Source organism: Sphingobacterium sp. UBA7625 (genome assembly GCF_002484085.1).
Taxonomy (GTDB): domain Bacteria; phylum Bacteroidota; class Bacteroidia; order Sphingobacteriales; family Sphingobacteriaceae; genus Sphingobacterium; species Sphingobacterium athyrii.
In genome coordinates this window covers 70,853-166,301 of record NZ_DLJD01000028.1, presented here as the reverse complement: position 1 = coordinate 166,301, position 95,449 = coordinate 70,853, and the positions used below count along the sequence as shown (strand labels likewise).

The window sequence follows — 95,449 nt, the reverse complement described above, 5'->3', positions numbered from 1 at the left end:
AATCATGCCGATGGAAAATTTCCACGACCTTGTCTATTTGATCGTTTGGCCAGCGTGCTTGATAAAATCAAGCCTGAGGTTGTTTTCGTCTGTTATGGCATGAATGACGGCATTTATCTTCCTTTTGATTCCGCCCGTTTTGAAGCTTATAAAGATGGAATTATCCGCCTACACAAACGCTTGGTTGATCAGGGCGTCAAACGCATAATATGGATGACTCCTCCTGTACATGATGATCCGCAGCTTCGACTCAATGGCTATAATAAAGTATTGGATCGCTACGCCGAATGGCTTATCGGCTATGCCAGAAAGCAGTCCTGGGAAATTATCGACCTCCATTTTCCCATGCGTCGTTATTTGGAAGCCAAGATCGAGAAAGATGCTCAATTTAAACTGGCAGCAGATGGGGTACACCCTGGAGAACTGGGCCATTGGCTGATGGCAAAGGAAATTGTGCAGCACCTGATACCTGACTTTCCGCTTGAAAGCACATGGGACGACAATTTGCACAATAAGCCAAAACTTTTGCAATTATATGCGCTCGTTTTAAAAAGGCAGACAATTATGAAAGACGCATGGTTGACTTTTGCAGGTCATAAACGACCTGGACTATCCAAGGGAATTCCAATGGAAGATGCAAGCAAAGCATATGCTGCTATCCAGACGGAAATTAAAACTTTGGGTTTCTAATCGGCGATGGTTTGTCATCCGAATGAATGAACTTTTATGTATAAATCTATATCATGATGAAAATCAATTTTTTTAAGTGGAAGTGTGCAGCAGCGGTGGGAATGTTGCTGTGCATGACTGAGGGCGCAATTTCACAGACCAAGTCGCCACCTTATGAAGGTGTGGCTGGTTGGCAAGAGACTCAAAATAAGCGCATGGAATGGTTTAAGGAAGCCCGTTTTGGACTATTCATCCATTGGGGCTTATACAGTGCCGCAGGAGGTTCTTTTGAAGGAAAGCAATACCCACAACATTATGCCGAATGGATTCAGACTTGGGGTAAAATTCCTAGCAAGCAGTATGCTGAAGTGCTGAAACCAAAATTCACATTACGTTCTTTTGATCCACACTCTTGGGCGCGTCTTGCAAAAAAAACGGGAATGAAGTATATGGTGCTGACCTCCCGACACCACGAAGGTTTTAGTCTATTCAATAGCCAACAGCCTTATGCCCTGAAAAATGATGTAACGGGTACGCCAAATTTATCGCCAAAGGGAAGAGATCTTTACCGCGAAATTATGGAAGCTTTCCGCCAGGAGGGAATGAAAGTGGGAGCCTATTATTCGCTGTTGGATTGGCAGCATCCCGATTCTTATGAGGCATTTCAGTTAAATCCGAATACGGATAACCATCAACCTGATCATGAACGGTATAAAGCCTATCTCTATGGTCAAATTAAAGAGCTTGCCCAACATTATGGGCGTTTGGATATGTTATGGCCCGATTTCAGTAGCAAACAGCATGAGGGCGAAGCCTGGGGCACAAAACATATTTTGACAGATCTGATCAAATGGCAGCCCAACATTATTATCAATAATCGATTTTGGAATGGACTTGAAAATAAGAACGGTGATATCGGAACTCCGGAGAAATATATTCCACCGACAGGTCTACCTGGTATGTATTGGGAGGTGAGCCATACCATGAATGAAAGTTATGGTTACAGTGCTCACGATCAAAACTGGAAAAGCTTTCCCAAGATCATGCAATTATTTGTAGAAACGGTGAGTAAAGGCGGCAATTTTCTGTTGAATGTCGGGCCGGATGGAGATGGAGCAATTCCCGAACCTGCGGTGCGGATTATGGAACAGATCGGTGATTGGATGAAGATCAATAGTGAAGCGATATACGGAACAACGGCCAGTCCTTTTCAGGCCCTGGATTGGGGCTATTGCACTCAAAAGAATGGTAAATTATACCTGCATATCTTTGACCGCCCTGCCAGTGGAAAAATAGATCTGCCTATCAAAAACCAGGTGACAGCTGTTTATACTTTGGCTTCGCCCAAAACGAAAGTAAAACCTGCTTCGGAGAATGGAAAACCTGTAATTCCTGTCGATACCTTTGATAAAGGTAAAGGCCCGAAAGTTATTGTTGTTGAAATACAGGGAAAACCAATTGTTGAGGAGAGTCTGACCCAGACACAGGCAGATGGGCGTATTGTAATGAACGCAAATAATGCAAAACTACAGGAAGGGAAGGGGTTGAAAATAATTGGCGCACATACCCATGATCCCAATCGTCCAAACGCTATCGGCCAATGGAAAGATCTTCAGGACAGGATATTTTGGGATATCAAAATTCAAAAACCCGGTAAGTATAAGGTGCTCATTAATTATCTGCCCAACAACAAGCATCGAGGAAAAATTATGCTCTCGATGCTCGGCCAGCAACTGCCATGGGAATTTATAGCTGAACAAGAAACTAAATTTAAGGAAGTGAGTATGGGGACCATAGAAGTGTCTCAGCAAGTGATTGGCGAGCCCAGTACAAAGGTAATTTTGCAAGCTACGACCATAGAAGGCGATATTCTACCGGAGATTGCGTCGATTACCTTGGTTCCGATTCAAGAATAAACTATCTTTAGGAAAACCTGAATAAATCATTTATAGCTAAACCATTTTGCCGTCAAAGGCCTAAAAAGTGCCGGTAAAGACGAACAGAAAATAAATTATAAACAAAGAATGAAAAGAAGAGAATTTATAGCCAAGGGGATTGTATCCTCTTTGGCTTTTACAATTGTCCCTCGTGTTGTGTTGGGGGGAAATGGATTCCTTGCACCAAGCGATCGGATCAATCTTGGCTTTATTGGTGTAGGAAAACAATCCTATACCTTAATGAATGGCCTCAATCGCTGTAAGGAAATCGCCAGTCTGGCTGCATGTGATGTAGATCGTAACAAATTGACTGCATTTATTGCTGCAACAACAAAAAAACAAACGGAACTATCAAAGGCACAGGTCGATATAAAAGCATATAACCATTATCGGGAACTGTTGGGTCGAAAAGATATTGATGCGGTTGTCATCGCGACGCCGGATCATTGGCATGCACAGATTGCGGTCGATGCTGCTAAAGCTGGAAAGGATATCTATTGTGAGAAACCTCTTGCGCTTACCATTGCCGAAGGTCGGGCAATGGTCGATGCAACCCGCAAATATAAACGTGTATTTCAAACAGGTAGCATGCAGCGCTCGTCGTACAATTTTAGACAGGCCGCAGAACTGGTTCTCAACGGTTATATCGGTAAAATAAAGGAAATCAACGTATCTGTTGGCGAGCCGGTCAAGCAATGTGATCTTCCATCCATGCCAGCACCCGACTATCTCGACTGGGATATGTGGGTAGGACCTTCACCCTATAGGGGATACAACCCAATCTTAAGTCCGCCATTGGAAGATGATAAATGGGCATGGTGGCGCGGCTATCGCGATTTTGGCGGTGGTTATATCACCGATTGGGGGGCGCATATGTTTGACATCGTCCAATGGGCATTGGGCATGGACGAATCTGGCCCAGTTCATTTTAATCCACCCAAAGAAGCCAATAGCAACACGGGGCTTTCCTTTAGCTACGCAAATGGTGTTAAGGTAAATCATGTGCAATGGGGAGTACATAATGCGATTCAGTTTATCGGTGAAAAAGGTAAGATTGAAGTAAGCAGAGAATTTATCCGCTCGAATCCGGAAAATTTGGCCAATCTTAAATTGACATCTGCAGATCGTCGTCTGTATTATAGCGATAATCACTATCAGGACTGGGTTGATGCGATTAAAAAAAGAAGCAAGCCTATCTGTGATGTGGAAATAGGCCACCGGACGAGCTCAGTGTGCAATGCCATTAATATTGCTTATGAACTTCAAAAGGATTTGAAATGGAATCCAAAAAAAGAACAGTTCGACAATGACTATGCTAATCTCATGCGCAGCCGACCCTATCGCGGTGAATGGGATTTTAGAAAATTCTAGTCTTTGCTGTAAATTTTCGACTCAGGCTTGACAAGATTGTTTTGTCAAGCCTGTTTTGTTTATTGATCAATATTTCTACCACAATACAGACCTGTATTACCCTATCTTAGACAGCAACATGTTATAGACATTGAATCGCATACTTGACAAGTTTGACCTTATATTTTCTAGCTATCAACTTCAACATTCTTTCGTATAATAGACGTTTTTTCTTCGGAACTTAGTCGTTGCTTATTCGGTTCCAACCGAAGTAGTACCGAACAAATACCGAATTAGTACCGAACAAACAGCGAGTAAAGTATGAAAATGGTATTAGGTAAAACTAGTTTTTGACTGGCCGAAATAGGCAAGTTGTCTGATGGCGGAAAGATGATGAAAGCTAGCATATTGGAATAATCATTTACAATGTTTGATCACTAGATTGCTTTTCTTATACGGTGATAAAAAAATACATGACTAGCTGATTTAAAACAGCGGGAACAAAAAAGAAAATTTGTTATTCTGGAGAGATAATTGCTTTATTTGTATTAAGCAATTATTAAATACGAACAGCAGAGGGAACCCCGATATGTCTCAATTAACAATAGTAGATTTGGCCAAAAGACTAGGCTTGTCAAAGTCCACCGTCTCCCGTGCATTTCGGGATAACGTCGATATTAATCCGGCTACGAAAGCTCGTATTTTGGCTATGGCCGAAGAAATAGGGTTTTCGCCAAATGTTTATGCAAGTAGCCTCAAAGCGAACAAAAGCCTGACTATTGCGATTATTATCCCCGAATTTGGCAATAAGTTTTTTTCACAGGCCATCAAGGGCATTGAAGCTGTGGCGCGGTCAAAGGGCTACCATACCTTGATTTACGTGACTGATCATCAGGTGCAGAATGAAGCCTCTATCATTCGTTCCTTAGCAAATGGGCGGGTGGATGGTGTTATCATCTCGGCTTCAGGTGAAGGAAAAGATCACTCCCATATCCAGTTGCTGGAAGAACGAGGTATTCCGGTGATGTTTTTTGACCGCGCATATGACGACTGGAAAGGGGGCTACATTACGGGAAATGACTTTGATTCGGCTTATCTCGCAACGAAGCATTTGATTACGAATGCCTGCAAACGGATTGCTTACCTCGCCATCAATCCCAATGTTTCTATTGGTAAGGTCCGTAAAAACGGGTACGAGAAAGCTTTGCTGGAAGCTGGAATGACGATCCATCCGGAACTGATCTTGGATACTGTTAACGATGCGGAACAAAATATGCGGGATATCGCCGCCTTGATCGAAAGGGAGAAACCAGATGCCATATTTGCTTCTGTTGAGCGCTTGGCGATTTCCAGTATCCGCGTTGCCAAGCAGCAGGGGATACGGATTCCGGAAGATCTCAAGATTATTTGTTTTTCCTGTCTGGATATCGCCGATCTCATTGATCCAGCACTCAGCGTGGTGAAACAACCGGCCTATGAAATGGGCGAATTAGTAACAAAATACCTCTTAGATAAGATGGATGATCCAACTAGTGATAAGTTTGCTAATTCGGTTTATCTTGATTCCCAGCTTATTTTTCAAAAATCCAGCCTGAAATAAGAAAAAAAATATTTGTTTTTTGTCATCCCATTATTTAGCTTTGATTACTTTCGGGAACATTCCCGAAAATGTTTAAATAATCAATTTGTATAAAATATTGGAAGGGGAAATCCAGAAAATCGCAATAGGCGATTTCTTTTTACCTTGATTTCGGGAACGTTCCCATTGTCAATTTCCAATGAAAACTAGTTATCGATGGGGAAGCATATCACGCGTTTAATAGGGTATCTTTGGATGGTCGTCCTATTAGCATCATGTGCAAATAAAAAAGATATTGTTGATATTGAACAGCCGCCTGTGACTGAACGGCAGGAGACCGGCCTCGTCAATCTTTCTTCTCCATTCCTCTTCTGGGATAGGGAAATTACACTGCAATTTGATTTTTCAAAAGGAAATGCGGCGTTAAAAGGCAGTACAGCAGATCTATACCTACACGCTGGATTGATCCCTATCAATGGTGGGAACTGGCAACACGTGGTGACAGACTGGTCAACGAACGACAATGCCTACAAATTGAAGTTTATCGCGGCTGGACTTTATTCATTCACATTTACTCCCGCCAAATTCTTTAACCTGAGCAACGCTGAGGCCTTTGGCCAGCTGGCATTTTTGGTACGCAATGGCGATGGATCGCTGATCCAACGAAACCAAAATAATTCAGATTTATTTCTGCCTCTTGTGGCGAGCAATGGGCAGGCGATTCGATTTGTGTCACCTACGCTGCAACCCACTGATCCGATTACAACCGAGCATATGTATGTCGTTGGCGAAGATTTGAAGCTTGAAGTTCAGGCAACGCGGTCCGGAAAAATCAGTATCTGGGACAATGGCCAGCAACTAGCAGAATCTACTGCTGCGCTGTCGTTGGAAAAATCCGTCAGCTTACAAAGCAATGGGCTGCATGAGCTTGAGGCACGTCTGGAAATCGGTGGCCAGGTCGCTACGACTAAAATCACATTACTTGTACAGGCAAAACCGGCCATTGCGGCGCTTCCAAGAGGCGTTAATCCCAACGGGACGACAATCAATAAGGAAAAAGGACAAGTCAGTTTCGCATTGACTGCCCCCTTGAAAAACAGTGTGTATCTATTGGGGGATTTTAACGGTTATAAAGCATTGCCAGCCTATGCGATGAGTCAGACACCGGATGGTAAAACCTGGTGGGTGACTTTATCTAATCTGGATTTCGCTCAAAAATATACTTATGAGTTTTTGGTCGATGGTCAACTTTATATTGCTGACCCCTATGCCGAACTGATTCTCGATCCACAAAATGATCCGGCCTTGGGTCTGACAAGCAATGTTCTGCCAGCTTATCCGGCAGCAGCGCACGGAATTGTGGGGGTATTGGATCTCGCAGAAAAGCCTTATTCTTGGAAAAACAGCTCATTTACTAAACCTGCGCAAGGTAATCTGGTGATTTATGAATTGTTAGTCCGTGATTTTGTCAAACAGCATCGGTACACCACACTAAAAGACTCCCTAGCTTATTTAAAACGCTTAGGGGTTAATGCGGTTGAATTGATGCCTGTCCAGGAATCGGAGGGAAATTCGACTTGGGGTTATAATCCTTCTTTCCATCGTGCTCTGGATAAATATTATGGATTGAAAAATGACTTGAAAGCCTATGTGGATGCTTGTCATGAAAACGGTATTGCCGTGATTTTGGACGTTGTATTTAATCATGCTTTTGGTCAGTCCCCACTCGTACAGCTCTATTTTGAACAGGGCAATGTCGCTGGGAATAGCCCTTGGTTCAATACCGTCGCTAGACATCCGTTCAATGTCGGTTTCGACTTCAACCATGAAAGTAGCTATACCCAAACCTTTGTCAAGGATGTGTTGACCTATTGGATGCAAGAGTATAAAATTGATGGTTTTCGATTTGACTTGTCCAAAGGATTCACGCAGAAAAATTCCGGGACTTCGGAAAATGACCTCAGCGCCTGGAATGCCTATGATGCATCCCGTGTGGCCATTTTGAAGCAATACCAGCAGCATGTTCATCGCATAGATCCTTCCTGTTATATTATTCTTGAACATCTTGGTGGAGATCAGGAAGAAATGGAGCTGGCACAATCGGGCATGCTGCTCTGGAATAATATGAACACTGTCTTCAATGAAGCAGCAATGGGATGGAATGCAAATAATGGATCAGATCTGGGCAGATTGTTTGCCACCAGCCACGGTATGGCGCAGCCTTCTTTTGTATCCTATATGGAAAGTCACGACGAACAACGGCTGTTGTTCAAATGCCTAAATTATGGGAATTCATCAGGCAGTTATAACATCAAAAACTTGAGTACAGCGCTCAAACGTATGGAATTGGCGGCCCTGTTTTTATTGGCTTCACCGGGGCCAAAGATGATCTGGCAGTTTGGTGAATATGGCTATGATGTGTCTATCGACGAAAATGGACGTACGGGTGAAAAACCGCTTTTATGGAATTATCTGCAACAAGAAGCGCGTAGGCAGCTCTTTGAGACCTATGCCAAACTCACACGTTTTAAAACGCAAAATAACATCTTTCAAAATGGAAATATCACTGCCGCAGGTGTAAAAGATGCGGTGAAATATTTTGTGCTGGAAAAAGATGGGCAACAAGTAGGGGTACTTGGCAATTTCGGAGTAGAAGATGCGGAGTTTGCATTGCCACAAACATTAAAGGGACAGTGGGTGGATAATTTTACGGGGAAAGAGCTCAACTGGTCCGGCCAGTCAAAACTGAGCCTTTTACCAGGGCAATACCAATTGATAAGCAAAACAAAACTAAATAAATAAACGGTTATTTTATGAACAAACAGCTATTACGTCCATTTTGGGCTCTGAACATGTTACTTGGGGTAAGTGCTTCGGCATTCGCCCAACAGGCGACGCTTCAAGGGCGAGTAATGGACCAGAAAGGAAATTCCTTGGTCGGTGCCACAGTGCGCTTCGAGGATATTCAAAAATCGCTGTCTACCAATGCGAATGGGGATTTTAGCTTGGATAGACTGCAAACGGGGAAATTACACCTGAAAGTGAGCATGGTCGGATATGCGAGCTTGGATACTCTAATCCAAGTGAACGATGGACGAAATCCGTTAAACCTCTACCTTAAATCCAATACGAGTGCCCTAGAGGAGGTCGTCGTTATTGGTTACGGTACACAAAAGAAAAGTGATCTTACGGGATCGATCAGTACGGTAACATCAAAAGACTTTCAAAAAGGACAGATTTCTTCTCCTGAGCAGCTCATAATGGGTAAAGTACCGGGCGTGCAGATCACAACCAGTGGCGGACAGCCAGGAGCAGGAAGCACAATTCGTATCCGGACGGGAGCTTCCTTAAACGCCAGCAATGATCCACTTATTGTTGTTGATGGAATCCCATTGGCTGGTGGTGGCATTTCAGGGGTTGCCAATCCCTTGAGTATGATTAATCCAAATGATATCGAGACGTTTACTATCCTGAAAGATGCCAATGCAACAGCAATCTATGGTTCGCGTGCATCCAATGGTGTCATTATGATTACCACCAAGAAAGGTAGCCGTGCCGGTACACAAGTCAATTTCAGTACACAGAATTCACTGGCGACAGTAGCTAAGAAAGTCGATTTATTGTCCGCAGATCAGATTCGTGATTATGTCAATGCAAATGGAACCGACGCGATGAAAAAGCTGTTGGGAACAGCGAATACCGATTGGCAGGATGTGATCTATGGTAATGCTTTTACAACGGATAATAATATCAATATCGCCTCAAAAGTTGCCAAGATGCCTTATCGTGTTTCGGTCGGATATATGAACCAGAATGGTGTGCTGAAAAATGACAACATGAAGAGGACAGCAACTTCACTGGCCTTGACACCCAATTTTTTCGATAATCATCTGAAACTGGAGGTAAACGCACGCGCAACTTGGTCGAAATCCAAATTCGCAACGCAGGACGCTATCGGTTCAGCCATACAGTTTGACCCGACCCAACCGGTCTATGTTGATGATAAAAATAGCTTTGGAGGATACTACGAATGGATACAGGGAGGGAAACCGAATCCAAATTCGCCCAGAAACCCTTTGGCATTACTGGAATTGCGAAAAGATATTGGAGATGTCTTTCGGAGCACGGGAAATGCCAAATTAGACTACAGCATGCATTTCTTGCCCGAGCTTCATGCTAACCTGAATGTGAGTTATGATTTGGCTCGTGCTAAAGGAAACACCCTGACACCTGCTATTGCGGCGCGTAATTTTAATGAAGGAGGGGAACGTACACAGTATAAGTCAGATATCAACAATAAAGTGTTGGAATTCTATCTGAAATATGATAAAGAATTGCCAGCTATAAAAAGTAATATTGACGCTACCTTGGGCTATGGCTATTATAAAAATAGCACGAAGTCCTATAATTTCGATCGCACCAGTGAGGCAGGGGACATTTTGACCTCGGTGAATCTTCCTTTTGATAAACCTGAAAATCTGCTGATCTCCTATTATGGACGGATGATCTATTCCTATGACAACCGTTATGTGCTGTCCGGAACGTTAAGGGCGGACGGATCTTCCCGATTCAGTCCCGATAATCGCTGGGGATATTTTCCATCGGTGGGCTTTACCTGGCGAGCAAAAAATGAAGGTTTCTTAAAAGATCACAACGCGATCTCGGATCTGAAACTACGGTTGAGTTATGGGAAAACCGGACAACAGGATGGTATAGCAAATTATTCCTATATGCCTAATTATACCATAGGTGGTGACCAGTCGATGTACCGTTTTGGCAATGAATATTATTATTTGTACTCGCCGGTAGTTTACGATGGTGATATCCGTTGGGAAAGTACCACAACCTATAATGCCGGAATCGATTTTGGTTTTAACGATAATCGCATTTATGGTAGCGTGGACTATTATTCGAAGAAAACCAAGGACCTATTGAGTACCATTCCGATTGCGGTGGGATCCAACTTTAGCAATTTTCTACTGACCAACGTCGGTAATATGGAAAACCAAGGTCTTGAATTTAATCTACATGTGTTACCGGTTAAAACGGAAAATTCAACCTTGGACCTTGGCATCAACCTGACCTATAACAGAAGTAAAGTCACCAATTTGACGCTATCGGACGATCCGAGTTTTATGATCGAAACAGGTGGTATCCGTGGTGGTACGGGCAACAATATTCAGGCCCACATGGTGGGGTATACACCTTATAGCTTTAGGGTCTATCAACAGGTATATGATGATGCTGGAAAACCAGTAGAGGGGTTGTATGTGGATCGCAACGGCGACGGCGTGATCAGTGATAGCGACCGTTACATGTATAAATCGCCTTTGCCTAAATATCTGATCGGTTTTTCGGCTGCTTACTCGTACAAAAAATGGTCTGCAAGCACAACTTTGAGAGCCAATTTGGACAACTATGTCTACGATAATGTTTCGTCCAATTTTGGAAGCAGTTACAATGTGATCGACCAGGCATCTTTGGTGATCAACAATGCACCTGTGGACTTTTTGAATACCAATTTCAAAGAAAAACAGTTACTCAGTGATTATTATGTCAAAAATGCTTCTTTTTTAAAGATGGATAACCTTAATGTCGCTTATCAGGTTGGTCATTTTATCCGCAACAGCAAAGCTACGCTTTCGATTTCGGCTACCGTGCAAAATGTATTTACGATTTCAAAATACAAAGGCGTGGATCCTGAAATTTCCAATGGTATAGATGATCGTTTTTATCCTAGACCACGTACCTATGTACTCGGAGTCAATGTCAATTTTTAAACTGAAAGAATTTGATTTAAAGCATAAACAACATGAAAAAACTAAATAAATATATAACGGTCTGTTTAATGGCACTATCGCTTTCGAGCTGCCATAAGGATTTGGATCTCAAACCGACCAATGATGTCACCGCGGATCTAGCCTATAAGGATTTCAAAGGGTATACAATGGCTTTCGCGCGATTATATGGTTCATTGACCATGACCAGTACCTCGGGGCCAAACAATACAGATCTAGGTGGTCTCGATGCGGGTACTTCGGATTTCTTGCGTCTTTTTTGGAATGCACAGGAACTGACAACAGACGAGGCCGCTTGTGCATGGCTTAATGATGGCGGAGTTAGCGGTTTGGATTACCTCAAGTTTGATGATAGTAACCCCATGCTCCGCGGTCTTTACACCCGTTGTATCTATAGTGCTACGCTCGTCAATGAATTTCTAAGAGAAAGTACAGATGCGAAATTGAGCGGCCGCGGCATCTCGGATGCAGATAAAACCGAAATCGCTTACTATCGTGCCGAAGCTCGCTTTTTGCGTGCATATAACTATTGGGTATTGCTTGATCTGTTTGGAAATCCTCCCTTTGTAACCGAAGAAACTCCCGTAGGGAAGGTGTCTCCACCGCAGATTAAGAGAGCTGAACTCTTTGCTTATGTGGAAAAAGAACTCCTGGAAGTCGCCAATCAACTGAAAGGAGCCAAACAGAACGTTTATGGACGTATTGACCAAGTAGCCGCATGGGGATTATTGGCCAGATTGTATCTCAATGCCGAGGTGTACCTGGGAACTGGCAATAAAAAATATGGCGAAGCCATTACCTATGCCGAAAAGGTGCTGAACTCAGGCTATAGCTTGGGCACGAATTATAGCCAATTATTTTATGCGGATAATGATGTCAACAATCCTGAATTTATTTTCTACTTGCCCTATGACGGTACCAAAACACAAAGTAAAGGTGGAACGACTTACCTCATCAATGCTGCTATCGATGCAACAATGAATCCGACTTCCTTTGGTGTTCCCGGAGGTGGTTGGGCCGGTAACCGCGTACGCGATAATATCGCAACGATTTTTGGTGATTATTCCGGCGCAACGGACAAGCGTGCGATGTTTCACTTAAATACAAGTGTTAAAATTGAAGATATCGCTGTCTATAAGCAGGGTTTGGCCGTGACCAAATTCCGTAATGTGAACAGAGATGGATCGGCACCTACCGCCGCAGAAGGTTTTGTGGCATCTGTAGACTTTCCATTAATCCGCCTCGCTGAGATGAATTTGATTTATGCTGAGGCGACATTGCGTGGTGGAACAGGTGGTACGATGGCCAAGGCACTCGATTATGTGAATAAGCTGCGTGTCCGTGCCTATGGTAACAACAGCGGAAACTTAACCAATCTTTCGTTGGACGATATTCTCAACGAACGCGTTAAGGAACTATACTGGGAAGGATTTAGAAGGTCTGATTTGATCCGCTATGGAAAATTTACGGGCGATAATTACCTATGGCCATTTAAAGGCGGTGTATTGGCAGGACAGGCAGTGGAAAGCTATCGGGTATTATTTCCCATTCCTGCGGCAGATTTGATTGCTAACTCAAATCTTGTTCAAAATCCGGGTTATAATTAATTGAGTATCATATTGGAGTGTCGGGCAGTATCGTATTCCATGACGTGCAATCGATAGGCCTGACGGACGCCAAAATAAAAAATAAAGGGATGAAAATTAGACACTATATCGGAATGATCCTGACTTTGTTTGTGGTCTTCCAGAGTTGTAAAAAAGATGAAACACAAGCAAGATTGGCTAGCGACGATGCCATAAAACCGGCGACATTGACCCTCGATAAAACCGCGGTGACCCTGTCAAAAGATAATGCCAGTGACACTGTGTTACACCTTACACTGGTACAGTCTGACTTTGGCTTTCAAGCTGCTGTGACCAATGTGCTGCAGATCGGTTTGAAAGGGGATAATTTTAAAACTGTAAAGGAAGTGGTGATCCCCAATGGCCGGACAAGCCTGGGATTTACGGGCAATGAACTGAATGGGTACCTACTTTCCCTTGGCGTGCCAACCGGAACAGTTTCTGATTTTGATGTTCGCCTCAAGTCGAGTATCAATACGAAAATTGCCGCTGTGTTTTCAGCTTTGGCAAGTCTTAAAGCAAGCCCGTATGCTTCGACGAGCTATTTGTATGCCATAGGCGCGTACGAAGATTGGGTAGAGGCCAATGCCGAATCGTTGATTTCGCCGACGAGCGATGGAATCTATACGGGAATAATCAATTTTCCAGAAGGAAAATTGACATTTAAACTGACACCTGAACGGAATTGGAGTAATTCGTATGGAGAGACAGAGCCGGGTAAATTAGTTTACAATGGCGGTCAGGACATCAAGGCTCCGCGCACAGGCAATCTCGAGCTTCAGGTCAATACCAACACAAATACCATTTCATACAAAGACCATAGCTGGGGCATTATCGGTAGTGCCACACCGAAAGGTTGGGATGCGGATACGGATATGAAATACGACAACGCCAATCAGGTATGGAAGCTGACCGTTAGTTTGACGGCGGGGGAAATCAAATTCCGTAAAAACCACGATTGGGGAACTAATTTTGGTGGAGCAAATGGAACCTTGGAAGCTGGTGGTGCCAATATCACTGTTGCAAGTGCAGGTACCTATGATATTGTCGTGGATTTCAATGCAAATACCTATACGCTGACAAAGAAATAGCACATTATGTTAAAGAGCAATAGAAAGATTACCACCGTATTGGTGGCACTAACAGTGCTTGGATGGAGCCCCTTAAAGGGGCAATCCATCCAACGCATAGAACCCCTAAACTGGTGGGTAGGAATGGAAAATCCGACACTACAACTGGTGATCTATGGACCTGAGATTGGAAAAACCGATGTGCAGATTGAGGATAAGGGGATAGAGCTTGTGAAAATCAACCGGGTAGAGAATCCGAACTATTTATTTTTGGATGTCAAGGTTACTGCTTCGGCTAAACCGGGCTGGTCAACTTTGACCTTTAGCCAGGGAAAGAAAAAGCTAACTTACCGCTATGAATTAAAACAAAGAGACCAAAAAGTAAAAGCGCAAGGGGTGAACAGTGCGGACTTGATCTACCTGATTATGCCGGATCGTTTTGCAAACGGCAATAAGGCAAACGACCAAGTAAAGGGGATGCTGGATATGAGCTTAAACCGGGATTCGATGTACCTGCGTCACGGTGGTGATCTGGAGGGGATCATCGGTAAGCTGGATTACTTACAAGATCTTGGCGTGACATCGTTGTGGTTAACACCCGTGTTGACCAACGATATGCCGCAAGCTTCCTACCATGGCTATGCCAATACCGAAACCTATCATATCGATCCGCGCTTTGGCAGCAACGATACCTATGTGCAATTGGGCGAACAACTGCATAAGCGTCAGATGAAATTGATTTTTGACGTAGTGCCCAACCATATTGGAAGCTATCATTGGACGGTGAAAGATAAGCCCATGTCCGATTGGCTCAATGAATGGCCAAGCTATATACAGACGTCTTACAAAGACCAAACTGTTTTCGATCCCTATGCCTCGGCAGATGACAAAAAGAAAATGGTCAAAGGCTGGTTTGTTCCGACCATGCCTGATATGAATGAGCAGAACCCGTATGTCCAAAACTATTTGACCCAAAGTCACATCTGGTGGATAGAGACTGCGGCAATTGATGGATTCCGTATCGATACCTATCCCTATAATGACCTTGATTTTATGGCCAAATGGACCGATCGGATCCAGCAGGAGTATCCCAATTTTACGTTTTTTGGCGAGACTTGGGTGCATGGCGTAGCTAACCAGGCTTATTTTCTGGGCGGAAAACACGTAGGTCAAGAGGTGGATTCCAAGCTGATGGGTGTCACGGATTTTCAGCTCAATTACGCGATAGGTGATGCGCTCAATCAAAAGACTGAATGGACCGCAGGCGCGAATAAATTATATTCTACCTTGGCCTCAGACTATCAATACCCCACGCCTGAGCGCAATGTGCTTTTTCTGGATAACCACGATAAGGATCGTTTTTTCTCCGTTGTGGGCGAAAATGTACAGAAATACAAATCAGCCATGGCTTGGCTGATGACCACGCGGGGGATCCCACAACTGTACTATGGCGCGGAGATTCTGATGAAGAACTTTTCCAATCCCGATGGCTTATTACGGGAAGATTTTCAGGGTGGTTTTGCAGGTGACAAAATGAATAAGTTTAACCCCGAAGGGAGAACCAAGCCCGAGCAAGATATGTGGAGCTATGTGCAGACCTTAGCCAATTACCGAAAACAGCATGCTGTTTTACAAACCGGTAAAACAATGCAATATGTACCGGAGGATGGAATTTATGTTTATTTCCGTTATAACGAGCAGCAGACCGTCATGGTTGTGATGAATTGCAATGATGTGGCCAAGGAGATCAAACTGGATCGCTTTAAGGAAAGAAATAGCAAAGTAAAATCCTATTTCGATATTATCCAAAAGCAGGAGACTAGTCCGGCTGACAATACCTTGAAATTGGAAGCTTATGAGACTAAGGTGCTTGAACTTAAGTTTTAACACAATTTAAAATTCTATATAGTTCATTTTTCAATGATTAATTATAATACTATAAAAGCCGTAATATTTGATTTGGACGGTGTGTTGGTGGATACGGCAATCTACCATTTTCAAGCTTGGCATAGATTGGCAGAAGGCTTGGGCTATTCGTTCAGCATTGTTGACAACGAGCAGCTGAAAGGGGTCAGTCGTATCGAATCCCTGGAGCTGATTTTGAAATGGGCAGGACTCGAAAAATCCGAATCGGAAAAGGAAGATTTGCTACGGCAGAAAAACCAGTGGTATCTGGAACTGATCGAGCAGCTTAGTCCAGCCCATTTGCTTTCCGGAAGCCTCGAATTGCTAAAAAAGCTGCGGGAAAAGGAAATTAATATTGCACTTGGCTCGGCCAGTAAGAATGCATTGGGAATTCTCCAGAAAACAGGAATCGTTGGTTATTTCGATGCGCTGATTGATGGAAATGCGGTTCAGTTGTCAAAACCCAACCCCGAAGTATTTCTCAAAGGTGCGGAAGCATTGGGGATAGCAACAGCGGATTGCCTGGTCTTGGAAGATGCGCAGGCTGGAATTGACGCGGCAAGGGCTGCAGGTATGCAAGTGATAGGGATAGGACAAGCCGAACATCTAAAAGGAGCAGATTTGGTCGTGGCTGATTTAGGGTTCTTAGTCGGTAAATTTTAACGTGTAGTAGCAATTTAGGTGATGATACGGCGCTATAAATGACATTGGTAAACAAAACAATAATTATTTATAGCGGCTGTCATCGGCCGTTGAAAAAATTAAATCAATGAAAACATATATCAAACATAACCCTTGGCAAATTATTGAGGATACATTTCGTCCGGAGCATAACGAATTTTCGGAAAGTATCTTTGCAATTGGTAATGGTCGGATGGGGCAAAGGGCTAATTTTGAAGAAGACTTTAGCGGTAAATCCTTGCAGGGATCATATTTGGCTGGTATCTATTATCCCGACAAAACACGCGTGGGCTGGTGGAAAAACGGGTATCCTGAATATTTTGCCAAGGTCATCAATTCCGTGGATTGGATTGGCCTGCATATCCTTGTCAATGGTCAGGTACTTGATCTGGCTAAAGCAAAGGTCACAGCTTTTGAACGCCGCTTAGATATGCAGCAGGGTATGCTATACCGCAGTTTCGTTGTTGAAATGCCAGATGGTGTGCAGATTAAGGTTGAGGCAAGTCGAATGTATCATCTGTTTGCTTCCGAAACGGCTTCCTTGCAATACAGGATAGCGGCACTTTCGGACGACATAACGCTAACGGTCACTTCGCGATTAAATGCCGAAGTAACCAACCGTGATAGCAACTACGACGAAAAATTCTGGGAAAGTGTAGGCCAAGGTAGGGACGGGGATGGTATTTTTGTGGCTGCGCGGACCAAGAAAACGGGTTTTGAGGTATATGCTATGCTCGAGACTAGCATAAAGACTGCGACAGTAACATACGGCGTACAGGATACGATCATAAGTTCAGGTTGTATGGCTGAGGTCTATAGCGTGAATCTGGCTAAATCACAGACTTGTAGTATTGAAAAACGTGTCGCCATTGTTACATCGCAGAATCATGCGGTAGCTCAGCTAAAAGAAGTTGCTCATGAGCATTTACGAGCGTTTAGAGGGCTTGACTTTGATCAGTTAAAGGAAAAGCAGGCAGCAGCATGGCAAACGGTCTGGGCAGAAAGTGATATTGAAATTAGTGGTGATGTCGCGGCACAGCAAGCGATACGGTACAATATTTTCCAACTCAATCAAACCTATACCGGAGAAGATGAGCGGCTCAATATCGGTCCGAAAGGGTTTACGGGTGAGAAATATGGCGGTGTCACCTATTGGGATACTGAAGCGTACTGTATCCCTTTTTACCTCGCTACACAATCACCAAAAATAGCACGCAATCTATTGATTTACCGCCATCAACAATTGGATAAGGCCATTGAAAATGCCGCCAAGCTGGGATTTGACAAAGGAGCAGCGCTCTATCCCATGGTTACGATCAACGGGGAGGAATGCCATAACGAATGGGAGATCACCTTTGAGGAAATCCATCGCAATGGGGCCATCGCATTTGCCATCTACAATTATGTCCGTTATACAGGCGATGAAGACTATATTTGGTCACATGGTTTGGAAGTGTTGGTGGCGATTAGCCGATTCTGGGCACAGCGTGTCAACTGGAGCGCCGAACGTGGGCAATATGTCATGTTGGGCGTAACGGGACCGAATGAATATGAAAACAATGTGAACAACAACTGGTATACCAACCGCATTGCCTCCTGGTGTCTGGAGTATACGCTCGAATGTTTGAAAAAGCTGGAGCAGCCGAAGTCTGACAACCTTAGTGCATTGAAAGCTAAGCTGGCAATTGGAGCTGAAGAACAACAAAAATGGCAGCATATCATTGATAATATGTATTATCCTTTTGATGCGCAACGCAATGTGTATTTACAGCAAGATGGTTTTCTGGACAAAGAGCTGATTCCTGTGGCGCAACTCGATTCATCACAACGGCCCATTAATCAGCATTGGAGCTGGGATAGGATTCTGCGTTCCTGTTATATCAAACAGGCTGACGTATTGCAGGGTTTTTATTTCCTCGAGGATCAATTCGACCGAGATACACTAAGCAGGCATTATGAATTCTATGAACCACTGACAGTACATGAAAGCTCACTTTCTCCTTGTGTACATGCGATATTGGCGGCTAAACTCAATAAAGCTGAAAAAGCGTACGAGTTTTATCTGCGGACTTCGCGTTTGGATCTGGACGATTATAACAACGACACCGAAGATGGCTTACATATTACGTCCATGGCCGGTACGTGGATGACGATCGTGGAAGGTTTTGCGGGAATGCGGATCAAGGCTGGAAAACTTTACCTCAATCCCATGTTGCCGAAAGAATGGGAAGGGTATAAATTCCGTGTATTATTTCGTGGATCTACCTTGTTGATCGCGGTACATGCCGATGGTTATACGATCGAAAATATCAGTGATACAGCGGCTCATATCCAAACAGCAACCGAAACTTTCATACTCAGTGGACTGAGCAAAAAACAGGTGCCGCAGGTTAGATAAACCCTTGTTTTCAGCAGCAGAAATGGATTCTTTTGCTGCTGAAAATCGGGATTAAATGATAATTAATTGTATTTTGTCTTAAATTTTGATAGCCTATTATGGGAAATAAACCTGAATTAAGCATTAGCCAGGTCGTCAATATGAGTTTTGGGTTTCTGGGGATACAAATGGGCTTTGCTTTGCAAAATGGCAATGCCTCCCGTATTCTACAGACTTTTGGTGCTGATGTGGAACACCTTTCGCTATTTTGGCTTGCGGCTCCGATTACGGGGATGATTGTACAGCCAATTATAGGGCATTATAGCGATCGAACCTGGAATAGATTGGGCCGTCGTCGACCCTATATTTTGGTGGGGGCGCTGTTGACCACTTTGACCTTATTTTTAATGCCCAATGCGGCATTGTTTACAACATTACTGGCGCCACTTTGGATAGGAGCAGGCTTACTGATGTTTATGGATGCGTCCATTAATGTAACGATGGAGCCCTTTAGGGCCTTGATCGGCGATAATCTCCCCAGCAGCCAGCGGAGTCTGGGTTTTTCGGTACAGACCTTTTTAATTGGTATTGGAGCTGTTTTGGGATCACTGCTTCCGTTTATACTGACGAAGTATTTTCATGTAGCGGGAACTTCCGAAGTTGGGCAGGTACCCAGCAATGTCATTTACTCCTTTTATTTGGGCGGTTTCGTACTACTGCTGACGGTGTTGTGGTCTGTGTTCAAAACGAAGGAGTATTCGCCGGGTGAACTCCAGAAATTTTCGGATACTATTGCAGCTGAACAGGAAGCAGCACCAAAATTTGGTTTGCGATCCATTGTTAGCGACATCGGTAAAATGCCAATGATTATGCGTAAGTTGGGTTGGGTGCAGTTTTTCTCCTGGTTTGCCCTCTTTATGATGTGGGTATACACAACTCCGGCGATTGCAGATTCGGTTTTTTACTTGCGCGAAGGCAATCGGCAGGATCTCTATATGGAGGCTGCCAACTGGGTAGGTGTGCTCTTCGGTATTTATAATGGGGTTTCGGCAATATATGCCTTGTTTATTCCGCGGATAGCCAAACGCTTCGGGCGTGGAAAAACGCATGCCCTCGGTCTTTCCATTGGCGGACTCTCTTTAATTTCATTGTTCCTGATCAAAGATGCTAATCTCCTGATCCTTCCCATGATCGGTATTGGTATCGCTTGGGGGAGTATTCTGGCGATGCCGTATGCAATTTTGAGCGATCATTTGCCGGCGGGTAAAATGGGGGTTTATATGGGACTTTTCAACTTCTTTATTACCCTGCCTCAGATCGTGTGTGGTTTTTTCGGAGGCATGATCATCAAATATTTTTTTCACAGCCAATCGATTTATGGATTATTGTTGGCCGGTGTATTTATGTTGCTGGCGGCATTTTTCGTTCCAAAAAGTAAACACTAAGGTCATTATCGTAGACGTATTGGATCTAGCCTACGTCTACGATTTTTTTCTTACTTCGCTCGAGGCCCTCAATTGGATTTTATTCGCTTCCTGAATCTATCCTGACCTTCTTTCGTTATCTTGGGCAGTTTTCTACGCCATCGGGATATTCATCTTAAAAACGAGTATCCATCACTTGCTGTTTTCAAGAATATAGCTGCTCGGTGACATGCCGTAATGTTTATGAAAGTCCCTTGAAAAATTGGATTGCACGGTATAGCCGACCATAGTGGACACCTGGGTAATGTTATATTCTTTTTTTGTGAGCAGTTCTGCCGCCTTTTTTAATCGTGAAATATTGATCAATTCATTGGGCGTTAAGTCAGAGAGCCCTTTGATTTTGCGGTAGAGGGTTGGACGGCTCATATGCATCAATTTGGCCAGTTCATCGACATTGAGGTCTATCGTTGAAATATTTTCGTAGATAACCGTATTGAGCTGGCTGATAAAGTCTTTGTCCGGTGCAGATACATTGATATCCATTAAATTGGAATTTGAAGAATTGGTGAAGTAATTCTTGATAATTTTGCGGTTCTTGAGGATATTGCGTATTTGTACCATCAGGAATTCAAGCGAAAAAGGTTTTTCAATATAGGCATCGGCACCATTTTTTAAACCTTGAATTTTTGAATCCAGTGCATTTTTTGCCGTAAGGAAAATCACGGGAATATGACTATACAGAATGTCCGTTTTGATGCGTTTGCATAAGGCGAGCCCATCCATAATAGGCATCATAATATCTGTCAGTACGAGTTGAACATTCTCTTGGTCTAATATTTCGAGTGCTTCGGCACCATTGCTGGCCCGTAGTATCGTATAGCTGGTTTTTAATTCTTTATTGAGGTAAGCCAGTATTTCTTTATTATCCTCGACGAGCAGAATCACTGGTTTTTCTTCCTCCTGTTCATCCAATTTATCATTCAACAGGTTATCATCGCTATCTTCCTGAAAAGATTTGATATCCAGCGATTGCTCCTGAAAAATTGGCAGAGAAAGAAGGAATATATTGCGGTTTTCCTCCAGATGTACAAGGGATAAGGTTCCTCGGTGCAATTCGACCAAAGAGCGGGATAGGGGAAGACCAATGCCAGTTCCCGTATCTTTATCGGATTCGTTTAACCGATAAAATGGTTCAAATATTTTTTCTCTCTTCTCAAAGGGAATGGGCTCACCGTCATTCTTAAACTCAATATTGAACATAATATCATCGCTATTAAAAGGAAGGAGCTTGACATGGACTTCTTCATCCGCATATTTGATTGCGTTGTGAATAAGGTTAGTAAAAATTTTTCGCAAAGCTTCTTCATCCACATAAGCAGTGAGGCTAATGCGTGGAAGGCTGAGGTCATAGTGCAGCTGTTTATCTTTCGCCAGATAATTTAGATCGTGGAATACTTCGGATAGCAAGGCGTTGATATCCGTTTTCGTAAAAATAAGACTCATATTGTTGGTTTCTGCTTTTCTAAAATCCAGTAATTGGTTGGTCAGGCGAATTAATCGCGCTGTATTTTTTTCAATCAGTGCGAGATCTTTAACCGTGTCGCGGTCGGTGAATTTTTGATTATTTATTATTTTCTCCAGGGGCATTTTGATCAACGTGAGTGGCGTACGGATTTCGTGGGCCAGGTTGGTAAAGAACTCCAGCTTGAGATTATAGATTTCCTGTTCTTTTTTTCGTTCATAGCTATCCATCTTTTGCGTATTGTTGGCCTTTAATAGCAAAAAATAATAGCGCAATACGAGCAGGGCAATCGTACCGAAGCTCAGAAAATAAAGTAAATAGGCCCAGCCTGACAACCACCAGGGAGGGGAAACGATGATAAGCAGTTTTTTTTCGGCCGGATTCCAGACACTGTTATTATTTGCGCCCCTGAACTTAAATGTATAAGTGCCCGGTGGGAGTTTATTGTAATAGATCTTTTGATTGCCAGTAATATCGGTCCAGTCTTTGTCATAGCCTTCCATGATATAACGATAGGGATTGCTTTTTGGGGACACAAAGCTCAAGGCTGCAATATTGAAACTGATATTGGAGTTATCGTAGGTGAGTTGGATCTCCTGTGATAGGGAGATGGACTGTTTCAGTATGCCATTTTCACGAACAGGTATGCTCACATTGTTAATCTGAATACCGCTGATGAATATAGGCGGAATAAAACTATTCTTAATGGATTTTGTGGGGTTGAAGCTGACCATTCCTTTGATGGTGCCAAAATATAAGGTCCCGTCGCTATCTTTAAAAGCTGAATTATAATTAAACTGATCTGCGGGAAGCCCGTCCCTTGATGTATAGATGACCCTCCGGGGAACACCCTCATCCAGTCTGACCAATCCACCACCGGTTGATATCCATATGCTCTTATTGTCGTCTTCCAGGACTTTGAATACTTGGTTTGACGGTAAGCCCGATTCGGTCAGATAGTTGGTGAAACGTCCATCACGTCGGTATTTTGAAAGCCCACTTTCAGTACAAAACCAGATGTTTTTTTTGCTGTCTTCAAATAAGCCATTCACGTAGTTATTGACGAGCGTATTTTGTTTGCCTTGCTCGGACAGTAAATGCTGTATCTGTCCCGAGCTGCGGTTATATTGATAGACCCCGCTGCCATAGGTATTGACCCAAAGTATGCCATATTCATCTTCATAAATACCCTGGATCCAAGCCGTAATGGGAAGGAGATCAAAACTGTCGCTTTTTTTGTTGTAGACGTATAATGCGCGGTCTGTCCCTACAAACATACTGTTGTCTTTGGACTTATAGATGCAGACGGCAAAGCTACTTTGTAAAGAACCCTTACCGATGCGGTCATAGTGTTTTTTTAATTTTCCGGTCTTTACGTCAAGTATATCAAGGCCATGTGTTGTGGAACCCACCCAGAGGTCATCGCCGATCGTGGCCAAGCCATGAACATTATTATGTGCAATACTTCCCTTTTTTCCATTGGCAACAAAATGTTGGATTTGCTGCGTCTGAGCATCTATTTTGTTCAGGCCTCCATCTTCTGTGCCTATCCAAAAATTTCCATATTTATCTTTGTTAATGTCGTGTACGATATTTCCTGATAAGGCTGATTTCCCAAATCCGGATAAGTATTTTTTGAAATTGTCGAATTGGTTGCTGTATTGATTAAAGCCGCCGAAAAATGTTCCGAACCAGATGTTGTCTTCGCGGTCCCGATAGAAATTCAAAACAGCGTTGTCCGATATGGCGAATGGATTGAGCAGATCTTTTTTGATATGTTGGCTTCGACCTGTGTGAATATCATACGTATATATTCCGGTCTCTGTTCCGATCCAGTAGACCGACTCTGTTTGTTGAATAATGCAATTCGCCTGAATGACTTTGTTGGGGTAATGGCTGGCGAATAGATTTTTTAGCGTTCCGTTTTTAAAATCAAATAAATAAGCTGAATTGATGGTGCCGACCATCAGCAGCGAGTCGTTAATGGCATAGACGGTCTTGGTATTGGACAGTGCTTTCCGATCTGTTTTTTTGAGCGCTATTTGAACAAATTTGCCCGTGTTGACTTGATACCGTTCGATCGTACTGTTATTGTCTGTTGTCCACAGGCCGCCTTTTTTGCTGCTGGTAATGGCCACCAAGGTATTTTTGTTTTGGTCGAATGAGACGATCTCTGTCGTGTAAGGATTATATCGATAGAGTTTTCCATTGGAAAGCAACCAGATAAAACCGGCGTATTCATGTATCGCATTTACTTCACCTATCGGTATACCCTTAAATGGTCTGAAATTTTCTTTAACGGGATCGTAACAATAGGTCCCCCATGTCGTTCCGACCCATAAGATACCTTGGCTGTCGGTAAGGATGCTTAATATGGATGAACTCCCGATACTTGTTGAATCCGAAGCGCTGTGCCGAAACACCTTAAATTGATTGCCGTCAAAACGATTAAGGCCATTCCTTGTCCCTAACCATAGAAAGCCCTGTACATCCTGAGTAATACACTTAACAGAACTATTGGAGAGACCATCGTGGGTTTGATAATTTTTGAAATAGAGCGATTGAGCCCGTAAGTTAGTCCATACGAGTAGCAGGCATAGGATAGGTATAAAGGTTATTCCGCGCAAAATTTATAATATCTATATAAAAATAGTCAATTAAAAGATAAAAAAGAGTTTTGTTGATACGCTTTGATATAAAATTGAGACGCTGTGATTGGAATTACAGTAGGGATTTGGCGATTTTTATAGTACAATAAATAACCAAAAATAAACGTATGCCTTGCCCTAAAATTATGACAGCAAATTGCTGTATTCTTATTTTCCAGCGCGTTACTTGTTCATCTCTTGCCCTGATGCGAGCATCAGCGGGGAGTTTGTTTTTTACGACAGTTTTCAGGTCTCAGAATAGGTATTTGTATGCAGACTCAACGACAGTCGCACGAAGGTGTCCGTAGATCTCAGTCTATATTTTGTACTGTAAACATTGAAATCACTTCACACTATTTGAGCGAGAGATCGCCCAGAAATAATGAATCAATTAAACCAATCAATTTAAACGCGTATGAAAAACAAACTACTTGCGCAATGTTTCATGATACCGACTTTAATGCTTGTTACTTTTGTAGCAGCAGCCCAGACTCGGATCTTGAAAGGAAAGGTCGTGGATGAGACCCAAAGTCCATTGACGGGCGCCACGATCAAAGTAAAGGGAACGAACACGGCAACAACGACGGATCCTGAAGGATCCTTTTTGTTGAATATTTCAAATGATGCCAAATTCCTTGAAGTATCGTATATCGGTTACGCACTGAAAGAGGTTCCCATTGCCGGAAATGACATGACGATTGCTCTTGAACCCAGTACAGATCAGGGGCTCGAAGAGGTTGTTGTCATTGGTTATGGTACCGCGAGAAAAAAGGATCTGACCGGCTCTATGGTGACCATCGGAGCAAAGAATTTCAATAAGGGCATTATGACCAGCCCCGATCAATTGATCCAGGGAAAGACACCTGGCGTAATGGTTATTAACAACACTGGGCAACCCGGCGGATCGACAACTGTACGGATCCGTGGTAATTCGTCTATTCGCGCGAGCAATAATCCGCTATTTGTTCTGGATGGCGTGCCAATGTCAGGTAATTCGCCATTGCCGGAAGGCAGAGGCGGGTTCTCTTCGGATAGAGGTAATCCATTAACCTATTTGAATCCGGGTGATATTGCGAGCATGGATATTCTAAAAGATGCATCCGCTACAGCTATCTATGGTTCACGTGGGGCAAATGGGGTTGTCATCATTACTACGAAAAAGGGAAAAGTAGGCTCTCCAGAAGTTTCTGTTGGTGCATCGGGAGGTGTATCTTCCATGCGTGAATATCCAGATGTACTGAATGCGGCAAGATTTAGAGAAGCATTGAAATACTACACACCATCTGATGCTACTAATGCCGATTTTGGAGGCAATGAGGATGCGTTTAAGGCGATTACACAAAAAGCAATCACACAAAATTATTATGCTGACGTGGCCGGAGGAACCGAGCATGGGAAATATCGCCTATCTGGTGGTTATCTAAATCAGAACGGTATTATTCGGGGTTCACAATTGAAAAAATATACGGCTAATTTTACAGGCAACTTCCGTTTCTTGGAGAACAAGCGATTGGGACTTGATTTTGCGGTATTCTTGACTCAAATGGATAATAAATATGCACCGATCAATGCAATGGTTGGTTCGGAAGGTAATGTTATTTCGCAAGCTTTGCAGTGGAACCCGACCAGACCTTTACGTGATGAACAAGGTAATCTGACTTTTGTCAGTACAACGACACGTAATCCATTGACAAGTATTGAAGCATTCAAAGATATAGCGACCACCAATACCATGGTGGTTAACTTAGCACCCTATTATAAAATTACCGATGACCTGGAATACCGATTCATCTATAGTGCGATGCGTCAGACAGGTAATCGTCAGGGAATGTATCGCGCGGGACTGATTGATCCGTCCACAAATAAAGATGAGCAAGCTTTTATTTCCAATAATGGCGAAACCAATTTGCAGATGACGCATATGCTCTCTTACAACAAACAAATTAACGAAGATTGGAGCGTGAATGCAGTCGCTGGTTATGAGTACCTAGATTACAAATTCAATAATAATATTATGTTCGGTCGAGGTTTTAGTTACATGGGACTAGATTATTTCGATTACATGCAATATTCCACGGCGGCATTAAGAGAGGTAGCTTCTTACAGAAGCCCGACCAACCAATTACAATCGCTATTTTTACGTGGAGGTTTTAACTATTTGAATCGTTATTTATTGACAGCAACAGTCAGACGGGATGGATCGACCAAATTTGGTTCCAATAACAAATATGCAGTATTTCCATCTCTTGCAGTCGCATGGAATGTCGCTGAAGAACAATTCTTAAAATCCAGCGGCATTTTTGATCAATTAAAAGTAAGATTGGGCTGGGGAAAAACAGGTAATCAAGAATTCCCTTCCGGAGCTTCACAGGACCGCTTGGTTTTTGGAAACCAAAGCATTAGTCAGGCAAACTATGGTAATCCGGATTTGAAATGGGAAACCTCCACCACCATAAATGCGGGTATCGATTTTGGTATCCTGGGCAACCGCCTCTATGGCTCGATCGATTACTTTAATAAGAAGACCACGGATGCGCTATTTGAGCAAACTTTAGCACAGCCAGCACCCGCAGGTAGGATTTGGGTGAATCTAGGCGGTGAGATCGTTAATAAAGGGGTAGAAGTAGCTTTGACGGGTACAATCGTTAAAAATGACAATTGGAATTGGGATTTAACCGGAAATGCGACATTTCTAAAAAATAGCGTCAGTGGCCTGATTGGTTATTATCAGACCGGAGCACTTAGAGGACAAGGCTTTTCGGGGGTATTGGGACAACGGATGGTAAATGATCAGCCGTTGAATGTTTGGTATTTAGCCGATTATCAAGGGATTGATCCACAGACAGGCATGAGCATGTACCGTGGTTTAGATGGTAGTATTTCTTCTAAAAATGATCCGGCGATGAACAAGTTTTATATGAACAGCCCGAATCCAACAACTTTACTAGGTATTTCGACAAATGTAAGCTATAAACAGTTCTCTTTGGCGGCTAATATGAATGGTGCTTTTGGCCACTATTTATTCAATAATACAGCTGCGACCACATTAGGGTTAAGTAATTTATCATCGCGAAATATTGGTTCGGCCTTCTTTGATACCTCAGTAAAAGAATCCACATCCAATTCAGCATCAGCTTCTACCCGGTATCTTGAAAAAGGTGATTATCTAAAGATGGCTAACCTCACATTGAGTTATAAAGTGGGAAATGTTGGGAAAACACTTAAAGATCTGAGTATTTCACTGACCGGACAGAATTTGTTTATCATTACCAAATATACGGGATTTGATCCTGAAGTAAATACGGATGGTGCAACAAATGGAATTCCGTCACTAGGTATAGAGTATTTGCCTTATCCGCCGGCTCGAAATATTCTATTGGGAGTCAATTTCTCATTATAAGCACATTGATAAGTTATTGGGCTACATTAAAAAAAACAAAGATGAAATTAAAGACTTTATTATATATAACAATTGCAGGTTCTATTGTGACAAGCACATTCTCCTGCACAAAGCTGAAAGAAGAGTTTAATGGAGAACTGGGCGAAGGCAATACCAACGTCGAAGCAGGGGGCCTACTTGTTACAGCTTATACCTCTTTAAACACACCTTATCAGCAAGATCAGCGCTGGGTAATGCAGGAGATATCAACGGATGCTGCAATAGCGCCTACGCGTGGGGGCGACTGGGATGACAATGGGATGCACAGGGCAATTCACCTCCATACATGGAATGCTGATAACGGCTATATGAATGATACTTACGTGAGCTTGGGAACAGCAATTTACAATGCCAGCAATGTTTTGCGCTATAAGCCTAGTGCCCAGCAAGCTGCTGAAGCGAAATTTATCCGTGCGTTGGCAATGTTTGATATTTTGGATCTATATGGTGTGGTGCCTATCCGTGAAGGAGAAGCGATGGATGATTTTAGAATAGCGCCCGAGGTTTTACAGCCGCAGGCGGCCATAGATTATATCATCAAAGATCTAAATGAAATCATGGCAAGCCTTCCTAATAAAGGGCCCGCCTTTATTGCGAATAAAAATGCTGCAAGAACTTTGTTGATGAAAATCTACCTGAATAAGGGAGCGTTTTTGAATAGACAGACACCTACTTTTGCAGCGGAGGATATGAACAAGGTAATTGCGCTTTCAAAAGAAATCAGAACAAGCGGCTCATACAGTGTGTCGCCCGCAGGTAAGTACTTTGATAACTTTGCGCCGGACAATGACCTGAAATCAACGGAGAATATTTTTACGCTGTTTAATAAAAATGGAGAAAGAGGTGGTAATGTTGATCGTACGTGGAATACTATTGCCCACTATAATATGAGACCCGGGGGCTGGAATGGCTGGTGTACGTTGTCAGATTATTATAATAAGTTTGCGGCGTCTGATGAAAGAAGAGGGATATATTATGACTATCCTTCGGATACTACAGAAAATAGAACCCAGTCTTATCATCGTCAAAACGTAGGTTTTTTTGCGGGACAGCAATATGACTGGAAAACAAATCAACCTTTGAAGGCCAGAAATCCTGGAACTGCACCGCTGGTTTTTACTCCAGAAGTAACCATTCGGACGTCGGGAGCTACCTTAGAAACAGCAGGTATAAGACCTATGAAATATGCATTTGATTATGCTGTTACTGGCCAACGCAATAATGACTGGGTGGTTTACCGCTATTCTGACGTGTTGTTAATGGAAGCCGAAGCCATGCTCAGAGGGGGAACCGGAGGTGCGTCAGAAGCGCTCAACTTGGTTAATAGTATCCGCACAAATCGAGGTGTTGCAGCGTTTACAGCCCTAACTTTGGACAATCTATTGGATGAACGCGCACGGGAACTGTATTGGGAGGGCTGGCGAAGACAGGATCTGATCCGATTTGGTAAATTTTTGCAGGCTTGGCAAGAAAAAGAAGCTGATCCGGATCCAAAAACGCTTGTCTATGCATTACCTAGTCAACAGATAGCAGTTAACCCCAACCTGAAGCAAAATCCGGGTTATTAATAAAGAATAGCTCAAGCTATAGCAGAAAATGCAGCTTGACTGATTTTATATCGAAGGTATTTAGATTGTAGGAATTTCCCCCTATAATCTAAATACCTTTTTTCTTTAGATAGACAGATGAATGGCTCACCATGGTGTGGTTCGGGATTCCGTCGTGCTATAGTTAGGACTCCTTCGGGCCATAGTCGCCCCTGATTCTCCATGAGAACGCCATGAATCCGTACTGAGTCCGTGATGAGTCCGAGTTAAACACGGACTCATGGTTTAAGCAAGAGGGTCTTATCCCGCATATACCTGCACTAGGGGGCGAAGAAGGGGTATCGCAGGCCCGAAGCAGACTCGAATCAATGCCGAAAGGCTGTATTATATGGACTATGTTTATATGAGCCATTTATAAAACAGGTATGTGTTTTATTGTAACAGCGTATTGGCCAGCGTTGATCCGGCACATTTATTTCGAGCAAGACCAGCGTATGTTTTAATTCTCTTTGTCGTTGATTGCTATAAAAGCAGGGAGATTTTACCGTATTTTATATTCAATAAAAAAGGTGTAAATTGAATTAATTATACAAGAGATGAAATAAATGGTAAGAATGATCTTTAGGCAGCTCTATTTGGTATTGTTGATCATGGCATTTTGCCAATGCCATGGCAATAGCAATACGGTAGCAAATCGTGAAAAACATATGTCAAGAGTGGATACGTTGGAAAAAGTGGAATCTGTTACGGGGCAGTTCAAGTCGAATAATCAGGTTATTCAATTAAGTGATGCAATGGAAAAGTTACTTTTTGTGCTTAATAAAGGTGACATCTATCTTCCTGAAAGCGGTTTTTTCTTACACTTGAGTCAGGTAGACGCCAAACGGCTGGGGACAGCATATATTTTATTGATTCCCCTTTTTCCCGATAGAGAAAACTTATTTTTCACCTATGACCAGGATTTTACGTTTGAGATAGTCCCTATGCCAGGCATGGAAAATTGTTATTATACAAAGAATGTTACGTTTTTCAATGCACATAATAAAGACAAGATATCGTCAGAAAATGACCGTTATCCAGCTACTATTTTTAACCAGCCTACATTAAAAGATACCATCGAATGGTCGATTTTTTCTGATTATCGCGACCTGCGCCATGTACCACAGTGGATAGATCATTTAGACAATAATCAGCAGGTTATCGTTCACTATGTAGGCTGCGCTGAAACAACTGATGGAGGGTATGCCATACATGATTACAGACCTACTACAGTGGCTGACCTTGCGAGAAAAAGGTTGAATGATGTCAGTAATCAGATGGGATCTTTGGGCGTACCGGAGGCCGAGGCTTCGCAGCAGGAATGGAAAACCTGGTTAGATAAGGTAATCAGTCTTAATCCTAAAGATCAGTTCCCAAAAGGAGGGGCAAAAGTATGGACGAAGACTTTTCAGGAGAACACCAATGGGCTATTTGCCTTAGATGAAACAAAGGGCAAGATCATCCGCTTGCACCCACAGCCAGATTACCTGAATTTTAAGGATCAGCAGCTGTTGTCTATCAATCCGGTAGACAGTAGTATACAGGTCGGTAAAATTGCTTCTCCACAACAACCAAATGCCGCGGAATTCTTTGATTTTAGGGTTGAAAATGGAACGCTATTCAGCATCAATAAGCTATTTCAATGGGGGCAATATAGCGCGGAACCAAGCAATGAAATGACCACATTTTATAAAGAACGGGCTTCCAAAAAGTTGTTGCCAATGGTACGGGATATGATTATTGATCATACTTATATGACTCCGGAGCATAGTTATATCCTTTATCATAAGGACCGGACCGTAAATTATGAAATATTATGTATCAACAGTAGGACAGGGACAATAATAGCGCAAAAAACAGTAGACAGGTTGTTGGCTGAAGCGCATATTGCCAAAGGAAAAATCGAGTATCTACCCTTCGCAACAATGAATAACACTTCCCCGGACTTTCCGTTGCTGTTTAAATTAAACGAAGTCATCTATCACCTATCGCTCAATGCTAAATTGATAGCTGTTGAAACAGTGAAGCTGCCCGCTAATTTACCATGGCACCCCAGTTATCTGTCTGCTGATAAACGGTCGTTTTATTTTGATAAAGCTGATAACGAACTATGGTTTTATCCTATCGGTCAAAAAGAGTCCATACCATCGATCAAACTACAGGACCATCTTTTTGATCGGTATATCATGCTTCCAGATGGGGATAATTTTCGTTTCTTTTATGAATATGGAGACACATTCACGCATGGCATAAAGACGGTTTTAATCAATGGTTCTACATTTAGGCAAGAGGGAGAAGCTGAGCTTGTTTATTCTTATGTGCCATTGGAAACGGAATCCAGTGACAATACGCCCAATAATTTAAGAGCTTTTAAAATCGGAAAGAAATGGATAGTTACTTTTATGTTGGAACAGAAACTGATTGTGGCCGAAATTTGATTTACAAAAGGATCCGTTTGAATCTAGGGTTGAATCCCAGACTATAAAAAGAAAGACCACTTCATGCTTAAAATGAAGTGAACTTTCTTTTTCTGTCGGGATGGCCGGATTTGAACCGACGACCTCCAGCACCCCATGCTGGCGCGATACCGGGCTACGCTACATCCCGAAATATTCCAATACGAATGTGCAGGATAATCCTAAACTCGTTTTTTAAAGAATAGTTTTTTGGTAGCGCTAAAATAATAATTATTGACAAAAAATAAAATCTAATTGAAAAAAAATGGGATGTCCGACTTTTTGACATCCCATTTTTTTAAACTTTATTTGTATTCCCCCTGCATGCTCTTTCCAAATATTCAATCGTCGGGGGATGCATTTTTTTGTTTAATGAGCATTGTCTAAAACTTATAGCCGACCATAATGCCAACAGTTTTGTTCTTAGCGTCTAAAGTTTTGTCCACACTCGTAAATCCATGACTGTAATAAGCGTCTACGGTAAAGCGACTGACATCGATTCCAATTCCGGCTCTGCCGTCAAGAGAGAATTTCTTATAATCTGTAGCCGCACTGGATTTGACGGTTTTTAGATCATAGTTTAATTGTGGTCCTAATAAACCGCGAAGGCTGAAATCACCGTTTTCTAAAAATTTATAGCCAACTTGCAGGGGAAGATTGACCTGGTAAAATTTAGGTGTCTTCTGAGTATTTTCAAAAGTATATTCCTTTCGCAATAAACTGGCGCCAATGCCGGGTTGAAAGAAGATGCGATCCCCGACACGTGCAAATGCAGCGACAGAAACGCCTACTTTGCCATTATTGTCTTTAACAGATTTGTTTCCAAATGATGACATGTGATAGTTGCTTCCTACCTGTATACCATAGGTCACTTCCTGTGCTTGTGCCGTACCTGTTATTCCTAAGACTGTCAATGCCAATAAGGCCGCTTTGAAGGTTGTTTTCATGTTTGATATTATTTTTCGTTATCTATTTTCTAATGCACTTTTATCTTATGACAACGGAAAATCAGTATACCCTTAGAAAAAAAACATTTTTCTATTTTTAGATAATTAACTTTAGCACCGATCTGGGATAAAGGGGGCATCTTCGCAATTTAAAAGGTGACAGGACAAATTGGCCAAAGGCCCTTAATTTAGTGGGCATGACAATCATATATAGGATTGTGCAATAGACCGTTATTTTATGTGAAAAAAAATAAAAAAATAATAAGGGTAATAACTACTTCTGTTGTCTTAGTAATAAAGTAGATTGTTTAATCAATATGGTAGAGTAACCAATGTCGGAAAATAAAGAAAAGAATTTCGAGCGGCTTTTTCGAGCGCATTACAAGGAATTGCATCGTTATGCTTTTAGATATCTAGGGGATAGTGATGGGGCCGAAGAGGTCGTACAGCAAGTATTTCTACGATTATGGGAGAAAGACTGGGAGGAGCAGATTCATACTTCGCTGAAAGCATACCTATACCGTGCTATCTATAATGAAAGCATGAATGTCCTTAAGAAGGAACAGCGGAAGTTTAAATATCAGTCTTATGAACAGCATAGGCAGGAGTTGGAGCCGGCTGTAGATGAGAGCAGCAAGGATCTGGATGATAAATTAAGGGTCGCCTTGGCCGAACTGCCCGAAAAAAGCAGGACTGTATTCGAATTGAGCCGTTTTCAGGAAATGAAATACAAGGATATTGCAACAACATTGGATCTGTCCATAAAAACAGTAGAAGGGCACATGAGCAAGGCTTTGCGTCACTTACGCGTCGAACTTATGGATTATTTGACATTGATTATTTTCTATCTTATCTATATGTTATGAATAAGGAATTACTGGAAAGATATATCGTTGGGGAAACCAATGAAGTAGAGAATAATTTAGTACAGCGCTGGTTGGAGGAAGATCCTGACAACAGAGCAGAATACCTAAAAGTGAAAAATGTATTTCTATCTTATCTATACGCTATGAATAAGGAATTACTAGAAAGACATATGGTCGGGGAAACGAATGAAGCTGAGCGTATGATCGTAGAGGAATGGTTGGAAAAAGATGCTAATAATAGGGAGGCATATTTGCAAATGAAAAAGTTATGGGATAGCTTGCCTAAACCCCTGGAGGTTCCAGAAGTGGATGTGGATAAGGCTTGGATGGATTTTAAAATTGTTAGGGACAGAAGAGCATTGGAATCGACTGAAACCCCAAAAAGAAAAACAAAAGTGATCCAATGGAACTGGTGGGCCGCGGCGAGCATTTTGTTGGTCTGCATGGTGGGATTCTATGTGTTTGATCGTTCACAGCGGAAGGAAATGCACCTTGTGAGCCAAGAAGCCGTACGTCAGGATGCATTGCCCGACGGATCTATAGTCACGCTCAATAAGAATACTGAACTGGCCTATTCCAGCACATGGAGTAATAAATACAGAAATGTGGAATTAAAAAAAGGAGAGGTGTTTTTTCGGGTGCAAAAAGATAAAAAACATCCCTTTGTGATCGCGACAGGCAATACGCATATAACAGTGTTGGGTACAAGTTTTAATGTGCGTCGCATTCCCAATGCAACGGAGGTCATCGTCGCCACGGGATTGGTCAAAGTGGCCTATGCAGATAAAGAGATTTTCCTACGGCCCGATCAGATGCTTACGATTAGAGATACAGATACCATGAAAGTTGAAAAGAAGCCTGTTCAAGATAAATTCTATAAATATTATGTAGACCGTGAGTTTAATTTTGAAAATACACCTTTAAAAAGGGTTACTGAGGTGCTTAGTCAAGCATACGACTATAAAGTTATGATCGGTGATCCTACTCTTGAAAAAATACCATATACTGCCGAATTTAAACAAAATAGCTTGGCAGAAATACTTAAGGTAATGGCAAAAAGCCTCGACTTAAAGGTCGAAGTGCGGGATAAAGAAATTCACTTAACAAGAATTCACTTAACAAGATAATCAAAAGCGATAACATGTTTTCGAAACAAAATTGTACAGATAGCATCATGATACTATTTTTTATAAAGCGAATCAGGTTTTATATCCTCTTCTCTCTGTTATGCTCCTTTCACTGGGGGCTAGCACAGCAAAAGCTCGCTGCGGAAATTCAAATGCCCGCTTTCTCAAAAACTACTGTCGGCGAAGTCTTTCAGCTGCTGAAAGAGCGGCAGGATGTGCTCTTTTCCTTTAATGGAAATATATTACAGATGGATAGTGTCATCTATCCCAGGGCATATAGGGGAAATTTATACGATTATCTCGATGGGATTTTGGGTAAGGAATATAGCTTTAAGGAATTAGGCAAACATATTATCGTTCAATATACGCCGCAACGGATGTCGGTTGATTTTGAAGTACAGACCCCGAGGAAAGATAAGGTTGTGATCACGGGGTATATCAAAAATATCCGAACCAATAACCCGATTTCCAATGCCAGTATTTTTGACAGAAGCGCGTTGCTATCTACGTTGACAGATAAGAATGGTTATTTTGAATTGGATGTCAAGAAAAAAAGTAATCTGATCGCCGTTAATGTGAGCAAGGAGATGTTTCGGGATACAAGTGTAATGGTTATTTTCCCTATTGAAGCACAGATAGGTGACAAAAAGAAACGTGAGTATGGTTATTTTGAAGGCTATGAGGAAGATCATGGCCTTTATCGCTCATTTTTTGGAAGGGTCTTTTTGTCTCCTGCCCAACAGATACAGAGCATGAATCTCGGTGGTATGTTTTTGTATAGTCCTTATCAAATATCTATGACACCGGGATTAAGCTCACATGGTTTTATTCGGTCACAGATTGTCAATAAGTTTTCATTAAATATCATCGGCGGTGCAACCGCCGGGGTGAGTGGCGTTGAGCTCGGCGGAGTATTCAATATCAACCAATATAATATGCAAGGGTTCCAGGTGGCCGGGGTATTTAATACTGTCGGCGGTAATGTAGGTGGAGTACAGTTAGCGGGGGTAGGTAATCGGGTTTTTGGAACCGTTAAAGGTGTCCAGATTGGCGGGGTATTGAATAAGGTTGATACGGTAAGGGGCATACAGATTGCTGGTGTTGCTAATACCGCAAAGGAAGCTACCAGAACAACCCAATTAGCGGGTGTATTAAACAATAGCAGCGGAAATGTGGGCATCCAAATAGCGGGGATTGCAAATAAGGCAAAAAAAGTAAGGGGATTTCAACTGGCCGGAATTGTTAATATTGCTGATAGTAGTGATTACCCGATCGGTCTATTAAATCTAATCAAAAACGGAGAAAAAAGTCTTTCGTTGGCAATAGACGAGAATCGGTACCTTGGACTGCAGTTTCGTTCGGGAGGCAGGGTACTTTATAGTGTGTTATCTGTCGGTGCAGCTCTTGTTGATGATGGACCTTCTAAATATGCTTTTGAAGTAGGTCTGGGGGCAGTTCTGCTGAACACTTCTAAGTTTGCGCTTCGCACGGAAATTACGACACGTAATCATCTGACTGATAAATTTAAATTGTTGGATAATCACCAGTCTTCTTTCCGTATTATACCAGCTTATAAATTAACTGAAACCCTGTCCATTTTTGTAGCACCAAGTTTCAACTATGCTGAACGGGATGAAGACACTATTTCTGGGACCGGTACCCGTTGGAAAACCTGGGGAAGAGACCGCACCAGAAATACGTTCTACGGTGGCGGTATCGCCGGGCTAATGTTAAAATTATAATTTAATTAAAACTATTTTGGGTATACAAGTGTTATACAGATAGCTTTTAAACATTTAACATTTTACATAAGCGCCCTTGTTGTATCAACAAAGGGCGCTTATGCTTTAACGGATATATCGTCTATATACGAGTATGTATAATGACCGTTTGAAATTTACGTTTTAACTAGACAACAACCGTGGCTGTTTTCAGTACATTCCGGTATGGGTAAGAATGAAAAACATGTCTACGTGCAAATCGTCCTAAAGAATCAGCATTGACAAATTTTACATAATCATTTCGTTGGACGCCAAAGTATTCATATTGACTGCCATCCTGGAAGGTGATTGTCAATATTTGGGCCTTCCAGTCGATATCCTGAATAACCGAATTCGTAATAGTTTCTGTATAGATCGGTAATTGTTGTTCAATAGTTTCCGGGCAGATACTGACCAAAAAATGATAAGCTTCAATCATTTCTACACTCTTTTCTTCAGCAGCCAAACGACCTTCTTCGTCATTGACAAATTTATCCGGATGACATTCTTTCATAATCGTCCGATAGGTGGATTTGAGCGTCTTGAGATCCGCTGATTTATCCACATTTAACAACTTTCGGTAGTCGGCAATTTTTTTCATGGCGGCAAAGATATGCTTAATAATCAGATTATTTGTATTATCAGGGAAATAAGATTATTTTTTACCCAGGGTTTTGACATAGAGCTGTTCAACCTTCTCACGCGCCCAAGGTGTTTTCCGTAGAAAAGTTAATGAGGATTTTATGCTCGGATTTTCATTGAAACATCGGATGGCTATCCTTTGCCCGAGTTCTTCCCACCCATAATAGTCGACCAGATACTCAATGATGGTATCTAATCGTTTTCCATGTAATGGATTATTGACTTGTTCTTGCATGTTGTAAAGTTAGCAATCTTTGTATATTTTAAATGACTTTTTATTGCATTTCCATAGCAAGTAGATGGATTCAACAATATTTTCTATTAGATTTTCTTGAGCTGTTCGGCAAGTTTATCAATCTGTTGCTCAAGTTTTTCGTCCCAAATATTTCCCGTCGCGTCGAGTTTGCCTTTTATTCCCTGGACAAGCAGGTTTCTCTCGGGGTCAAGCTGTGCTCCAAGTCCCTGCATGATGCGTTGCAATTCGGCATGGCCCGTCTCTCCTTGCGCTGACGCGGTAATAATGCTGACAGGCTTGTCGGTAAAAATAGTCGTCGCAGCGCACCACTCAAGCAGGTTTTTTAACCCACTGGGAATGCTGAAAATGTACTCTGGACTGCTGATCAATACCAGATCTGCATCCTGAATAACCTGACGTAAGGCAATGATTTCTATTGGTGGACGGGACGTGCTTTCCTCAGGATCGAAATGAGGCAGCTCTTTTAGACGGTCAAAGACAATCAGCTTCACCTCTGGATTTACCTTATGTTGAAGATGCCTTATGAGCTGGTGATTGGACGAATGTTCACTTGCACTACCTATTATCGCGAAAATGGTTTTCATTGAATATATTTACTTGTTGGACGCTAAGGCCCTGATTGTTTAATGTATAATTTTCAGTACCGGAGCTCAGTTGTGCCCTATAAGATTTTGAAACCGCTAATTTACGATTATAGATCCACACGATTGACATAGTTTTTAGCCTGAATGTAATTTTTTCGTTCCAGAAAAAATAGCAATACGGTAGGATATAGCGTGAAAAGATGACTACTATCGAAACTGTTTTCATGTCCCTTTAATAGAACCTCACAAATAATCATCACTAAAACTAACAGAAATAGGTTGAGTATGATAATGACTCTTAAGTCCCTTTTTCTTGAAAATTGATATTGGATGAAACTGGGATAATCTATCGTCATAAAGGCAAGCTGGCTGAGTAGAAAGGTTACTGTGCCAATAAGAAAAAAGATACTCTGATTGGTATAAGATTGCATGATTAATGATTCTAATACGATAAAATCTTTCCGGAAATAGAAAAAGGATACCGTTCCAAGTATGATGAAAAGAAATAGTCTGTACCCATTTTTTTCGAGCTGGATCAGGTTGGTCAGTTTATTTAATGTATCAAATAATTTGCAGATGATCGCTGTAATAACGAGGCAAACAATACTGTTGATTTGAAAGGTGCCAAAAAGTCCAATAATATTGTCATCTTGGTCTGTCTGCAAATAAGCTTTTCGGATCAGAAGAAAAAGACAGTAAATAAGATTATAAATCGTCGCATAGAAAGAGATACGCTGTAACAATAAAAGCTTTCGGTCTTTCTTATGGCGTTCATCTGGAATTTCCGTCATTTCGACAGCAGAAATATTGGAAGGGGCGACTAGATTGGGTTGTCGTGAACCTTGATCTTGGTCTGTTTTATTTATGGACTGTGAAGACGTTGTTTGGAACTTGGAAAGAGCTGCTGGTTGTTCAGCGTCTTTCGGATTCAGCGAAACCACACTGTTTTCGTCAATTTTGGGATCAACAATTTCGGTATCTATGATCTCTTCTTTTTCGGAACGAAATTTTTGCGGTGTAAAATAGATGATAGTCTTACGGAGCAAAAAGATAATGATAGCGATCCATGCCAAAGCAAAGAGCGTCAAAAATACCCATTTTATCATTAATAAACGGATACATAAGTAAAGTATTGGTGTGATTAAATAAGCTAAAATACCTTTTGGACGCATCTTCCGATGGTCTTTAAGCCACTTCAACACATAGAAGTTCAATACAATACAGATAAATAAGGTAATTATAATCTCAGACCACATACAGATAACTATACCTAAAGATAAAAACTTTTTCCTTTTACGGATTAAGTTTATACTTTTGGAAATAAGGACTTATATTAGCTTTAATACGGATTATATGCTTTGTTATGAGAAATAAAATGGGGTACCGCCTGTTGTGGGAGCGTATTCGTACGGGTGACGAGGGAGCATTTTTTGATCTTTATGCGGCACTCTATCAGGAGCTTGTTAATTTTGGAATCCGCACCTGTGGTGACAGCGACCTGGCAAGTGAAGCAACTGATCAGGTTTTTGTCAAGATCTGGGAAACAAGGGCACAGCTTGAACGCGTTGAAAACGTACAGTCCTATCTTATTACCTTTCTAAAAAGACGTATTCTTCGTCTGATCGAAAAGCAGCATAAAATTAATACGGCACTTCAAAACGTCAAAGCAGAGGATGAATGGATCGAGATGCCTTACGAAGAATTTGTGATCAAAGTACAAACCAATGAGATTATTCAGATCCGTTTAAAAGAAGCATTGGAGAAGCTGTCTTTTCGCCAGAAACAATTGGTCAATCTGAAGTTTTTTGAAGGCTATTCTTATGAGAAGATCTCAGAAATCACGCAGATGTCTGTCAAAACCGCTTACAATACGCTTTATGATGCATTGAAAATCTTGCGGGAGGAACTAAAGGATATTTAATACGATCGCCTACGGGGGTTGACAGATGTAAAGCATTAAAGGATTGTCGGATTGAATTTTGCTGGTTTTAGTGTAGTTTTTCTGAAAAATAAAATACTTATAATGAGGTTGTTATAAAATATTTCATTTTTTTCTTAGGAAAAAAACTGCTTTCAGGGCACTATAGGTTAAATACCCATTAGAATGAGCCAAAAAGATTATAAACAGTTAGAGGATTTTTTGATTGACGATACTTTTCAGAAGTATTGCTCCGGAGAGGATAAAAACTGTATCCTTTACTGGCAACAATACAGCTTAAATCATCCCGAGCAGGCTGAAATGATCTTAAAAGCAAAACGTCTTTACCAAATATTGGTCGGAAACCGAAAATCCGTCCATGAGCAGTTGGAAAGATTGAAAACTGATCTTCAAAATGCTCCCATTGAATCTTCACCTATCCGTCGAATAGCATGGCAAAGATGGGCTGCTATTGCTGCGGTATTCGTCGCTTTAGTGGCGGGCGGAATATGGTATTATACAGTTCCGACACGAGATATTGTCCCTCAGGAGCTGACCGATATTGGTCAGGTTTACCAGACACAGAAGGGTGAGAAAAAGACTTTTGAGTTAATTGACGGTAGTACTGTCACTTTAAACTCTGCGAGTAAATTGGAGGTATCTTCGGATTTTAACCATGAATTGCGCCTCGTGAAATTAGTTGGTGAAGGCTATTTTCAGGTCGCGAAGAATAAAGAAAAACCATTTATGGTGCAGGCTTCTGATTTTGATATCAAAGTTTTGGGAACAACCTTCAATGTGAAAAGTTATCCCGAAGAACCAACAGCCGAAGCCGTATTGGTAGAGGGATCTATTGAGATGAAAAGCAAAGGGCAGCGCGAGAATTCCGTTGTCATTAAGCCAAATCAAAAAATTACGATATTCAAAAATCAGGCTGCGCTTTTAGTTAATTCATCTCAGGGAGATAAACCAACCCTAAGTAAGTTGCCCATTAAGGAAATTGCCATCGAAAATATCCCCGTAGTGGAGTCAGATGCCACCGAAATACCTGATATCGCCTGGAAGGAAAATAGATTAGAAATTGTGGACCAAGATTTCGAAACTTTACGGCGCACGCTGGAGCGTTGGTATGACGTGGATATTCAGCTTCAAAGTGACCAGTTAAAGCAATATCGCTTCACGGCAACCTTTAGCAAAGAAAACATTACTCAGGTACTGAGTGCTTTACAAAAAGTCGAACCTTTTAAATTTGAATTATATGGGAAAAAAATAACTATCTCAGAAAAATAAAAAGGATGGTGGACCAACACCATCCTTCATTGAAAAAATGATTAACCAAAAGCAGCAACATTGGGGCGTGCTGCTTAATATTAATTTTAACCAACACTAAAATATGATTAAAAATTGCTTATTGCAAATGCGCAATGGATATATTGTGCATTTTAGATTCATTATCCGGATGAAACTAGCCTTAATTATGACTACGTGTGCTGTAATCAATGTCTCAGCATCTGTATTTTCCCAACAAAAAGTTTCCTTGGATGTCCAAAAGACAAAACTGAGCAAGGTACTTAAGCTGATCGAAGAGCAAAGTGATTATTACTTTGTTTATAATTCGACCAACGAAAATTTAAATAAAGAAGTATCCGTCAATGTCAATAATACGAAAGTATTGGACGTTCTGGCGAAGCTTTTCAATAAAAGTGGACTGGTATATTCGGTATCAAAAGAAGGCCTTGTTGTGGTGAGTCAGCAGCAACAGGTTTCCGTTTCGGGTTTAGTAACAGACGACAAAGGGAATCCATTAGCAGGAGCCAGTGTTCGTGTTAAAGGAACTGCTGTCGGACGGGCGACCGATATCAATGGGCGATTTTCCATCGAAGCGACTACAGGTAATACGTTGATTGTTTCTTTTGCGGGCTATGCATCGCAAGAAGTGGCCGTGACAAAGGACGGTGATATGAAAATCATCTTAATCGAAGACAATCGGATGTTAAATGAGGTGGTGGTGACTGCTTTGGGGATGAAAAAGGAAAAACGTTCACTAGGGTACTCCGTTACACAGGTTGCTGGGGAATCCCTAACCACAGCGCGTGAAAATAATGTGATGAATTCACTTGTCGGAAAAGTTGCTGGTCTGGATATTAGCTCAACTTCAGGTGGGGCAGGCGCTGCATCGAATGTAACAATACGCGGGGTTTCCAGTATCTCACAGTCTAATCAACCTTTATACGTGATCAATGGTATTCCAATGGAAAGCAAGCCTGTTGGTGTTGGAAATGCTAATTCCAGAGGAAACTCGGGTAGCCAATGGGACAACGCACCGGATCTGGGAGACGCAATCAGTAATATCAATCCTGACGATATCGAAAGTATTTCGGTATTAAAAGGCGCTGCGGCTTCAGCATTATATGGTTCACGGGCTAAAGCAGGTGTTATTTTGATTACGACCAAATCCGGAAAAGGAAATTCAATAGATTTTAACAGCAACTATGTCGCTGAGAAAATTATCGATCAAACGAACTGGCAGACGGTATATGGTCAGGGGGCAAACGGTGAAAAACCTGCCGATGGTAAGGCCGCAGCACAAGTTGGGGGCTCTAGTTGGGGAGCGAAATTGGACGGCAGTCCAGTGCCCCAGTTTGACGGTGTATCGCGACCTTATTCCTATCAATCAGGTAATCTGGGACGTTTTTATCGTACAGGTTCTACATGGACAAATACCTTGGCATTAAATAAAACATTCGAAGGTGGTTCGATCCGTTTCTCTGGTACGGATGTAAAAAATAAATCTGTTGTTCCTAATTCGGGATTGGATCGACAATCATTTAATCTGGTCGGTTTGTTTGAACCATTGAAAAGGTTGACCATTGATGCGCGTTACAATATGATCTTGGAGCAAGTGAAAAACAGACCCATGGTGTCCGACATGTCAGGTAATGCCAATTTTAACGCAATGTTTTTGCCAACAAGCATCAATGTGAACGATTTAAAACCATGGAAGAAAGAAAATGGGTTTGAGCTTCCGTTTACAACAGGTAATACCTATGCAACCAATCCTTGGTTTGCGGCTTACGAGTTTCAGAATAACACAAAAAGAGATCGTTCAATTGCTTCTTTGACGGCGAAATATACGCTTGAAAATGGACTATTTATCCAAGGACGTGCTGGTCGTGATGCTTATAATGATCACTACAGAAATGTTTTGCCTACCGGAACAGCCTATTATGAGTATGGAAAAATAAATGAACAACAAACAAAATTTGCCGATATAAATGCGGATATCTTAGTGGGCAAAGCTTTTAGTTTTGGTGATTATACAGTAACACCGAATATCGGTGCCAGCTATCGCAATACAAAAATGTCGCAGTTAACGAACTCAGGAACCGATTTTATTATCCCGTTCGTTTATAATATATTAAATGCCAAAAATAAATCTGTTAATTACCTGGAAAGCGAGTCGGAAACTCAGTCTGCATATGGTACAGCGGAGTTTGCCTATAAAGATGTGTTTTATCTGACAGGTAGCTTGCGCTCGGATTGGTATTCCACCTTGGCAACACCGGGTTACGATAATAAATTGAATTCGGTTTATCCTTCAGTTTCAGGTTCATTCATATTTTCGGAGTATTTTAAACCATCTTGGTTGTCTTACGGTAAATTGAGGGCGGGTTTCGCTCAGGTGGGACAGGCCACTGATCCCTATCAGACAATGTTAACTTATAATTTTAGAGGCGAGAATTTAAATGGAGCTCCCTTGGGATCAATTAGCAACAGAGGGATTCCAAATACTTCCCTAAAAGCCTCTATTGCGAGTGAATTGGAAGTAGGTGCTGAACTTCGTTTGTTGAATGATCGCTTAAATGTGGATTTGACTTGGTATAATAAGAAATCAAAAGATGAAATTATATCTAATACAACAACCCCCGCAACAGGATATGTTGCGGCTGTATTGAATTCTGGGGAAATGCAAAACAAGGGTTTTGAGGCACTGATTTCAGCGACCGTCGTGAAATCGGAGAGTTTCAAATGGGTGTCTTCGATAAATGGTTCTTACAATGACAACAAAATTATATCGTTGGCAGATGGCTTAAAAGACCTACTCGTGGCAACTTCACGTTCTAACGTTGGATTTATTATGAACAAAGTGGGTATGTCTGCATTTCAGGTGATGGCCTACGATAATAAATACGATAGTGAAGGTAAGATAGTAACACTGGAAGACGGGTCGCCGGCACGCGGAGAACTTAAATCCTATGGATCAGCAATGAATAAATGGTTTGCGGGTTGGAACAACGAATTTAATTATAAAAATTTCAATCTGTCTTTCCTTATTGATGGTAAATGGGGAGGAAAATTATTCTCAGCAACCGATTATTATGGATATATCTGGGGACTACATCAAAATACGGTGGAAAGACGCGAAGAGATAGGAAGGGCAGCGGCGAAATATTATGAAAATACGGCGAACAACGTTTCGAAAAACTTTGTCAACAGTGCCGACTTTATAAAATTTAGACAACTAATCATCGGTTATACCTTCCCAACAGCAATGTTTAATAATAAAATAAAATCCTTAAATGTAAGTGTTGTAGGACGGAATCTCTTTACATTGATGCGTAAAACCGATAATATTGATCCAGAATCAAGTTACAATGCAACTTTCCCCGGTCTTGAATTGGGAGGTGTGCCAGCCATACGCACATTTGGAGCAAACTTAAGTGTTAAATTTTAAATCTAAATTGAAATGAAAGCAATAATTAAACCAATTATATCTACGTTAGCTGTTGGTCTTATTTGTTTGACAGGTAGTTGTACCAAGGATTTTGAAAAAATAAATACGGACCCCATAGCTTATGATAAAGAAAAATGGGATCCTAATTATACTTTATCTTCATCCCAATTATTCTATACAGGCAGTTTTGACTTCGCCTATGATACCTGGCGTGGAAATTTGATTTATTCAGCCACTATGATGCAGGGGTTATCTACAGTAATTAGCTATTGGGCAGGCGATAAATATTTGCTAAATGAAGGTTACACAGCAGCTTATTGGGGAAATGGAACTGTAGGAGCGTATATTGAGCAGGTGCGGAATATTCAGGATGTGGTGATGAATACAAAAGGTAAACCCGAATTAAATAATTTATATCAGATAGCAAGAATTTGGCGCGCTGTTATTTTTGCAAGACTAACTGACCTTTATGGCGATGTACCATATTCGGAAGCTGGTGTTGGGTACTATGAGAAAATTTATAAACCCAAGTTTGATAAACAACAGGATATCTACAATGATTTGCTAAAGGAAGTTGATGAAGCTGTAGCAGCATTGAAGACAGATGGGGACAATGTTTTTGGAGATGTTATTTACAAAGGGAATATTGATAAATGGAAACGTTTTGGAAATTCTTTTTTGCTGCGCCTGGCAATGCGCCTAGTGAAAGTAGATGAGACCAAAGCAAAACAATATGCGACCAAAGCTGTAGCAAATACATTGACTAATAATACTGAAAACGCTTACATCTCACACGATGAAAGTGGTTCGCGTGTAACACAGAATAGAAATTCACAGGTACTATTAGGGGATGGAGGACAAGAATGCTATTATGTGAAGTGGTCAAATACATTTATTGATTTTCTAAAGAAAAATAATGATCCTCGTTTAGGTTTAGTGGCTGTGACTAAATTATATTTAAAAGACGATGTTAAGGCACAGAATCCGGATTATGTAAGTAATCCCGCGGTTCAAAAAGGAATGCCTAATGGAAAGGATTTGAGCTCTGATCCTAAGTATAAAATTAGCAGTGACCCAAGTTTCACCACATTCCCTGATTATTCATCACCGAATCCGAAGATGATCAAGAGAAATGGTGTGACATTTATACTGACATATGCCGAGACAGAGTTGTTGAAGGCTGAAGCCGCAGAGCGTTGGGGGGGTGGAGGTTCGGCTGCTGAACATTACAAAAATGGACTGAAGGCCTCTATTACTTATTTGAATCAATATGATCCAGAACTAGCTGTTTCGGATGCATTAGCAGAGGCATTTGCTGTTGCGAATCCTTATGATGCGAGCAAGGGCTTGGAACAGATCAATATGCAGTATTGGGCACATACGATTACCATGCTGGATTTTTATGAAACTTGGGCCAACTGGAGACGGACAGGGTTTCCAAAACTGACGCCAGTAAACTACCCTGGAAACGCCACTTCAGGAACTATTCCACGTCGTTTTCCATATCCTTCTACGGAAGAGGCTATCAATGGCGAAAATTTTAAAGCAGCAGCTGCGGCAGTACCCGGCGGTGATAATCTTGCAGGTCGGGTCTGGTGGGACAAATAATCACAATGGTTTGTTTTTTTTGAGGCTGAACTTTCGTAGTTTGGCCTCTTTAAACCTCTTATAAATTACTATGAACCTAAAAAATCAAATTTTGCTAATTGCGGTTATGCCATGCATGGTCTTTTCCTGCAATAATGCTGGTGAACAACAGAAGGAAAATAAGGCTGCAAAAGCCAAATCATTGACCGGGACTTACAGACTCCTGGAAAGTAAAACAATCAAAGGGAAGGATACAGTGACTGCATTCGCGGATACCAGTAAAACCGAAATGTTTAAAATGTTTAATGAAGATCATTTTTCGTTTTTCAACCACGACAAGGAAAAAGGTAAAGGGAAAGAGCCTCATTTTCTTGCTGGTGGGGGGACTTATTCATTTGACGGTAAAAATTACCAAGAACGGCTACAATACTGTAGTCTGCGCGATTGGGAAAGCAATAAGTTCGATTTCGAATTGGAATTTAAGGGGGATACACTTATTCAAAGGGGGGAGGAGAACTTGCCTGAACTTGGTGTAAAACATACCATTATTGAAACCTATCTAAAAATAAAATAATATAACACTGGCTTATTGAAGATCTCATAAAACTTCATAAAGTATTTTTTGTTAATGCAAGCACCCAAGGTATTCTTTGGGTGTTTTTTTTATTGCTTAAAAACAGTGAAAAAAGTTGTTTATTGCGGTTTACGAGTGCTTTGTTATTTATTTTAGAAAAAAAATAAAATTATATTGCAACATTTTTCAACGCTTTCCGACTATAGAATAGAAACATAGAAAATTAACAGTATTAAATAGTACACGTGCAGAATCAACTTAGCGATAGAGACTTATTAGCGATGTGCCAGTCCGGTAACGAATCAGGGTTTGCACAGCTTTATCATCGCTATGCGAAGAAGATTTTTAACTCGATCTATCGGATTTTGTCCAATCAGGAGGAGAGCGAGGATATTTTACAGGAGACTTTTGTGGAGTTTTTCTCAAAATCCGATAAGTGGCATGCGGTACTAAATGTTGAGGCTTGGTTGCGGCGGATGGGGGTGAATAAAGCGATCTCTCTTTTACGGAAGAATAAGCAATATCACACACCGATTGATGATCTGGAAATCCGGGACGAGGGTGAAGATGAGTTATTGGAAAAGGAATGGCGGGAATGCCGATTAACTGACCTGGAATCGGTCATTGATCAGTTGAGCGGGATACCCAAAATGATTATCAATCTTTATCTTTTTGAAGATATGAGCCATGATGAAGTTGCTGAGTCTTTGGGAATGACGGCCGTAGCGGTAAGGAGTCAATATCATCGTGCCAAAAAGAAAATTTACGAACAATTGAAGGAGAGGTATAATTATGCGGGATAATTTGAAAGATTTTGTAAATGCGAATCGGGATGCATTTGACCATAGAGAACCTTCTGCGGATTTATGGAATAAAATCAAACCACAGGTAGTTCCTCCGGTACAGGAAAAGAAAATTAAACCATTATGGCGATGGGCAAGCATTGCAGCAGCGACATTATTGGCAGGTACTGCTACATTACTGATTTTTAATCAGCAAGAAGATCACGCGACCAAAGTAGTAGATAGAAGACCAGTTTCTGTCCAAAAGGATGCATCGGAAACAATGACACCTGCACAGCAGGGAGTTTCTGTAGAAATTGAAAAGAAGGAGCCGGTTCGAACCATACAAACAATGTCAAATGTTCAAAAAATAAATCGTGTGGCTAAAGTGAAGGGACAAAAAACAGTTCAGGACAAGAATCGGTCGGTCAAAAAACAGGATTATATGGAAATGCTTCAGGATTCCACTTGGGCAAGTACACGTCTCGCAGCCATACTTGCTCTACAAAAACAAGGAGATCTGAATGACGATGCAACACGAGTGCTGGAGAAAATGGCAGTTTCTGATGAAAGCAGCAATGTACGTATGGCAGCCATTGAGACCTTATTGGAAGGAATGACACCGGAAGCCAGACAACAGAAAGTTCAGGATTTTTTTGTCGCACAGAATGACCCTACATTGCAGGTCGAATTGATGCAAATGATCGGGCAGCGAGATGAGCTGGAAATGAAAAACAGCACAAAGGATAAACTGAATGCGATCGTGGAAGATCCCTTTACATTGAAGTTTGTGAAAGAGCAGGCCTATGCCGTGTTGCTGCATCAATAAGGGAACAAAGCGATAAGGACTATGAAACAAATGGGATAGGCGGGGCCAGCGAATACAGGAGGAGATTAAAAAAAATTAGATAAAGAAACAATAAAATTAAGGAAATGAAAAGGATAAGAATAATCATCATGGGAATGGCGCTGATTTTTGCACATGCATTGCAGGCTCAGATATCAGAGCATGTGGAGGAGGCTGTACCGCCGAAACCTCCCAGACCACTAAGAGCAATTCGAAGTGCTGTTGAAAATAGTGGAAAGAAAGTTTGGAAAGAGTTTAAAGTACCTGCTTTAGGAGAGAAGTTATTGCTAAAATTTGATAATGTGGCTATCGAAGGCTATAATGGCAAAGAAGTTTTAATTACAGCGAATGTAGAGGAGCAGGAAGAAAACGACCGTGCTAAAGGTTTACGCGTAGTCAACGGTTCGGGTTTGTCCGATAATTCGGGAATGGGGATGAATATCCAGAATAATGCTGGCGTGACCGAAATCAGCATGGTCGGCATGCCAATGGAGGATTCGGTACATGTGCGTGTTCCTTTTAATCTTCCTATTAGCGTAAAAGGCCGCGGCGGTTTTTTTAATGGCGGTGGTATCGAGATAAAGGATGTTAAAGCTGAAGTGGAGATTTCCAGCACGATGGGCGATGTCAAGGTGATCAATGTAACAGGACCGATTAATGTAAAGGTTGCTCAGGGGGATGTTGTTGCCAAATTTGTGCAGCCCGTCAAAGGGCCTATTTCGCTCATTGCCGCAATGGGTGCGGTGGATGTGGCCTTCCCGGCAAAATTCGGCGCCAACGTAGATATGAAGACCTCAATGGGCAATATCTATGCGGCAGATGAATTTCAATTTGAAAAGCCTGTTGAGGAACCTAAAAGTAGTCCCTACAACATGTCAAATACTGTTAAAGGAAAAATGAATGGTGGCGGACAGGATGTGATCCTGAAGACTTCTATGGGTGATATCTATATTAGATCCCAAAAATAGTAGATGAAGTGTTGAAATAGGGCTGACCAGGTTTAGCATACAAATGCAAAAAACCTTAACTACCTATCGGTAGTTAAGGTTTTTTTGATGTGTTTTCAGTTGTGCCTAAAGTTCTGAAATAGGTCTGTTATTTTTTCGGTTCCATGCGTACCAAATACTGATCATTTTCATCTTCATATAGAATCTGGACTACCCAGCCCAGTTCATGGGATATGTTGATCAGTTTATCCTGATCTAAATACAGCCATTTGAAGGGAAACCCCCTTTGTCCTTTATATTCATATTGATATTGGATCTCTCCAAAATAGTAGGGCGGCTTTTTGATATTATAATCTTCGTAGAGATAAGTGATGTCCGAAGAATCGAAAATAAGCTGCCCTTTTTCAGTTAGGAGTTCTTTACTATGGTGCAATAGCTGTTTAAAACCAGCAATGTCACGAGAAATACCGACACCATTCATAAGAAATAGAAGCGTATCATACTTTTGTCCGTTAAATTGATAAAAATTTTGACAGATGATATTTTGTACGCCGCGTTGTTGCATAATATGGCAGGCAGTTGGTGATATTTCCAATGCATCAACCTCAAATCCCTTATCCTGTAAATACAAGCTATGACTGCCTACTCCCGCTCCTACATCCAATACCCGTCCGTCACAGAGCGATAATGCGATAAACTCCAGTTCTGGAAAATCATCTGCATCCCTAAAAAAAACTTCTACGGGCATTTCTTCTTCTTCCCCATAACTTGTATAAAGCATTAATGGGAATTTTTCTTCCTGGTGGACAAAGTAATCGTCCAATGCCTCACCATATACGTCTCTAAACATTGTCATTATCGATCATTAATACTTTTTTTGCGATATAAATGGAATCTTCATCACCAGTGTGTTTCATTGGCTCATCCGAAAGTTTGATGACAGGTGTCCATTGGTCGTCTTCTGGGAGAGCATCGGTCATTTTGATGACGATGTTCATAGGTTTAAGTCCCACATCGTTGGTAAAGTTGGTGCCAACACCAAAGGAGTGTAATATCTTGCCTTCGCAATAATTCGCTATCCGCTCAACTTTATCGTAATCGAGCCCATCGGAAAATATAATTGTCTTTGACAGCGGATCTATGCCATTTTTCTTGTAATGTGCAATAACCTTGTCCGTAAATTCCAACGGGTCGCCGCTGTCGTGTCGTACACCGTCAAATAATTTGGTGAGCTTTTTGTCGAATTGCTGAAAGAAAACTTCCGTGGTATAGGTATCGGATAACGCAATTCCAAGGTCACCCCGATATACATCAGACCAATGTTCCAGTCCCAGCAGGTTAGCCATCTTATAGCCATATTTGGCGGCGTGAAACATAAACCATTCGTGTGCATGTGTGCCGATGGGTTTGGTCTCATATTTCATGGCCAGATGAACGTTGCTGGTTCCGATAAAGGTTCTTTCTCCGTATTGCTTTAATGTACGGACAACCAAATCGTGAACTTCATAAGAATGCCTTCTGCGGGTGCCAAAATCAGCGATGGTGATATGGAGTTTTTTGTATTTTTCAATTTTGTCTTTAGCTGTGGCGATGACTCCTTCATCTGATGCACGGATTAAGCCTTGTGATTCATAGAAAAGCTCACAGATAAGTGACATTAACGGTACCTCCCAAAGAATAGTGCGATACCAGTACCCTTCGATGATAACCTCTAGATCAGGTCCATCCTGTGTGATCTTAACTTCATCGGGATCATAACGATAACCTTGCAGAAAATCAAAATAGGTTGGATCAATATAGGGGCAGTTTCTCGCGAAAAAGGCTTTTTCAGCTTTGGTAAGCCGTAAGTCTGCCATTTCGTTTACAGCCTCCTTCAAAAGGACATCGAACCCTTCCGGAAACTTGTGATGGCCCCGATTGATAAAGTGGTAGCGCGCTTTTGCCTTTGGAAAGAGCTTAACTACCGCATTCTGCATCGTGAATTTATAAAAGTCGTTATCTAATATAGAGGTGAATGAAGCCATCTTTATTAATCTGATTTTTGTTTGAGTTTGTAAATTTACTAATTAACATGAAATTGTGCGGATTGTTCATCATAAATAAAACTTTCGCGGTTCAATGGCTACGCAAATAGCACCGGAAATTTTAATGGAATGATTAGGGGAGCAAAGGAAATTCCTCGAAGTCAGAAGAGAATAAAGAAGAATCAACAAGCGGCCGGATGACAAAAAAGCGGGTCAGTGATTCACTGACCCGCTTTTTATCCTAAATTTAATCTATTATTATCGTGTACGTGTTCTTTCAGAACCGCCGCTTGAACGGCTAGCGCCTTCAGATGATCTTGATCTTGGCGCTGAAGAGTTACCGCTATGTGCCGAACCTGATCTATCCACCGCAGGTGCCGAGGACCTTGTACGGGTGTTCTCATAGCTTCTATTTTGTACTGGCTGGGTAGCTTGATTTACAGGCTGACTAGAACGCGTTCTACTGTTGCTTGTCTCATAACTCCTATTTTGCACCGGTTGAGCAGGTTGGTATACGGGCTGGCTAGAACGGGTTCTGCTGTTACCCGATTCATAGTTTCCATTTCTTTGCGGTGTCGTTGTTGGCTGCGAACCGCGTGAAGAATTGGCGTCAACAGTGTTTCCTTGTCTGGTTCTACCGGTAGAAGTAGGGTTGTTATTATTTGCTGGATTCGACTGCCTGTCGGATCGTGTTCTGAAATCGTAATTATTTGAATTGGGCGTTGTTCCAACATTATTTCTGTTGGTTGCTCCATTGTCTCTTGTTCTACTGTTATTGTCAGTAGAGCTACGTGTAGACCCGTTGCTGTTTGCATCATTACGTGATCTGACCGAGGCATTACCACTATTGTCTATATATAACTCTCGGTTTCCGGATCTGGAATTGATGTTATCCCGATTGGAAATGACACGGTTGTTGCGGTCCGATATCGCACTATTATTATTACGTGTGCGGGTCGATGCATCGACGACATTGGTCGGGCGTGCCGATGACCGTGTGTTGCGGTCTACAGTCGGACGGTACATACTGATTTCGTTTGTCCTCGTACGGCTGTTGCTGCTGCGCGCAGATCCGGGTCTGTCCGCATTGGCAATCCGATTGACCGTAACACTTCTGCCTGTATAACGTTCGATATCAGATCGACGCGGTCCACCGACATAGTAATTATTGTTGATGATAGTCGTATTGTTGATAACAGTAGTTCTATTATAGATGCTGTTATAATTTCGACGATTCACATAATATCTATCCATGTTTCGGTTCATAAAATGATTGACTGAAACAAAGGTCCAGAAGTTCATGGGGATATTGACAGAAACATTGATATTCATGCCAGGACCTAATGGAGCCCAGCCATAATAATCATTGCTTTGACGCCAGTTTACCCATGCTGGTCCCCATTCATAGTCAGGAACCCAACCCCAGCCATAGCGGTCATTGTAATTCCAACGACCATAGTGGAAAGGAGCCCAGCCCCAATCGTAGTTGGATACCCAGGTATTACCATAATCCGTCATCGACCAATACCCATTGGTTGCATAAGGTTGGAAGTCAGGGCCAGCATCCGGAATCCACACATATCCATAGTTCGGATCATTGACCCATTGTCCGTATGGTGAAAGCTCATCATAGAACATCTGAAATGAAACACCGGAATTGTTATAATTGTTATAACCTGTGTTGTATCCCCCTCTTTGGGCCATGGAAGTTGTACAACTTGTGAAAGAAGCAACACCGATCAAACCCAATGCCCAATATTTTATATTCCTTAAATTTTTCATCTTCGTAATATTTTAAAGTATGACAAAACTCTATGCGCTTGTCGTTGTTATTATGACAGCATAACGTATTAAATGGTTTAATCAGTACACTATAAATCTGATTTTTTTTATATAAAAGTCAAATTGATGATCTTTTTACATAAACGACAATTTTAGATACATATTTTTTATTTACCTTTACCGCTCGAATTGTTACGTGTTTGTTGAGCATATAAGGTGTTTTATGACACATTGATTTGACATAGACATATTTTTAAATGGCTAAAAAACTTCAGACTTTTTTTCTAGAATTCGCGAACATTCACCGTTTCTTATTGCGGTTTTGGCGCGAATTAGTAACACCACCATACGAATTCAAGGAAATTATACGCCAATGCTATGAGATAGGCTATAAGTCGTTGCCTTTGATCAGTTTAACCGGATTTATCGTTGGCTTTGTATTTACAAAACAGTCTCGTCCTTCGTTGGAAGAATTTGGTGCAACTTCGATGTTACCATCCTTGATCTCCATTGCAATTGTTCGGGCTTTGGCCCCTTTGGTAACGGCTTTGATTGCCTCCGGTAAAGTGGGGTCACAGATCGGTGCTGAATTAAGTTCGATGAATGTGACCGAGCAGATCGATGCCATGGAGGTGTCGGGTACAAATCCTTATAAGTATTTGATTGTAAGTAGAATTTTAGCTACAACCATCGGTATTCCTGTCCTCTGTTTTTATGTGGCCGGTATTGGTCTCTTGGGCGGTTACCTGAGTATGATGAGTAAAGATGACCTGAGTTTTTTGAGTTTTTTTACACAGGTTTTTGAAACCATTGCTTTCAAAGATTTGGGGGCTATGGTATTGCGTGCGGTGATATTTGGTTTTACCATTGGAGCTGTTAGTTGCTATTGCGGCTATTTTTCTTCGAAAGGTACCGAGGGGGTAGGTAAAGCTGCCAACGCTGCTGTAGTCGCTTCAATGTTCCTTGTATTTATTGAGGAAATAATTATTGTTCAGGTTTTGTCGTTCTTTGGATAGTGGTATATGGAAAAAGCGAAATTAAATATAGATCATTCTCAATCTGTTATTGAAATCAGAAATGTGAGTAAATCTTTTGGAGATAACCATGTACTGAAGAATGTTAATCTGGATTTATATAAAGAAGAAAACCTTGTTGTTTTAGGCCGTTCAGGTACGGGTAAGTCGGTTCTGATTAAGTTGATTTCTGGCTTATTAAAACCGGATGAGGGGGCAATTGGTGTATTGGGTGAATCTGTTACTGAATTAAACGATCGTCAACTGCGTGAATTACGGTTAAAAATAGGTTTTTCTTTCCAGAATAGCGCGCTTTATGACAGTATGACGGTTCGTGAGAATTTGGAGTTTCCTTTGGTGAGAAACAAACGGAAGCTGACACGATCTGAGATTAATTATGCGGTGGAAGAAGTGTTGGATGGGGTAGGCTTATCCCAGGCAATCAACCAGATGCCATCTGAACTGTCCGGAGGCCAGCGTAAGCGGATTGGTATAGCGCGTACGTTAATCCTTAGGCCGGAGATTATGATGTACGATGAGCCCACGGCGGGTTTGGATCCGATTACCTGTTTGGATATTAATGGGTTGATTAATGAGGTTCAGGAGCGGTATAAGACTTCGTCAATTATTATTACACACGATTTGGCCTGTGCAAAAGAAGTCGGTGATCGTATTGTGATGTTACTGGACGGTAAATTTGAAAGACAGGGGTCTTTTGAGGAAATTTTTGATACAGATGACGCACGGGTAAGGGCGTTTTATAATTATAATTTTATTCTATAATATACATGAGTAAGGCAGAAAATAAAAGAGCAATCATTGTTGGTATTTTTGTTTTTTTAGGCGTATTGATTCTTTTGGCCGGGATTTTTATTTTAGGCAGTCAACAGAAGAAATTTACAAGAAACATCGAGATCACCACTTCATTTCCTGATGTTGCAGGATTGAAAGTAGGAAGTAATGTCTGGTTTTCTGGAGTTAAGGTGGGCATTATTAAAAATATTCATTTTAAAAGTGTACAGGATGTCGAAGTTGTTTTGACTATTGAAGAGAAATCTGCAGAATATATCCGTAAGGATGCAGTCACAAAATTGGGTTCCGATGGACTGATCGGTAATAAGATTGTTGTTATTTCAGGGGGATCGCAAAACGCACCTACCGTAGAAACAGGTGACTTTCTACGGTCCGCCAAAACTGCGGATATGGAAGCGATGATGGAGACATTGCAGGTGAATAACGAAAACTTAGCTAAGATTACCACAGACTTTGTCGAGATATCACGTGGATTGGCAGATGGTAAGGGGATGGTCGGGGCGATGTTGACCGATACGGCTATGGTGAATACCTTACGTGCGAGTTTATTGTCCATCAGTGCGGCAATGAACAATGCAAACAAGGCATCGGCTAACTTGGTGACGTTGACAAATTCGTTGAACAGCAACAGAGGCTTGATCCATGATCTGACCACAGATACCGCGATATTCTCCAATTTACGTCAATCTGCTGCTCAATTGCAGGGCGTTTCGCAGACCGCAAATGCATTGATCAATAATTTGAATAACGCCTCAAGCAGATTGAACGATAAGGATAATGCCGTAGGTGTCTTATTGAATGATCCTGCTTCGGCTGACCAGATTAAGTCGGCAATTAACAACTTGAATTCAAGTACCGAAAAGTTGGATGAAAATATGGAAGCCTTGCAGCATAACTTCCTATTACGCGGCTTCTTTAAGAAAAAAATGAAGGAAAATGCGAAGAAAGCCGAATTACTTAAGGCAGATAGTGCACAGTAAACTGTCGTAAACATATTATCGAAAGGCTTTACGCTTGCGTAGAGCCTTTTTTTCTTTAATAAATAACAAATCATACAGGTTTTCAAACGAAACTTAGGCTTATAGCGAACGTTTGAATGACTTTTAGTTAAGAGGAAATGAATAAACCTGAAATTACGGATAAAGAGGTGATCTTTGAAGACAATCATCTGATAGCAATCAATAAAAGGGCAGGGGATATTGTACAAGTTGACGAAACCGGAGACCTTTCATTGGAAGATATGGTAAAGATCTACCTGAAAAAGAAATATGATAAACCCAATGATGCTTATGTTGGGGTTATCCATCGTTTGGATCGACCGGTTAGCGGTATGATTCTTTTCGCGAAAACGAGCAAAGCCCTTGAGCGCATGAATAAGTTTTTTCAAGATCGCACGGTAAAGAAAACTTATTTTGCCATTGTGCGCCAACGTCCGCGAAATGCCGAGGGTAAATTGATCAACTGGTTAATTCGAAATAGACAGACGCGAGTGACCAAGGCATTCCCTCGTGAAGTGAAGGGCGGCACCTATGCTGAATTGGATTATGTGGTGATAGGTGAGTTGAACGGTTTTTACCTGTTGCGTGTTGAACCTCTTACAGGCCGTACACATCAGATTCGTGCACAGCTGGCGGCGATGGGTTGCCCCATTGTTGGCGATAACAAATACGGATATCCAAGAGGAAGTTCATTGGGAAGTATCTGTTTGCACTCGCGATCGTTGGCGTTTATGCATCCCATCAAAAAAGAGCAGATGACATTGGTGGCGTCATTGCCGCAAGATGGTTTTTGGGACAAATTTGAAGCATTGGTACGCTAATCGTTAAATTTTCAGTAACTTTGGGCTATGAAATGGTTTAAATATCTACTCTTAATATTTACCTTAAGCTGCTCGATGGTGTCTATTTCTCGAGCACAGTGTGCCATGTGTACATTGAATGCCGAAAACGCTACGAAAGAAGGCAATATGCAGGGAAAGGGGTTGAACGACGGTATCTTATTTCTATTGGTGATTCCTTATCTGGCAGCTGCAGGACTAGGTTATCTATGGTATAAAAAATACCGAAAAAAGAATCCGCCAACCAAAAAGTTTATTAACGAGATAAAATAGAATCTAATGCCGACATCTAAATTTCATGCAATGATACATTCCAAATGTCCTAAATGTCATGTTGGAAATGTATTTGAAGGAAAGGTATACAGTTTGCGGAAGCAGCATATGAATGAAGTGTGCCCACATTGTGGTGTTAAATATGAGGTCGAGCCCGGCTATTTTTATGCGGCAATGTATGTTAGCTATGCGCTTTCTGTAGCAGAAATTGTGTCAGTGTCTGTTGCTATTGCGATTTTGACGGGAAGTGAGTCGCCTTGGTTCTATTTGGGAGGTCTGGCTGTAACCATTTTAGTTTTCGCTCCCTTTAATTTTAGGTATTCCCGCTTGATCCTATTACATTTTTTAACGCCAAAAATAAGCTATGAACCTCGCTATGAGCTCGCTTTGGAAATCGGTGAAAAAGATAAGGAAGCGCAGGGTAATAAAAAGAATTAACAATATTTAAAAAAATAAAGAGCNNGCTCTTTATTTTTTTAAATATTTCATTGTACTGTCGAAAAGGAAAACTTTATCCTTGTACGACTCCGAAATAAGTTGTTGTAATGGTATCAAATGCACCTGCTGAAAATCCGTGATATGTTCTTCGGAAGGCAGGACGACTTGAATACAATAAGTCATTCCTTCGTGCGGGGACTGGAGCATTTCCAGAAAATGCACTTGGAATTTTTGGGATTGTACGATATTATCCTCAATCCAGGAAACGATCTCGCGATGGATTGTTTCTTCTGCTATAACAGATACATTGTATAAAAACATAAACAAAAATACGGTTTTATACGCTATTTTTGAATATTACGTTTAATTACTATATCTTGTAAAAATAAGGTTGCATTGACTGCAATTTGGTATTTAATTACAATATTTGGGTTAAATGATAAGGACGTATTCGGGATTATGAGGTTGCAATTTTGGACTGTTTTATTTTTTTGTGCATTGACTATGTTAGGGTGCCAACAACATAAGGTTGACCCTATACCCATTAATCAATTCTTTTCCACACCTGAAAAATCAAATTTTAAAATTTCTCCCAATGGTCGGTTCATTGCATATATCGGTATGGACAACCATTGCAAAAATATTTATTTGATAGATTTGATGGACAAGGACAGCTCCAAGCAGCTCACTTATCAGAATGATATCAATGTAAAATCCTTTGTCTGGAATAACGACTCCAAAATTTCTTTTTTGACCGAGCAATCTGCCCAGGACAGTTTACGTTTATATGCTGTGGATATTAACACAGAAAAGATTTGGCCCTTAATTAAACCTGCCCGTGCAAGATTCAGGTGGGTTCATCCGATGGTTTCCAACAGCGATAGTTTTGTTGCTGGAATCAATGACCGTGATTCCTCGTTTTTTGATCTTTATCGCATTTATTTGGACGGTAGACCTCGGGAACTGATTTTACAAAACCCCGGTAATATGAGTTCTTGGATTGCATCCAACGATGGGCAGGTGCGTTTAGCAATTGCAAATGATTCGGTACAGCAATCTGTTCTTTTCCGGGCTTCTGAGAAAGAACCTTTTAAGGAAATTATACGCTGTGATGTCGAGAGTAGTTTCACTCCGTTGGGATATAAGGATAGTTCAGATCGTATTATTTATGCACTTTCAAATATAAATCGTGACAAGCTGGCTCTCGTTAGTTATGATCTGGTTGATGAAAGGGAATTGGGGGAGCTGTATAGCCATAAAGAGGTCGATGTAAATCCCGGAGGTTACTTCCCGGAGCAAAGCCGCTTGTTGTTTGTTAATTATACAACTTCGAGACAGAGCCGGCATTTTTTTGACGATAAAACAAAACGGAAATATGATGAACTGTCTAAGCAAATTGATGGTTTTGAATTCCAGGTACTCAATACCGATGTTTCGGGAGAGAAAGTCATTATTAAGACCTATACAGATGTTAATCCCGGGGGGATTTATTTTTACGATTTTACGTCCAAAAAATTGACCAAATTAGCCGACAATAACTCGGATCTCAAAAGTAAGGAATTGTCTCCCAATGAATTTATTACCTACAAAGCGAGAGATGGCATGACGATCTCAGGGTATTTGACCTATCCAATACATTCCAACCGGAAGGATTTGCCTATGGTGGTACTGCCACACGATGGTCCCAATGGACGCGAAGTATGGGGATTTGACAATGAAGCACAATTTTTAGCGAACAGGGGATATTTGGTTTTTCAGATGAATTATCGAGGTTCAACGGGATTTGGAAAGAAGTTTTGGACTGCTGGATTTAAGGAATGGGGTGGGAAAATTCAAGATGATATTACGGACGGGGTAAAATGGCTGATCAAAGAGGGGATTGCCGATAAAGATCGTGTGGCCATTGTGGGAAAAGGATTTGGGGGCTATTCGGCACTACATGCTGCTTGCTTCAATTCAGATCTGTATAAATGCGCTGTTTCTTATTCCGGATATACCAATCTATTTACCTATTTTAGGGATATTCCACCGTATTTTAAGTCCTATGTACAGAAAATGTATCAGATCGTAGGGAATCCTATTCGGGAAGCGGAGTTGTTTAAAAATATATCTCCTGTTTTCCATTCGGATAAGGTACGGATTCCTGTACTATTAGTCCAAGGGGGCAAAGACCGATTTAGTTCGGTGACAGATGCAAACCAATTTGTTCAGAAATTGAAGAATAACCATGTTCCTGTGCAATATGTCCTGAAGGAAGATGAGGATAGAACTTTTAAAAAAGATGAGAATATATTTGGCTACTATAATGAACTGGAGCGATTTTTGGAAAAATATCTAGCGGACTAGGGGCATTATATGAAAGCAGAGAAATACAGCTATCGAAAAAATTATGGACTATTGTTGATGTTTTTCATCGTCATCAGTGGTTTGTATATTTTTGCGCTTTTTCTATCCAGAAGCTATACCGAGTCCCATATAAAGAATGAATTTACCAATAGGAAATCGGAAATTTTTGATCAAACCTTAATTCCTTTCAATGATTTTTTCCAAAATAGAATTCCTGAGGTCTCGTTTTATCAGGGCTTTTTGGACTCTGTACAAGCTGGAAAATATGCCTACAGTATTTTAAGTTCTTATCCTTTTGTGCGCGAAATCGGTTTTTTTGATTTACAATTTAACAATGATCATAATTTAAATTACGGTTTTATAGTCAATAATTTGAGAATTCAGCCTAAGACCATTACATTTTTTACGGTATCCCGCTCGGGGCTGAACAAAAATACGATCCGTGACCGTGGTCAGATGGGCCTGCATTCGGAGGAAATCAATAACATTGGGGTTAAGCTCGCTACTTATATTGACAAGTTGCAGCCGAATGCGAAACTTTCTGACAAGGATATTTTAAAGGTATTCTATACGATCAGACCCGGACAGATTACCTATTTAAATATACCAAGGGTCAATGATTTGATCGTTTATAAAACCATTATGGAGGGGAATCTGGACCATACTGTCGGCTATGAGCAGGACATGTTCAATTTTCAGATCGACCCAATGTATCTGGAGGTGAAAAATAGTTATGCCAATCTCTATGAAAAGGTGGAGATCGTCCCCTTGGTAGGGGCACCGATTACACCGGAAAATGATGAAATTTCGACAGAAATGCCTTTGCCTGGAGCTTTGGCGGATTATAAACTGCTCTTTAGGTCAAGTAAAAGTTTTCTATCGAAGGAAATAAACCGCAGTTTTTGGCCCGTATTGGGCGGTATATCCTTGATTTATATTATTTTGATCGCTATTCTATATTTAATTTATAGAAATTTAGAAATTAACGGTAGACTTTTTAAATTGCAATATGATTTTATCAACAATTTGACCCACGAGTTTAAGACGCCTGTAAGTGTCATAAAAATTGCTGGAAATAACATCAAGAGTGCACAAGTTTTATCCGATGAGGAGCGAAAGATGTATGGTAATATTTTGGATCAGGAAGCCGACCGGCTCAATAATCTGATGAATAAATTATTGTCGTTTAGTCAAATTGAAAATAAAACCATCAAATTAAATAAAGAGGAGGTAGATCTGGAGGAATTTACCGAAAATTTGGTTGCTTCCTCGAGAATAAAATACGCTGACTTCAAAATTAGCACAAAAATTGATGTAAGAACATCGATGCTTGCGGATCCGGTGTTATTGAGCAGCGTATTTCAAAATATGATAGATAATGCCTACAAATATTCTAAAAATGGGCATAAAATCTTGGATATTGCAATACAACAAAATAAGAAGAATTTTGTTATTACTTTTAAGGATGAAGGAATTGGGATAGAGAAGGCAGAGTTTAACAATATCTTCAAAAAGTTTTATAGAATAAAAAGTCAATATAATCAGCAAGGAAGTATTGGTTTAGGTTTGGCTTTCTGTAAGGAGATCACCGAGTTTATAGGTGGAGAGATTACGGTAAAAAGCCAATTGGGGCAAGGCACGACCTTCACGTTAGTATTTCCGGTTTAAAAAATAAATTTAAATATGAAATATCCATGTTTAGAAAACATGAAAACTTATAGTTATAAACTGGATATTCCATAAGACATTTAAAAGACAAATTATTTACTTATGAATAAAGACATCACTGTTGCTGTTATTGAAGATGATGAGAACTTACGTTTCTTGGTAAAACATCGATTAGAATCTGAGGGCTATCAAGTCATCCAAAGCGGAAATGGGAATGAAGCAGAAAGTTTAATCTTGGAGAAACGACCGGATGTGGTCCTCTTAGATTGGATGCTCCCTGGAAAAGAAGGTAATGAGATCTGCGAGGATGTCCGTAAAGCAGGATTTGAGAATATCATTATTATGATGACAGCCAAATCCCAGGATGTGGACAAGATTGAAGCGTATAGCTTTGGTGTGACAGACTATATTAGCAAGCCGTTCAATATGGACGTGTTGATTGCAATGATAGATAATAAGGTGAAGTTTTTCTTGCCTAAGAACAGCCCCGAAATCTACAAGTTTGGACAGACAGAACACCATCCAAATATCCATTCCTTGATACGGGATGGCAAAAAGGTCGAATTAACTATTTTAGAGAATAGAATCTTATTACATTTTCTTCAAAACTTAGGTCGGGAGATCACACGTGAGGAGTTGATGGAAGTGGTATGGGGATATAGTTCCAATGTGAATACACGGACGCTGGACATGCACGTCGTACGTCTGCGGAAGAAGATAGAGACAAATCCTGACAAACCGCATTATTTGCAGACAGTACGCGGATTGGGCTATAAATTTGTTGATGAAGAAGAGATTTGATGGATAAGAATTTGTTTTGTTGAAAACAATTATTATCTTCGTATAGATTGAAAGCAAGACCATGTTACCCGAAGAGGGTAATATGGTCTTGTTTCTTTTTTTAAATGTAGAAAATAAGAAAAAGATAAAATTATGGCAGAAGTAACTTATTTTACGGAAGAAGGATTGCGTAAGCTTAAAGAGGAATTAGCTTATCTGAAGACGGAAGGAAGATCTAAAATTGCCAATGCTATTGCAGAGGCAAGAGACAAAGGAGATTTGTCTGAAAATGCGGAGTATGATGCTGCTAAAGAAGCTCAGGGACTTCATGAAGCTAAAATAGCCAACTTGGAGAATACCTTGGCGACAGCCCGATTGATTGACGAATCCAAATTGGATACGTCTAAGGTGCTAGCTTTGTCTATCGTTAAGATCAAAAATAAAAAGAATGGTGCTGTGATGACTTATCAATTGGTTGCCGAATCAGAGGCGGACCTTAAGTCGGGCAAGATTTCCGTTAAATCTCCTATTGCTCAGGGATTATTGGGCAAATCGAAAGGTGACACGGCAGAGATCGAAGTGCCTGCAGGTAAGATTGAATTTGAAATTGTAGAGATTTCGAGATAACATATGTCGGTTATGTGCGGTACGCCATAACCGCACATCCGCAAATTAACTTTATATTAAGAAGGTCGGGTTCTAGCAATCGCGACCTTTTTTGTTTATATTTGTTGAGAACATCATACTTAATGTTACTTATGGTCGTTTTTTATCAAATGTATTTAGATAGTAAATGGTAGACGTTAGACTATCTTTCTGCAAGCCGATGGGCGGTAGAATCGAAGTCTCCCATGCCATACTCATATCTCAATACTTTATTACAAAAAGAGTTTATTCCAATATAGAATAATATGTCAACAATTTTTTCAAAAATCGTCGCTGGAGAGATTCCAGCTTACAAAGTTGCGGAGAGTAATGATTTTCTGGCTTTTTTGGATATCAGTCCTTTGGCGAAAGGCCATGTTTTGGTGATACCTAAAAAAGAAACAGATTACATTTTCGATATTGAAGATGATGAGTACATGGCACTTTGGGTATTTGCAAAAATCGTTGCGCAGGGGATAAAAAAAGTAATTCCGTGTGTTAAAGTTGGCGTGGCTGTTGTGGGATTGGAAGTTGCGCATGCACATATCCATCTTGTTCCGATCAATAAAATAAGTGACCTAAATTTTGCTGGGCCTAAGTTGAGTTTAGGCGAAGAAGAACTACATCAGATCGCTGAAACAATCCGGGAGTCCATTATCAGCATAACTGCACAAAATCAATAACAAGATTATATTACACTTGATTTACTTTCGTTTTTTAGAAGAATACTATATTTGTACTTTGTTGTTTTAAAATTATACAGGGAAAAAAGTAGATTTTGATTCTAAAATGGAGAAAACAACATTGATTTTTACTGAAAGTTATGCATGAACTTTTGTTGTCATTTCAACAACTAATGAACCCCGAAGAGCTCCTGAGTTCAGGCGGGTTTTATTTAGTTATATTAATCGTATTTGCCGAAACGGGTCTGTTTTTTGGTTTTTTTCTACCGGGCGATTATTTATTATTTTTAGCAGGACTATTTTGCGCGCTCAATAAGATCGATGTGAGCATTTATACGCTTTGTCTGGGCTTATTGGGAGCAGGAATATTGGGTAATTTTACAGGTTATTGGTTCGGTTATCGAGCGGGTCCGATGTTATTCAAGCGAAAGGATAGTTTTATCTTTAAACGGAAATATGTGGTCATGGCGGAAGAATTTTACCATAAATATGGGGGAACCGCATTAATTATAGGTAGATTTGTTCCAATAGTTCGTACTTTTGCTCCGATCTTTGCCGGTGTTGTAAAATTAGACTTCAAAAAATTCGTTTTATATAATATCAGTGGAGCTTTAATTTGGGTCTTGGTATTAACTCTTTCGGGTTATTTCCTAGGGATAGAGTTTCCTTGGATCATTCATTATGTGGAATACGTTGTGGTTGGAATGATCGTGATCGCATTTTTGCCTATTGCAATAACTTTGCTCAAAAAGCGAATAAAAGACAAAAGAAACAAACAAAATATACAGTAAAATAAAAAATGAGTAAACAAAACCCTTGGCACATGGTTTCTCCAGGTGAGAATGTGCCAAATGCCGTAAATGCTATCATTGAGATTACAAACGGATCCAAAGGAAAGTACGAATTAGACAAAGAAACAGGTTTGTTGCTTTTGGACAGAGTAATGAGTTCCTCTGTTGTCTATCCAGCCAATTATGGTTTCATTCCACAGACTTATTGCGATGACAAAGATCCTTTGGATATTTTGGTAATTTGTTCGGTTGATATTTTACCATTAACATTGGTGGAAGCACAAGTTATTGGTGTCATGAATATGGTTGATGGCGGAGAGCAAGATGATAAAATCATTGCTGTTGCCAAAAATGATCCTATATTCAACTACATTAAAGACATCGATCAATTGCCGCCGCATACCATGAAGGAAATTGTACAATTCTTTGAAAGTTACAAAGCTTTAGAAAAGAAACATGTTATTGTTGAAGGGGTGAAAGGACGTGAAGAAGCACAAAGAATCTTGATAGAGGCTATTGAGTTGTACAAAACAGAATTTGTTAACAAATAACCCCCAGCATGGCGCTCGATATTTTTTGGACATTGTTTTTAGTACTGGCCAACGGTTTTTTCGTTGCGGCCGAGTTTGCTATTGTCAAAGTCCGAATCTCCCAAATTGAAGTTCAGGCAAAAACAGGTAGTAAAGTTGCTACAATAGCCAAAAGTATAACGGAGCATTTGGATGGTTATTTGGCCGCTACACAATTGGGTATTACACTTTCTTCACTGGCATTAGGTTGGGTAGGAGAGGCTGTAATGACCCAGATTGTGCAGGGGGCTTTAGGTTTCTTTGGTGTTGAATTGACCGGTACGATAGCGACCAACGCAGGACATGTGCTGGCATTTACAATTATTACCGTATTGCATATTGTCTTTGGGGAGCTAGCTCCCAAATCAATTGCCATTCAAAAACCTGTTGCAACAACCATGAAGATTGCGGTTCCACTGCAATTTTTCTACTTTATCTTTAGACCTTTTATTTGGATATTAAATGGTTTTGCTAATTTTCTGCTTAAAATTTTAGGCTTTGAAGTCACTAAAGGTGAATCTGCCCACTCTTCTGAGGAATTACAATACCTCTTGGATAAAGGAAAAGAATCCGGAGCATTGGATATTTCTGAACATGAGTTAATTAAAAATGTCTTTGATTTTAATGAACGCATCGTCAAGAATATTATGGTGCCGAGGACGAAAATTGTCGCGGTCGAAATAACGGCAGACGCTTCAGAATTGATTGAGACCATGACGGAGGAAGGCTATTCACGTCTTCCGATCTACGAAGATAACATTGATCAGATTGTTGGTATTGTGCATACCAAGGACATCCTTCCGCTATTGGCCAAAGGCAAAGAGGTGGTGATGAGAAATATCATGCGTAAACCATACTTTATCCCTGAGACCAAAAAAATCAATGATCTGATGGCCGAGTTTCAGCAGCGACGCCTGCAACTGGCCATTGTACTGGATGAATTTGGAGGTACAGCAGGGATGGCTACCTTGGAGGATATTGTGGAGGAATTGGTAGGGGAGATCCAAGATGAGTACGATGAGGAAACACCAGTTGTGGAACGTATATCTGAAACAGAATATATGGTAGATGCGGGGGCTAGTATTCATGATGTGAATGAGTTTCTTCCGATAGAATTACCTGAAAGTCAGGATTACGATACAATGGCCGGATTGGTCAGTGAAATCTTTGATAAAATTCCTGAGGTAGGCGAGCGGAAACAGGAATACGGTTATGTATTTACAATTATCCGCAAGGCGCAGCAGAATATTGAATTTGTTAAATTAGAACTGGTCGAGTCGACGGATGACGATCTAGCGGAATAAGATCACAACGAACAGTACATGCAGTTATTTTTTACACCGGAGTTAAGTCCTTCTTTAGAAAATTTTATCCTCTCTGAGGAAGAAAGCAAGCATGCTGTCCGTGTACTTCGTATGAATACGGGAGATCGTTTATATTTAATTGATGGTTGTGGCGGCCTGTACGAAGCTGAAATTATAGATCCACATCCGAAACGTACTGTACTTCGCATTTTAAGTGTCAAAGAGAACTACCAACAGCCAAACTATCATTTGCATATTGCTGTTGGACCGACCAAGAACATCGACCGTATCGAGTGGTTTTTGGAGAAAGCTACAGAGGTAGGGATTCAGGAGATTACACCTATTATTTGTGAGCATTCCGAGCGTAAGCAGGTGAAGTTGGACCGCTTGAACAAAGTCATTGTGTCAGCCATGAAACAATCTTTGAAAGCGTATTTGCCAAAACTTAATCCTGCGATACCCTTTAAACAGTTTTTAAAAGACCTTCCAAAAGAGGATGTCCAAAAAGCAATTGCACATTGCGTTGATTCGGACAAGAAGTATTTGAACGAGGTATTTGAAGCGGGACAACATTATATCATTTTGATAGGTCCAGAAGGAGATTTTTCAGCCGAGGAAATCGATCTGGCAATAGCTGCGGGGTTTCGGCCAATATCGCTTGGCGAAGCACGTTTACGGACCGAGACAGCGGCATTGGCGGCTTGTCTTGAGACCTCGCTACTCAATAGATAATTTAAGCTATCTTTTAGTGTTTCTATGTGAATCCGATCTAATAATATAGATAAGATTCAGCATAGAAGAGGATATGTTTATTTTACAAGTTCAGCATCGACGATCTGAATTTCGGAATTTCCTTTCAGTGGGTCCTTTGTAAAAATCATCTTTCCTTTGAGCTTGATGGGATCTTCGGAAAATTTTATTGCTCCCCCTTTTAAGGTCACTTCTACCATAGGTGGTATTCCATTGGAACCACAAAATTGACATTGCATGACAGGTAGCACAGACATCATAAAGTTCTTATGATTACGGCCACTGTGTAGGGGAACCATATAGCCTGGTAATTCGACCACTTTGTTTTCAAGCGCTTTGAGCTCTTTCGGATAAAAAGGAGTATATACTTTTTTTGCACCATTATAGGTTACTTTATAAGCCATTTTATCAATGGCATCCCATGTTTTGTTCATCATGGGTGTATGATCAGGCACATCGGGATTGCTGCCGATCTGTGCCTGTGCTTGCATGATATAGAAAAATATAAAGGCGAATGCTGTGATAATTTGTTTCATCTGTTTAATTTTTTGTAGTTGCGGTGAAGCGATCAGATTTATTCTGTATGATGAATAAATCATAATGGTTTCATCTGTTTTAGTATTGAGTATATTGTATTGCGTACTGAGATTTTGCTGAAGCAAATCCAGAATTTATCTTGTATATGCTATTCTTACGTTTTTTAACTCCAATACGCAGTCGTCCTATTTGTTTGATAAAGTACCGGCTATACTTGTCCTATACGCTTTCACAGCGGGAATCAGCGCTGCTAGCACGCCGATGAGGCAAGCAACAAGCAAAAATACCAATTCTTTTGGATGTAGCCTAAAAGCTTCGATAAAGTCAGCACTCTGGCTCGTTTGGTTACTGATATAATATAATGCCAGATGTGCCAATAACAGCCCGACCAGTCCGCCCACGATTGTTATGGTCAGGCCCTCCAATAGGACAATGGTAAATAATTTTCCTTTAGACGCACCGAGTGTACGCATAATGGCCAGATCATATTTACGTTGTTTCAACGCATTGTAGAGGTTAATAAATACACTCAGCCCAGCAATGAGCATGATGACATAAGCAAGGATCGCTAAAGAATCTATTCCTACGCCTAGGAGTGAAAACAGACGTGTACTTTCCATAGCAGGAGAAGCAGCTTGCATATCTGTTTGTTGGTCGATCATTTTAGGCAATATACCGATAGCTGCCGGTGACTGGTATTTTATTAAAATAGCTGTTATTTCAAGACCATTTTGTTTCACCATATCAGCGCCAATGGATTTGACAAATACCCCTTCCTCTTCGTGTTCGTGGTCATCATGATCGTGATCATGATGTTCTTTTTCATTGGTTGCCACTTGTCCGGTAGAATTTTCCGGCAAGTCTTCTCCATGGTGATGTAAATGTGCTTTGACTGTTTCCTGACGGTCTTCTTCCCGTTCACGTTGTTCTTTTTGTGCTGCAGTTTCGTTGTCAGCATGAGCATGGGCGATACCATGAACATCCCAGACGCTCTCGAGATTGGTCAATATGAGGTTATCGGTTACATTGTTATTTTGTTTTAGAATACCTACGATGGTAAAAGGATGTTCGTCGTGACTATGGCCATCCTTGCTGAGTCCATGGGAGCTGTTGATCTGGTCACCTATTTTCAAATGGTGCTTTTTTGCGACCTGCTCACCGATAACGGCTTCAAAGTCTTTTTGCCAGATGCGGCCTTCATTTATTTTGGTATTGTAGATGGTCAGAAAAGAAGAGTCCGTCCCCACAATTCGATGTCCCTTAAAGTTATCACCTAATGACAGGGGGACCGCTAGTTGAACAAGCGGGTTTTGGCGCAGGGGTTCGAGTTCATCCAAAGGTATATTTCCAGTTGGGTTGTCGATATGATATACGCTGGATAAGATCAATTGAAGTGGACTGCCCTTAGCTCCGACAACAAGATCAATGTTCCTGCTATTATTGTCAAGTTGTTTTTCAAATGTATCACCTGTGATAGAAAGCACAGCTAAGATGGAAATTCCAAAAGCCGTCAGCAAGATACTAAGAAAGACAGAGCCAAATTGTCTACTTAAATTTTTCCAAACCAACTGTATCGTATTCATAACAAATTCTAAAGCTAAAAGGGTGAATGACTATATGACGTATTCAATTATTTTAAGATATACATTTTTGAGAACTGATCTCTAATCCGTTTGTCATGTGTGGTGATCAAGAGGGTTGAGCCGGCGGTATCTGCAATATCCAAAAGTAGTTCCAGCACACGATTTGTATTGGTGTCATCCAAAGCAGCTGTAGGTTCGTCCGCGATGAGCAGGGCAGGCTTATTGATCACACTACGAGCAATCGCGGCACGTTGTAATTGGCCACGACTTAATTCATTCGGATATGCCGCAGTTTTGTGATCCAGTTGCAGTTGTTTCAAGACCTGATGAATCTGATTCACATCCACCTTTTTTCCTGCAAGGGACTGTGCCAATTTGATATTTTCCAACAAAGTTAAATTTTTGAGAAGGTGTGCCTCCTGGAATATAAAACCGATATATTGAGATCTGAATTTGTCTAGTTTGCTATTAGATAATAGGGAAAGATCCTGATTATTAATTTTAACGTGCCCTGTTTCGGGTTTAGATAAGCCACCCAACATGTTCAGCAAGGTTGTTTTTCCGGTTCCTGAATCGCCCAATAATAGCGTGTGCTGTCCTTTTTCGATGTGGATGTCCGGAAATGCGATGCTTTTAGCATTCGTATATTGGAATGTTAGCTGTTCAGTAGATACGATCGGGTTGCTCATATGCTCAAAAATTGAAAATCTATTCAAACTTAGAGAAATTGCTTTGTATATGCAATATAATTGCAATAATAAGATCATTCTCGGCATTTCGTCTCACACAGAGGTGATACTTTTTCTGATAAAACCTAATATCGTCCCTAATATGTTAATAACTTTTCGGCTTAATAATTTTATTACACTAAGTTAATCAGAAAAGGTCCGTTTTTCAAAAAAATCCTCGTTTCATTACTATTAAATAGGTTTTGCTGATTAGGTACATATTAAATTAACATACTATTGATTTATTAATAACATATAGTGCATATGTAGTTAACATTACCTCAGTTAATTTGTAGTGTCAAAAAAAACAAATCATGAGAAAGAAATTTTTACCAATCTTCGGCGCATTAGCAGTAAGTTTAGCTACTGTAGGTTGTAGCAGCGATGATCCGATTAGTCCCGGCCCTGAGCCGAAACCAGAGCCAGGAAAGGATATCGTGAAGTCGGGTATTTTGAAATCCAACGAAACATGGACAGCCAACAATATTTATGTATTAGATGGTCGTGTCGTAGTAGATGAAGGTGTAACATTGACAATTGAACCAGGAACTATCATAAAAGCGGAAGATGGCCAAGAGGCTAATGCGACAACTTTAATCGTGGATCAGGGTGGTAAATTGATTGCAAACGGAACAGCTGATAAACCCATTATCTTCACAAGCGTAAACGATCAGATCAAAGTGGGTGAGAAAAAGAGCACATTGAAACCAAGTGATGCTGGACAATGGGGCGGAGTAATCTTATTGGGTAAAGCACCGATTTCTGTAGCGGCGTCTTCAGGTAAAGGCTATGTAGAAGGTATTCCTGCCGGTTTAAGCTATGGCGAATTCGGAGGTACGGATGCTGCTGATAATTCAGGGTCTTTGAAATATGTGTCAATCCGTTACAGTGGAACTGTTGTGGCAACGAATAGTGAGATCCAGGGCTTGACTTTGGGTGGTGTGGGTAACGGCACAACTATCGAAAATATTGAAATTTTCTCCAATAAAGATGACGGAATCGAGTTTTTCGGAGGTACAGTGAATGTGAAAAATGTCGTTGTGTACGGACAGGAAGATGACGGTTTGGATATTGACCAAGCTTACGCAGGAACAATTGACAATGCTCTTGTGATCCAGACAGAAAAATCTGATTCAGGACTTGAAATTGATGGTCCTGAAGGTAATGCAGTAGGTGCATTTACCTTAAAAAATATCACGATTAATATGAGTAATCTTGCTGGTAAGAAAATTGCAGATTTCCGTGATGGTGCAACTGGTAAATTAGAAAATGTTTATGTAAGTAACATCAATGCCGATGGCAATGTCGTGAATGTTAATGATGAGAAATCAATTATTTCATTCAACGGTGGCAAGATAGGTCTGGCAAGATGGGAGATGGTATTACCAACCGGCAAAACAATCGCCAACTTGTTAACATCTAAAGGAACAACTGCTATAGACGCAACTAAATTTACAAGTAATGCAATCGGTGTTACTGCAGGCTCACAAACAGTAGGTGCCAATATTTCAGCATTTGATTGGACATTTACAAAAGCTAGTGATTTATTGAAATAATCTAAATCATATATATCCACCTTTCGATAGCAGGAAATTAGTCGAAAGGTGGATTTCCCTAAAATACACACATCAATCCTATCAATCAAAAATTAATGAACAAGCTATTTTCGGTTTTACTGTTTGTTTTAGCAGTAATTCCAACCCTATTATTTGCACAAAATGGTAAAATTACAGGCGTCATTAAGGAAGAAGGTTCTAATTCTCCTTTAGCCGGCGTAAGTGTGGCCATCATTGGTGCTTCCCAAGCTACCAGTTCAGACTTTGAAGGAGACTACACATTAGAGGTAGCTCCTGGGAATTACAAAATTGTTTTCAGTTATGTAGGTTACCAAAAAAAAGAAATTACAGATATTAAAGTAGAAGCTGGGAAGTCAGCTATTGTAGATGTTAATCTGACTTCTACAGATAATAAAATAGATGAGGTAGTCATCACGGTTTCAGCCCGAAAAAACACAGAACAATCGATCTTGAATATGCAGAAGAGTTCGGGGGTGGTAATGGACGGTTTGTCCTCACAAGCGATTCAGCGTTCAGGAGCAAGTAATATAGCATCTGCAGTCCGGGTAGTTCCAGGTGTGTCAGTTCAAGAAGGTAAATATTTATATGTCCGTGGACTAGGGGATCGTTATACCAAGTCTATTCTGAATGGTGTCGATATTCCGGGCTTAGACCCCGATAAGAATACCGTTCAAATGGATATATTTCCTACAGGGGTATTGGAAAATATTATTGTCATGAAAACGGCTTCTGCCGAATTGCCGGCGGATTTTACGGGCGGTGTAATTGATATTGTTACAAAAGATATTCCGGCACAAAGGAATCTGGGTGTTTCTGCATCTCTGGGATATAATCCTAATGCGCATTTTAGAGATGATTTCGTTGGTTACAAAGGAAGTAAAACAGATTTCTTAGGGTATGACTATGGAGATCGGAATCTTCCTGTTAAAAAGGATTATAACATTCTAAACCCAGTTACGTCAGAAAATAGAAAAGCCGTGGAGCAAGTTGCCCGCGCTTTTGATCCTATTATGGCTGCTCGACGTCAATCAAATAATACGCCTGACTTAAGTTTGGGAATAGATTATAGTAATCAATTTAAGATTGGAGAAGATAAACTTGGTGTGATAGGGTTGTTGAATTATAAACGTACAAGCATGTTTTATAAAGGTTTTCAAAATGGAATCTATCAAAAACCGAATCAGACTGATGATAGTCCTGAACTGAGAGCCGATAAAAAGACTATAGGCGATTTAGGCGAACAAAATGTGCTATTGTCAGGGATGTTGGGTTTGAACTATAAGACGGCTAGATCTAAATATACATTAAATGCTTTACGTATACAAAGTGGAGAATCGAGAGCGGCAATCTTCAATCAAACTACCGAGATTTCGAACTCCAATGAAACCATGCGCCATACCTTGGAGTATACTGAACGTGCCATCACAAATCTATTGTTAAGTGGTAAGCATAGTAATGAGAACGCAGATTTTATCACCGAATGGAAATTATCACCGACTTGGGTAAAGGTAAATGACAAAGACATGCGCCAAACAACCTTTGTGTTGAACAGTAGCGGAAATTATGTCATCAATACCGATGCAGGTCTCCCAATACGTTTTTGGAGATACTTGGATGAATTCAATGGAGTCTCTAAGTTAGACTTTACCAAAAAGTTGAATTTATTCGAGCGTGAATCGTCGTTTAAATTTGGAGGTCTGTATAGCTATAAAAAGAGAGATTATCGTATTAACAATTATAGTATTGAATACCGTAACAACAATAAGGATGTAACCAATGGTGATCCTAATGGTTTCTTAAACCCTGAAAATGTTTATGATGCTACTACAGACCAAGGTTTTTGGGTAAGAGGTAACTATCAAGCTTCAAATACATTTGAAGCGTCACAACAGACAGCGGCCGCCTATGCCTCATTGGAGGTGAAACCTATGGAAAAGTTGAAAGCTATTATAGGCTTGCGCGGTGAAAATTATACAACCATTTTTACAGGGGAGAATGTTGACGGACTGAAATATGATAAGGTAAAAACCATCAATAAATTTGATCTATTTCCCTCGTTGAATTTGATCTATAATACGTATACTAATCATAATTTAAGAACATCTTATTCACGTACAGTAGCAAGACCATCATTTAAGGAATTATCTGTCGTTCAAATATATGATCCATTAACGCAAATACGGTTTTTGGGGAATTTGGAATTGGTTCCAACTTATATCAATAATATAGATGTCCGCTATGAGATTTTCGCTAAGGATGCGCAGATGTTCGCATTAAGCGGATTCTACAAAGGTTTTAAAAATCCGATTGAATTACAGGCCTATAATGATGCAGTGCCTTTAGATATTACACCGAAAAATGCCCCTTCAGCAACAGTCATTGGTTTGGAACTTGAGGGACGGAAGAACTTTGGATTTATCTCTGAAGAGTTGAAAAATTTAAGTTTAAACTTGAATGTTACCGTGGTCAAATCCGAAATTGATATGACAGAAGAAGAATATACTTCAAGACAATCATTCGCCCGTGAGGGACAGGAAATTTCAACAAAGAGACAACTACAGGGACAGTCTCCCTATTTGATCAACACAGGTTTATCCTATAACAGTGCTAGTAACGGCTTAGAGGCAGGCGTCTTCTACAATGTACAGGGTAGAACTTTGGAGGTTATTGGTTTTGCGAGAAATTCAGATGTTTACTCAAAACCATTTAATTCGCTAAATCTGAATGTTTCTAAAAAAATAGGTACGAATATGAAAGCTGGTACAATTTCCTTAAAAGTAGATAATCTTTTAGATAGCAAGCGTTTAAGTGTTTATGAAGCTTTTCAAGCGGCCGATCAAATTTATCAACAACGTATACCGGGACGTAATTTTAGTATAGGGTACAGTTATAACTTTTAATAAAAAGTAATCTGTTTAGATAGAGCTCTGCTAATTTATTAGTGGGGCTCTATTTTTTTAAACCATGGGGTTTGTAATGATATACGACCTGATAGTTCTCGCCTTGGTGTTTCAATGACTGTTCTCCTATTTTCAATTTTTTCTCCTGCGGGGTTGGTTCACAAAGTGTGTAATAATTCCCATTATAGAGAATACTTTTGCCAACTGGTTTATCAAATTGAATAGCTAATGTGAGGTGTGTAGGATAACGAAGAGCTATCATTGGCAAATCATAAATTTCCTTTACAAGATAAAAGAAAAGTGCAGCACGATCATCACAATCACTAATATCGTTTATTAAGGTTTGTTCTGGTGGGAAGCGTCTTTCTTTCCCATATATTTCACGGTCATCTTCGTATAAAAAAGAATATCTGGTAAATTGCATTAGATAGTCTACACCTTTTTTTATTGACATCTTCGCGGTGTTCAGCTTCAAGAATGGTATAATGGATTCATAGGTTTCCTTACTCAATGGAATATTAAAATAAGTCTCATAATCAACAATTGGATAATTTTTAAATATTTCATTAACGTCAGAATTGACTTTCAACTTAAAATGATAAGCTTTCCCATTGTACTTAAATCCAATTTCTTTGTCTTTATAGTTATCTGGTTTAAAGTCAGGAAGCTTTGTTAGTTTGTAACTAAAACTATTTTTAGCCTCTGGAATTTTAATATCCACCAACTTATATTTTTCTTGATAATTGAAGACGTTGATATAATCATGATAATTTAAGCAAACATAATTATCATTGTCTAAATTGAAAAAAGGTAAATCTGATATATCATCCTTACTTTTTATATACAGAATTATCTGATTCTCTAGAATGCCCAAACGTGCATCATATCCGGACTTACACATCAAGAACCATTTGTATAGTGTGTAGCGCGCATAGTTTTCCGCTTTAGGGGCTATTTGTTGTGCTGTACGGCGCACAAGTTGATAGTATACCCAGTCATTAAGATGTTGCTTGTCCTTGTAATCCAATAGGCTGTTAACTAAATTACGGTATTCTGTCTGATCGGCAGCCTGATAAAACTCTTGGACACGAGCTCCAGTTAAACTATCATCGAATGGAATATTGAACGAGGGAGATACATCAATTGAAACCTTTCCGTCATAGAAATCGAAATTATGACGTTGCGCCCTAACAGGTTGTAGACTGTAGGTTAACCAGCATAAGATGGTCAAAAACGCAATATAGTATCCTTTGATGTTCAATTCTTAACAATTTGATAACATAAGTGTAATATAAATTTAACAAATTGTAATAGCTTTTTATAGGGATTAATGAAAAATGTTTTTGGGATTGCAATGTCTCTTTATTTTCGACAATTCATTTTTTGGCGGATCTGATAAATCTATACATTCTATCATCTATTAATGTTTCCATGTGTCAATTTATTTTTCAATTCAATGGATATCTGATCATTGTCTGTACGGCAATTTGGTTTTCCATGATACTAATCAAGGACTTTCCAAAATCCAGTTTTAGTAGAACCTATTCTTTTTATTATATTTGCTTTCCGTAATTTGGTTAATTGATATTCAACTCCTCTAATGGACAATTTGGTTTTTTTCGCAAGCTCTTCTCTGGTGCTGTAAGGATTATTGCGTAAATAGGATAATATTAGGGCTGAGTTTCCTTTTAGGTTTTCTCCCACAGTTTCCCCCACAGTTTCCCCCACAGTTTCCCCCACAGTTTCCCCCACAGTTTTTCCAGCCTTCGGGATTTGGGTATTTACTTTTTGGTTTGTATAACTTAGCATGACATTCAATCCATTGGGGATTTCTTCCACTGTTAACTTCATCGTTGGGTAAATAGAAATTTCTTTACGGATTCTAAGAAACCCACTTCCATATTTTTCAATCTCGCCAGTTAGATAGAAAGCTTCGGCAATTAGCTTATTCCGTGTGTAAGCTCTATAATTATTTCGTTCTAGATCTTTGGTAGTGAGGTCACCCATGAGTTTACCTGGGTTAAAAAAGGATATACTATTGTCGAATATTTTGATTTGAATGTCTATTGGACTTCGGTAATCTCGGTGAATCAAACTAAGTAGAACAATCTCTCGGACCGCGGGCGGGGGGTACTCAAAAATTTCTGTTCGTTGTGCGGATATACCATTGATCTCAAACGCAACTTTAATATGAGCTATGAGATAATTTATGATCTCATCGACGACCTGAAATAGCGCACCATTGAACATTTTATCATCTATAATTAAAGTCGGAGTTTTGAACCTACCAAGATGAATATTATAACCAATGTTGCCTTTGCCAAAGAGAAGCCAGGCTGCATTTGTTATTTGCTCGTTATTTATCAATTTTAATTTTTCGAGGCTACTCTTTACATCGGTTAGTAACTGAAATCTTCCTGCGGAATTAACCCTTTCTATGAATTTTTCTACTAGTTGCCAATCCAGTTCGTTAATAGTTTTACCATAGGCGGGGTATGAGTCCCATGAAAGCTGAAGAGATTGTAAAGTTAAATCTGAAATCTGGGTGGGTGATAAGATGTGATTGGAATTATTTACTCTTTTATAATACCTTCCTCTAAAAGCTATCGGTTTGATAGGAAATTCCGAAATAGTTAATTCGACAATCTCTATACCATCAAGATGAAAGGTATTTGCATCGGGAATTATAGCCGGTTGAGTTTTATTCTTTATATCATTAAGCCATTTTTGGACGGTTTCGTTTCCGATTGAAAAACCTTTTATAGGTTGTCCGGTATCATTTATACCAATAATAACACGACCTCCCTTAGTGTTAGCGAATGCCGATAGAGATTCAATTGCAGCATCATTAAATGAGCTCTTAAATTCTGTTTGCGAATCTTCTTTTAATGATTTAGACCTCAGGTTTTTATTCTTAGTCATACTTTTAGATTTGATGAGTTGTTCCCGTCAGATTGAGAGAATCAGACGGAAAAATAATCGGCTTTTTTTACTAACTACTTTTTGCAGGAATAAATATACTAAAAAAAATAGTAATTTCAATCGTTACATAAATAGGCATTTAAAAAATTATGGTTCGGCAGCAAATGTAATGCGCCGTATTCCCATTCCATTATAGGTATGGAAAAGTATTTATAATTTGTTTACTAAATACTACCGCCTAGCACAAGTTTATTTAATATGTTTTTACTATTTTACAGCTCAATTTGACTGTTATTTATTGACTATGCCTAAATCTCAGCTACTGGTTAACCGAATTCAAACGTAAAATTTGTTATTGTTTTATATTGTAGAATTAATTCCTAAATCCACTGCATTACTACTCAATTGATCGACATTATTTCCTGTAACTGTTGAATTAATGCCAAATATATCGAGTATATAAGATCAGAGATTGTCCAAATCTGGATAACGAGTTGTTCCTCTTTTCATATTATCCCCATCAACATCCAAAATGCATAATACTGGATTTTTAGGAAAATGCTTGCGTCGTGTGAGAAATTCGCACACTTTTGGAGAAATTCGCACAAAAATCGAGCATGCTCGAACTGGACAGCGGCTGTATGACTCTATATGCTTTTTCATTTTCCTGATTTTTGAAATGTTATCAAAATCAAAGTTAGGGAAGGGGGATGCCAAAAAATTGGGCTTTTAAGTACTATTTTTTGGTGTTTGCTTCGCTAATTATTCAGTATTTCTTCGCCTCTTGTCCGTACGATCTTCGGAATGCCCATATAGATTCTCTACTCATTCTCCACTTATTGCCTACATAATCAGTAGGGAAAGAGTAGGGGATGAGTGGAGAAAAGTAAGGTGATAGGCGAATATGGGGCGAAGCAGTCCTGAACGAGTCCCGAATGAGGAATGAGCAATTTTTAGATAATGCCAATCGCACTAACTTCCTATGTTCTTTGCTGTTTTTTATGAGCGTATTCGCTTCCCGCCCCACTTTTGGGTTACTATCTACCTACTGTTGGCCTACTCCTGTAGGCCAACAGTAGAAAAATACAGTATTAAGCAGGTTGTCACTAAAGGAAAATAACTGGTTGGTTGTATCCCAAATACAGCACAATTTTCTTTATTTGTTTTTAAAACCTGTTTTCCTGTGCAAATTTATTACTAACAAGATGTTACAATTCGAAGGTTTCATTTCATTATTTTTTGTAACATTTTTGTTTTACTTTATTGATTAATTTTCTTTCTATCCAGAATGCGCGCTTAGCATTAAATTAAAACAATGTTAATGATTTAATAATTAACTGAATGATGGTTTGTGCGCGCTTGTTGTTAGTTTTGCAGCGTTCTAATCGAAGGTCTTATTACCTATGATAGCTTATGTTATATATTTCTAATGCTTTCATATTTTAGTAAAATAGCTTTGTAATGTTTCAATTTTAGTGTTGTAGATATTTGTTTTGTTTGTTTTTCTAAATTATATTCGATCTAACTTTTAGAACCAGTTATAGATTTACTTAACCGAAGTTATTATGAAATGTAGTCAATTAACATTTTCTTTGTTAATGTTGCTGTTTTCTTCTTCTTGTAAGGAAGATGTTGCGACAAAACAGAGTGAGCATGATCCCAATACACCGATTGTGCTTTCCTCTTTCTACCCTGCAGAAGGCGGGGCAAAAGATAAAATCTTATTAGATGGCAAAAATTTTGGGTCCGACCCTAGCAAGATCAAAGTGTATTTTAATAATGCACGGGCCGCGGTTGTCTCCTCAAGCGGAGAACGTATTTATGCCATTGTACCACGCCTTCCGGGCGATGATCCCAAAATTTCGGTTGTAATCGGTAAGGATTCATTGGTTTATGATAAAACATTTACTTATCATATTCAAGCACAAGTTAGTACTGTTACTGGTACGGGGGATAAAAACTTTTTGGCGGGTACCCTTGATCAAGCACATGTCTACGGTAAATATTTGGATATGGATGCGCAAGGCAACCTATTTATGACCTGGCGTGATGGTGGATCATTTGGTATAGCGCGTATCAATGAAAAGGAAAATATTGTTACTCCTTTATATTCAGCGGCGTCTTCACCTAACCCCTACGCCAATGGAGTGACGGTAGATCGGGAGACTGGTATTATGACGGTTTCGCATGAGTCGGTTGCCGAAGTGTTTTTTTCCTTTGACCCAAGAGAAGCTTGGACACTTCGCCAGCGGAATGCACAGTTCTCAGCTGCGGATTATGCAAAGATCGTTCAGGCCGACCGTTATGCAAACTTCGTGACTTTCTGTCCGTATGATGGTCACCTATACACTCGTTTTCGCGATGGTAATATCGCTAAAATAAATCCAATAACTTATGCTGCTACTATCGTACATAAAGGACCTTACGGTTCGCAATATGGGCAGGCTATTAATCCCGCAAAACCTTGGGAACTGTATATTACGTTGCACTCAAATGCTAGCCCGAACACATTTGCACAAGGGATTTCGGTATTAGACCTACGTCCTGAGTACATAGGCGAAGGCTTCAAGCGTGTCAATGCGCCTGGTGGTTCGGGATTTCGTGATGGTCCTGTTAAGGATGCTGTATTCAATTACCCAAAGGATATCAAATTTGATAAAACCGGAAATATGTTTATTGCTGATTATGGCAATCACTGTATCCGCATGTTATCGACTGACGGTATTGTATCGACAGTTGCGGGACAACCTACCAAAGCAGGGTATAAGGATGGAGGACCTGTAGAATCCCAGTTCAACCAGCCTTGGGGAGTTGCGGTAAATGATCAGGGAGATATTTATATCGCTGATTGGAGTAACGCGCGTATCCGTAAACTAGTTATTGAATAATTAACCTACTTATGATATGATGAAGATTATTTATTTTTTGTGCATACTGCCCTTGTGTTTTTGGCTGTCGCCTACATTTGCACAACAAACAGAAGAACAATTGACAATTGCCGGAACGGTCGTTGATAGCAAGGGACAACCTATAACTAAAGTCTCGATCTATGTTAAAGATAAGCCGACCGGAGCAACTTCTACAGATGAAAAAGGTAAGTTTACGATTCAAGCGGTATACGGAGATTGGTTGGTATTTACCAGTGTGGGCTATGATCTCGTTGAGCATTTGGTAGTAGAGTCCACCGCTAATCTCGAAATAAAGATGCTGGACAAGAGTACAAATATCGATGAGGTCGTAGTCGTTGGATTGGGAGCCAAGCAGCGAAAAATTAGTTCTGTTGGTGCTATCACGACTGTGGATGTGAAACAGCTACAGAGTCCGGCACCTTCCATTGCGAATATGTTAGGCGGACGTGCCGCTGGTATAATATCAATGCAGACCTCAGGAGAGCCAGGTGCGAATATCGCGGATTTTTGGGTGCGTGGTATTGGTACGTTCGGTGCCAATGCGAAAGCCTTAGTGCTTATTGATGGGCTTGAAGGTGATTTGAATACAATAGATCCTGCTGATGTGGAGAGTTTCTCTATTTTGAAAGATGCTTCAGCAACAGCAGTATATGGTGTGCGGGGGGCTAATGGCGTCGTATTGGTAACCACCAAACGCGGTACCGTAGATCGTATCCAGATTACAGGGCGTGCAAATTCTACCTTATCAAGACTTAACCGGTTACCAAAATATTTGCGTGCTTATGATTATGCCTTACTGGCTAATGAAGCATCCGCCGTGCGTGGGAGCGAACCTCTGTTTAATGATACCGAATTGGGTATTATACAACAGGGCTTAGATCCGGACATGTATCCCGATGTCAGCTGGCAAGATGAAATTTTAAACCGAAATTTCTGGCGTCAGAGCTATTATGCTTCGGGACGCGGTGGTTCTGAAGTAGCACGATACTTCCTAAGCTTGGGCGGTAACAGTGAAACAGCGGCCTACAAAGTTGATAAAAATAGTATTTACAGTTCTAATGTTGGTTATAATACATACAATTACCGTATCAATCTCGATATTAACCTGACAAAAACGACCAAGGTATTTTTGGGTTCTGACGGCTTTTTATCGATTAAAAAAGAACCCGGATATGGCAATACGGATGATATTTGGAAAACACAATCTACACTTACACCGATTTCTATTCCGCTCCAATATTCCAATGGTTTATTGCCTGGGGTAGGAGCCGGCGAACGTTCATCACCTTATGTCATGATCAACCGTACGGGTAACTACAATAATCAAAACTATAAAGGGAAGGTAACGCTGGCATTGGAACAGGACTTAAGCAGTGTGCTTGAAGGATTGAAAATCCGTGGTCAAGGGGCCTATGATATCCATAGTTATTTTTCTGAACGCAGATGGATGCAGCCTGCATTGTATGAGGCTACAGGCCGCGATTTGGACGGCTCGCTGATCATGGTGCAAAAGGTTCAGGAGAAGCCAGCTTCCTACTCGAAGTTTGTAAGCCAATACCGAAAATATCATTTTGAGTCGACACTAAATTATGATAGAAAATTTGGGGAGGACCATCGTACCTCTGCTTTGGTCTATTATTATATAAGTGATGCCAAAGATACCGATGATGCAACGAATAATTTGACGGCGATACCTGTTCGTTACCAAGGGGTTTCCAGCCGGTTTACTTATGGCTATAAGGATACTTACCTATTGGATGCTAATTTTGGTTATACTGGTTCGGAAAACTTTCAGCCTGGTCGCCAATACGGCTTTTTCCCATCAGTGGCGGTAGGATGGGTGCCTACAAGTTACAAATTTATGAAAGAGACTGCCCCTTGGCTAAATTATTTTAAAATTAGAGCGTCCTACGGTACTGTAGGTAACGATCGAATTGTGAATGATATCCGTTTTCCCTATCTCACCAAAGCAGATATCTCCAATGGTAATGTTTGGGGAGTTGGTGGGATAGAAACAATTTCGGAAACCCGTATCGGTGCGGATAATTTGGAATGGGAACGTTCGATCAAGTCTAATCTGGGAATAGAAGCGAAACTTTTTAACAATAAAATTGATTTTGTGATCGATTTTTTCCAGGATCAACGTAATGGAATTTTTCAACCACGTGTTCAGGTGCCGGATTATGTGGGTGTAATCTCCAATCCGTATGCCAACGTGGGACGTATGAAGAGCTCTGGTGCCGATGGTAACATTAGCTATACAACCCAGCTCAATAATGATATGACGCTTACTTTGCGGGGTAATTTTACTTACTCCAAGAATGTGGTACAAAACTGGGAACAGGCTTACTTAGAATATGCTTATTTGGAGTATAATGGGTATCCATACAATTCCATTCGAGGTTATCAATCGTTAGGCTTATTTAAAGATGAGGACGATATCAAATACAGCCCAACGCAGAGCTTCGGAACGGTGTTGCCCGGTGATATCAAATATAAAGATGTCAATGGTGACGGTATCATTAATACCCTCGATAAAGTGCCATTGACCCATAGCAACTATCCGTTGACCATGTACGGATTCGGCGGAGAGTTCCGTTACAAAAACCTTTCGCTTGGAGTACTATTCAAAGGTACAGGTAAGACTTCTTTCTTTTACGTAGGCCAGCCAATGAAATATAAAGATGTGACTGAGGATACAGGTATGGGGTATATGCCATTTTTTGGTGGTACCAATGGAAACGTAATCAGCATGGCTAATGCCCCTGCCAATCGTTGGATTCCGCGGGAGTATGCCCTCGAGCATGGGATTGATCTCTCGTTGGCTGAAAATCCCAATGCCAAATTCCCTCGTTTGCAATATGGTAACAACAGTAACAACAGCCAGTTGTCCTCGTTTTGGATGGATGATGCCCGTTATTTGCGATTGCAAGAACTTACCTTGAGTTATAATGTAAGTCCAAATTTCTTAAAGCGATTAGGTGTAAAATCCATGGATCTTCAGTTTGTTGGAAATAACCTGTATATCTGGGATAATGTTAAGATTTTTGATCCGGAACAAGCGGCTTGGGGTGGACGTAAATACCCTATTCCGACGACTTATTCGTTACAGGCTTATATTAATTTTTAATAGCACAGAAATAACTTAAAGACATGAAAACGTCAGTAATTATAAAAAGAATAGCCAAATCCATCTTAGCAATACAGCTGTTGTTTATGGTGATATCCTGTAAAGATTATCTCAATATTGATAACTACTTTGACGATGAGTTTAATATTGATTCGGCTTACGCCAATACGCGGTATATAGAAGCTTATATGTGGGGAGCAGCAGCGTTGTTTCCTGACGAATCCAGTACGGTCAGATCAAATTATACACCTGGACCAATGGCAACGGACGAAGCTATAAACGGTCTTACGGGGACAGGGACTACGAATGTTTACTATGGAATGGATTTTGTCACAGGAAATATTACACCTGATTTTTACGGCGGTGGTAGCGTTACGCTTAATCAATGGGGGAAATACTATAAAATCATTCGTAAGGCTAATAATGTGCTGAAAAATATCGACGTTCCTAGGGATATGAGCTATGCTGATCGCAACCGTATCGAAGGATACACGCGTTTTATTCGGGCTTATGCTTACTATAACCTTATTATAGATTTTGGCCCTCCAATTTTGTTAGGGGATGAAATTGTGAATACCAATGAGGATATTGCATATTATGACCGTCCTCGGGCAACATATGATGAAGCCATGGAATACATCTGTGGTGAATTTGAAAAGGCTGCCATACAACTGCCCACTGATGTCGGTCTGTTGGATTTTGGTAAACCGACAAAAGGTGCTGCCTTTGCTTTGATTGCCCGCTTACGCTTGATTCACGCCAGTCCATTATTTAATGGCGGTACTGTTGCTAATTCCTATTTTGGGAGTTGGACCCGCAAAACCGATGGGGTACATTATGTATCACAGCAATACGATGAAAAACGGTGGGCGGTAGCTGCTGCTGCCGCTAAACGTGTTATGGATATGGGACGGTATAAATTGTATACAGTTCCTGCAGACGAACGAACGCCTACACTTCCAGCCGGGGTAACTTCTGATCCAAATTTCTACGGAAGCTACCCAAATGGAGCGGGTGGTATTGATGCATTTAGATCATACTCTGATGTCTTTACCGGTGAAGCTGTGGCTTCCATCAATCCCGAATACATCTGGGGACGGAATACGGAATATTTTAGAACGGATTTGAATCAGGGTGCATTTCCACCAACTTTGGGGGGATGGGGGCGTTTTTCGGTCACTCAAAAAGTTGTAGATGCCTATTTGATGGATGACGGACGTACTAGAGAGGAGGCTCGTGGCGATACTTATTTTGAAGCGGTGGCTGACCTACCTACCGGTGGTACCTTTGACGATTTGTTTACGGCCCAATCACGTAATTTTTCAGGTTATCCGCTTAATGCCGGAATCTTTAAGATGTATGCCAACCGTGAGATGCGTTTTTATGCATCTATAGGCTTCAATGGTGCGGTTTGGCAAGCTTTGTCGAGTACAACGTTGAATAACCATACCGCTCAATATTTCTATCAGGAGCCTGATGGCCGTGGCGGTGTTTCGGCTTCATCACCCAACTATCCACTTACGGGTTATGTTATAAAAAAATGGGTACATCCATTTGATGCGATAACCGGTACAGGTGCTCGGATGATGCCCAAAGCATATCCTATTGTCCGTTATGCGGAGATATTACTTTCTTATGCAGAAGCTTTAAATAATCTTAACGGAAACCATGTGGTACAGCTCGGTGATAAAACCTATACCGTGAGCCGGGATGAAAGTGAAATAAAAAGTTCTTTTAATGCTGTTCGGTACCGTGCAGGTTTACCGGGATTGTCATCTGCGCAGCTTGCCAATAAGTCAGAGGTTCAGAAACAGGTGGAGCGTGAGCGAATGGTGGAGTTTCTATGGGAAAATAGACGTTTTTACGATGTACGCCGTTGGGGCAAGTACGAAGAGACCGAACGTGAACCTATTCGTGGTATGAACCCGGATGGTGCGGATCGGGAATCCTTCTACAAACGGGTTTCACCGGGTACATCGTCATTCTTGACACGTCAGGTAGACAAAAAATTGATTTGGGTGCCTATACCACGTGCCGAGATGCGGAGATTACCATCATTGGATCAAAATCCGGGGTATAATTAGGATTAAACAATAGAAACAGAAATTATAAGCGTCTTCCCTTGACCGAAATGTTAAGGGAAGACATTAAAATATTAAATTATGAAACGAAGTTTTATAGCTATACTAACGACTTCGATCGCTTTAGTTGCCTGTAAGGACAATGAAGTGTTCGAAAAAGAGATGTATAAAAATGAAGTGGCATTAATAAGTTCTGATTATCACAATACATTCAAGGAAGTAGTCCGCCTGACCGGAGAAGAGGTGATTGGATATGTGGCAGCATCTTCAGGGGGTACACATGCACCTAGCAAAGATCTTATCATTGGTCTGGAAGAGGATCCGGAACCATTGGTAAAATATAATTTTGCTGTGTATGATAATTCAGAAGACCTGTATGCCAAATCACTTCCCAAAGAAAAGTATGAGATCATGGACAACAAGATTGTGATCAAAGCAGGTGAGCTCACGGGTCGTACCATGGTCAAATTGCGGCCAGACGGTCTATCTCCAGATTCTACCTATTTTATCGGGTTAAAAGCAGTAAGTCCATCAGGTGTTGAGATAAAACCAAAGAAAAGTACGATGTTATATCAGGTTATCATCGAGAACGAGTATGCGTCACAGGCCAAAAACACGACTTACTCGATGGTGGGTTTTGCCAATGGCCTGGCAACAGCGGCTAATAAACAGCTATTTCCATTAACCAGTAATAGTGTACGGATGGTGGCTGGAAGTGAGACTTTTGTATCCAAAGTACCTAATATCGCAAAGAATTGTCTTACACTGGAGATCGATGATTTTAATAATGTAAAAATAAAACCGTACAAGGATATTCAGGTGGTGCAATTGGATAATGACCCAATGTATCCGAATAAATTTAAGGTGGAAGAAGCTTTCGGTATGCGCACGAACGTATTCCTATTGTCATATCAGTATACGATAGACAATGTGACGACAATTATGAAGGAACGTGTTGAAATGCAGGTTAAATAAAATTATGGAATCCATGAATACGATTAACTACTACAAATTGGATACGCTTCCAAAATCAATATTTGTCTTTTGCCTTAGTTTGATAATGATACTGACATCCTGTAAAGATGATCTTGAGGTAGATGGTGCTTTTGCGTTAAAAGATAATCCATCAAAATTGGAAGCCGCAGCTAATGGGGTATCTGAAACCTACACTGTTCAGGCGAGTGGCAAATGGAAAGTTGAACCCCTCCGAAAAGAAAATTGGCTTAAAATTGATCCAATGGAGGGAAATGGAAATGGAACATTTACCGTTACCGTCAACAAAAATACCGATCCGGAAGCACGCGAACTGACATTGTTTTTTACTTTAAATGGAAAATTACAAAATAATGTGTTGAAGGTAGAACAGGCGGGGTTCACAGATCAAGGACAAGTGAAAAATCCCTATTTAAAAATAGATGGCTTATCCAACCGCCTGGAAGTTCTGGAAGCCGGTATGACTGGACAGTATATTCTCCGCTCTACGGGAAAATGGAAAGTTGCCTTGGAAGATGAATCTGAATGGGTGAAGGTTGCTCCTATGGAAGGTGAGGGCGATACCCCAATAACAATTACCATAGATAAAAATGCCGACATTGAGCGTACAGCAAATCTATTGTTATTTTTAGACGACGTGCAACAGGCATCTCCGCTTACTGTATATCAGAAAGGCGTGAAACTGCAGGTGGAGGGTGATGTTGTTCTCAAAGAAGACTTTAACTGGCTAACCTATGGAAGTGAAATTTTTAATGTGACTTCAGGCGAAACAAGGATTGCCTCGTGGAGTGCCGAAGAGCTGGACAAGGGTTGGACCAGTACGATCAATACGACGGAAGGTGGAGGTAATTACGCATCGATTTATGCAAGACCAGGTTTTATTAAATTAGGGCGTACAAATTATGGCGGCGATCTAATTTCACCGAAGCTGGCCAATGTACAGCGTACGAAAAATCTATTGGTTACCTTCAAAGCCGTGCGATATGCTACCGGTGATCATTATCTACTCAATGTTGGTGTCAAAGGACCGGGAGCGGTCAGTGTGAGCCAATTTAACGTGATGAAGGTAGCTACTCCTAATTCGAATCTAGAGTCGTGCAGAGCTGCATGGCAAACTCCAGAGGCGACCTATTCTTTTGTTGTTACGGGGGCTACTGCAGAGACTCAAATTTGGTTATTGGGAGGCGCTTTTGATCAGCGTGCTGGTAATTGGCCCGCTACTGTTAACCGTATTTTTGTCGACGATATCGTTGTTACCGTAGCTAAATAATAAAACTGGCCCATGTATACTTTTTTGTGAAAAGTTACATGGGCTATTTTGTGCCCTCCTCCAAATAGTTTTTAACCGCTATCACAAACTTGGATGGTTTTGCATGCTGTTTTTTGATCAGATCCCGCAAGCCTTGCATTTTCTTGCCATGATAAGCCTTTTGGCTATTGCAAGCTAAATACCAAAAAGGGAGCAATCAATAGATACTTAACTTATCGCGGGTGTTATTATCTGGGAGCATTTATACTAAATTGCTAATACACCCTAGAGCGAAAATTTCGAATAAAAATGATGTTATTTTATACAAAGTCAATTCCAAGAACTGCCCTATAATCTTTTAAGAGAAATTAATAAGTAATCTTGGGCTTGCCATTTTCACAGATAACACCTTTAGCTGGCTTGTCATTTTTGTCTGAACAATTCAAGCTCTTGTCCTGTATTCTTTTGGCACTGTACAAATGATTATATTGTTCTGCCATATTTCCAAACTCAGCGAAGTTTTGTTTATCGGTATATAGTATGGGGATAAATTCACAGTCTTTGCGCAAGGTAGCAATGTGCCATTTACTTGGATCGTTGCAGGGAACGTCATCAAAAAAGGTCTGCAATTTGGGGAGCAGATCCGCCAATAGTTGATTGATTTCAGATAATTCCAGATCTCTAGCCGAAGCGACTTTCAGTTTACCGGCGATGCAACGTATCCCAAAATGGGGTGGAAGATAATTAGGGGCTACACTAGTGTTGTACACAATCGGCCCTTTATATACTTTCTGTGCTCTTTCTTTAAGATCTGCGGCCTCGGCAAGTAATTTATTATAGGCTTGCTCGAAGCTCGGATGTACGGGTACATAGGTGTAATAGAGTGTGTCAATACGGCATTCCTTCAGATCATTGCAAGAAAGATTTTCAGTTAGTTTAACGGCTTGCTGAATTTTATCATCTGCTAGACTGGTGAGTTCTTCATAGCTGTCTTCTTTTTTGCATCCGGAAAATAAAAAAATACTCAATAAAATGGTGTAAAATAAGGTTGTTTTTTGCTTCATAATTTGGTTTTAATTTCTTTGATAGTAATATAACGATCAATATTAAAGTTTCGCTACAAAAATAAAAGTAAATATCAATACATTGAAGATGCGATAGTTCTATTGGGGGCCACCTCCTAAATAATTATATCCTGTTTCATCGTTCGATTTGTTTAATCTACAATGTAATTAGATATTGTATATAAAAGCAAATTTATCTAAGTTTGAAAACCAAATGTTTGTGGGTATGTTATTTTCATCCATGAAGTGACCCCAGAAAGTTGGACATCCCTATTAATTACTGACTTGCGATTTTTAGGTTTTAGTTTCTCCATTTTCTTTTTTAAAATCCGTATCTTCGTGCAATGGATAATTTTATTGTTTCTGCACGTAAATACCGCCCGATTACCTTTGATTCGGTTGTAGGTCAGCAACACATTACAGGCACCTTAAAAAATGCAATTCACAACAATCAGTTGGCGCAAGCATTTTTATTCTGTGGGCCACGGGGTGTTGGTAAAACTACTTGCGCGCGTATTTTGGCCAAAACAATAAATTGCGAACAGATCTTACCCGGAACTGAGCCTTGTGGCGAATGTGACAGCTGTAAATCCTTTCAGAACGGTAATTCGTTCAGTATTCATGAACTCGATGCCGCATCCAACAACTCGGTGGATGATATCCGTAATCTCATTGATCAGGTCCGTATACCACCGCAGGCCGGAAAGTATAAGATCTATATTATCGATGAGGTGCATATGCTCTCGCAGGCTGCTTTCAACGCATTTTTGAAAACATTGGAAGAACCGCCTTCCTACGCGATTTTTATCTTGGCTACAACGGAGAAACATAAGATTTTACCGACGATCCTTTCACGTTGTCAGATCTTTGATTTCAATCGTATAAAGGTGGAGGACATGGCAGGTCATCTGGCGAGAATCGCTGACCGTGAGACGATCGCTTATGACCAAGATGGTTTACATATCATTGCACAAAAGGCGGATGGTGGTCTCCGTGACGCCTTGTCTATGTTTGATCAGATTGTCAGTTTCTCAAATAAGAACGTAACCTATCAAGCTGTGATCGATAATCTGAACATCCTGGATTACGATTATTATTTTAAGCTAACGGATTCGATCTTGGCTGAAGATGCTGCGCAAACGCTTTTGACATTTAATGAGATTTTGAACCATGGCTTCGACGGAAGTCATTTCATTGCTGGTTTGTCGGCTCATTTCCGTAACCTGCTGGTGGCCCGAGAGCCCGCGACGTTAAAACTATTGGAAGTAAGCGATAGCATACGACAAAAATATTTACAGCAAGCGCAAAAAGCTTCTTCGGGGCTTCTATTGTCTGCATTGAATATTTCAAATCAGTGTGAAATAAATTACAAGACCAGCAAAAACCAACGCTTACAGGTAGAGCTTGCTTTGTTAAAAATGTGTCACATCGCAAGTGCCATTAAATTAAGTCAGCTTGGTTCCGTACAGATTCCTTCAGCTGCTGAAGGAGTAAAAAAAAAACTCCCTGAGCCAGTAGTTTCGCAGGCAAAGGAAATTCCTTCTACGGCAGCATCTTCTGGAAATACAGGACAAAATGGGACATCAGCACCAGCTGTATCGACTCAGGCGCCTGTCCCCAACCCGCCAACAACAGTTTCCAATCCCCAGACTTCAACCATCAAGCCCGAGGTTAAAAATGAGGCAGTTTCAAATGTGCCGCCAAAAGTTAAAAAAGGGGGATGGGGATCCTCAGCTTCTGCAATTATTCCATCATTACCGGATCTGAATACCATTTATGACAATAACGCTGTTGCCAAAGAGGGAGATGAACCTGAATTAATAAGAGGTACCGAACAACGTGAGGTAAGCTTTAATCAATTTATTGCGATTTGGAATGCTTATGCTGAGCAGTTGAAGACAGAAAATAAAATCAATCTATATACGATGATGACGGCTACGCAACCTCGCTTGAAGGGCACATTGATCGAGATAGATGTCGAGAATGGTGTACAGATGGATGTATTGCAAAGCGCGAAAGTGGATGTATTGAATTATCTTCGCGTCAAGCTGCAAAATTTTGCGCTCGATCTACAAGGGGTTATGATGGAATTTACGGTTTCCCGCAAACCGTACACTTCGCAGGAAAAGTATCAGGCAATGGTAACCAAAAATCCGCTTTTAGATACTTTGCGTAAAGAGTTCAACTTAGGTTTAAGCTAATTTTTGTACCTTTGCAATCTCTTCTATTTGGAAGGTAATATTTAGTTTTATGATGCAAGGAAATTTTCAGAGACGTGATCGCGATCACGGCGAAAGACGTGAAGTAAATCAGATGGTATTCGGTATTCGTGCCGTTATTGAGGCGATTGATAGTGGTAAAGAAATTGAATCGTTATTTGTACAACGCGGATTAAGCGGTAGTCTGATTCTGGAACTGAAGTCCTTATTGAAAGAACATGATATTGCTTTTCAGCAGGTACCTATTGAGAAACTGAACCGTATTACACGGAAAAATCATCAGGGTGTTATCGCGGTTATATCGCCAATTACTTATCAAAATATTGAAGATCTCTTACCTCAGATCTATGAGAAGGGTGAAACTCCTTTGCTTTTGATGTTAGACGGGGTGACTGACGTCCGTAATATGGGGGCTATTGCACGTACGGCAGAATGTTCAGGTGTGCATGCGATCATTGTGCCTAAAAAAGGATCTGCTGAAATAAATCCGGATGCAATTAAAACATCGGCTGGAGCACTGTATAAAATTCCGGTCTGTCGTCACGACAGCCTTTCTAAAGTGGGTAAATTTTTAATAGATTCAGGCGTACAATTGGTTGTTAGTACGGAAAAAACAACTTCGAGTATCTATGATGTGGATTATACTGCGCCTACTTGTGTCATTATGGGAGCTGAAGATGTCGGCGTATCAAATGATTTAATTCGTATCGCGGATAATCTTGCCAAGATACCCATGTATGGCGAAATAGGTTCCCTTAACGTGTCTGTATCGGCTGCGGTTGTGATCTATGAGGCAATTCGTCAACGTCTGCCGAAGAAGTCGTAAGCTTAAAAAAAATCCACAATATAACATAGCTTTTGTCTCTGACAAAGGCTATTTTTTTGAATACCGATCTTGTTGAGTTTTAATTTGATTCTGAAACAAGAGGGGCAAATTTATACTGATCTTGCTGATTCTTATTTCAACACCTGGACAAAAGCACCTGGTCCAGTTACTGATATCTTAGATGCTTTGTTGTTTGACCCTGAGATCTGCTTGTCTATCTCGTTAAGTATTGTAGATTGCCTCAACCTCTTTTTCATACTTCTGGAGAATGATTTTCCGCTTCATTTTTAAAGTCGGGGTTAATTCTCCAGTCTCTATCGTCATTTCGTTCGGAATAATCGCAAATTTCTTGATCTGCTCCCAGTTACCAAAATTTTGATTGATGCGATTGAGTTCGGACTCAATCTGTTGTTTGACTTCAGCGCTGTTGAGAAATTCTATTTTCGACAGTTTTGCCAATGAAGGGGAGGCGTTTTTGCTCCATTCCAAAAGATTGGCATAGTTCGGAACAATTAAAGCCGCAGGGAATTTTTGCGACTCACCAATTACCATCACCTGCTCAATCAGAGAAGATTCCGCAATTTTGGACTCAAGCTGTTGTGGGACAATGTATTTTCCGCCGGAAGTTTTGAACATCTCTTTCTTGCGATCGATTATTTTGAGAAATTTACCGTCCACCCATTGACCGATATCACCTGTATACAGCCAACCGTCTTTCAGGACCTCAGCAGTGGCTTCTTCATTTTTATAGTAGCCAATCATATTGTTTTCCCCTTTGGTGAGAATCTCCCCATCATCGGCAAGTCTGATTTCGATATTGATCAGTGGCAGACCGACAGTACCGATTTTCATCCCTCTTTTAAAACAGTTTACAGCAATACAGGGGCCTGCTTCAGTTAAACCATAGCCTTCGTATATCGGTATTCCGGCAGCCATGTATAGTCGAATTAATCTTTCTTGTAAAGCTGCACTGCCCGATGCGATACCTTTGATATCTCCGCCTAATACCGCTCTCCATTTCGAGAAGACTAATTTTCGTGCAATACTTAATTTAATGTCATACCACCAGGAACGGTTATCCAATGTATATTGTTCACCGATACGAAGAGACCAAAAGAATATCTTGCGTTTGAATCCGGTCAGCTTTTCACCGGTTGCAATAATTTTTTCATATACTTTTTCAAGTACACGGGGCACGGCTGAAAAGATATGTGGTCGGACTGATTTGAAATCTTCTCCAATGGTATACATCGACTGGGCAAAAAAGATTGTTAAGCCTTTATACATATAGACATATTGGAATACACGTTCGTAGGCATGGCAAACGGGTAGAAAGGAAAGTGCACGGTCTCCGCGTTCGACAGGGAAGGAGTATTCACTGCTCATGGTATCGGCCAATAGATTTCGGTGGGCTAGCATAACTCCCTTTGGATTTCCGGTTGTCCCCGATGTATAAATGATTGAAGCCAGGCTATCGGTATTGACGGCATTTCGAAGTGTTTCAAGCTGCTCATCAGCGATGGAAGAGCCCTCAGCTATGAAATGCTGCCAATGTGGTATATGCTCTTCTTTATCTAAGGTGAAAATATGCTCCAGGAGCGGGCATGAGTCTTTGATCGCAGTGATTTTGGTGTATAATTTTCTGGAGCTTACGATACAATTTCTGATCTCAGCATGGTTGAATATATACCTGTAGTCTGATTCAGAAATATTCGGATAAATCGCGACAACAACAGCGCCGATCTGCTGGATTGCAAAATCAAGAATATTCCATTCGATACGGTTTTCACTGATTAAAGCAACTTTTTCTCCTGCTTGAACACCTAATGCAATGAGACCTTTGGATACCTGATTGACCTGTTCGATAAAGTCTGTATTGCTTACCGCTACCCAATTTGTTCCGTTTTTGTAGGAAAACATAGGAAAGCCGGGCGCAGTTTCTTGTTGCAGATAGGCTAAATCAAATAATCGTGTTGCTGTTAGCATGATGGAAATCCCGTTCGTATAATTGAGCTAATTTACGGATTTTTGAGGAGATTAAAGCAGTTGGGAAATGGAATATCATGCATTAAGCTGACGAGAAGGGGAGGAGTATAACTGGTTGTGGACCCGTCGGGGGGATTATAAATGAAAAAGACTCTGATCTGCAAAGCCGGGGCTTTCCAAATCAGAGTCTTTATACGTTTATCTAAATACTAAATCTAGTATTTGCTTTTAGATTCTTTACGTTTACCTGAGAAATCACGGAAACCTCCGCCATTGCTACCACGGTCGCGTTTTTCGCTGCTGAATCCGCCTTCACGTCTTCCGCCACGGTCACCGCCACCATATCCGCCTTCACGTCTTCCGCCGCGATCACCACCACGGTATCCGCCTTCGCGTCTTCCGCCACGGTCACCACCACGACTTCTTCCACGATCACCACCACGGCCTTCGCTTTTTGCTTCTCCAGATACTTCGATACGTACTTGACGACCGTTGTAATCCACACCTTGGAATCCTTGGAATACTTTCTCTACTTCAGCATCTTGAACTTCAAAGAATGTAAACACACCTTTTAAGTCAATTTTACCGATAGATTTTCCTGAGATATTCGCATTGTTACAGATAAAGCCTAGCATGTCTCCACGAGAGAATTCATCTACTGAACCTAAGTTCATAAACAAACGTGTATAACCTTTCGAACCTTCGCGAGAACGACCATCACGTCTGTCACCACGATCTTCACGAGAACCTTCGCGGGCTTCGATATTTAAATCAGGTGCATTTTTATAATAATCTAAGAAACGGTTAAATTCAAGAGAAGCAAATCTTTTGATAATATCTTCTTTTGAAAGAGATTCCAAGTTTTCCATAATTGCAGGCAAGAATGGACTGATTTGTTCATCATTTACTTCTACGTTTTCAATCTTCTTAACGATAGAGAACAATTGTTTTTCGCAAACTTCAGCACCTTGAGGAACTTGTTTTTTCTCAAAAGCTTTACCGATGATCTTTTCAAGATGACGGATTTTGCTGAGCTCTTTTACGTTTACCAATGAAAGAGAGATACCAGTTTTACCTGCACGGGCTGTACGGCCTGAACGGTGTGTATAGTTTTCTGTTTCATCAGGTAAAGAGAAGTTGATTACGTGAGTTACATCACTTACATCAATACCACGAGCTGCTACGTCTGTTGCGATCAATAATTGTAAACTACGGTCACGGTAACGTTTCATTACTTTATCACGTTGTTGTTGGGACAAGTCACCGTGCAGCGAGTCTGCATTGTAACCATCTTTGATCAACGCTTCAGCGATATCCTGTGTTTCGATTTTTGTACGACAAAATACGATACCAAAGATATCAGGGTTTGAATCCACAATACGTTTGAACGC

68 protein-coding genes and 1 tRNA gene are annotated in these 95,449 nt (G+C 40.6%); 50 read left to right on the top strand and 19 right to left on the bottom strand.

The window, feature by feature from the left end:
• The 12 genes from B4G94_RS12470 to B4G94_RS12415 form a co-directional block, all read left to right on the top strand.
• A partial coding sequence (locus B4G94_RS12470) for an SGNH/GDSL hydrolase family protein (protein ID WP_286859200.1) occupies positions 1–690 on the top strand: 690 nt, incomplete at its 5' end.
• Between the two features lie 53 nt (positions 691–743).
• The gene (locus B4G94_RS12465; protein WP_286859199.1) at positions 744–2,585 is read left to right on the top strand and encodes an alpha-L-fucosidase; all 1,842 of its coding nucleotides are present in this window, start codon (positions 744–746) and stop codon (positions 2,583–2,585) included.
• A gap of 108 nt (positions 2,586–2,693) precedes the next feature.
• A complete protein-coding gene (locus tag B4G94_RS12460; RefSeq protein ID WP_286859198.1) occupies positions 2,694–3,977 on the top strand; it encodes a Gfo/Idh/MocA family protein in 1,284 nt (427 codons plus the stop codon).
• 568 nt (positions 3,978–4,545) lie between these two features.
• Positions 4,546–5,556, top strand: a complete 1,011-nt coding sequence (locus tag B4G94_RS12455; RefSeq protein WP_286859196.1) for a LacI family DNA-binding transcriptional regulator — start codon at positions 4,546–4,548, stop codon at positions 5,554–5,556.
• A 195-nt stretch (positions 5,557–5,751) separates the two neighbouring features.
• Complete coding sequence (locus tag B4G94_RS12450; protein ID WP_286859195.1) at positions 5,752–8,337, top strand: alpha-amylase family glycosyl hydrolase; 2,586 nt, start codon at positions 5,752–5,754, stop codon at positions 8,335–8,337.
• 11 nt (positions 8,338–8,348) lie between these two features.
• A complete protein-coding gene (locus B4G94_RS12445; protein ID WP_286859193.1) occupies positions 8,349–11,315 on the top strand; it encodes a SusC/RagA family TonB-linked outer membrane protein in 2,967 nt (988 codons plus the stop codon).
• Positions 11,316–11,347: 32 nt separating this feature from the next.
• Positions 11,348–12,940, top strand: coding sequence for a RagB/SusD family nutrient uptake outer membrane protein (locus tag B4G94_RS12440; protein WP_286859192.1), 1,593 nt, complete (start codon positions 11,348–11,350; stop codon positions 12,938–12,940).
• Positions 12,941–13,029: 89 nt separating this feature from the next.
• Complete coding sequence (locus B4G94_RS12435; RefSeq protein ID WP_286859191.1) at positions 13,030–14,049, top strand: SusE domain-containing protein; 1,020 nt, start codon at positions 13,030–13,032, stop codon at positions 14,047–14,049.
• Positions 14,050–14,055: 6 nt separating this feature from the next.
• Positions 14,056–15,915 carry a glycoside hydrolase family 13 protein gene (locus B4G94_RS12430; RefSeq protein ID WP_286859189.1) on the top strand — a complete coding sequence of 620 codons (1,860 nt, stop codon included), beginning with the start codon at positions 14,056–14,058 and terminating at the stop codon, positions 15,913–15,915.
• A 33-nt stretch (positions 15,916–15,948) separates the two neighbouring features.
• Positions 15,949–16,596: a beta-phosphoglucomutase gene (gene pgmB, locus B4G94_RS12425; protein WP_286859188.1), complete on the top strand. Its 648-nt coding sequence runs from the start codon at positions 15,949–15,951 to the stop codon at positions 16,594–16,596.
• 106 nt (positions 16,597–16,702) lie between these two features.
• Complete coding sequence (locus tag B4G94_RS12420; RefSeq protein WP_286859186.1) at positions 16,703–19,012, top strand: family 65 glycosyl hydrolase domain-containing protein; 2,310 nt, start codon at positions 16,703–16,705, stop codon at positions 19,010–19,012.
• A 98-nt stretch (positions 19,013–19,110) separates the two neighbouring features.
• Positions 19,111–20,436: an MFS transporter gene (locus B4G94_RS12415; protein WP_165308471.1), complete on the top strand. Its 1,326-nt coding sequence runs from the start codon at positions 19,111–19,113 to the stop codon at positions 20,434–20,436.
• Positions 20,437–20,607: 171 nt separating this feature from the next.
• Here B4G94_RS12415 and B4G94_RS12410 read toward each other — a convergent pair whose 3' ends face one another.
• On the bottom strand, positions 20,608–24,564 hold the full coding sequence (locus B4G94_RS12410; RefSeq protein ID WP_286859184.1) for a hybrid sensor histidine kinase/response regulator transcription factor: 3,957 nt from the start codon (positions 24,562–24,564) through the stop codon (positions 20,608–20,610).
• A gap of 436 nt (positions 24,565–25,000) precedes the next feature.
• Here B4G94_RS12410 and B4G94_RS12405 point away from each other — a divergent pair, with 436 nt between their 5' ends.
• From B4G94_RS12405 to B4G94_RS12395, 3 genes are all read left to right on the top strand, one after another.
• Positions 25,001–27,985 (top strand): SusC/RagA family TonB-linked outer membrane protein, encoded by a 2,985-nt coding sequence (locus B4G94_RS12405; protein ID WP_286859182.1) that lies wholly within the window; start codon positions 25,001–25,003, stop codon positions 27,983–27,985.
• A 41-nt stretch (positions 27,986–28,026) separates the two neighbouring features.
• Positions 28,027–29,592, top strand: coding sequence for a RagB/SusD family nutrient uptake outer membrane protein (locus tag B4G94_RS12400; protein ID WP_286859180.1), 1,566 nt, complete (start codon positions 28,027–28,029; stop codon positions 29,590–29,592).
• A 584-nt stretch (positions 29,593–30,176) separates the two neighbouring features.
• The gene (locus B4G94_RS12395; protein WP_286859178.1) at positions 30,177–32,048 is read left to right on the top strand and encodes a hypothetical protein; all 1,872 of its coding nucleotides are present in this window, start codon (positions 30,177–30,179) and stop codon (positions 32,046–32,048) included.
• A 95-nt stretch (positions 32,049–32,143) separates the two neighbouring features.
• Here the strand turns inward: B4G94_RS12395 and B4G94_RS12390 are convergent.
• A tRNA-Pro gene (locus B4G94_RS12390) sits at positions 32,144–32,217 on the bottom strand.
• 232 nt (positions 32,218–32,449) lie between these two features.
• The gene (locus B4G94_RS12385; RefSeq protein WP_286859176.1) at positions 32,450–33,013 is read right to left on the bottom strand and encodes a porin family protein; all 564 of its coding nucleotides are present in this window, start codon (positions 33,011–33,013) and stop codon (positions 32,450–32,452) included.
• A gap of 332 nt (positions 33,014–33,345) precedes the next feature.
• Between B4G94_RS12385 and B4G94_RS12380 the strand changes: the two genes are divergently transcribed.
• From B4G94_RS12380 to B4G94_RS12370, 3 genes are read left to right on the top strand one after another with little or no spacing between them, the layout of a single operon-like run.
• Positions 33,346–33,879: an RNA polymerase sigma-70 factor gene (locus B4G94_RS12380; protein WP_108635685.1), complete on the top strand. Its 534-nt coding sequence runs from the start codon at positions 33,346–33,348 to the stop codon at positions 33,877–33,879.
• On the top strand, positions 33,876–35,006 hold the full coding sequence (locus B4G94_RS12375) for a FecR family protein (RefSeq protein ID WP_286859175.1): 1,131 nt from the start codon (positions 33,876–33,878) through the stop codon (positions 35,004–35,006). Before B4G94_RS12380 ends, B4G94_RS12375 begins: the two co-directional genes overlap by 4 nt.
• 47 nt (positions 35,007–35,053) lie before the next feature.
• Complete coding sequence (locus tag B4G94_RS12370; protein WP_286859174.1) at positions 35,054–36,748, top strand: hypothetical protein; 1,695 nt, start codon at positions 35,054–35,056, stop codon at positions 36,746–36,748.
• Positions 36,749–36,914: 166 nt separating this feature from the next.
• On the opposite strand, the gene B4G94_RS12365 is transcribed toward B4G94_RS12370, so the two are convergent.
• The 4 genes from B4G94_RS12365 to B4G94_RS12350 form a co-directional block, all read right to left on the bottom strand.
• A complete protein-coding gene (locus tag B4G94_RS12365; protein ID WP_108635688.1) occupies positions 36,915–37,367 on the bottom strand; it encodes a KTSC domain-containing protein in 453 nt (150 codons plus the stop codon).
• Positions 37,368–37,421: 54 nt separating this feature from the next.
• Positions 37,422–37,643, bottom strand: coding sequence for a VF530 family DNA-binding protein (locus tag B4G94_RS12360; protein WP_108635689.1), 222 nt, complete (start codon positions 37,641–37,643; stop codon positions 37,422–37,424).
• Positions 37,644–37,729: 86 nt separating this feature from the next.
• Positions 37,730–38,248: an NADPH-dependent FMN reductase gene (locus B4G94_RS12355; protein ID WP_286859171.1), complete on the bottom strand. Its 519-nt coding sequence runs from the start codon at positions 38,246–38,248 to the stop codon at positions 37,730–37,732.
• 107 nt (positions 38,249–38,355) lie between these two features.
• Positions 38,356–39,504: a hypothetical protein gene (locus B4G94_RS12350; RefSeq protein WP_286859170.1), complete on the bottom strand. Its 1,149-nt coding sequence runs from the start codon at positions 39,502–39,504 to the stop codon at positions 38,356–38,358.
• 107 nt (positions 39,505–39,611) lie between these two features.
• Here B4G94_RS12350 and B4G94_RS12345 point away from each other — a divergent pair, with 107 nt between their 5' ends.
• The 8 genes from B4G94_RS12345 (at position 39,612) to B4G94_RS12310 (ending at position 49,659) form a co-directional block, all read left to right on the top strand.
• Positions 39,612–40,169 (top strand): RNA polymerase sigma factor, encoded by a 558-nt coding sequence (locus tag B4G94_RS12345; protein ID WP_165308461.1) that lies wholly within the window; start codon positions 39,612–39,614, stop codon positions 40,167–40,169.
• A 183-nt stretch (positions 40,170–40,352) separates the two neighbouring features.
• The gene (locus tag B4G94_RS12340; RefSeq protein ID WP_286859168.1) at positions 40,353–41,456 is read left to right on the top strand and encodes a FecR family protein; all 1,104 of its coding nucleotides are present in this window, start codon (positions 40,353–40,355) and stop codon (positions 41,454–41,456) included.
• A 187-nt stretch (positions 41,457–41,643) separates the two neighbouring features.
• Positions 41,644–44,901 carry a SusC/RagA family TonB-linked outer membrane protein gene (locus B4G94_RS12335; protein WP_241254799.1) on the top strand — a complete coding sequence of 1,086 codons (3,258 nt, stop codon included), beginning with the start codon at positions 41,644–41,646 and terminating at the stop codon, positions 44,899–44,901.
• 12 nt (positions 44,902–44,913) lie between these two features.
• A complete protein-coding gene (locus B4G94_RS12330; protein WP_286859166.1) occupies positions 44,914–46,509 on the top strand; it encodes a SusD/RagB family nutrient-binding outer membrane lipoprotein in 1,596 nt (531 codons plus the stop codon).
• Between the two features lie 70 nt (positions 46,510–46,579).
• On the top strand, positions 46,580–47,062 hold the full coding sequence (locus tag B4G94_RS12325; protein ID WP_286859164.1) for a hypothetical protein: 483 nt from the start codon (positions 46,580–46,582) through the stop codon (positions 47,060–47,062).
• Positions 47,063–47,307: 245 nt separating this feature from the next.
• Positions 47,308–47,865 (top strand): RNA polymerase sigma factor, encoded by a 558-nt coding sequence (locus B4G94_RS12320; protein WP_146191107.1) that lies wholly within the window; start codon positions 47,308–47,310, stop codon positions 47,863–47,865.
• The gene (locus tag B4G94_RS12315) at positions 47,855–48,673 is read left to right on the top strand and encodes a HEAT repeat domain-containing protein (protein WP_286859162.1); all 819 of its coding nucleotides are present in this window, start codon (positions 47,855–47,857) and stop codon (positions 48,671–48,673) included. Before B4G94_RS12320 ends, B4G94_RS12315 begins: the two co-directional genes overlap by 11 nt.
• Before the next feature lie 104 nt (positions 48,674–48,777).
• A complete protein-coding gene (locus B4G94_RS12310) occupies positions 48,778–49,659 on the top strand; it encodes a DUF4097 family beta strand repeat-containing protein (protein WP_286859161.1) in 882 nt (293 codons plus the stop codon).
• A 127-nt stretch (positions 49,660–49,786) separates the two neighbouring features.
• Here B4G94_RS12310 and B4G94_RS12305 read toward each other — a convergent pair whose 3' ends face one another.
• The 3 genes from B4G94_RS12305 to B4G94_RS12295 form a co-directional block, all read right to left on the bottom strand.
• Entirely contained in the window at positions 49,787–50,488 is a 702-nt protein-coding gene (locus B4G94_RS12305; RefSeq protein WP_108635697.1) for a class I SAM-dependent methyltransferase, read from the bottom strand.
• Positions 50,481–51,662, bottom strand: a complete 1,182-nt coding sequence (gene pncB, locus B4G94_RS12300; protein ID WP_108635698.1) for a nicotinate phosphoribosyltransferase — start codon at positions 51,660–51,662, stop codon at positions 50,481–50,483. Before pncB ends, B4G94_RS12305 begins: the two co-directional genes overlap by 8 nt.
• A 258-nt stretch (positions 51,663–51,920) precedes the next feature.
• Positions 51,921–53,444: a DUF6600 domain-containing protein gene (locus B4G94_RS12295; protein WP_286859157.1), complete on the bottom strand. Its 1,524-nt coding sequence runs from the start codon at positions 53,442–53,444 to the stop codon at positions 51,921–51,923.
• A 257-nt stretch (positions 53,445–53,701) separates the two neighbouring features.
• On the opposite strand from B4G94_RS12295, the gene B4G94_RS12290 reads away from it, so the two are divergent.
• The 6 genes from B4G94_RS12290 to B4G94_RS12265 all read left to right on the top strand — a co-directional run bounded on the left by B4G94_RS12290 (position 53,702) and on the right by B4G94_RS12265 (position 57,818).
• Positions 53,702–54,460, top strand: a complete 759-nt coding sequence (locus B4G94_RS12290; RefSeq protein ID WP_108635700.1) for an MlaE family ABC transporter permease — start codon at positions 53,702–53,704, stop codon at positions 54,458–54,460.
• Between the two features lie 6 nt (positions 54,461–54,466).
• Positions 54,467–55,240 carry an ABC transporter ATP-binding protein gene (locus tag B4G94_RS12285; RefSeq protein WP_286859155.1) on the top strand — a complete coding sequence of 258 codons (774 nt, stop codon included), beginning with the start codon at positions 54,467–54,469 and terminating at the stop codon, positions 55,238–55,240.
• 5 nt (positions 55,241–55,245) lie between these two features.
• The gene (locus B4G94_RS12280; RefSeq protein ID WP_108635702.1) at positions 55,246–56,250 is read left to right on the top strand and encodes an MlaD family protein; all 1,005 of its coding nucleotides are present in this window, start codon (positions 55,246–55,248) and stop codon (positions 56,248–56,250) included.
• Between the two features lie 137 nt (positions 56,251–56,387).
• Positions 56,388–57,089: an RluA family pseudouridine synthase gene (locus B4G94_RS12275; RefSeq protein ID WP_286859152.1), complete on the top strand. Its 702-nt coding sequence runs from the start codon at positions 56,388–56,390 to the stop codon at positions 57,087–57,089.
• A 27-nt stretch (positions 57,090–57,116) separates the two neighbouring features.
• A complete protein-coding gene (locus B4G94_RS12270) occupies positions 57,117–57,380 on the top strand; it encodes a hypothetical protein (protein WP_108635704.1) in 264 nt (87 codons plus the stop codon).
• A gap of 30 nt (positions 57,381–57,410) precedes the next feature.
• Positions 57,411–57,818 carry a DUF983 domain-containing protein gene (locus B4G94_RS12265; protein ID WP_241254797.1) on the top strand — a complete coding sequence of 136 codons (408 nt, stop codon included), beginning with the start codon at positions 57,411–57,413 and terminating at the stop codon, positions 57,816–57,818.
• Between the two features lie 30 nt (positions 57,819–57,848).
• Here the strand turns inward: B4G94_RS12265 and B4G94_RS12260 are convergent, their stop codons facing one another.
• Complete coding sequence (locus B4G94_RS12260; RefSeq protein ID WP_286859151.1) at positions 57,849–58,139, bottom strand: DUF4286 family protein; 291 nt, start codon at positions 58,137–58,139, stop codon at positions 57,849–57,851.
• A gap of 183 nt (positions 58,140–58,322) precedes the next feature.
• On the opposite strand from B4G94_RS12260, the gene B4G94_RS12255 reads away from it, so the two are divergent.
• The 9 genes from B4G94_RS12255 to B4G94_RS12215 all read left to right on the top strand — a co-directional run bounded on the left by B4G94_RS12255 (position 58,323) and on the right by B4G94_RS12215 (position 67,336).
• Positions 58,323–60,164 (top strand): S9 family peptidase, encoded by a 1,842-nt coding sequence (locus B4G94_RS12255; protein ID WP_286859149.1) that lies wholly within the window; start codon positions 58,323–58,325, stop codon positions 60,162–60,164.
• A gap of 9 nt (positions 60,165–60,173) precedes the next feature.
• On the top strand, positions 60,174–61,832 hold the full coding sequence (locus tag B4G94_RS12250; protein ID WP_108635708.1) for a sensor histidine kinase: 1,659 nt from the start codon (positions 60,174–60,176) through the stop codon (positions 61,830–61,832).
• Between the two features lie 102 nt (positions 61,833–61,934).
• A complete protein-coding gene (locus tag B4G94_RS12245; protein WP_077438378.1) occupies positions 61,935–62,633 on the top strand; it encodes a response regulator transcription factor in 699 nt (232 codons plus the stop codon).
• A 132-nt stretch (positions 62,634–62,765) separates the two neighbouring features.
• Complete coding sequence (gene greA, locus B4G94_RS12240) at positions 62,766–63,239, top strand: transcription elongation factor GreA (protein ID WP_077438377.1); 474 nt, start codon at positions 62,766–62,768, stop codon at positions 63,237–63,239.
• Between the two features lie 284 nt (positions 63,240–63,523).
• Positions 63,524–63,940 (top strand): HIT family protein, encoded by a 417-nt coding sequence (locus B4G94_RS12235; protein ID WP_286859144.1) that lies wholly within the window; start codon positions 63,524–63,526, stop codon positions 63,938–63,940.
• Positions 63,941–64,080: 140 nt separating this feature from the next.
• Positions 64,081–64,731 (top strand): DedA family protein, encoded by a 651-nt coding sequence (locus B4G94_RS12230; protein ID WP_108635711.1) that lies wholly within the window; start codon positions 64,081–64,083, stop codon positions 64,729–64,731.
• 8 nt (positions 64,732–64,739) lie between these two features.
• Positions 64,740–65,282, top strand: a complete 543-nt coding sequence (locus tag B4G94_RS12225) for an inorganic diphosphatase (RefSeq protein ID WP_108635712.1) — start codon at positions 64,740–64,742, stop codon at positions 65,280–65,282.
• An 8-nt stretch (positions 65,283–65,290) separates the two neighbouring features.
• A complete protein-coding gene (locus tag B4G94_RS12220) occupies positions 65,291–66,604 on the top strand; it encodes a hemolysin family protein (RefSeq protein WP_108635713.1) in 1,314 nt (437 codons plus the stop codon).
• An 18-nt stretch (positions 66,605–66,622) separates the two neighbouring features.
• The gene (locus tag B4G94_RS12215) at positions 66,623–67,336 is read left to right on the top strand and encodes a 16S rRNA (uracil(1498)-N(3))-methyltransferase (RefSeq protein ID WP_286859140.1); all 714 of its coding nucleotides are present in this window, start codon (positions 66,623–66,625) and stop codon (positions 67,334–67,336) included.
• 77 nt (positions 67,337–67,413) lie between these two features.
• On the opposite strand, the gene B4G94_RS12210 is transcribed toward B4G94_RS12215, so the two are convergent.
• The 3 genes from B4G94_RS12210 to B4G94_RS12200 form a co-directional block, all read right to left on the bottom strand.
• A complete protein-coding gene (locus tag B4G94_RS12210) occupies positions 67,414–67,890 on the bottom strand; it encodes a hypothetical protein (protein ID WP_108635715.1) in 477 nt (158 codons plus the stop codon).
• Between the two features lie 186 nt (positions 67,891–68,076).
• Positions 68,077–69,474: an ABC transporter permease gene (locus B4G94_RS12205; protein WP_286859137.1), complete on the bottom strand. Its 1,398-nt coding sequence runs from the start codon at positions 69,472–69,474 to the stop codon at positions 68,077–68,079.
• Positions 69,475–69,521: 47 nt separating this feature from the next.
• On the bottom strand, positions 69,522–70,163 hold the full coding sequence (locus B4G94_RS12200) for an ABC transporter ATP-binding protein (protein WP_286859135.1): 642 nt from the start codon (positions 70,161–70,163) through the stop codon (positions 69,522–69,524).
• A gap of 353 nt (positions 70,164–70,516) precedes the next feature.
• On the opposite strand from B4G94_RS12200, the gene B4G94_RS28215 reads away from it, so the two are divergent.
• Together B4G94_RS28215 and B4G94_RS12190 are read left to right on the top strand one after the other, a co-directional pair.
• Positions 70,517–71,758 carry a hypothetical protein gene (locus tag B4G94_RS28215; RefSeq protein WP_286859133.1) on the top strand — a complete coding sequence of 414 codons (1,242 nt, stop codon included), beginning with the start codon at positions 70,517–70,519 and terminating at the stop codon, positions 71,756–71,758.
• A gap of 95 nt (positions 71,759–71,853) precedes the next feature.
• Positions 71,854–74,679 (top strand): TonB-dependent receptor, encoded by a 2,826-nt coding sequence (locus B4G94_RS12190; RefSeq protein WP_286859131.1) that lies wholly within the window; start codon positions 71,854–71,856, stop codon positions 74,677–74,679.
• 49 nt (positions 74,680–74,728) lie between these two features.
• Here B4G94_RS12190 and B4G94_RS12185 read toward each other — a convergent pair whose 3' ends face one another.
• Positions 74,729–75,940: a hypothetical protein gene (locus tag B4G94_RS12185; protein WP_286859129.1), complete on the bottom strand. Its 1,212-nt coding sequence runs from the start codon at positions 75,938–75,940 to the stop codon at positions 74,729–74,731.
• 242 nt (positions 75,941–76,182) lie between these two features.
• Positions 76,183–77,601, bottom strand: a complete 1,419-nt coding sequence (locus B4G94_RS12180; protein WP_286859127.1) for an RNA-binding domain-containing protein — start codon at positions 77,599–77,601, stop codon at positions 76,183–76,185.
• Between the two features lie 1,565 nt (positions 77,602–79,166).
• On the opposite strand from B4G94_RS12180, the gene B4G94_RS12175 reads away from it, so the two are divergent.
• The 5 genes from B4G94_RS12175 to B4G94_RS12155 all read left to right on the top strand — a co-directional run bounded on the left by B4G94_RS12175 (position 79,167) and on the right by B4G94_RS12155 (position 87,984).
• Positions 79,167–80,489, top strand: coding sequence for an IPT/TIG domain-containing protein (locus B4G94_RS12175; RefSeq protein WP_286859125.1), 1,323 nt, complete (start codon positions 79,167–79,169; stop codon positions 80,487–80,489).
• Positions 80,490–80,505: 16 nt separating this feature from the next.
• Entirely contained in the window at positions 80,506–83,640 is a 3,135-nt protein-coding gene (locus B4G94_RS12170; RefSeq protein ID WP_286859123.1) for a SusC/RagA family TonB-linked outer membrane protein, read from the top strand.
• A gap of 23 nt (positions 83,641–83,663) precedes the next feature.
• Complete coding sequence (locus B4G94_RS12165; protein ID WP_286859121.1) at positions 83,664–85,724, top strand: RagB/SusD family nutrient uptake outer membrane protein; 2,061 nt, start codon at positions 83,664–83,666, stop codon at positions 85,722–85,724.
• A gap of 78 nt (positions 85,725–85,802) precedes the next feature.
• On the top strand, positions 85,803–86,696 hold the full coding sequence (locus B4G94_RS12160) for a DUF1735 domain-containing protein (protein ID WP_286859119.1): 894 nt from the start codon (positions 85,803–85,805) through the stop codon (positions 86,694–86,696).
• Between the two features lie 13 nt (positions 86,697–86,709).
• A complete protein-coding gene (locus B4G94_RS12155) occupies positions 86,710–87,984 on the top strand; it encodes a BACON domain-containing protein (protein WP_286859117.1) in 1,275 nt (424 codons plus the stop codon).
• 347 nt (positions 87,985–88,331) lie between these two features.
• Here B4G94_RS12155 and B4G94_RS12150 read toward each other — a convergent pair whose 3' ends face one another.
• The gene (locus B4G94_RS12150) at positions 88,332–89,027 is read right to left on the bottom strand and encodes a hypothetical protein (RefSeq protein ID WP_286859115.1); all 696 of its coding nucleotides are present in this window, start codon (positions 89,025–89,027) and stop codon (positions 88,332–88,334) included.
• Between the two features lie 344 nt (positions 89,028–89,371).
• On the opposite strand from B4G94_RS12150, the gene B4G94_RS12145 reads away from it, so the two are divergent.
• A complete protein-coding gene (locus B4G94_RS12145) occupies positions 89,372–91,228 on the top strand; it encodes a DNA polymerase III subunit gamma/tau (RefSeq protein ID WP_286859113.1) in 1,857 nt (618 codons plus the stop codon).
• A gap of 49 nt (positions 91,229–91,277) precedes the next feature.
• Entirely contained in the window at positions 91,278–92,072 is a 795-nt protein-coding gene (rlmB, locus tag B4G94_RS12140; protein ID WP_376786623.1) for a 23S rRNA (guanosine(2251)-2'-O)-methyltransferase RlmB, read from the top strand.
• A 222-nt stretch (positions 92,073–92,294) separates the two neighbouring features.
• Here the strand turns inward: rlmB and B4G94_RS12135 are convergent, their stop codons facing one another.
• Together B4G94_RS12135 and B4G94_RS12130 are read right to left on the bottom strand one after the other, a co-directional pair.
• Positions 92,295–94,058 carry an AMP-dependent synthetase/ligase gene (locus B4G94_RS12135; protein ID WP_286859111.1) on the bottom strand — a complete coding sequence of 588 codons (1,764 nt, stop codon included), beginning with the start codon at positions 94,056–94,058 and terminating at the stop codon, positions 92,295–92,297.
• Positions 94,059–94,273: 215 nt separating this feature from the next.
• Positions 94,274–95,449: helicase-related protein (locus B4G94_RS12130; RefSeq protein ID WP_286859109.1), on the bottom strand; the 1,176-nt coding region annotated here is incomplete at its 5' end.

Coding starts and splice junctions, on each gene's coding strand:
- B4G94_RS12465 (WP_286859199.1), top strand. CDS start 744: ATGATGAAAATCAATTTTTTTAAGTGGAAGTGTGCAGCAGCGGTGGGA.
- B4G94_RS12460 (WP_286859198.1), top strand. CDS start 2,694: ATGAAAAGAAGAGAATTTATAGCCAAGGGGATTGTATCCTCTTTGGCT.
- B4G94_RS12455 (WP_286859196.1), top strand. CDS start 4,546: ATGTCTCAATTAACAATAGTAGATTTGGCCAAAAGACTAGGCTTGTCA.
- B4G94_RS12450 (WP_286859195.1), top strand. CDS start 5,752: ATGGGGAAGCATATCACGCGTTTAATAGGGTATCTTTGGATGGTCGTC.
- B4G94_RS12445 (WP_286859193.1), top strand. CDS start 8,349: ATGAACAAACAGCTATTACGTCCATTTTGGGCTCTGAACATGTTACTT.
- B4G94_RS12440 (WP_286859192.1), top strand. CDS start 11,348: ATGAAAAAACTAAATAAATATATAACGGTCTGTTTAATGGCACTATCG.
- B4G94_RS12435 (WP_286859191.1), top strand. CDS start 13,030: ATGAAAATTAGACACTATATCGGAATGATCCTGACTTTGTTTGTGGTC.
- B4G94_RS12430 (WP_286859189.1), top strand. CDS start 14,056: ATGTTAAAGAGCAATAGAAAGATTACCACCGTATTGGTGGCACTAACA.
- pgmB (WP_286859188.1), top strand. CDS start 15,949: ATGATTAATTATAATACTATAAAAGCCGTAATATTTGATTTGGACGGT.
- B4G94_RS12420 (WP_286859186.1), top strand. CDS start 16,703: ATGAAAACATATATCAAACATAACCCTTGGCAAATTATTGAGGATACA.
- B4G94_RS12415 (WP_165308471.1), top strand. CDS start 19,111: ATGGGAAATAAACCTGAATTAAGCATTAGCCAGGTCGTCAATATGAGT.
- B4G94_RS12405 (WP_286859182.1), top strand. CDS start 25,001: ATGAAAAACAAACTACTTGCGCAATGTTTCATGATACCGACTTTAATG.
- B4G94_RS12400 (WP_286859180.1), top strand. CDS start 28,027: ATGAAATTAAAGACTTTATTATATATAACAATTGCAGGTTCTATTGTG.
- B4G94_RS12395 (WP_286859178.1), top strand. CDS start 30,177: ATGGTAAGAATGATCTTTAGGCAGCTCTATTTGGTATTGTTGATCATG.
- B4G94_RS12385 (WP_286859176.1), bottom strand. CDS start 33,013: ATGAAAACAACCTTCAAAGCGGCCTTATTGGCATTGACAGTCTTAGGA.
- B4G94_RS12380 (WP_108635685.1), top strand. CDS start 33,346: ATGTCGGAAAATAAAGAAAAGAATTTCGAGCGGCTTTTTCGAGCGCAT.
- B4G94_RS12375 (WP_286859175.1), top strand. CDS start 33,876: ATGAATAAGGAATTACTGGAAAGATATATCGTTGGGGAAACCAATGAA.
- B4G94_RS12370 (WP_286859174.1), top strand. CDS start 35,054: ATGATACTATTTTTTATAAAGCGAATCAGGTTTTATATCCTCTTCTCT.
- B4G94_RS12365 (WP_108635688.1), bottom strand. CDS start 37,367: ATGAAAAAAATTGCCGACTACCGAAAGTTGTTAAATGTGGATAAATCA.
- B4G94_RS12360 (WP_108635689.1), bottom strand. CDS start 37,643: ATGCAAGAACAAGTCAATAATCCATTACATGGAAAACGATTAGATACC.
- B4G94_RS12355 (WP_286859171.1), bottom strand. CDS start 38,248: ATGAAAACCATTTTCGCGATAATAGGTAGTGCAAGTGAACATTCGTCC.
- B4G94_RS12350 (WP_286859170.1), bottom strand. CDS start 39,504: ATGTGGTCTGAGATTATAATTACCTTATTTATCTGTATTGTATTGAAC.
- B4G94_RS12345 (WP_165308461.1), top strand. CDS start 39,612: ATGAGAAATAAAATGGGGTACCGCCTGTTGTGGGAGCGTATTCGTACG.
- B4G94_RS12340 (WP_286859168.1), top strand. CDS start 40,353: ATGAGCCAAAAAGATTATAAACAGTTAGAGGATTTTTTGATTGACGAT.
- B4G94_RS12335 (WP_241254799.1), top strand. CDS start 41,644: ATGACTACGTGTGCTGTAATCAATGTCTCAGCATCTGTATTTTCCCAA.
- B4G94_RS12330 (WP_286859166.1), top strand. CDS start 44,914: ATGAAAGCAATAATTAAACCAATTATATCTACGTTAGCTGTTGGTCTT.
- B4G94_RS12325 (WP_286859164.1), top strand. CDS start 46,580: ATGAACCTAAAAAATCAAATTTTGCTAATTGCGGTTATGCCATGCATG.
- B4G94_RS12315 (WP_286859162.1), top strand. CDS start 47,855: ATGCGGGATAATTTGAAAGATTTTGTAAATGCGAATCGGGATGCATTT.
- B4G94_RS12310 (WP_286859161.1), top strand. CDS start 48,778: ATGAAAAGGATAAGAATAATCATCATGGGAATGGCGCTGATTTTTGCA.
- B4G94_RS12305 (WP_108635697.1), bottom strand. CDS start 50,488: ATGTTTAGAGACGTATATGGTGAGGCATTGGACGATTACTTTGTCCAC.
- pncB (WP_108635698.1), bottom strand. CDS start 51,662: ATGGCTTCATTCACCTCTATATTAGATAACGACTTTTATAAATTCACG.
- B4G94_RS12295 (WP_286859157.1), bottom strand. CDS start 53,444: ATGAAAAATTTAAGGAATATAAAATATTGGGCATTGGGTTTGATCGGT.
- B4G94_RS12290 (WP_108635700.1), top strand. CDS start 53,702: ATGGCTAAAAAACTTCAGACTTTTTTTCTAGAATTCGCGAACATTCAC.
- B4G94_RS12285 (WP_286859155.1), top strand. CDS start 54,467: ATGGAAAAAGCGAAATTAAATATAGATCATTCTCAATCTGTTATTGAA.
- B4G94_RS12280 (WP_108635702.1), top strand. CDS start 55,246: ATGAGTAAGGCAGAAAATAAAAGAGCAATCATTGTTGGTATTTTTGTT.
- B4G94_RS12275 (WP_286859152.1), top strand. CDS start 56,388: ATGAATAAACCTGAAATTACGGATAAAGAGGTGATCTTTGAAGACAAT.
- B4G94_RS12270 (WP_108635704.1), top strand. CDS start 57,117: ATGAAATGGTTTAAATATCTACTCTTAATATTTACCTTAAGCTGCTCG.
- B4G94_RS12265 (WP_241254797.1), top strand. CDS start 57,411: ATGATACATTCCAAATGTCCTAAATGTCATGTTGGAAATGTATTTGAA.
- B4G94_RS12260 (WP_286859151.1), bottom strand. CDS start 58,139: ATGTTTTTATACAATGTATCTGTTATAGCAGAAGAAACAATCCATCGC.
- B4G94_RS12255 (WP_286859149.1), top strand. CDS start 58,323: ATGTTAGGGTGCCAACAACATAAGGTTGACCCTATACCCATTAATCAA.
- B4G94_RS12250 (WP_108635708.1), top strand. CDS start 60,174: ATGAAAGCAGAGAAATACAGCTATCGAAAAAATTATGGACTATTGTTG.
- B4G94_RS12245 (WP_077438378.1), top strand. CDS start 61,935: ATGAATAAAGACATCACTGTTGCTGTTATTGAAGATGATGAGAACTTA.
- greA (WP_077438377.1), top strand. CDS start 62,766: ATGGCAGAAGTAACTTATTTTACGGAAGAAGGATTGCGTAAGCTTAAA.
- B4G94_RS12235 (WP_286859144.1), top strand. CDS start 63,524: ATGTCAACAATTTTTTCAAAAATCGTCGCTGGAGAGATTCCAGCTTAC.
- B4G94_RS12230 (WP_108635711.1), top strand. CDS start 64,081: ATGCATGAACTTTTGTTGTCATTTCAACAACTAATGAACCCCGAAGAG.
- B4G94_RS12225 (WP_108635712.1), top strand. CDS start 64,740: ATGAGTAAACAAAACCCTTGGCACATGGTTTCTCCAGGTGAGAATGTG.
- B4G94_RS12220 (WP_108635713.1), top strand. CDS start 65,291: ATGGCGCTCGATATTTTTTGGACATTGTTTTTAGTACTGGCCAACGGT.
- B4G94_RS12215 (WP_286859140.1), top strand. CDS start 66,623: ATGCAGTTATTTTTTACACCGGAGTTAAGTCCTTCTTTAGAAAATTTT.
- B4G94_RS12210 (WP_108635715.1), bottom strand. CDS start 67,890: ATGAAACAAATTATCACAGCATTCGCCTTTATATTTTTCTATATCATG.
- B4G94_RS12205 (WP_286859137.1), bottom strand. CDS start 69,474: ATGAATACGATACAGTTGGTTTGGAAAAATTTAAGTAGACAATTTGGC.
- B4G94_RS12200 (WP_286859135.1), bottom strand. CDS start 70,163: ATGAGCAACCCGATCGTATCTACTGAACAGCTAACATTCCAATATACG.
- B4G94_RS28215 (WP_286859133.1), top strand. CDS start 70,517: ATGAGAAAGAAATTTTTACCAATCTTCGGCGCATTAGCAGTAAGTTTA.
- B4G94_RS12190 (WP_286859131.1), top strand. CDS start 71,854: ATGAACAAGCTATTTTCGGTTTTACTGTTTGTTTTAGCAGTAATTCCA.
- B4G94_RS12180 (WP_286859127.1), bottom strand. CDS start 77,601: ATGACTAAGAATAAAAACCTGAGGTCTAAATCATTAAAAGAAGATTCG.
- B4G94_RS12175 (WP_286859125.1), top strand. CDS start 79,167: ATGAAATGTAGTCAATTAACATTTTCTTTGTTAATGTTGCTGTTTTCT.
- B4G94_RS12170 (WP_286859123.1), top strand. CDS start 80,506: ATGATGAAGATTATTTATTTTTTGTGCATACTGCCCTTGTGTTTTTGG.
- B4G94_RS12165 (WP_286859121.1), top strand. CDS start 83,664: ATGAAAACGTCAGTAATTATAAAAAGAATAGCCAAATCCATCTTAGCA.
- B4G94_RS12160 (WP_286859119.1), top strand. CDS start 85,803: ATGAAACGAAGTTTTATAGCTATACTAACGACTTCGATCGCTTTAGTT.
- B4G94_RS12155 (WP_286859117.1), top strand. CDS start 86,710: ATGAATACGATTAACTACTACAAATTGGATACGCTTCCAAAATCAATA.
- B4G94_RS12150 (WP_286859115.1), bottom strand. CDS start 89,027: ATGAAGCAAAAAACAACCTTATTTTACACCATTTTATTGAGTATTTTT.
- B4G94_RS12145 (WP_286859113.1), top strand. CDS start 89,372: ATGGATAATTTTATTGTTTCTGCACGTAAATACCGCCCGATTACCTTT.
- rlmB (WP_376786623.1), top strand. CDS start 91,278: ATGATGCAAGGAAATTTTCAGAGACGTGATCGCGATCACGGCGAAAGA.
- B4G94_RS12135 (WP_286859111.1), bottom strand. CDS start 94,058: ATGCTAACAGCAACACGATTATTTGATTTAGCCTATCTGCAACAAGAA.